This is a genomic window from Janthinobacterium sp. CG_23.4 (assembly GCF_029892305.1).
GTDB lineage: Bacteria > Pseudomonadota > Gammaproteobacteria > Burkholderiales > Burkholderiaceae_D > Janthinobacterium > Janthinobacterium lividum_D.
Window position 1 is genome coordinate 3505766 of the sequence record NZ_JARXUX010000001.1, and the last position, 115343, is coordinate 3621108.

Sequence of the window (115343 nt, forward strand, 5' to 3'; positions counted from 1 at the left end):
TTCAGTGTCGAGGCACCCGCCAGTTCCGGGTACAAAATGGCCGGACGCAGGTTGGCGAACAAGCCCAAGTTCTTGCGCAAGCCCAAAATCGCTTGCTCGGGACGGAACTGGCGCTCCAGATTGTCGTACTGATAATCGCCAACGGCACCGAACAGCACGGCATCGGCCGCTTTTGCCAGGGCCAGTGTGCCTTCCGGCAAGGGGTGGCCATGCGCAGCATAGCCGGCGCCGCCCACGGGCGCTGTTTCGAGCTCGAACGATTCGCCCAGCACATGCAAGACCTTGACGGCTTGCGCGACAATTTCAGGACCGATGCCGTCGCCGGGTAAGATTGCAATTTTCATATTTTTTATCGATCAGATGACGTTGGCGAGCCAGGGTTGCGTGGCGAGGTGGCGTTCTTCGAAGGCGCGGATATCGTCGGCATGGCGCAGAGTCAGGCCGATATCGTCGAGCCCATTCATCAGGCAGTATTTGCGGAAGGCATCGATCTCGAACGGATACGAGACACTACCATTGCCGGTGCGCACGCATTGCTGTTCCAGGTCCACCACCAGCTTGTAACCGGGGAAGGCCTTGACTTCATGGAACAGATGCTCGACCTGGCTTTCCGACAGCACGATGGGCAGCAAGCCGTTCTTGTAGCAATTGTTGAAGAAGATGTCGGCAAACGAGGGCGCGATAATGGCGCGAAAACCATACTGGTCGAGCGCCCACGGCGCGTGTTCGCGCGAGGAGCCGCAGCCGAAGTTCTTGCGCGTCAGCAATATCGAAGCGCCCTGGTAGCGTTGCTCGTTGAGCACGAACTCAGGGTTCAGCGGACGCCGACTATTGTCCTGGCCCGGTTCGCCATGGTCGAGGTAGCGCCATTCATCGAACAGGTTGGGGCCGAAACCACTGCGGTGGATCGATTTCAGGAATTGCTTCGGAATAATCGCGTCGGTGTCGACGTTGGCGCGGTCCAGCGGCGCTACCAGGCCTTCGTAAAGCGTAAATTTATCCATGCTATGTCTACTCGTTAAGACGCGCGGCGCAGGGCGCCGGCACGTCACGGTTTATTTTCCGCCGGCGCCAGTGACGACCTGGCCGACTTTCTGCACATCGCGGCCGATGCCGGAGACGGTGTTGCAGCCAGACAGGATGACGGTGGCGATGAGGAGGGCGAAGAGTTTTTTCATGATGATTTCTTGATAGTAAGTATGGAACGGGCAATGCTAGTGTACGCCAGCGCCAGCGGCACCCGCCCCTGCCATCATCGCAAAGCCCGCACGTCGACAAAGTGGCCGGCGATGCCCGCCGCTGCCGCCATCGCTGGCGACACCAGATGGGTCCGGCCGCCCTGCCCCTGCCGGCCCTCGAAATTGCGGTTCGAAGTCGAGGCGCAACGCTCGCCCGGCTCCAGACGGTCCGCATTCATGGCCAGGCACATCGAGCAACCGGGCTCGCGCCACTCGAAGCCGGCATCCTTGAAGATACGGTCCAGGCCTTCACGCTCGGCCTGGTCCTTGACGAGACCGGAACCGGGCACCACCAGCGCCAGGGTGACGTTCGAGGCGCGGTGCTTGCCGCGCACCACGGCAGCGGCCGCGCGCAAGTCTTCGATGCGCGAATTGGTGCAAGAACCGATGAAGACCTTGTCGATACGGATGTCTTCGATGGCGGTATTCGGTTTCAGGGCCATGTAGACCAGCGCCTTTTCCATCGCGTCGCGCTTGACGCTGTCTTTTTCCTGGTCAGGATCGGGCACGCGGCCATCGATACCGACCACCATCTCGGGCGATGTGCCCCAGGTCACTTGCGGCACGATGTCTTGCGCGTTGAGCGTGACGACCAGGTCGAAGCGGGCGCCGGGGTCCGAATGCAGGGTGCGCCAGTAGGCCACGGCGCGCTCCCAGTGCGGACCGGCCGGCGAAAACGGACGGCCCTTGACGTAATTGATGGTGGTGTCATCGACACCGATGATGCCGGCGCGCGCGCCCGCCTCGATGGCCATATTGCACACCGTCATGCGCCCTTCCATCGACAGCGCACGGATGGCCGCGCCGCCAAATTCGATGCAGTAGCCGGTACCGCCGGCCGTGCCGATCTTGCCGATGATGGCCAGCACGATATCCTTGGCCGTCACGCCGGCCGGCAAGGCGCCGTCAACCTGCACCAGCATGGACTTGGATTTCTTTTGCAGCAAGGTTTGCGTGGCCAGCACGTGCTCCACTTCCGACGTGCCGATGCCGTGCGCCAGAGCGCCAAAGGCGCCGTGCGTGGACGTGTGCGAATCGCCGCAAACAACCGTCATGCCGGGCAAGGTCGCACCCTGTTCAGGGCCGATCACATGCACGATCCCCTGGCGCTTGTCATTCATGTTGAAGTAGGTCAGGCCATAGTGCTTGGCGTTCTTGTCCAGCGTTTCCACCTGCAGACGCGAGACCGGATCGGCAATGCCGTCGATGCGGCTGGTGGTCGGCACGTTATGGTCGGCCACGGCCAGGTTGGCGGAAATGCGCCACGGCTGGCGGCCTGCCACGCTGAGGCCATCGAAGGCTTGCGGGCTGGTGACTTCGTGCAGCAGGTGCCGGTCGATGTACAAAATTGTCGTGCCATCATCTTCGGCCCGAACAACGTGGGATTCCCAGAGTTTGTCGTAAAGCGTCTTCATCATGATTTATGCAGCGTTGCCACAGCCTGTAGTAAGTGATCAAGTGATACCAAGTCATGCTAAGTCATACGGTGCTCCACAAGGATTATGCCATACATTGCGCAACACAGAACCGAAACAGGTAAAAGCGTGGTGTTGGCGATACAAAGTTTGGCTACACCGTTAGATATGAGCTGGAAATTGCCGATATCAGCACATTGGCGGCAGACCGCGCTTATCCGCAGGCGGGCCGCCGAACGTGTCACGGCGCGATCAGAAATTGCCATTTTTTCTTGATATTATGTGTATTGTATTTTGACAATAAACACCGGCGCATGCGCGCCACCACACCGAAGGACCTCAATGAAACTGAATTTGTTGGCGCTGGCCGCCCTGACCCTGGCCGCGCCGCCCTTGGCCAGCGCCGATGCGGCGGCGGCCACGCCGGGAGCAAGCTGCCTGCAGGACTTGCACGACATTGCGCCCTTCCTGCTGGAAAATGACACGGGGGCGCGCCAGCACCTGGCGCAAAAGGGAGCGGCGTATTTCGACCTGGCGCTGAGCCGCGCAAGCGAGGCCGCGGAAAACACTAGCGATGCATCTGCTTGTAATGTCATCCTGGCCGATTATCTGAGTAAGTGGCGCACAGGCCATCTGCAGATCGTGCCCAGCGCAGCATTGAAGCACAGCAAACCAGCGCCGCCCTCCACGCCCACTGCAAATACGGTTGATAAAAGAGCGCCATCGCTGCAACTGCTGTCACCTCGGACCGCCTTACTGACACTGCCCAGTTTTTTTCCTCAGTACGGCAAGGCAATCGCTGATTTACTGGCAAGCAAACGTCACGATCTTGCCACCCACCCCCACTGGATCATTGATGTCAGGCGCAATGATGGCGGCAGTGATAGTACTTATGCGCCACTGCTGCCATGGATCAGCTCAGGCGAGATCGTCAGCGTGGGTGGCGAATGGCTGGCCACGCCAGCCAATATTGCCGGACAGGAAGGTATCTGCGCGCTGTACGCCCCCGGTGATGCCTCGTGCACGACAGACAGTGAGCATGCCGTCGCCCGGATGCGCAGCGTCGAATCAGGCCAGTTTGTAACACAGCGAACCGATGGGCCTGTCAGCTATGGAAGTTTGCCCAAAAAGAAGACGCAGCCGGCCCGCGTCGCGGTACTGGTCGACCGCGATTGCGGGAGCTCCTGCGAACAATTCCTGCTGGCGGTACGGCAGAGTTTTCATGTCAAGTTGATCGGCCGCAGCAGCTACGGTGCGCTCGATTATTCGAACGTGCGCCTGCATGCCTTGCCCTCAGGGCTACGCCAGCTCATGTACGCGACCTCGCGCTCGGCCCGCTTGCCGCAGGTACAGGTCGACCTGAACGGCATCATGCCCGACATCTACCTGCCGCCACCGAAGGACGAAGCGGAACACGCCCAGGAAATCGTGCGCGTGCAACGCTGGCTGGAAGGCGGCACCCTGCGCCCGGGCAGCATGTGATTGCACCATGAAAAAAAAGCCCGCTATGCATAGCGGGCTTTCGAATGAATACAACGATACTAAAGGCAGCTGAGAAAACCGTAGCGAGCGGAATGCAAGCCTGACCAAGAAGCGCCACCGTACTCTGGTACGGTGAGCATCGCAGGCTGCCTATACCGACGCGCAGCAGGTTTTGTCAGGTGCCATCATGCGGCCATGCGCACACTACCCCTGCAACCATCCATCAGGAACGACAGGCCTACTACCAGTACCAGCTCGCCTTCGGCAGAGCGGGCGGTGCCGGTAATGCCTTCCACGGTGATGGCCGTCATCGGCTTGATCACCAGGTCGGCCGTGCCATCGACGGCTGCCACGGCCAGAATATAAGGCTGTGGCGCAGCAACAACAATGCCCACGCGTTCGCTACACGCTTCATAGCCCAGGGAGCCGGCCAGCGAGCGCACGGGCAATGGACGACCCTGGTCTTTCAGTACCGGCGCGCCACCCACTTCCATGAAGGTTTCCGGCAATTCGACGACGCGTTGCACCACCGCCATCGGCAGCGCCAGCGCGGCACCCGACGTCGACACCAGCATGGTCGGCACGATGGACAGCTCGATCGGCAGGCGGATGGCAAACTTGGTGCCCTTGCCCAGCGTCGATTCGATATGGATGGCGCCGCGATTTTTCTCCACGGCTGTCTTGACCACGTCCATGCCGACACCGCGACCGGAAACGCTGGAGGCGACTTCCTTGGTCGAGAAGCCCGGCAGGAACACCAGCTGGAAGCATTCGTCGTTGCTCAATTGCGCGCTTTCGCTGATCAAGCCTTTTTGCTGTGCCTTGCTGCGCAGGAAGAGCGGGTCCATGCCCTTGCCATCATCCTGCAGCACGATCATGACGCTGTTCGCTTCCTGCCAAGCCTTCAGTGAAATATACGATTTGGCGGGCTTGCCGGCGGCCAGACGCGCTTCCGGCGACTCGACGCCATGGTCTAGCGAATTGCGCAACATGTGCACGAGCGGATCGTACAGGCTGTCAACTACCACGCGGTCGACTTCCGTCTCCGCACCCTCAATGGTCAGCTCGACATCCTTGCCCAAGTCTTTTGCCAGTTCGCGCACCAGACGCGGAAATTTCTGGAACAGACGGCCCACCGGTTGCATGCGCGTGGCAAGCGTGGCCCGCTGCAACTCGGTCGAGTAGCGCGAAGCGCGTTCCAGCGTTTCCGCCAGGGTCGCCATCAGGGTAGCAGCTTGCCCTTCGAATTTGAATTGCAACAAGCGTTCGAGCAGCACGGCGGCCTGGTTCGCAGCCTGTACCGATTCGCCGGCCACTTCCAGCAGGGCGTCTAGCTTGACGGCGTCGACGCGGATACTGTCTTCCTTGACGGGCGCGGCATGGCGCACTTCCGGACGTTCTTCGCGACGTTCCGCGCCATCCCAGGCTTTGCCTGCCGGCTTGGCGGCAGCAGTAGCAGTAGCAGTAGCAGCAGGCGCGGCGGCCGCAGCGACAGGCGCAGCGGCGACAGGCGCCGGTGTGCCAGCAAGCTGGCTGCCCGCCGGCACGACGGCGTTATACATACCTTCCCAGTCCAGGCCATCGGCGCTGGCAGTGGCAACAGCGGCAACCGGCGCAGCGACGACGACTGCGGCAACGGACGCGGCCACTTCCACAGCCGTCGCAGCAGCAGGCGCAGCGGCGTCCATGCCCTTGCCTTCGATGGCGTTCGTCAGGATGTGCTCCAGCTCTTCCGGCATGGCCGGCAAGCTTTCCGGCGCGCTACCGTTGGCCAGTTCCGTCAGCTGGTCGGCCACGAAACCGGACGCTTGCAATGCCGCCTCGATGGCGATCGGCGTCACCGGTGCGGCGCCCGTGCGCAAGGCGTCGAACAGGTTTTCCGTCAGATGGCAGGCAGCCACCAGCGCGGGTAGGCCCATGAAGCCGGCACCACCCTTGATGGTGTGGAAGGAGCGAAACACGGCATTCAGTGTTTCCTTGTTGTCGGGATCACGCTCAAGACACAATAAGTGCTCTTCAACATTCACCGCAAGATCCATCGCCTCAACGACGAAATCCTTGAGCATATCGTCCATTAGAATCCCAAATCGGCAAGAAGGTCGTCTACATTATCCTGGTCCAGCGCCACCGAAGGAACGGACGGGCCCTGCATCAGCGGCACCGGCTTTTGCGCCAGTTTTTCGCGCACTTCGGCCGGTGCATTGTCGCGCAGCAGCTGGGCAAGCTCGTGCTCCACCGTCTTGGTGATGTTGACCACTTTCTTGATCAGCTGGCCCGTGATGTCCTGGAAGTCCTGCGCCATCATGATTTCCAGCAAGCGCGCTTTTTCCGCTTCCGTCGCCTCGGCAACGGCTTGCGCGAACTGACGGGAATCGCCGGCCAGGGCCTTGAATTCTTCCAGGCTCAGCTTGCCATCGAACAGCGCCGTCCAGCGGCTGTCCATGTCCTTGGCTTTCTTCGACAACACATCTTGCGCCGGCATGCCCTCGTCTAGCGTATTCAAGACCTTGTTGGCGGCCTGTTCCGTCAGTGTGGCGACATACTCGAGGCGGTCCTGGGCGTCGACGATCTGCGACGACGCTTCCGTCAACGCCTTGTCGTAGCCCAGTTCGCGCAGCGAATCGTGCAGCAGGCGCACGATGCCGCCCAGGCGTTCAAACATCGGCTTGTCGGACTGGTCGACCGCAACGGCCGCTTCGCCGGGCACGCCTGCGGGGGATGCGGCTGGCGCTTCCGGCGCGGCGGCGACTGGCGCTTCCGCTGCGGCTGCCGGCACGCTGGCGCTGGCCGACACCGAGTCGAACAGCGCGTCAAAATCGTCGTCCGCGCTCACGGCTGCGGGCGCTGCAGCGGGTGCGGGCTGGGGAGCTGCCGCACTTTGCGCAGATACTTCATCGAATAATGCATCGAAATCATCAGCGGCGTTGGTCATATCCCTGCTTCTCCATAAATTGTCAAAATTCCGCCTGAACTGTGCGTTTTACAGACTGATACCCACAATTTCTCGATTAAGATGATTTGAGGCAATACCGCTGCGATGGTGCGAGTGTAGCAGGGCGCCACCCTGTTGGTAAATCTCAAAACGCGCTTCCTGGTGCAAAGCCGGCCCACAAGAGCTTTTCTCCCAGGAAATAAGTGTTCCTGCTGTTGTATTTTGAAATACTACCATTGGCGTGCGCACAAGACCACGCGCCAGACAAGAAATCTTACTCAAGGGTGCTTGCACAACAGTACTCCACGACTATAGTTGCAATTAAAACACAATCCCTCTACCAATGTTGTCTATACTAAAGGTGCAACAGTATTGATAATTATCAAGTCCCTATATGAATACCATACTGCCGCCGCGTCTACAATGAGGGGCGTTACGCGCGCTGAGTCACTGCCAAAGGACCTGCCATGTATAAGAAAATTCTGATCGCCACGGACGGCTCCACCGTCTCCAACTTGACCGCTTGCGCCGGCGTTGCCTTTGCCGAACAGATGAACGCCGACATCGTTGCCCTGTACGTGGCGCCCGAATACCAGTATCCGGTGTACATCGAGATCATTCCACCGAGCTATCCCAGCGAAGAAGAATATCGGATCGCCATGCGCAAGGCCGGCACAGAGCACTGGCAGCCCATCCTCGACGCCGCTGCCAAGCGGGGCCTGGAAGCGACGGGCCTGACCGCTTTTTCCGACAGCCCGGCCATGAAAATCGTCGAAGCGGCGCAATCGCAGCACTGCGACCTGATCTTCATGGGTTCGCATGGCCGCAGCGGCTGGGGGCAATTGCTGCTCGGCAGCGTGACCAACAAGGTGCTGTCGCACTCGACATTGCCCGTACTGGTGCATAGGCTGATCAAGGAACCGCCACCGCAATAGCAGTTCGCATCGCCGCAGGGGGGGCGGCGCAGCCGGCCTAGCGGGTAAGAAGACAAACTTGCGGCCATTCGGTTAAAATGACAATGTTTCTCGTTTCTCAACACTCGACCGGCCGCCACAAAACGGCCGAAGCACACTACCTGCCTCCAGATTGCCCGCCTATGATACGTATCGTGATTGCTGATGACCATACCATCATGCGGGAAGGATTGAAGCGCATTCTTGATGGCGCACCCGACATCGACATCGTGGGTGAAGCCATCGACGGCTTTGACGTACTCAATCACGTGCGCCAGGGCGGCTTCGACCTGCTGCTACTCGACCTGTCGATGCCCGGCCGCAGCGGCGTCGACCTGATCCGGCAAATCCGCAGCGAGGCACCCAAGCTGGCCATCCTGATCCTCACCATGCACGAGGAAGAGCAGTATGCGGTGCGCGCCATCCGCGCTGGCGCACAAGGCTATCTGACCAAAGAAAGCGCGGGCACCCAGTTGGTGGGCGCGATACACAAGGTGGCGTCGGGACGTCCCTACATCAGCGCCGAGGTAGCCGAGCAGCTCGTGCTCAACATCATGATGCCGAACGAAAGCTTGCTGCACAAACAGCTCTCAGACCGCGAATTCGAAGTCTTTTCCCTGCTCGTGGCGGGTAAGTCGATCACCGAAATCGCCAATAACCTGCATCTGAGCGTGAAGACGGTGAGCACCCACAAGACGCGCATCATGCAAAAGATGAGCATGAGTTCGCTGTCAGAAATGGTCCAGTATGCGGTGGCGCACCGCCTGCTGTCGCCCTTCAAGAGCTGAGCATGTCCAGGCGCACCATCGCGTAGGAACAATCCTACATCAACTACCATAGCTCCTACTGCCATATTCAGCCTCTGCTGATATGAATTCGGGACGCTTGTTGGCATACTGAAACCAGTCGTCAAGTTGCTGGAAAGTTATTTCATCACCCAGCAAGTCTTCCGCGAATTGAGATTTACCAGCCTGGATGCGCGTCGCCCTTGCCTGCCCGCCACCCTGTGCACCCTGTCATTCAACTCTGAACTACCTGTCACCAGGAGATGAACATGCCGTCCACGCAAACGCCTGAAACCCGCGCTGCCTCTCCATCGCTGTCCCCCTCCTCGCCGATGGAAGCGGGGCGCCAGCGCCAGGGGCGGCTATGGTCGAACCTGAAGGAAGTATGCGACCTGCTGCATATCTCCAGCGCCTGCACCGTCGCCGCCGATGAGCTGCTGTTCCAGCACGTGCAATTCAAGACGGGCCAGCGCGTGCACACCATCGGCCAGGCCTTCGATACCCTCTACATCGTCAATTCGGGCTTCCTGAAAACCGTGCTCATCGACGAATTCGGCAATGAGCAGGTACTCAGCTTTCCCATGAAGGGGGACATGCTCGGCGTCGATGGCATCCACTCGCGCCATTACTCGTCCGAAGCGGTGGCCTTGTCCGACTGCGACCTGATACTGCTGCCGTTCAAGAAACTGACGGCGCTAGGCAGAGTCCACCTGGAACTGGAAAACGTCATGTATGGCGTGATGAGCCGCGAACTGGTGCGCGAGCAAGCCATGATCGGCATGCTGGGCGCCCTCAGCGCGGAGGCCCGCGTGGCGCGCTTCCTCGTCTCGCTGGCCGAGCGTTTTGCGCAAATGGGCTACTCAAGCAAACTATTCAACCTGCGCATGACGCGCCATGAAATCGGCAGCTACCTGGGCCTGACCCTGGAAACGGTCAGCCGCACCCTGTCGGCCTTCAATGAAATCGGCCTGATCTCGGTCGATCAGCGCACCATCGGCTTGAAGGACCCGGAGGCGCTGAAAACCCTGCGCCGCCTGCCGCCCTCACGCTCGCGCGCGAAACAGTTGGCAGCGGCCAAGCTGAAGGCCGACAACACGGCTGCCGCTACCGCCTCGGCGCAATTGCTGGCCACCATCTAAGTAAGTCCCCACTCCTTCAAGCTTGGCACAGGCTTGACTTGGACAAGGCGCGCACCGCCTTGGCCAAGTCTTTTTTGCTGCCGCTCTCCTCGCATGCCGCGCCTGCGGCCGCCTTTGTCCAGCCGCCTTCCTCATCCACGCTGTCATGCGGGCGTAAAAAAGCGCGGATTGCGCACAAATAAGCCTTGCTTTTCGGGCCACATTCGAGAATAATGCAAATACGAATCATTCTCAACTGAGACAAAGAAAGCCCAATATGCAACGCTCAAAACCAGCCTTGATCCAGGATGCCGCTACCGCCCACGCCCGCCCTCCCGTCAGCATGGCGCAACCGGCGCGCCGCATCACCAGCGAAGCGCTGCTGCAACAAGGCCGCGAAGTGGAAATTGAGCACAGCGGCAAAATCTATCGCCTGCGCGTCACCCAATTAAATAAGCTGATCCTGACTGCCTGAAACAGCACGACAGCCAGTCACCATACTCGCCAGCCAGTCGCGTCGCGTGCGCGCAGCCAGCCATACCACCCGCACAGGAGTGTTTCATGGCGAACGAGCGACCTTCCCCGATATTTCCATCCCCGCAGGGCCAACAGCCTGAATTGCTGCTCTCGGCCGTGCTGCACCTGATGTCGCACTACCATGCAGGCAGTCCCTGCGAGCAACTGGCCGCTGTCATCGAACGCCATCTGCAAGTGTTGTCCAGTTCGCCCAGCCTGAGTCCTGTGCTGCAAGCGACCTGCCAGCAGTTGTCGCAACAATGGGCCACCTTGGTGGTGCAACAGCGACCTGCGCCGCCGAAGGACACCATGCTTGAGCGCCTGGCACGCTTGCTGAGCGCCAAAGGCCCGGCCTCGTCCCTGCCGCAATAATCCCCCTCCACCGCCCAATAGGATATCGCCATGTGTGAGCACGACAAGTCCCTGCCCGTCATCAGCAATTGTTCCAACGGCGAGGCCGAAACGGCGGCGCTCGCTTCGCGCCGCCGCCGGCTGTGGGAACTGTCACACACCTGCCATTGCCCGCTGGTCGGCGTGGGCTTGCCGCTAGGCTACTTGCGCAAGCTGGTGGGCAAGATGACGGGCGGGCGCGTACTGGCCGACGACTACGAAGTGCACGTGGGGGCCGTGACGGAATGTGGCGCGCGCAACCGCCTGTCCGAAGCTCTGCAAAAGGAACTCGAACGCCGCTACGCCCCTGTGATCCTGCGCTTTCGCAGCGCCAAGAGCACCGGGCAGGTAGCGCAACTGTGGCGCACGGCCGTCGCCAACGGCGACGTGTCGGGCGCTTTCTGGGCCGGCCTGACGCATCCGCGCTGCGACGCCGAACTGGAAGAGCAAATGTGCCGCGACTTGCACATGATCCAGCACCAGGCCGGTGCCTGCGTGCGCGCCGACATGGGAAAATTTACCGCATTGCAGGAAGAAAATGCACGCCTGGCGCACGAACTGGCCAAGCTGCAACAGCGCGGCCAGGCCATGCTGATGGAAAAAACGGGCGAACTGGAACGCCAGGAAGCCGTGCTGCTGCGCACGCGGGCCGAATCGATCGGCAAGGATAGCGTGCTCGACGCCTTGCGCTGTGAGCTGGCACAATTGCAGGCTGCCGTCCCGGCGCTGGAATCGCGCACACGCCTGGTCGAGCGCCTGGCCCAAATGGATGAGCGTGAAAAAGACTTGCGCCAGCAAATCGCGGAATTGAAGCAAGTCCAAGCACGTCCAGGCACCGCCATGTCGCCGCCGGCACCGGCACCGAAGCTGGAAGTGCCGACCGGCGGCAAGCTGAAAATGCCGATCCGCCTGCTTGATCAAAGCGTCTTGTGCGTGGGCGGTCGCAGCGGCAATGTGGCCACTTACCGCGCCCTGATCGAGCGGGTGGGCGCACAGTTTGCCCACCACGATGGCGGCCTGGAAGACAATGCCAACTTGCTCGATTCAAGCCTGGCGGCGGCCGACCTGGTGATTTGCCAGACCGGCTGCATCAGCCACAGCGCCTACTGGCGCGTGAAAGATTATTGCAAGCGCACGGGCAAGCGCTGTGTCTTCATCGACAACCCAAGCATCTCCAGCCTGGCGCGCGGCTTGCAGGAAGTGAGCGGGGAAATACAACCGGCCGCGCTGGACGCAGAGCACTAAAATACGGCGGGCGGCGCGACGATAGCGCTCGCTTGTGTCAACTCGGCGGGGCAGCAATCAATACACGTCGCGTCGATAGCGCCCAGCGGCCGCCAGCGCGTCGAGCGCGGGCCGGCCCAGCATCTCTTGCAAAGCCTCGTCGACGCCGCCCGCCATGCCGGCCAGGCTGCCACAAATGTAGATGGCCGCGCCCTGTTGCAGCCACAGCCTGACTTCGTCGGCATTGCCACGCAGGCGATCTTGCACGTAGGTGCGCTGCGCCTGGTCGCGCGAAAAAGCCAGGTCCAGGCGCGGCAAGTCGCCACTGGCATGCCAGCCTTCAATTTCTTCGCGGTAATGGAAATCGTGGGCCGCGTTGCGCTCGCCAAAGATCAGCCAATTGCGCCGTTGCCCTGCCAGCACACGGCTTTTCAGGTGGCCGCGCAAGCCGGCGATACCGCTACCGTTACCAATCAAGATTAATGGCCGCTGGGCATTGTCTTCCAGACGGAAACGTCGATGCTGGCGCAAGCGCAGCTGAACCACGTCGCCGACAGCCGCCTGCGCCGTCAGCCAGCCCGAGGCCAGACCCAGGCTGCCATCGGGATGGGCATGCTGACGCACCAGCAAGTGCACGCCGCCGTCGCGCGGGATGGAGGCAATCGAATACTCGCGCGGCTGGCTTGCATCGGCCGGCGCGGCCACCTGCACCAGGTCGCCCGACTGCCAGTGCGGCAGACTGCCCGCCACTGGCACCAGTTCCACGTGATAAATGGCACCGCCCGCGCTACCCGGATTGAGCTGGCGCCGCTGCGTCAAACGCCAGTCGCCAAAGGCCGGGGCGCTCCAGTCGGGTGCATCGCTGGTACCGGCCAGGTGGCTCAGATGCTGGAACCACTGTTCAATGCTAGCGCTGGCGCTGCGGTCAACCTCGATGCGCTCGAACAGGCGCGAAGCGCCCTGCGCCGCCAGCCAGGCATCGAGCGCGCGGCCGAAGCCACAAAACTGGCCATAGCTGCGGTCGCCCAGGGCCAGCAGGCAATAGTGTAATTGCGGTAGCGCAAGCTCACCCGTCATCAGCCTGCCCATGAAGGCGGCCGCATTGTCGGGCGCGTCGCCCTCGCCATAGGTACTGACCACAAACAGGGCCCGCTCCGCTTGTTGCAGATCAGCGGCCGTGAGTTCGGCCAGCGCGCACAGGCGCACGCAAATGCCCGCCAGTTGCAGGCTGCGCGCAGTTTGCGTGGCCAACTCCTCGGCATTGCCCGTCTGGCTGGCATACGCCACCAGCCAGGCAGAGCTGTTCGCCAGCGCCGCCTGGGCGGCAACAACGGCACGCCGCTTGGTGCGCGCGCGCAGCCAGGGCGCCAGGCACACGCCCGCATAACTGAGGGACAGGGCGGCCAGCAAGGTCAGCCGTGCCGTATCGTGTGTAAAAATCATGGCAAGTAATCGTTCATTCGTCGAGCATGGCCAGCATCTGGCTACTCAGCGTTTCGTGGTAGGCAAGACCATCGCGCTGCAAGAAACGCGCGGCCAGGCCCTGCTCTTCGGCCAGCGCCATGCCGGCCTCGGGGCCGAGCACCGTCAAGGCCGTCGACCAGGCATCGGCCGCCATGCATTCGGCGTGCACAACGGTGACGGAAGCGAGTTGATTGGCGATCGGCATGCCGCTGCGCGGATCGATCGTATGGGAAAAACGCGCTGTGCCATCCTGAAAGAAACGCCGGTAGTCGCCCGAAGTGGCGACGGACAAGCCGTGCAGCGCCAGCAACATTTCCGACGGATGCTGTGCATTAACGGCACTATCGGCGGCGCCATCGACCTGTTCCAGCATCACCCACCATGGCTGGCCATCGGGCTTGCAACCGGCGCCGCGCAGCTCTCCCCCCACCTCGACCAGATAATGCTCGATGCCCTGGCTATCGAGGTAGCGCGCCAGGCGGTCCACGCCATAGCCCTTGGCCACGGCAGACAAATCGAGTTGCAAGCCACCGGGCTGGCGCGCACGGCGGGCCGGCAAGTCCAGCTCCAAGCGTTGCCGCTGACGCTGCGACAGCAGCAGCGCCACGGTGTCGTCTTTCGGCAGCATGAAGTCGGGCTGATCGTAGCGCTTGCGGGGACCAAAGCCCCATAGGTTGACGAGGGCGCCGGCGCAAGGGTCGTACGCGCCGCCGGATGCTTGCGACACATGCATGGCAAAGCCCAGCACCTCGCAAAAAGCAGCGGGCAGGCTGTGCCAGCTACCGGGCTCGGCAAGGTTGAAGCGTCCCAGGTCGGACGCCTCGTTCCAATGGCTCATTTGCGCGACGACAAGGTCCAGCTGCTGCTGCAAGCCCAGTTGCAGGTCGACGCTGCCGGCACGCCCCGGCATGGCACACTCGAGCAGGCGGACCGACCAGCTGGTGCCCATGGACAGCCCGCGCAGATCCCGGATCGCGGCGCCGGGCGGCGCGACCTGATCGGAAATATGCTGAGGCAGCAAGACGCGTCGCATCGATGCTCTCGTAAAGCTGCCGCCGCTTACTGCGGCAGCACTTCCAAGGTGGCCGCGTAGGTCGAACGGCGCTCAGGCATGGCTGGCGACTGCCCGGCCACGGCCGGCGCCACCACCGCTGGCCAGGTGCTGCTCAAGTAATACATGCCTGCCGCTGGCAGCGTGAACGTGATCTCGCCCTTGGCATCGGTGCTCTGGCGGATTTCGCCCAGCACGCCACGGTAGCGTACGCCACCGGGTACCAGGCTGAACGCCTGGTTGGCCGCCGGCTTGCCGTCGACCAGGAAGCGCCACGTGGCTTTCTCGCCGGCACGCAAATCGTTCGGATGGGTGACAGGCACGAATTCCAGTCCTATGCCCGTCGGCTTGAATACTTCCATGCTGGTTTCGGCATTGCTGAAGAACGTTTCCAGACGGCTGGCCGTGCGCGTGACTTTCACCTCTTGCGCGTCGGCCGGCATGTCTTTCTTGAACGTTTCCTCGTTGCCGCGGAAACGCTTCTGCTCGCCATTTTGCTTGTAGTTGGCCATCACGTTTTGCGACACGATGGCCGCCCTGTAGGTGCCGGGCTTTTCCATCTTCACATCAAACACGCTGCGCAAGCGGCCCGTGACGGTGTTCGCCGGCGTCACTTTCGCGCCATCGGGGCCGGTCACTTGCAGCGCGTCCAGGCGCAGCGGCTGATGGTCAATCTCGAACAAGCCATCGGAGATGGCCGCGTCCACCGTCACCCAGGCGTCCTTGCTTTCTACCATCGTGCTCGATGGCACCATCCAGCCGCGGTGGGCGTGGGCATTCATGGTCAAGCCGGCCAGGGCCAGCGCGAGCAGCGGTTTATTCAGTTTATTGAACATGATGGATGCGCCTTAAAGTTTGAGTTGGACGACGATATTGCCGAGTTCTTCCTTGCCCTTGACTGGCACGGACTGGGCCGATTTCGGCGGCCACTGGAACGGCACGCGTACCACTTCGCGCCCACCCGCTTCGCGCGCCGCTTCCACCACCACCTGGTATTCGCCGGCCGGCAGCTTGTCGAGCAAAGCCTTGGCACCAGGGAAATTGAAGGTATATTCGCCCGGCGCACGCGTGGCACCGCTGACGCCGTCAATCGGCATGCTCAGGTCGCGACCGCTCTTGCGCCACCATTGGCGCATGTCCTTCAGCCATTTTTCTCCTGCCTTGTCCTTCTTTTTCATGTCATACAGCACCGCCAGGTTGCCGACGACCTTTTGATCGGCCGTTTCCAGCCATGCCGCCACGTAGGGACGGTGATACTCCGCCGCGTTCAGTTGCGGGATTTCAATCTTGAGGGCCAGGTCGGCCGCCATCGCCGAAGTACCGATGAGGGGAAGGCCAAGCGCCAGGGAGTAGCGTAATTTCATGGTGTGCCTGTAAAAAGGAAAAGTAAAAACAATCAATAAATAATTAATTGGAAATTAATGAATAAACAGCAAGGCGATCGCGCAAGGGATCAAAATACCGAGGCCTACCATCGGCCAGGTAAATGGCCGGTTGACCGCGTGGAACTTCAAAATCAATACACCCGTCAGGCAAAACACGATGCACAGGCCGGCAAAAATATCGATGAACCAGTTCCAGGCCACGCCCGTGTTGCGGCCCTTGTGCACATCGTTGAGCCAAGACACCCAGCCCCGGTCCGTCAATTCGTATTCGGCAGCGCCGTCTTCCAGGCCGATGCGCACCCAGGCGTCGCCGCCCGCCTTCGACAATGGCAGGTAGACTTCTTCGACGCTCCATTCGGCGGCACGCCCGCCCGCGTTCAGCGACCATTGCTGTTGCAACCAGGTTTCGGCGACGGCGGGCATGGGCGCATTGGCACCATCATGCTGGGCCGCATACGCGGCCAGTTCGGTGAGCAACGTGGCCGGCAGTTGTGCCTTTTGCCGCGTGATCGAGGGCTTAGCTTCAATCTGGCTGGCGTGGTTCAGGGTGATGCCGGTGATGGCGAACAGGAACATGCCCAACAGGCAAAGTGCCGAACTGATCCAATGCCATTGATGTAAGTGCTTGAGCCAGACGGCGCGACTGGCATTGCTCTTCGCCTTGTCTGCGGCGCCCGCCTTACCCACCGAGCCCCCCCGGCAAGGAGCGCGCCAGGCGGCGCGGCAAGTCAATATGCTTCATTCCCATCCTTCAATCAAAGTTCATATCCATCACATCAAACAAATGATAATGATTATCATTTATTAAGTCAATACATAGGCTCGCCTCCAACCCAGCGTTTTGTAACAGCGCTGCAACAAAGCGAGCCCGCTATGTAAGCTGCCGTACAGAGCCACAAGCGGTATCGGCCTATGCTGTTATTCAAGATCATCATCAAGGGAGCAAGCCATGCAAGCGTATTCCAACGAACAACTGGCCAGCATCGCGGCCAAGATCAAGGACATCAAATTCGGCATGCTGTGCACCAGCGACGACATGCGCAACCTCACCAGCCGACCTTTGACGCAGCAGCAGGTGGATCAAGACGGCAACATCTGGTTCTTTGTTTCGAACGCGGCGGCCTATACACGCGACCTGCTCAACAATCCGCAAGTCAATGTGAGCTTTGCCGACACGGGCGACAGCCTGTATGTGTCCATCTGTGGCCATGCGCAGCTGCTGAAAGACCGCGCCAAGGCGGAGCAATTGTGGAACCCGCTGGTGCAAGCCTGGTTCCCGGGCGGGCTCGACGATCCGAAGCTGTCGCTGATCAAGGTGACCATCGAGTCGGCCGAGTATTGGGACAGCAGTGCCAGCAAGATGATGCAATTTTATGCAATGGCCAAGGCTGCCATCACGGGCGAGCCGCCGAAAGACGTGGGTGAACACGGCCGGGTCGACCTGTAGCAGGGCTGCCACATTTTACCCGGGCTTTATTGACTTTTAATTTAACCCGGGTAAAATCTTCTGCACACTGACTCTTACAGGGCAAGACATGCACGCACCCCCCCACGTTACGGCCTTTGCAGGCCCACACAAAGTTGCCGCTGGCACACTGCATACGGTGGCGCAAACACTGAAGCAATTGGTGACGCGCGATCCCAGCGCACAAATCCTGGTCTTCGATGACGACAGCGGCAGCCAGATGGACTTGAACCTGCACGGCAGCCTGGCCGACGTGCTGCAGCGGCTGCCACGCGAAGCGGCGCCGACCATCGATGAGCCAGCGGCACCACCGCCCGCGCGCACGGCTGGCCGCCCGAAGCTGGGCGTGGTGGCGCGCGAAATTACCCTGCTGCCGCGTCACTGGGAATGGCTGGCGACCCAGCCGGGCGGTGCCTCCGTAGCCTTGCGCAAACTAGTGGAACACGCGCAGCGCGGCAACAAGGCGCACGATGAGCAACGCCAGGCGCGCGAAGCGGCTTATAAATTCATGAGCGCGCTGGCGGGCGATGCGCGCGGCTTCGAGGAAGCCAGCCGCGCCCTGTTCGCCGGCAAGCAGCCGGCATTCCTCGCGTGTGTGCAGGAATGGCCCGCCGACGTGCGCGAGCACGTCTTGCACTTGGCACAGCGCGGATGGTCCGAGAGCGAAGAACGTTAGGCGAGTCGCTCAGACGCCCGTGCTGCCCGTGGTGTCAGGCCCATCATCGGCGCTGTGCCGACTCTGCCCGGCGGCGCCGGGCAGAGTCGGCAAGCGGTCGGCACGCCGAACTTCACCGATGGAAAACACATCGTCGCCGATATCGAGGCCTTGCTCGCTATCGACCAGCACGAAGCTTTCGGCCGACTCGGCCGTGCTTTGCTTGCCGCCCGGCGTAAACGACGTACCGCCCTGGCTATTGCCGCGCTGCGGCATGGTGAAGCTGCTCATTGTCTGCCCTCCGCTCGTGAGTGCGCGTTGATCGACCATTGACTGTGCGTTGGCCGGCGGCAATGCGCGATTGCCGCCGGCCAGGCCTGCCTTGCTAAAGCGTGTGCCTACTTATTACGCGAGCCGGGCGAACCCGTTCCCGAACCGGCTGTACCGCTTTGCTTGCTGCCACTGTCACGGTTGCCCTCCTGCTTCAGGTTGGCATTGTCACGCGCACCGCTGGAGCTGGAGCTGGAGCTGGAGGCACTTTGCCGGCTGGCATCGTTTTTGTGGCTCTGGCTACCCGCGCGGCGTGCTTCTTCCGACGTGAATTCATGCGCCGTGCCCTTTTCATGTGCGGCACGTCCGCCCTCGCTGGCGATTTCGCGCTGCTGGGTAGGGTCCATGGAAGCGAAGCCACGCTTGCTGGTATCGCTTTGCTTGTTGCCAGTGTTGCCGGTGCTGCTGGTACTGCGGGCACTGCTGGTTTTACTACCTTGCTGTTTATTGTCGCTTGATGTGGCCATGATGATCTCCTTGATCGATGGAATCAGAAAACAGTGCAAACCATGCAATTCTTCCCCCTCGCACGGCAAGGGAACACTCATCTTAGTGCGTGCATGGGCCGCAAGTAATAGGACGATGGCAAGAGCGTATGTAGGATGAGTCCCGCCCCCGGTGGCATAATTACTTTCAGTTTTTTACCAAAAGTACCAGACACTCAGCAGTTAGGGGGCAGTGGGCAGCGCCAAAACGAGAGGTGGTGGCGCATGTGCGTCAGCCGCACCGCCATTGGACAGGCGCCACATGACAGGCGTCATGCAGCGTAGGACTTGGCAGAGGATCTGCCATAGGACCTCAGGAAGCGAACAGGATGGCCCAGAACAGCATCAGCAAGCCGACAATCGACACGCACCACACCAGCGTGCGCACGACGGGAACGCCCAAGGCGTATAGCGGCAGGTAGAGCACGCGGGCGGCCAGGTACAGGGCCGCGCCGTACAGGGTCAGTACGCTTTCTTGCGCCGTCACATGGGCGATCAGCACGGCAATAGCGTACAGGGGCAAGGTTTCAAACAGGTTCGCCTTGGCCCGCTGCAAGCGACCCGTGATCTTGCCCACGGGCGGCCCGTCACCATCGCGTGCGCTCATGTTGTACGCAGTGCCTGTTTCGCGCGTACGAAACAGCGCCGGCAGCAGGATTTGCACCAGCGCCAGTACCAAAGTGAAGCCCAGCATGGTCAATTCAGGAGTCATATGTGTCTTTGCAAAGTGAGATAGGCAGGCCGTACCGGCGCGTGTCCGTCAGGGTTGGTCGAGTGCTGCTTGTAATTCCGTCAAATCATACGGCTTGCGCAAAACACTGGCGGAAAACCCCAGTTCGTCCATCGACTCCTTGCCATAGCCGGTGGAAAAGATGATGCGCATACCCGGTTTCTCGCGCAACACCATGCGTGCCAGCGCGATGCCGGACATGCCGGGAAGGCTGACATCGGTAAACAAGATATCAAACTCTTGCTCTTTAAGCAATTCCCACGCCGTCTCGCCATCGGAAACACCACTGACCGTGTGGCCCAGCATACCCACCAGTTCGCACACCATCAACTGCGAATCGAGATTATCTTCCACCACGAGAATTTTCATCGATGTCGGCATCTCACCCTGCGCTAGCAAAGCATGGCCGGTCAAGTCCAGCCCTGGCGTACCGCCCTCCAGAACGCTGGCAGTCATGCTGCCGCGCAGCGCCATGCCGGACCGCTCACATTGGCGCGCGCGCATTTGCTGCTGGCCATAGGCCAGCACATGGCGCAATTTGCGCGCCAGTTCTTCGCGCCGATACGGCTTGCTGAGCAATTCCACTCCCACGTCGAGCCTGCCCTCATGCACGATGATGTCTTGCGCATAGCCCGAGGTAAACAGGACGGCAATGTCAGGCTGCAACTCGCGCGCCTGGCGTGCCATTTCCGTGCTGCTGACAGGGCCAGGCATGATCACGTCGGTAAACAGCAAGTCGATCTGCGCGTCGCCTTGCAGCACGGCCAGCGCGCTTTCGCCATCTTCGGCCTTGAGTACGGTATAGCCTAGCGCACCCAACATGTCGACTACGGTGGTGCGCACACCCACGTCGTCTTCCACCACCAGCACGGTTTCCGTGCCGCCCGCGACGACGCCGCTCAATTCCACTTCCTCGTCCGCTTCGGCCATCAGGGAACGCGGCAAATAGATTTTGACTCCCGTGCCTACGCCAGGTTCACTATAAATGCGGATATGGCCGCGGCTTTGCGTGACGAAGCCATATGCCATCGACAGGCCCAGGCCCGTGCCCGCACCTTCCGGCTTGGTGGTAAAAAACGGCTCGAACGCACGCTGCAGCACGGGGCCACTCATGCCGCGGCCAGTGTCCGTCACCGACAGCATCACATATTGCCCGGGCGGCACGTCGAGCAGTTTGTGCACATACTGCTCGTCGAGCACAACATTGCCCAACTCGATGGTCAGCTTACCCACGCCATCCATGGCATCGCGCGCATTGATGGCCAGATTAAGGATCACGTTCTCGATCTGGCTGCGGTCAACCAGCGTATTCCATAGCCCTCCGCCGCCCACCAGTACGATGTCGATCGCTTCGCCCAGGGCGCGCCGCAGCAGCGCATCCATGTTGCGCACCACACGCGCCAGGTCGGCCACCACGGGTTTCAACGGTTGACGCCGCGCAAACGCCAGCAGATGCGACGACAGTTTGGCGCCCCGCTCGACGGCGGCAAGCGCCGTCTCCAGACGCTGGCGCATCACGCCATCCGTGCCCGTCAAATGATGCAGCAAATGCAAATTGCCGGAGATGATTTGCAGCACGTTGTTGAAGTCGTGCGCGATGCCACCTGTCAGCTGGCCCACGGCTTCCATCTTTTGCGCCTGGCGCAAGGCATCTTCCGCCTTGGCACGCTCATTGACTTCCTGTTCGACACGGTGTTCCAGCGTTTCGTTCAATTCATGTAGCGCTTTTTCCACGCGGCGCCGCTCCGTAATATCAATCTTGACGGCAATCAAGGAGCGCGTCTGTCCCTGCTCGTCGAGCAAACGACTGACATTGCTAGACACCCACACTTGTGAACCATCGGGCTTCAGGTAGCGCTTTTCCAGCGAGAACGAGGCTCCCGTTTCCACCAGACGCTGGAACAGCACGCTGTTGCCAGTCACGTCCGCCGGATGCATGATGTCCTTCATGTTTAGGCTCAGCAGCTCTTCGGCCGAGCGGCCCAACATGCGGCACAGGGCACCGTTGACGCGCTGGAAACGGCCATCGAGGCCCAGCTCGGACAAGCCCACCGAAGCCTGACCGAAAATGGCCGCCATGCGCTCCTGGCTAGCGTTGAGCTCATCCTCGATCCGGCGTCGTTCCGTCACATCGAACGACACGCCCACATAGCGTCGCTGGCCCGGCACGCGGCCGGCCACCACTTCGCCCTGGCGCGCGATCCAGCGCACCGCGCCGTCGGTAGGGCGGCGGATGCGGTACTCCACATACTCAAGGGGATTTTGCACCAGATCAAGCTTGCTCGGCCCCACCTTCTGCAAGTCCCGCTCGTCCACCAGGCTCACCAGCAAGTGCTGCGTGACCTCCACGTCGTCGGCAATGCCCCACAGGCGACGGAACATGGGCGACACCAGCATCGCGCCCGTCTCGGGGAACCATTCAAAGCTGCCGATACCGCCCGCCTGCTGGGCCAGGCGCAGCCGCTCCTCGCCTTCCATGCGCTCGGTGACGTCAAGGCCCTCGACGAGGATGCAAGTGACCACGCCCTCGTCATTCTTGATGGGCTGATACACGAAGTCGATATAGCGCGGTCCCGACTGGCCGTGCGCCATCTGCAAATCCACCTTCACCTGGCGCCCTTCGTAGGACTCGCCCGTACGGTAGACCTGGTCCAGCAGCGCGATGAAGCCCTGCGCCTTGAATTCGGGCAAGGCCGATTCGACGGTTTTGCCCAGCAGTTCCAGTTCGCGGCGTCCCACCAGGCGTAAATAATGTTCATTGGCCAGTTCGAACACATGCTGCGGTCCGCGCAGCAAGGCCATGAAGCTGGGCGCCTGCTGGAACAGGGCGCGCAACAACGCCCGTTCTTCGCCCAAGCGGCGGTTGGCCGCGCGCACTGCCTCGCTCTCCATCTGCAAGGTAGTGTTGAGTTCGCCCAGCTCGGCCGTGGCCAGCTTCAACTGGCGCCCCTCTTCCATGCGCGCCGTCAATTCCAGCGCCGTGCACAGCACGCCGTCGACCTGGCCGCCGACGCCATGCACGGGCGTGTAAAACAGGTCGAAATAGACATCCGCGCGCTGCCCTTCGCGCAACAGCGGCAGGCAGCATTCGCGGTGCACCTGCGTCTCGCCGCGCATTCCCGCCTCGAGGATGCGCGCATTCCAGTCCCAGATTTCGGGCCAGACGGCGGGTACTGTGCCACCCAGCGCCGCCGGATGGCGCGCCCCGGCGATCTGGATGTAGTCGTCGTTGTAAATCATCACGTGCTGCGGCCCCCACATCAGCACCATCGCCATCGGTGAATTGAGCACGATGTCAACGCTGGTACGCAGATGGGCGGGCCAGCCATCGAGCGCGCCCAGGCTGCTGGCGGACCAGCCATCGAGCGCGCCCAGGCTGCTGGCGGACCAGTCATGCTGGCGCACCAGCGCGCCCATGTTGCCGCCACCGCGCGGCCAGGCTGGCGCGCTCATGCAGCCACGCCCGCTTGCACGCGCACCTGACAATGGCGCGGCATGCGCAGCGTCGCCAACGTGCCCTGTGTGGCCGTCGAACTGAGTTCGACCGTGCCGCCGTGGGCCTTGACGAACATATTGACTGTGTACAGGCCCAGTCCCAAGCCCTGCCCCGACCTGCGCTTTTCGCCCGCCTGCTGGAACGGCTCGAACAGGGTCGGCAGCAAAGCGGCGGGGATGACGCCGCGATTGACAATGCGCAACTCAATGCTGTCGGCGGCGCGCCCGTCGAGGAACAGCTGCACTGGCGTACCCGCCTCGCCATGCGTGATGGCATTGCATAAGAGATTCGAGATCACTTGCGATAGCAAGCCCGCATCGCATTGCCCGTGCAACTCGCCAACACTGCTCATTTCGACAAGCGGGGCCTGGCCGGCCGTCTCGAATTCTTCGACGATGGAGCGCGCCAGCGCCGCGTAGTCGTGCGTGCTGCTGCGCAACTCCATCGTACCGGAACGGATGCGCGCCAGGTCCAGCAGTTGGTCGACCATGCGCGCCATGCGCTTGGCGCTGCTTTCAATACGCTGCGCCGTCACGATCACCTTCGGGTGCTCGCTCATCATCGGCAACAGCATGGCGCCATTCATCACCACCGACAAGGGCGTGCGCAAGTCGTGGCCCAGCACGGCCGTAAATAACTGATTGAGGTGCAGCGCATGCTTGAGTTCATCAAGCTGGGCTGACAATTCGCGCTTTTGCTGGTAGAGCTGCACCAGCACCGCCACCTTGCTTTGCAAGGCTTTCACGTCGATAGGCTTGTAGAGAAAATCGACGGCACCGGCCTCGTAGCCGCGGAAACTGTAGCTCGCCTCACGCGACGCGGCCGTGAGAAAAATCAAGGGGATGCTGCGCGTGCGCTCGCTGCCGCGTATCAGTTCGGCCAATTCAAAACCGTCCATCTGCGGCATTTGCACATCGATCAGGGCCAGTGCCACCTCATGCGACAAGAGTAGCTCGAGCGCTTGCGCGCCCGAGCTTGCTTTCAGGATAACAATGCCGGGCCGTGCCAACACGGCTTCGGCGGCGACCAGGTTTTGCGCGATGTCGTCAACGACGAGGATATGGATAGGTGCGGTCACGGAGTCATCTTCAGCATCGCAACGGCAGGCTGCCATCGTATTTCAATAAAGACATAAATAGTGTTTCAGTATTCACCTATATTACACGTACTACCTCACTCCCATTCACTTGTGTTCGGCATCGCCAAGCAAGGCCAGGCTGGCAGCCATTTGCGGCAAATCGAGCACCCGGTCGGCGCCCGCGCGCTTCAGCGCAGCGGCCGGCATGAAGCCACAAACGGCCCGTTGCGGGTCCTGCACCCAGGCGCTGCCGCCCAGTTGGCGCACGCGCGCCAGTCCCGCCGCGCCATCGGCCGAAGCGCCCGTCAAGATGATGGCCAGCATGCTGCGCCGGTAGGCGTAGGCGGCTGTTTCCAGCAAGACATCGATAGACGGGCGCGAAAAATGCACGGGCGCTTCCTGCGACAGGGAAAAACAGCCATCGGGTTCGATTTGCAGGTGGTAATCGGGCGGGGCGAAGTAGACCGTGCCGCCTTGCAGCGCTTCCTTGTCCTGCGCTACGCGCAAAGGCAGCGCGCAGCGCGCCGCATACAGCTGCGGCAAGCGGCTGGACTGGCCAGGCGCCAGGTGCAGCAGCACCACCACGGCTGCGCCGCAGATGGCCGGCATGGCGCTCAGCAAGATACCGAGTGCTTCCACGCCGCCTGCCGAGGCGCCGATGGCGATCAGGCGCAGGCCGGCGGGCGGTGGCGCTACCTCACAGGTCGGCAACATATCAGGCTCGCTGAAAGATGCGCTCTACCGCGCTCAGCTCGTTGAAGCTGCGCCCATGGCGGCTGAAATGCAGGCTTTCCTTCATGCCGAGGCCCAGGAAGCCCCGGTGTACCAGCGCTTCGTGGAACAGGCCCAGACAGCGGTCTTGCAAGTCTTTATTGAAGTAAATCATGACGTTACGACAGGAAACCATGTGTACCTCCGAAAACACGCTGTCCGTCGCCAGGCTATGGTCGGCGAAGACGAACTGGCGCCGCAGGCGCCGGTCAAAGATGGCGCCCTTGTAGGCGGCCGTGTAATAGTCGGACAGCGAACGCTTGCCACCGGCGCGTTGATAATTTTCGCTGAACTGGGCGATGCGCTCGACCGAATAGATGCCCGCTTCGGCCGCAGCCAGCGCCTCGACATTAATGTCGGTAGCATAAATCATGCTGCGCTCGAGCAACCCTTCCTCTTCCAGCAAAATGGCCAGCGACCACACCTCTTCGCCGCTGCTGCAACCGGCCACCCATATCTTGATGGAGGGATACGTGTGCAAGACGGGCACGACTTTTTCGCGCACGGCGCGAAAATAGGCGGGGTCACGGAACATCTCGCTCACTTGGACCGTAAAAAACTGCAATAGTTGCGCGAACATGGCCGGTGTACGCAAGATGCGGTCCTGCAGCTGCGACAGGCTGGTGCAGCCGAAACGCTCCATGGCCTGGAGCATGCGCCGGCGCAAGGACGCCACGGAATAATCGCGGAAATCATGCTGATACCTTAGCAATATTGCCTCAAGCAATAACTTCATTTCGATATCGAAAATATCATCGTCCAGCAATCCGAAATCCTCTCCTCTATACATGCTGCATGCCCCGGCCCCGCTGCGCTGGCCGGGTGCCTGGGACTAGCCAAAATACTGGCAGATCGTCGACGATTATCGCGCAGCTAAAGTGTCGCATATGTACGTTAGCGTACACTCGGCGCACTTTTCCTCAGGCATCCACGCCCTTCATCCCTTCCGCCGTATAGCGCGCGCCCGCTGCCATGCCCAAAGGAAAGGCGGCGCTCATCGCCGCCAGTTCCGCCGCGTCCAGCTGCACGGCCAGCGCACCGAGGTTGTCGTGCAGGTAGGCGATGCGCCTGGTGCCGGGAATCGGGATGATGTCGTCGCCCTGGGCCAGCAGCCAGGCCAGCGCCAGCTGGGCCGGCGTACACCGCTTGCTGCGCGCCAACTGCTGCACTTGCGCAACGATGGCCTGGTTGTGCGCCAGGTTCCCGGCGGCGAAACGCGGATTGAACTGGCGGAAGTCCCCGGCGTCGAGGCTGGCCGGGTCGGCTATGGCGCCCGTCAGGAAACCGCGCCCCAGCGGGCTATAGGCAAAGAAACTGGCGCCCACTTCGCGGCAGGCGGCCAGCACGCCCTGCTCCGGCTCGCGCGTCCACAGCGAGTATTCGCTCTGCACGGCCGCCACCGGGCACAGCGCCGCCGCGCGCCGCAAGGTCGCGGCGCTCACTTCGCACAGGCCCACGGCGCGGATCTTGCCCTCTTGCAGCAGTTGTGCCAGCGCCTGCATCGACGCTTCCAGCGGGGTATCGAGGTTCAAGCGGTGCAGATAAAACAAGTCGATGGCATCGACGCCCAGGCGCGCCAGCGACGCATCGCAGGCCTGGCGGATGTAAGCGGGGCCATTGTCGACGCGACGCGCATAGCTGCCCGCTACGCGCACCAGGCCGCACTTGGTGGCGACCTGGGCTTGTCCGCGGTGCTTGCTCAAGAAACGTCCCAGCAATTGCTCGTTGTGGCCAAAGCCGTAGGCGTCGGCCGTGTCGAACAGGGTCACGCCAGCGGCCAGGGCCGCGTCCAGGGTGGCCAACGATTGCGCCTCGTCCGTGGCGCCATAAAATTCCGACATGCCCATACAGCCCAGGCCCAGTGCCGAACTGTTCAAGCCGCTGTGGCCGATGCGTCGTTGTGGCAGTTGCATGTTGATCTCCTTCAAGTGTCAAGGCGGCAAGTCTGGACCGCGCAGGCCGACAAGGGAATGTGCAATTTCGTGATACCTTTCTGGTATGAGAACTCTGGACACCCATGCGTTGAGCCTGTTTTGCGGCGTCGCCCGCTGCCTGAACTTTCGCCAGGCGGCGGAACAATTGCACATGACGCAGCCGCCCCTGTCGCGCGCCATCAGGCTGCTCGAAGAGCGGCTGGGCGCACGATTGTTCGAGCGCGACACCCAGGGCGTGGCCCTGACGCAGGCGGGCCGCACCCTGCTGCCGCAGGCGCTGCACATCCTCGACTTGCTAGAGGTGGCGCAAGCGTCCCTACGGCAAGACAGCGCTCCCGTGCGCCTGCGCCTGGGCCTGAGCAGTTCGGTGGAAGCGGGCCTGTTCCAGCCCCTGCTGGCAGCATTGAGCAGTCAATTAGGCACGCTGCGCCTGGAACTGACGGCTGCGCCCTCGCCGCGCCTGGTCACAGCCGTGCGCAAGGGCCAGCTCGATGCGGCCCTGCTGGCCCTGCCCAGCGCCACCTTCGAGCTAGCCGTCCAGCCGCTGGCGCGCCAGCCCATGATGCTGGCCCTGCCCGCTAGCCACAGGCTGGCGAAAAAGCGCAAGCTGGGCCTGGCTGACATCGCAACAGAACCGATTTTTTGGTTCGAACGAGCACGCCAGCCAGCCTTTTTCGACCATTGCCAGCGGGTATTTCAGCGCCACGGCTTCGCCCCCACTTTCTTGCGCGAGGCGCTGGACCATCATGTGCTGCTCAGCGAGGTGGCCGCCGGCAAGGGCATGGCCCTGCTGGTCGACTCCTTCCGCGCGCTGCGCCTCGCTGGCGTGGCTTACCGGCAATTGGCGGAGGGAGAAGCATTGGCGGTCGGCATCGGCCTGGCCTGGCGCGATGGGCACGACCATGCGGCCCTGCCCCTGCTGCGCCAGCTGGCGCAAGAACATCTGCATAGGTGAGGGCTGCACACAGAGGCGCCAAACGCGCTACCATCACGCCTTCACCATTTTGCGCACCACCACGACCATGACATTCACCATCAGCGACACCGCCTACGACACCGACACCCCCGCCGCCAAGCAAGCCATGTACGCAGACCTGCGCTCGCAGTTGCAAGGTTTGCTGTCGGGCGAGAGCGACTTCATCGCCAATACGGCCAACTTCAGCGCGCTGGTCTTCAACACCATGCCGGGCTTGAACTGGGCCGGCTTTTATTTCCTCAAGGGCGAGGAGCTGGTGCTGGGGCCATTCCAGGGCAAGCCAGCCTGCATCCGCATCAAGAAGGGCCGCGGCGTATGCGGCACCACCGTCGTCGAGGGCAAGTCCATCGTGGTGCAAGATGTCCATGCATTTCCCGGCCACATCGCCTGCGACGTCAATTCACGCTCGGAACTGGTGGTACCCGTGTTTGCGCAAGGCAATATCATCGGCGTGTTCGACCTCGACAGCCCCCTGACGGGCCGCTTCGATGAAGTCGACGCACAAGGCGTCGAATCGCTGGTGCGCGTGCTGGAAGCGGCTATCGTCGCCGAGTAATGACTCAGTTGCCGGACTTGACGGCGATGAATTCGCCCTTGCCGACAGTGGCCAGGCAGGTCGTGTAGCGGCTGTCGGCGCGGATGGCGTCAAGGAAAGCGGCCATGTCCGCGTAGTGCGAAGCGGCGTTGTCGACCACCAGCACGCCGCCGGGCGCCAGCGCGCGGTCCAATTGCGGCCACCATTGCGCATACTGCTGGCGCGCGGAATCGAGAAAGATGAAATCGTAGGCGCCGTGCGCCGCATCGCGCAGCACGTCGCCCGCGTCCGCCAGCAGCTGGCCTATCACGCCCTGCAATTGCGCGCGCGCAAAGTTGGCATGCGCCATGTCGAACTTGTCCTGGGCTTGTTCCACCGTCACCACGCTGCCACCGAGCGAGCGCGCCGCGCGCGCCAGCCACAGGGTGGAATAGCCGTTCGAGGTGCCGATCTCCAGCACCCGGCGCGCACCGCGCGCGTGCACCAGCACGGCCAGCAATTGGCCCGTGTCGCGCGTAATATTGAGCATGCGGCTGGCGCGCTGCGTGTGCAGTGCATCGTTGCTGCTACCGAATGCTTCGAGCTCGCTCAACAAAGTGTCGATGCTAGGCATGCTGCCTCCTTATTTAAAGCATCAGCATAGCAAAAAAACTAGGTGCTGGCGCGACGACGCAGAGGGCGTTTCAGGGTTTGCACCATCACCACACCGAGCAAGGTCACACCGCCACCGATCACATCATAGACGTGCAAGACTTCCCCCAAGAACAGCATGGCGATGATGACGGTAAACACCGGCAGCAAATTCATCAATGTCGTGGCACGGCTGGGACCGAGCTTGGCCAGGCCATGCATCCACAAAAACGGCGCGATGATAGAGGCGGGAATGCCGGCAAACAGTACCAGCGGCAAACCGGCGCTGGTGACGGGCGGCGCGGACTGGCTCAGGTAATACACAAACAGCACGGGCACGGCGCAGCAGACCTGAATCAGCAGGCAATGCCAGTTATTGAGAGGAATCTTCCAGCGTTTGAGCAGCACGCCGTAAGCCGCATACGATAGGCAAGCGAGCAACATCAGGGCGTCGCCCATGGCCGCGCCGTGGGAGATCAACGCGGCCGGATCGCCATGGCTGAGCAGATAGCCTAGCCCCAGCAGCGACACCATGCCGCCCAGTACGCCGCCCACGGTGGGCGCCTCGCCCAGCAGTAATACAGACAGGCCCACAGCCAGCAAGGGCATCAACGAGGCCAGGATGCCCATATTGGTGGCCGTCGTCGTTTGCGCGGCGATGTAGGCCAGGCACTGGTACATCACCATGCCCAGCATACCGAGCACGAACAGTTTCCCCATATAAGGTTTCACCACGGCCCGCTGCTTCCACACGCCGCGACCAAAGACCAGCGCCAGCAGCACGCCAGCGAGCAGCCAGCGGTAGAACGAGATGGCGGCAGGATCGATCACGCCGACGGCCATCTTGCTGACGATGGTGTTGATGGCCCAGATCAGCACGGCGATCACGGGAAACAGATACTGCTTGGCTTGCATGCGGAGAACTCCATGATTGAATGGCGGCCATTTTCGCATGCTAGGTATCGAGGCAGACAAGGCGCACCGGACAAGCGCTGTAAAGAACAGCAAAAAACAGAAAAAAACAGCAAAAAGCAGGAAGAAACAGCACAGTCGGACCAGCAGTGCGCTGAGCAGTGCCATCCGAGTGGCCAGCGATGACTGCCGCGGTAATAGTTGCGCCGCCGCCCACGCTGGACGCAGAAAAGCATCATCTGGTGGCGTACGGCACGCACTTGCGCTGGCTGACCCTGGACAATATCGTGGAAAAGCTGCTGCGCGGGCGATATCTATCACCTGGGGCTAATGGATTGGGACGGCGCGGGCTTGACGCGCGCGGACCATGCCAGCGCCATGCAGCGCTGGAAGATCGCCTCCGACATGGGCGAGGAGCGCGCGATCAAGGCCGTCGCGCAGGGACAGCCTTAAGCGGCTGACGCCAGCGTATCGGGCAAGCCGGTCAGGGTGAAGATTTCAAAGCCCGTTTCCGTCACGGCCAGCGAATGCTCGAACTGCGCTGACAGCGAACGGTCTTTCGTCACCGTGGTCCATTTATCGGGCAAGACCTTGACCTGGTAGCTGCCCACGTTGAGCATAGGCTCGATGGTAAAGATCATGCCCGGTTCGAGCACGATGCCCGTGCCGGCGCGGCCGTAATGGAGCACTTGCGGCGTGTCGTGGAAGACCTGGCCCACGCCATGGCCGCAAAAGTCGCGCACGGAGGAAAAGCCCTGCGCCTTGGCCACCGCCTCGATGGCGGCGCCCACGTCGCCCAAGGTCGCGCCCGGGCGCACGGTATGAATGCCGGCCATCATGGCTTCATACGCCGTGTTGACCAGGCGGTTGGCCAGGATGGACACGGCACCGACCTTGAAAGTGCGGCTGGTGTCGCCAAACCAGCCCTGGAACTTCGGCGTCACGTCGATGTTGAGGATATCGCCCACTTTCAAGATCTTGGTCTCGGACGGGATGCCATGCGTGACCACGTGATTGACGGAGATGCAGCTGGCATGCTTGTAGCCGTGGTAATCGATGGTGCCGGGGATGGCGCCGGCGGCGCGCATGAATTGCTCGCACAAGGCGTCGAGCTTGGCCGTCGATACGCCAGGCTTGATGAAAGGCGTGATGTAGTCGAGCGTGTCGGCGGCGATGCGGCCGGCCGCGCGCATGCCGATGAAGCCTTCTTCGTCGTGCAGGGGGATTTTCTTGCCGTGTTCAAGCTGGGTGGAATAGCGCATGGATTTCTTCTTTATGAGTGTGATGTGGTGTGTAAGGCCCAGCCGCGCACCGCGTCATGCGAGGCGCGCAGCATGGCGTCGACAGTGGCAGGTATCGGCCGCTCTTGGGTCAGGTAGGGCTTGACGACGGCCACGGGGGCATCGATCAGGACAAATTTGAGCAGCATGTGGTCCAGGTCCGGCTGCGCGGCGGCGGGCATGGCTTCGGCGCAGCGCACAAAGCAGGCATCGAGCGCCGCCTGCTCTTCCTCCACGGCGGCCAGCAATTGCTCGCTGAGACCACTGCTGAAATCGGGGTTGTCGGCGCATTGCAGCAGGAAGCGCGCATACACGGGCTTGCGCCGGCACCAGTCCAGCAAGCCATGCACGCCAGCCCAGGTATCGCCGCCGAGCCAGCGGCTGGCCACTTCCTCGCGGAAGTCGCCTTTCACGCGCAGCCAGGCGCGTGCCAGGATAGCATTGCGCGAATCGAAGCGGTGATACACGGAGCCGATGGGCGCGCCGGCCTTGACGGCGATGGCCGCCATCGACACGGCGGCCACACCGCACTGGGCGGCGATGGCGATGGCGCCATCGATGAAGTTATTTTCGTTAAATTTTGCTAGTCTGACCATTCAAATAGAATACAGATTCTATTTGAATCCGTCAAGCGGCCGTGCACGCACCGACAAGAGTTGCCCCGCTGCCTTACAATGGTATGCACGAACCGCTACAAGGAGAATCCGCTTGCTTACGCCCCCTTTCATCGCCTCCTCCCGCTTCGACGATCCACGCCTGGCGTTAGAACAGGTGCAAGCCATTTACCGCAGCAGCATCGAACACCTGCGCGACGCGCTGCAGCGCTTTGTCGCCGGCGCGGACATGCACGAACGCATACGCGCCTGCTACCCCTTCGTGCGCATCCAGACCGACACCGTGGCGCGCGCCGACTCGCCGCTGGCCTATGGCTTTGTCGCCGGTCCCGGTGTGTTTGAAACCACCCTGACGCGCCCCGACCTGTTCGGCGACTATTACCTCGACCAGTTCACCCTGCTGCTGAAAAACCATAACAGCGGCCAGAAGGTGCAACTGGAAGTGGGCGTCAGCGCCCAACCGATCCCCGTGCATTTCTCGTTCGCCGAGCATGACCACATCGAAGGCAATATGGATGCGGGTCGTCGCATGGCCATGCGCGACCTGTTCGACCTGCCCGACTTGTCGGCCATGGACGACGGCATCGCCAACGGCACGCACGAACCGGCGCACGGCGAAGCGCAGCCGCTGGCCCTGTTCACCGCTCCGCGCGTGGATTATTCGCTGCAGCGCCTGCGCCACTACAGCGGTACTTCGCCGCAGCATTTCCAGAACTTCGTGCTGTTTACCAATTACCAGTTCTATATCGACGAATTCATCCGCCTGGGCCACGCCATGATGGAACGTACGCCCGACGCCACCGCGCCCTCGGACGACGACGGCTACATCGCCTTTATCGAACCGGGCAATGTGGTCACGCGCCGGGTCGGACAAGCGGTCGAAAGCGAAGATGCGCTGGGCGCCGCGCCACCACGCCTGCCGCAGATGCCGGCCTACCACCTGCTGCGCGCCGATGGCAGCGGCATCACCATGGTCAATATCGGCGTCGGACCGGCCAATGCCAAGACCATCACTGACCATATCGCCGTGCTGCGCCCGCACGCCTGGCTGATGCTGGGCCACTGCGCCGGTTTGCGCACCACGCAAAGCCTGGGCGACTACGTGCTGGCGCACGCCTATGTGCGCGAAGACCATGTGCTCGACGAAGACTTGCCGCTATGGGTGCCGATCCCGCCGCTGGCAGAAATCCAGCAGGCGCTGCAAACGGCGGTGGCGGAAATCACCCAGCTGACGGGGCATGACCTGAAACACATCATGCGCACGGGGACCGTGGCCAGCACCGACAACCGCAACTGGGAACTGCTGCCGCAGCGCACGCCGGAGCGCCGCTTCAGCCAGAGCCGCGCCATCGCGCTGGACATGGAAAGCGCAACGATCGCCGCCAACGGCTTCCGCTTCCGCGTCCCGTATGGCACTTTGCTGTGCGTCAGCGACAAGCCGCTGCACGGCGAAATCAAGCTGCCCGGCATGGCCAACCACTTTTACCGCGAACGGGTCGACCAGCACCTGCGCATCGGCATACGCGCCGTGGAATTGCTGCGCCGCCAGGGCGTGGACCGGCTGCACAGCCGCAAGCTGCGCAGCTTTGCGGAGGTGGCGTTCCAATAAAAAAACGGCGCCTGCAGCAAAATGTAGGCGCCGTTTTTCAACTTCAGTGACTGCCGCTTACAGGAAGCGGTCGAGTATCTTGCGCGTCGTCTTGTCGATATTGAACATATCGCGGATCAGGAAATGGATGCCGTGGTTGTCGGCGATCAAGAGCGAGGTGGCGCCGATGCGACGGATGTCTTCCTCGCCTTTCAGCACGAACTGCGTCTCGCCACGGTCCGTATCGACATGCCAGGTGCACGGCGTGGCAAAGCTGGAAACGCTTTTCACGCGCGCGATCTCGGGCATGAATTCGCGCCCTTCCAGCTCTTCCTGCAGCAGGCTGCGCGCCGGTTCCGGCAAGGCATCGAGGCGGTCGATCCACGCCACTTCCTTGCCATTGCCCAGCACCAGCGAAATGCCTTCGTCGGGCGACTGGATGGGGAAGGCGCGCACAGGCACCACGCCTTCAAAGACCTGGCCATCGGCGTCCGTCATCAGCAGCTTGCCGAAGCTGTCACGGCTTAATGTAAAAATTGTACTGGCCATGCTTATTCCTTGTCATCCAGGGCGAGTTCGTTGTTGCGCGCCTGTGCTTCGTAGAGGCGGAAATAGGCGCCCTCTTTCGCCATCAGTTCATCGTGACTGCCCACTTCGACGACCTGGCCACGGTCCAGCACCACCAGGCGGTCGGCCCGGTGCAAGGTTGACAGGCGGTGCGCGATGGCGATCGTCGTGCGGCCCTGCACCAGGTTGTCGAGCGCCTTCTGGATTTCTTTTTCCGTTTCCGAGTCGACCGACGATGTCGCTTCATCCATGATCAGGATGCGCGGGTCGATCAGCAGGGCGCGCGCAATCGAGATGCGCTGGCGTTCGCCGCCGGACAAGCCCTGGCCACGCTCGCCCACCATCGAATCGTAGCCTTGCGGCAGGCGCAGGATGAATTCGTGGGCATGCGCGGCGCGCGCAGCGGCGATGATCTCCTGGCGCGTCGCGTGCGGCTTGCCGTAGGCGATATTTTCCGCGATGGTACCGAAGAACAGGAACGGCTCCTGCAGCACCAGGCCGATATTGCGGCGGTAGTCGGACACGGCGAACGAGCGGATGTCGACGCCGTCGAGCAAAATCGCGCCTTCCGACACATCATAGAAACGGCAGATCAGGTTGACCAGGGTGCTCTTGCCAGAACCGCTGTGACCGACCAGGCCGATCATTTCGCCCGCCTTGATGTTCAAGGTGATGCCACGGTTGACGGCCCGGTTGCCATAGCGGAAACCGACTTCGCGCAAATCGATCCTGCCTTCGATCTTCTCCAGTTTGACCGGTTGCGCCGGTTCCGGCACGCTCGACACATGGTCGAGGATGTCGAAGATGCGCTTGGCGGCGGACGCCGATTTCTGCGTCACGGAGACGATGCGGCTCATCGAGTCGAGGCGGCTGTAGAAGCGCGTGCTGTAGGCGATGAAGGCGGTCAGCACGCCGACGGTGATTTCGCCACGCGACAGTTGCCAGATACCGAAGCACCAGATGACGAGCAAACCCATTTCCGTCAGGAAGGACACGGTGGGCGAAAACAGCGACCAAACTTTGTTCAACTTGTCGTTGACGGCCAGGTTGTGCGCATTGGCGTCGCGGAAGCGGGCCGCTTCGCGTTTTTCCTGCGCAAACGCCTTGACCACGCGGATGCCGGGTATGGTGTCGGCCAACACGTTGGTCACCTCGCTCCAGACGCGGTCGATTTTTTCAAAACCGGTGCGCAAACGGTCGCGCACCAGATGGATCATCCAGGCGATGAAGGGCAATGGCGCCAGCGTCATGATGGCCAGCCACGGGTTCATCGACCACAGGATCACGCCCGTCATGATGATCATCAGTACGTCGGAGGCAAAATCGAGCAAGTGCAGCGAGAGGAAGACGCAGATGCGATCGCTGCCGCTGCCGATGCGCGACATCAGGTCGCCCGTGCGTTTGCCGCCAAAGAATTCCAGCGACAGTTTCATCAAGTGTTCATACGTGGCCGAGCGCAAATCGGCGCCCATGCGTTCGGAGACCAGCGCCAGCACATAGGTCTTGCCCCAGCCCAGCAGCCAGGCCAGCAGGGCCGAGCCCAGCAAGCCACTCATGTAGTACACCACCAGCCACGGGTCGATCTGCTTGCCGTTTTGATATGGAATCAGCACATTATCCATCAACGGCGCCGTCAGGTAAGGCGGAATCATGTGCGCAGCGGTACTCAGCAGCATCAGCATGAAGCCCAGGGCCAGTTGGCCACGGTAGGGATGGGCGAAGCGCCACAGGCGGAACAGGGTCCAGGTAGACGGCGGCGTGTACAGCACCTTGGCGCAGATCGGGCATTCTTCCTGCTCCGGCTCCAAAGGGGCCTTGCAGCTCGGACACACTTCCTGCTCCGCTTGCAGCACGGGTTGACCCGTCAGGTGGCTGTCGAGGCGCTCGACGAACTGCTCCAGCACGCGGATGGCGTGCAAATTCTGGCCCAGCGTGAAGCGCCACGAGGCCAGGCGGCCGTGGTCGTCGAACAATTCCATGTGACCGACACCGGCATGGTCGTGGTGCGTGAGGCGCAGTCCAGCGCGGAAAGACCAGCTTTTCCAGGCAGTATCACCCGGTGAACGGGCCAGCAAACGCTGCTCGGTAACAACAATTATGCCTTTTGTGAAACGTAATCGCGCATCGAGGTCAACCTCAACGCTACTTAAAACGTTCTCCCCTGGAGAAAGCTTGCTTTCCACCTCCGCCAGCCAGGCTTGTGCTACAGGCGCGGGCAGCGAGTTGAGGGGAATAGTTGTTGCAGGAACACTCTGTTCAGTTGTCATCGTAAAGCATACTCCGGCTCGAGGCCAAGCCCTTCAGGGCGGGATTTGGGGGATAGGGCAGACGCCCGATCAATGTTTGTGTATTGCGCGATGGCGAGGTAGATGCACCAGTGGCAATTTCCTGTATTGTATCGAATGGATGCCTGCAAGTAGGCAATGGATGGCAAAATGAGGCAAAAAAATCGGCAACCGTCGCGCGCAGTGCCAGGCAGGCGCGGCGCGTATGCAACGCGGCCCTGAGCATGGGCAAGTATACAACAGCTCGCTGTTGCGCAAATGCCCCGGCTTAGCCCTGAGTCGGTATCTTTATAACAAGTAAGGCAACAAATAGTATCAATTAGAATGACAACACCAGCAGAATACGAGCAGCAAACGCGACAAGAGACCACTAAAAGTGGCACACTGCGCATACCCGGGATAAAGAACCAAGCACGAGCCTGAAAAGACTCTGTAGAGCCTACATAAAGTATCTGGCGCCCAGACGCCTGGCCTGTTATCAAGAAACCACTTACATGATCAAGAAGAAGAACATCGAATTTGTCCGCGTCACTCATTTGCGCGGCCCCAACATCTGGACCTATCGTCCCGTGATTGAGGCCTGGGTCGACATCGGCGAACTGGAAGACTATCCATCCAATACCCTGCCCGGCCTGTACGAGCGTCTGGTGGCGTGGCTGCCGGGCATGATCGAACACCGCTGCGGCGTGGGCGAACGGGGCGGCTTTTTCGAGCGCCTGCGTGAAGGCACGTGGTCGGCCCACATCCTCGAACACGTGGTGCTGGAATTGCAAAACCTGGCAGGCATGCGCACCGGCTTCGGCCAGACGCGCTCGACCAGCCAGCGCGGCGTCTACAAGATGGCTTTCCGCACCCGCGAAGAACAGGTGGGCCGCGCCGCCCTGGCCACCGCGCGCGAACTGCTGATGGCTGCCATCAATGATGAAGCCTACGATCTCGAAGCGGCGCTGGTACCGCTACGCGACATGGTCGACTCGCGCTGCCTCGGTCCGAGCACGGCCAGCATCGTCGATGCCGCCACCGAGCGCAGCATCCCTTCGCTGCGCCTGAACGACGGCAACCTGGTGCAACTGGGCCACGGCGCCGCGCAGCGCCGCATCTGGACGGCCGAAACGGACCGCACCAGCGCGATTGCCGAAGGCATCGCCAGCGACAAGGACCTGACCAAATTCTTGCTCAAATCGTGCGGCGTGCGCGTGCCCGAAGGCAGCCTGGTGCGCAGCGCCGAAGCGGCCTGGGAAGAAGCACAGGATATCGGCGTGCCCGTCGTCGTCAAACCGTATGACGGCAATCACGGCCGCGGCGTGTCGCTCAATCTGATGACCGAGAGCGACGTCAAGGCGGCCTACGAACTGGCCGCGCGCAAGGGCGACAGCTCGGCCGTGCTGGTAGAAAGTTTCATCACCGGCGATGAACACCGTCTGCTGGTGGTCGGCAACAAGCTGATCGCCGCCGCCAAGGGTGAATCCTTGTGGGTCGATGGCGACGGTGTGTCGAGCGTGCTCGAACTGGTGAACACGCAGATCAATATCGACCCGCGCCGCGGCGAAGGCGAGGATTTCCCGCTGGGCACCGTCAAGCCGCATGAATCGGGCGAAATCGTGCTGGAACTGCAGCGCCAGGGCATGACCGCCCTGTCCGTGCCGCAAGCGGGCCAGAAAGTGCTGATCCAGCCGAACGGCAACGTGGCCATCGACGTCACCGACGACGTGCATCCATCGGTCGTCCATGCAGCCCTGCTGGCGGCCAGAGTCGTCGGCCTCGATATTGCCGGCATCGACCTGGTCACGACAGACATCACGCGTCCGCTGGAAGAGCAGCGCGGCGCCATCATCGAAGTCAATGCCAGCCCCGGCCTGCTGGCGCACATCAAGCCGGGCGTAGGCCAGAGCCGCCCTGTCGGCGCGGCCATCGTCGAGCACCTGTTCGCGCCAGCAGAAACGGGCCGCATTCCGCTGATCGGCGTGACAGGCACGCGCGGCGCCAGCCTGATCGTACGCATGCTGTGCAAACTGCTCAACCTGTCGGGCCTGCACACGGGCGCCGTCTGCAGCGAAGGCATGTACCTGGACCAGCGCCGCGTCGTCAGCAGCGATTGCGTGAACTGGGACGCGGGCCAGCGCCTGCTGCTCAACCGCACCGTGCAGACGGCTCTGTTCGAGAGCAATCCGCGCATGATCCTGGCCGAAGGACTGGCCTATGACAAGTGCCAGATCGGCGTCGTCACCGACATGGGCAACCTTGAAAGCGTCAAGGATTTCGACGTGCTGGACGATGCTGGCCTGTACAAGGCAGTGCGCAGCCAGGTCGACGTGGTGATGCCAACGGGCGTGGCCGTGCTGAACGCCGCCAACGCGCGAGTGCTGGAACTGGCCGAGCTGTGCGACGGCAGCGTGACCCTGTATGCGCAGGACGGCAGCCTGGCCGCCATCGCAGCGCAACTGGCCGCCGGCCAGCGCGCCGTGTTCGTGCGCGACAAGCACATTGTACTGGCCGAAGGCGGCAGCGAAACGGTCTTGCTGTGCCTGGACCTGCTGAAACCGGCCACGGTCGGCAATGTCGACTGCGTGCTGGCCGTTGCGGCCGCCGCGTGGGCCCTGAACCTGCCCGTCGACCTGATCTGCGCGGGCCTTCGCACCTTCGACGCGGCACCCGGCTGCATCGGCAACTAAAAACCAGGGACGTCAAACCAAACCTACTGCGCGTCGCGATTTGCGGCCTCCGATGCTCACTGTGCATTCGCACAGCTCCGCTTCTCGGCCACAACTCACATCCGCTCGCTACGGTTTAATTTGACGTAAAAGCGCTGCAAAGAAGCCCGGCAAGGACGGCCGGGCCCACAAGAACACAACAGGATTACGGTTTAATTATGGAAGTATCTCGCGTACGGGCCTTGCGGGGCCCTAACCTCTGGAGCCACGACACCGCCGTGGAAGCCATTGTTTCCTGCACCGCGCAGGAACTCGACATTGCCCAGCTGCCCGGCTTCGAAGCCCGTCTGCGGTCGCTCTTTCCACAACTGAGCCCGCTGCAACCGCTGGGCAATTACAACGCCGCGCCGATGGCGCAGGTGCTGGAACTGGCGGCGCTGGGCTTGCAGGCGCAAGCCGGCTGCCCCGTCACGTTCAGCCGCACCACGCCGACGCTGGAAACGGGCATCTTCCAGGTCGTCGTCGAATATTCGGAAGAAGCCGTCGGCCGCCTGGCCCTGGAACTTGCGCAAAAAATGTGTCAGGCTGCACTCGACGATGCGCCGTTCGACCTGGCCGGCGCCCTGTACCAGTTGCAAGAACTCGATGAAGACGTGCGTCTGGGCCCTTCGACGGGCGCCATCGTCAACGCCGCCGTGGCACGCAATATCCCGTTTCGCCGCCTGACCGAAGGCAGCCTGGTGACGTTCGGCTGGGGCAGCAAGCAGCGCAAGATCCAGGCCGCCGAAATGGATGGCACCAGCGCGATTGCCGAAGCCATCGCGCAAGACAAGGAACTGACCAAGAAGCTGCTGGACTCGGCCGGCGTGCCGGTGCCGCAAGGTCGCGTCGTCATCGATGCGGATGACGCCTGGGCCGCCGCCTGCGAGATCGGCTTGCCCGTCGTCGTCAAGCCCAAGGATGGCAATCAGGGCAAGGGCGTCACCGTCAATGTCACCACGCGCGAACAGCTGACGGCCGGCTTCCTTGCAGCGCAGGAGTTCCGCGACGACATCCTCGTCGAGCGCTATCTGCCGGGCCACGATTTCCGTTTGCTCGTCATCGGCAACAAGATGGTGGCAGCTGCCCGCCGCGACCCGCCGCAAGTGGTGGGCGACGGCCAGCACACGGTGCGCCAACTGGTCGAGCAGGTCAACCTGGACCCGCGCCGCGGCAGCGGCCACGCCACCTCGCTGACGAAAATCCGCTTTGACGACATCGCCCTGGCCAGCCTGGCCAAGCAGGGCTACGTGGCCGAATCGGTGCCGCCCGTGGGCCAGCGCGTGATTTTGCGCAATAACGCCAACCTGTCGACGGGTGGCTCGGCCACCGACGTCACCGTCGACGTGCACCCGGAAGTGGCGGCGCGCGCCGTCGCCGCCGCGCACATGGTGGGCCTCGATATCTGCGGCGTGGACGTGGTTTCCGAGAGCATTTTAAAACCGCTGGAAGAGCAGAACGCCGGCATCGTCGAAGTGAATGCCGCGCCGGGCCTGCGCATGCACCTGGCGCCGTCGTTCGGCAAGCCGCGCCCCGTGGGCGAAGCCATCATCGCCGCCATGTTCGCCGAGGGCGACGATGGTCGCATCCCCATCGTTGCCGTCACCGGCACCAACGGCAAGACCACCACCGTGCGTCTGATCGCCCACCTGCTCACCACCTCCGGCCTGCGCACAGGCATGACCAACACCGATGGCGTGTACATCGAAGGCCGCCAGATCGACAGTGGCGACTGCAGCGGCCCGCGCAGCGCGCGCAACGTGCTGCTGCACCCTGACGTCGACGCGGCAGTGTTCGAGACGGCGCGTGGCGGCATGCTGCGCGAAGGCCTGGCTTTTGACCGCTGCCAGGTTGCCGTGGTGACGAATATCGGCGCAGGCGACCACCTCGGCCTGAACTACATCACCACCGTGGAAGACCTGGCCGTGCTGAAACGCGTGATCGTGCAGAACGTGGCCGACAGCGGCGTCGCCGTGCTGAACGCCACCGACCCCGCCGTCGCGCGCATGGCCAAGAATTGCAACGGCACGGTGACCTTCTTTGCCGCCGACAAGACGCATCCCGTGATGGCCACGCACCGCGCACAGGGCAACCGCGTGGTGTACGTGGAAGACGGCAAGCTGGTCGCAGCGCAAGGCCAGGAACGCCACGAGATCGCCCTGTCGCAGGTGCCGATCACGCGCAATGGCGCCATTGGCTTCCAGGTCGACAACGTCATGGCTTCGCTCGCCGCCGCCTGGGCCGTGGGCCTGGACTGGAAAACCATCGCGCTGGGCCTGAAAACCTTTGCCAATGAAGCCGATAATGCGCCGGGCCGCTTCAATGTGTTTGACTATCGTGGCGCCACCTTGATCGCTGACTACGGCCACAATCCGGACGCCATCCTGGCGCTGGTGCAGGCCGTGGAAAGCATGCCGGCCAAGCGCCGTTTGGTGGTGATCAGCGGTGCCGGCGACCGCCGCGACGAAGATATCCGCCAGCAAACGGAAATCCTCGGCGCCGCCTTCGATGACGTGTTGCTGTACCAGGACCAGTGCCAGCGCGGCCGCGCCGACGGCGAAGTCGTGGCACTGCTGCGCCAGGGCTTGAACGGCGCCAAGCGCACCAGCCATATCGATGAAATCAACGGCGAATTCGTCGCCATCGACAAGGCGCTGGCACGCTTGAACGAAGGCGATCTGTGCCTGATCCTGATCGACCAGGTGGAAGAAGCGCTGGCGCACATCGCCAAGCGCGTCGCCGAAGCATCAGCATAAGTACTGCATCAGCAAGCACGAGGGCGGCCTGCGGGCCGCCCTTTTTTTGCCTGATGGAATCTATCCGTCAGTGCAGTGATGTGGCGCAAGGTGCCGCCGCCGGGACACTTTTATGCTGGCAACTTGACTAGCGAACGCGGCGGGGACAGCATGCGCGATGCACGACAGCTTGATGCACAATTATTCCAGCCCGATATCCCGGTGCGGCTCGACATGCGCACGACGGCGCTGCTCGAGCATGCACTGGCCTTGCAGAAAATGGCCGGCACGGCCGCCGCCGCCCTGTTCCTGCACTGCCACGACGTGCCGCTGCCCATCGCCTTGCGCGTGCTGACCACGGCAGCGCGCCGCCAGCCGGCAGGGCCGCATCAGTTTGCCCGCCTGCGTCCGCGCACGACGACGCTGGCGCAGGGCTTGCCGCTACCGACGTGCTGACCAATCCTGTTCCGTCGCCGCAAGCTATTAATCTGAGGCACGGCCATGCAGACAGCGACACCCCACGCCCGCCACGCCGCACCGATAAACCTGACCAAGGTGCATCTGGCGCAGCAGCTGCGCTTTGCCCGCTGGCAGGAACTCAACACCATTTTTGTCGAACGCCTGCGCGCAGAATAGGCCCACTCTGCGGCCCACTCTGCGGCCCTCTCCCCAGCCGATAAGAAAGCGATGCCATGAGCCATGTCTTCCACCGCAGCCTGACGGCCAATTACCCCATCGCCACGGGTGGCGATGGCCCTTACCTGATCGATGCAGATGGCAAGCGCTACCTCGATGCCTGCGGCGGCGCGGCCGTCTCCTGCCTCGGCCATGCAGATGCAGCCGTGATCGCCGCCGTGCAGCGGCAGATTGCCAGCATGGCGTACGCGCACAGCGCATTCTTTACCAGCGAGCCGATGGAGCAGCTGGCCGATTTCCTCGTCGCCCGGGCACCAGCCCGCATCGACAGCGCGTATTTCGTCTCGGGCGGCTCGGAAGCGGTGGAAAGCGCGCTCAAGCTGGCGCGCCAGTATTTCGTCGAACGGGGTCAGCCGCAGCGCCGCCACATCATCGCGCGTCGCCAGAGCTACCACGGCAACACGCTGGGCGCACTGGCTGCGGGCGGCAACGCCTGGCGCCGCCAGCAGTTCGAGCCGCTGCTAGTCGACGTGACGCATGTATCGCCCTGCTACGCCTGGCGCGAGCAGCTGGCCGATGAAACGGATGCTGACTACGTGGCGCGCCTGGGCCAGGAACTGGAAGACAATATCGCCGCACTGGGCGCGGAGAACGTCATGGCCTTCATCGCCGAACCCGTCGTCGGCGCCACGGCCGGCGCCCTGCCCGCCGTCACCGGCTATTTTGCGCGCATGCGCGACATTTGCCAGCGCCACGGCATTCTCTTGATACTCGACGAAGTCATGTGCGGCATGGGCCGCACGGGCAGCCTGTTCGCCTGCGAACAGGAAGCCATCACGGCCGACCTGATCTGCATCGCCAAGGGCCTCGGTGCCGGCTACCAACCCATCGGCGCCGTGATGGTATCCAAGGACATCCGCGACACCATCCGCGCCGGCACGGGCTTTTTCCAGCATGGCCACACCTATATCGGCCACGCCACGGCCTGCGCCGCTGCCCTGGCCGTGCAGCGGCAGATCGAAGAGCGCGATTTGCTGGCCAATGTGCGCGCCATGGGTGGCTTGCTGCAAGAGCGCTTGCGCCAGCGCTTCGACGACCATGCGCACGTGGGCGACATCCGCGGGCGCGGCCTGTTCCTGGGCCTGGAACTGGTGCAAGAGCGTGCCAGCAAGCAGCCGTTCGACCCAGCCCGCCGTCTGCACGCGCGCATCAAGGCGCACGCCATGCAGGGTGGACTGATGTGCTACCCCATGGGCGGCACCATCGACGGCCAGCACGGCGACCACATCCTGCTGGCGCCGCCCTACATCATAGCCGCCCGCCACGTCGATGAAATCGTCGACAAGCTGGGCAGGGCTATCGATGCTTGCGTGGGCTAGCCGCACAGGCCTGCGGCAGGCACGCCACAGGGATGTGCCAAGCAACTTTTGTTCTATCTTTGCCAATATTAATTGACTTATGCGAAACAATAGTTTTAAATCAGAAGGTTACTCAAAATCAATCATCTTGGGCATTCAAACATCGCATTGACCCTTTCGATGATGGATGCCCGCGGTGATGCACTCCAAAGCCAAGGAATATGGAACTGCTAGACTCCCTGCGTCAAACCCCGTCGCAAGACGACACGATCAGCGGGCACTACGAAGTGCGCCGCTTGCTGGGCGAAGGCGGTTTCGGCCATGTATTCGAAGCCTGGGATGCCAAGCTGTGCCGTAGCGTAGCGCTCAAGCGCCTGAAACCGCAAGCCGACGTGCTGCATCCGGAAAAACTCATCAATGAAGCGCGCCTGGCCGCCTCGCTCAAGCACGCCGCCTTCGTGCGCATTTTCGCCATCGAGGGCCAGGGCACGAGCCAGTCCATCGTCATGGAACTGGTCGAAGGCCAGACGCTGGGCCAGTTCATGCACAGCGGCAAGGCGGACCTGCAGGCCGCACTCGACATCGCCTACCAGATCGCCGACGCCATGGACGAGGCGCACGCCATGGATCTGGTGCACGGCGACTTGAAACCATCGAACCTGATGCTGGAGGCGGATGGCAAGGTACGCATCCTCGACTTCGGCCTGGCCCGCCACATCGACCCGCAAGCCACGCAAACGACCACCCTGTGCGACTTGCAGGGCACCATCGCCTACATGGCGCCCGAGCGCCTGATGGGCCGCCTGCCCGACACGCGTGGCGACGTGTATGCCTTGGGCGCCATGCTGTACGAAATGCTGGCCGGCCAGCGCCACTTCGCCCACCTGAACGGCCTGGCCCTGGCCGCCGCCCACATGCAGGCGACGGAACCGTGGCCCGACCTGCCGGAATCGATGCCGCCCACCATCAACGCCCTCGTGCGCGCGATGACGGCGCACGACCCGGCCGAACGGCCACGCACCATGCGCGACGTGCGCGAGGCGATAGGCGCGCAGCGCGGCGCACCGCTGACCTTGACCATGCCACTTACCGACGAGACGCCCGCGAAGGAAGAACCACCCGCCAGCGTCTCCATCCGCCTGTCCCTGCCCCGCAAGCGCACCCTGCAGTGGGGCGCGGGCCTGGCACTGCTGGCGGTGCTGGCAGGATGGCAGCTGCCCAATATTATTCCTGCCGTCAAATCGTTCGTCACGGGCGAGGAAGCACCTGCGCCATATTCGGAAATGGCCAGTATGGCGGCGGGGATGGAAGCGTTGCGGGTGTTTGATCGCGATACGAGCCAGGCGCAGGCCATCGAGCATTTTAGTACGGTGCTCAAGCATAATCCGACGAGCGCAGTGGCAAATGCAGGACTGTCACTTGCCTACAGTTTACGGTATATCAGCAACGGTCGCGATGAAACGTGGTTGCAACGTGCCGCTGTCACTGCAGAACAAGCATTAACTGCGGACAACCAAGTAGCCCTTTCGCGGGTAGCACAGGCCTGGGTTTTGGAATTCAGAGGTAAGCGTTCGGAAGCAATGGGAGAGGCCAACGCCGCGCTCAACCTGGATCCCCATAATCTGCTGGGTCTCTATGGCAAAGCACGCCTGCTTATGCATGCGCAAAAGTTTGACATGGCCAAAGACTTACTGGAAAAAGCCATTGAGAAATTTCCACAGGAACGTCTTTTCACATCCTTACTGGGAACTATGCATTACAAACTTGGCGATTATGACAGTGCTGAAAAATTATTTCGGAAAAGCATATCAATAGACCCGCAATCAACCAGCGCGTACGCGCAGCTAAACGCTGTGCTGGTACGCCAGAATCGCATTGATGAAGCATTGCAAGTTCTACAACAAGGACTGCAAATGCGCCCGAACTGGGAGCTCTACACTAATTTGGGAAATACTTTGTTTAACAAAGGCGACTACCTGGGTGCAGTACAGGCATTTGAAAATGCCGTATCAGAGAAAAAAGGTAATCCAGGAAACTATATCTTATGGGCCAACTTGGCAGATGCGCAACGATGGGTACCGGCTCAAAATGACTCTTCCGTCGATTCGTACAGAAGGGCAATTAATTTGCTCAAACCCTTACTGCTACGACTGCCAAACGATGCATCCTTCAATTCACGCATGGCTCTGTACTCTGCCTATGTTGGAGCAAAACAGGAGGCACTAACGCACGTGAAGCAAGCCGTGTCACTGGCAGACTTGCCAGACGTTCACTTCAGGGCAGCACTCACATATGAACTGATAAGCTCACGCGACGAGGCACTTGCTGCATTGGCACAAGCTCTCAAGCGCGGCTACCCTCTCAACCTGATCGAATCGTCCCCCGATCTGTTGGCACTAAGGCGAGATGCTCGCTATCAACAGTTACTTATCAATATAGAAAGAGCAAAGAAAAAATGACATACGAAGAACCCTGGATGAAGTTATCTGTCCATTTTGATGCGGATCAAACCACCAGCCAACTTGATTATGCCTTTACTTCGTGCGACGGCAGCGCAGACCCTCGTCACGGCGAATACATGGGAGGCGTGCACTTCCATCAAGGCCAGCATGTCTACCTTGAAGTCAACTGCTGCGGCTCAAAAAAGAGTGGTTTTACCTCGTTCCAGATCGTCGACTGCTGTCTCATCAGCGTGCCTCAGCTGACCCAAATCGGTCCGAATGTGCCAACCCGCTACTCGCAGCCGTCCCCCTTCCTGCAAGCAGTCGGCGCCACTTATCCAGTACAACTGGACTTTGAGTCCCACCTGCTGCCAGAAGATCCCAAACTGCCAGACTTACGCCGCATTCGCCAAGAATGGAAGCACACGCTAGACGTCGGGCATACGAAAGGGCGCTGGGAACTATCGTTCGTGCTGACCGTGCGTATCCTGCGTGGCGAACAGGCACTGCCAGAGCTACGGGTATTCTCGTTCGATCCAGAAGCTTCCGTTGGTGGAGACTCCGATTGGGGCTAAGGCCAATTGTGCAGGATGTGATGCGGGAAACGCAGGAGGCGGCTTAACTCGTGGCATGCAGCAAAAGTTACCTTATGAATAATTCGGCTTTCAATTTCGCAAGCCATCATCGTGAGATGGCAGCTAAGCAATAATTAAGCTGTAACGAAATCGAAGAAGTTTCTGACAGACTGCTGCCTGAAAAGTCCATCGGCAGATCCATAGCCATCTAATCGCCATCGCCTGACGCTGCGACACTCAGGCCGCGCCAACCTCCACCGGCGCGGCTTTTTCACATCCGCACGCAATACCCGCCCCGCCTGCCGAAAGCGGTAAAATGACGGCCTTGGACTCAAGCATCGCCTAGCAGCGCAGCCTTGAGCGCACATAGCACCCCCCATAGCCCGGCAGGCATGCCTTTCCTGCCGCCGGACCAACGACAAAGAACACATGACCACCGTCCCAAAAGAAATCAACGCCGCCGCGGCAAAGAAGAATTCCGCTGAAAAGCTTACCCCCATGATGCAGCAATATCTGGGCATTAAGGAAAATCACCCGACGATGCTGGTGTTCTACCGCATGGGCGATTTCTACGAGCTGTTTTTCGAGGATGCGGAAAAAGCCTCGCGCCTGCTGGGCATTACCCTGACGGCGCGCGGCGTGGCCAGTGGCAATCCGATCAAGATGTGCGGCGTGCCGTTTCATTCGCTCGATGGCTACCTGGCCAAGCTGGTCAAGCTGGGCGAGTCGGTGGCCATTTGCGAACAGATTGGCGACCCGGCCACTAGCAAGGGTCCCGTCGAACGCAAGGTCATGCGCGTGGTCACGCCCGGCACCCTGACGGATGCGGACTTGCTGCCAGAGAAGGCCGAGCGTCCGCTGCTGGCCATGTGCAGCATCACGCAGCGCAAGACGGTCACCACGGGCCTGGCCTGGCTGTCGCTGGCCAGCGGCGCTTTGAAGCTGATGGAGTTTTCCGGCGACAGCGGCACAGTGGCCGCGCGATTGCAGCAAGAACTGGAGCGCATCGTGCCGGCCGAAATCTTGAGCGGCGACAATGGCAGCCTGTTCGACGATTATGCGGGCACGCACATCAACCGCGTGCCGGACTGGCATTTCGATGTAGTCGGTGGCCACAAGGCCTTGCTCGATCAATTGGGCGTGGCGACACTCACCGGCTTTGGCGCCGATGGCCTCGGCGCCGCGTTTGGTGCGGCTGGCGCGCTGCTGCGCTATGCACAGTCGACGCAGGGACGCGGCTTGCAGCACGTGCGCTCCCTGACGACGGAAACGGAAAGCGAATTCATCGGCCTGGACGCGGCCACGCGGCGCAACCTGGAGCTGACGGAAACCATCCGCGGCCAGGAATCGCCTACGCTGTTCTCGCTGCTCGATCATTGCCGCACCGCCATGGGTTCGCGCATGCTGCGCCACTGGCTGCACCATGCGCGGCGCGACCAGAACGTGGCGCGCGCGCGCCATGAAGCGATCGCCGCGCTGGCGCAAAGCGAAGCGGCGGGGCCATTGGCCGCCACCCTGGCGCAAGTGCCCGATATCGAACGCATCACCACGCGCATCGCCCTGCTGTCGGCGCGTCCGCGCGACCTGGCCGCCCTGCGCGACGGTTTATTGCAACTGCCGGCTCTGCGCGAACAAGTCGTGCGCTGTTATAGGGGTGACCAATGCGGCCAGGGCGGCGAAACCGGTTTGCTGGCCGCCATCCACGCGGCGCTGGCGACACCGACCGCCTGCCTGGATTTGCTGGTGCGCGCCGTGGCGCAGGAACCGGCTGCCATGGTGCGCGACGGCGGCGTGTTTGCCACCGGTTTTGACGCCGAACTGGACGAGTTGCGCGCGCTGTCGGAAAACGCGGGCCAGTTCCTGCTCGACCTGGAAACGCGCGAACGCGCCCGCACGGGCATCGCCAATCTGCGCGTCGAATACAACAAGGTGCACGGCTTCTACATCGAAGTCACGCACGGCCAGACGGACAAGGTGCCGGACGACTACCGCCGCCGCCAGACCCTGAAAAACGCCGAACGCTACATCACGCCCGAACTGAAAGTGTTCGAAGACAAGGCCCTGTCGGCGCAAGACAAGGCCCTGGTGCGCGAAAAACTGCTGTACGACCTGCTGCTGGCCGAACTGGCGCCGCATATCGGCACCTTGCAGACCATTTCGCAGGGCCTGGCCCAGCTCGACACCCTGAACGCGCTGACGGAACACGCGCAGCAGCACAACTGGGCCGCGCCGCAACTGGTCGACGAGCCGTGCATCAACATCGTCGAAGGCCGCCACCCGGTGGTGGAAAAGCAGATCGAACGCTTCATCGCCAACGATTGCCGCTTCGTCAACGAACGCCGTTTGCTGCTGATTACCGGCCCGAACATGGGCGGTAAATCGACCTTCATGCGCCAGGTAGCCTTGATTACCCTGCTCGCTTATGTGGGCAGCTACGTGCCGGCCGCGTCCGCCACCATCGGCCCCATCGACCGCATCTTCACGCGCATCGGCGCCACCGACGACCTGGCGGGCGGACGCTCGACCTTCATGGTGGAAATGACGGAATCGGCCGCTATTTTGAACGGCGCCACCGAGCACTCGCTGGTGCTGATGGATGAAGTGGGCCGTGGCACCTCGACCTTCGACGGCCTGGCCCTGGCCTGGGCCATCGCGCGCCATCTGATCGATACCAGCCGCAGCTTCACCTTGTTTGCCACGCACTACTTTGAGCTGACGCAATTGCCGGACAGCCACCCGAGCGCCGCCAACGTGCATTTGTCGGCCGTCGAACACAAGGACAGCATCGTCTTCCTGCACGCCGTGCAAGCAGGCCCCGCCTCGCAAAGCTATGGCTTGCAGGTGGCGCAGCTGGCTGGCGTGCCGCAGCCGGTGATCAAGGCGGCGCGCAAGCACCTGGCGCGCCTGGAAGCGCAGGCGCTCGACGCCACGCCGCAGCGCGACCTGTTCTCGCTGCCCTCCGCCGATCCATATGCGCAAGAGGAAGAAGAGGAAGCGGCACCGCTGGCCGTGCTGAATGCGGCGCAGCAAGCCTTGCTCGACGCGATCACCGACCTCGATCCCGATGCGCTCACGCCGCGCGACGCGCTGGAACAGTTGTACCAGTTGAAACGGCTGGCTGCCGCATGACCATGCGGCGCAGCATGGCCAGCCTACGCCTGTGCCTGCTCGCTGCCGGCCTGCTGGTCGCCAGCCTGCCCTGGCAAGCGGCGCTGGCCGCCCCGGGCGGGCAGGCAGGCTTCGAGTTTGCCGTGCTGGGCCACTCCTTCAACGCGGGGCCGGACGATGGCCCCCTGAAAAAAGCCATCGCCGACACCAGCGCCTTCAATGCCTCCTTCGTGGTGGCCACCGGCATCAAGGCCGCCAGCGAGTCCTGCAGCGACAAGCTGTACAGCCAGCGCAAGGATGTGCTGGACGCCAGCGGCCCGCCGCTGATCGTCTCGCTATCGGCCAGCGACTGGGCCAACTGCCGCAATTCGCGCGGCAGGGTCAACGCCATCGAACGCCTGAACCGCTTGCGCGACGTCTATTTTGCCGACGACCAAAGCCTGGGCCAGCACAAACTGACCCTGTCGCGGCTGTCCTCGACGGCGAAGTTTCGCAGCTATGCGGAAAACGCCCACTGGGAATACGGCGGCGTGCTGTTTGCCACCGTCAACCTGCCCGCGAATAACAACCATTTCTTGCCAGAAGCGGGACGCAACAGCGAATTCGAAGACCGACTGGTCGCCAACCGCTCTTGGCTGCAGCGCCTGTTCGCCATGGCGCAGCGCAAGAAACTCGACGGCATCGTGCTGTTTTCCGATGGCGACGTGGGCGTGCTGGACGAAGACGATAATTCGCTGCTGCCCAGCTTCAGCGCGAAGCAGGATGGCTTTGCCGGACCGCGCAAGCAAGTCCGCACCCTGGCGAAGAAATTTGGCGGCAAGGTTTTGCTGGTCGATACGCAGCGCGCAGGCGAGGCGAACGGCAAGGACGGCAAGGACGGCAAGATTGGAAAGGCTGCCGCCAGGGCCGGCGGGCCGACTATCAACTGGAAAGGCAACCTGGGCCACGTCAGTATCGACAACGACTGGTCCGCCATCGCCGTACGGCCCGGCAAGACGCCATTCTTTGAGGTACGTCAACGGGCCACGCGGCCATCAAGGCAAGCGCGCGTCAAGGCGTCTACTGTACGCAGGTAAACATAAAGGCTGGCGCAAGGCCATAGCGCCGTTCAGTTAAGGATTTTGGCGTGATTGATGAGCGCCAGTAAATTCGCTAACCCCAGAGGCAAAGAGCTGGGGTCGGTCACTCCGTGATCGGAATGTGCTCCATTGAAGCACATTCCCCCGCCGGGTCCGACTCCTGTCCTGGTTCTTGGGCTAAAAATAGCATCACTAACACACTAACTGAACGGCATTAGGCGCAAGGCCAGCCTTTATTTATCGAACAACAGGCGTCACGACCAACAAACGTCACGACGCCTGACAAAACCGTAGCGAGCAGCTGCGCGGCGTGGCCGAGAAGCGCAACCGTACTCTAGTACGGTGAGCATCGCCGGCCGCGTCCCGCTGCGCGCAGTAGGTTTAGTCAGGCGTCTTCATATTAGTGGATGGGGTGAGTGCGGAAGTGATCGCCTTCGTCGCCTTCGCCTTCATCATCTTCATCGCCATGGTCATGGCCGTGTGCGCCATGCACGTGGCCATGGGCGATTTCTTCGTCGGTGGCTGCGCGCACGTCAGCGACGGTCAGCGAGAAGCGCAGCGCGATACCGGCCAGTGGATGGTTACCGTCCAGCACAACCTTGTCGTCGGCGATATCGGTGACCGTGAAGATCATCGCCTCTTCGTCCGGCGAATCGCTTTCCGGCATGCCTTCGAACTGCATGCCAACTTCCAGCGGCTCAGGCAGGCGGTTGCGCGGCTCGACCTTCACCAGGGCTGGGTCGTATTCACCGAAAGCATCATCCGGTTCGATCTGGATCGTGTTGGCGTAGCCAACTTCCTTGCCATCGAGTTCTTCTTCGATCTTCGGCAGGGTGTTTTCATAATCACCATGCAGGTAGACCATAGGCTGACGGCCATCTTCGATCAGATTGTCTTGCGCGTCTGACAGTTTGTAGTTGACAGTCACGACCGTATTTTTGGCAATCTTCATTATGCTTCCTTTCATTGTATAAGCTGACAAATTATACCTTCACGCCGCCCACGGCAGGCGCATTCCTGCATTTCCGGTTGTTATAATGGGCGCATGAAAAAATTAACTCTCCTCGGCGACATCACGCCGGCGCAATTCCTGCGCGACTACTGGCATAAAAAACCCTTATTGATCCGTCAAGCCGTGCCTGGCTTCAAGGCGCTGTTCGATTTCAAGGCCCTGGCCGAACTGGCCACCCTCGATCACGTCGAATCGCGCCTGGTCAGCCATGCGGACGGCCACTGGAATATGCAGCAAGGTCCGTTGACCAGCCTGCCTTCGCTGAAACAGAAGGAATGGACCCTGCTGGTGCAGGGCGCCAACCTGCACAGTGCCAAGGCCGACGCCCTGCTGCGCCAGTTCCGCTTCCTGCCAGATGCGCGCCTGGACGATCTGATGGTCAGCTTCGCCACCGATGGCGGCGGCGTAGGCCCGCATTTCGATTCCTACGACGTGTTCCTGCTGCAAGGCCAAGGCAAGCGCCACTGGCGCATCGGCGCGCAAAAAGACCTGAGCCTGATCGACGGTTTGCCGCTGAAAATCCTCAGCAACTTCACGCCCGACGAAGAATTCACGCTGGAACCGGGTGACATGCTGTATTTGCCACCCCACTACGCGCACGACGGCGTGGCCATCGGCGACTGCCAAACGTATTCGATCGGCTTCCGCTCGCCCACGTTCCAGGAACTGGGCGAAGCGTTCCTGCAATTCATGGCCGACTCGATCGACTTGCCGGGCATTTACAGCGATCCCGACTTGAAAGCATCGGGCAAGCCAGCGGAAATCCCGCGTGAAATGCTCAGCACCATCACGGAAGAAATCAACAAGGTGCGCTTCACGGAAGAAGACGTGACCATTTTCCTCGGTGAACACCTGTCGGAACCGAAGCACAATGTGTTTTTCACGCCGCTGTCCAAGCCGCTGACGGTGGGCCGCTTCGCGGATGCCGCACAGAAAAAGGGTGTCGTGTTGTCGCGCAAGACGCTGATGCTGTATCGTGGCAAGAATGTCTTCATCAATGGCGAATCGTTTGCCATTGGCAAGGCTGATAAAACAGCCCTGGAAACCCTGGCCAACGAACGCGCGCTCGATGGCGCCGCCGTGGCACAGGCTTCCGATGACGTGATGGATGCCTTGTATACCTGGTATCAGGATGGCTGGATCGAACTGACCTGAATGATCGTGACGCAGCAAAGTGGTATGGCGACAGATGAAATGGCAACATCTGCGCTAGCGCAATGAAAAATATTATTTTTATATCGTTTTGTCGTGCTTGCGCAAATCGCTTACACTTGCTTGCAATTTGCTTCGGCAAATATTGCGATATCACAAAATAGTTGCGAATTTGCCTCTTGCTCCTATTGCGACGCACCAAAAATCGCTATAATATTCGGTTAGGAAGTTTCCGTTGTCTGGCAGGCACCACCTGGTACGAAAAGCCTTCGAAGACGACCTAACGAGCGATAATTACCGGTAATTATTCATCGCAACAATATTGATTTAATTTTTGAAATAATTAAGGAAAACAAATGAAAAAATCCCTGCTGATCGCCTCCCTGATGGTTGTTGCTCTGGCTGCTTGCAGCAAAAAAGAAGAAGCTCCTGCACCAGCACCAGTAGTTGAAACCCCAGCACCAGCACCAGTAGTTGAAGCTGCTCCAGCCGCTGCTGCTGACGCTGCTGCTTCGGCCGCTACCGACGCTGCTGCTGCTGCTTCGGCTGCCGCTTCGGCCGCTACCGACGCTGCTTCGGCTGCTTCGGCTGCTGCATCGGCTGCTAAGTAATTTAGCACCCTGCACTAAAGAAAGCCGGCCTTCGGGCCGGCTTTTTTGCGTCCGCAGTTTTATCCACAAGATAAAACTGCGGCAGTCAGCATCAAAAAAGGCTGGCGCGGTTTCCCGGGCCAGCCTTCTTAATACGCGGCAAGTTTTTCAAACCTGCCGCTGTCGCAGCACTTATTTCAACTGCTCGTTCAGCAAGCCCAGGATCTTTTCTGCCACTGGCGAAACGTCAGGCTTACCTTCATTGCTGAAGATGCTGACCAAACTGGTCGAACCGTTACCGGCCTTGACCAGGACGCGGTAGCGCTGCGCTTCCTTATCCTTGTCCGATGACGAACCCCAGCTGAACAGTTTCGAGAAGAAACCATCTTTCTTGACCGCGTCCGGATCGACATAACGCACGAAATACGTGCCTTGCGTGCGGTCGCGGTCTTCCACGGTAAAGCCAACGCGGTCCAGTGCCAGGCCGACACGGCGCCAGGCGCGGTCGAAACCTTCATCGACTTCGATGGCGCGCGCCGGTGTGGCGGCGTCACCCACCAGCTTGGCGTGCTGCGGCTGCACGATGGCGGCATCGACGGCCGTCTTCGCTTGCGCATCGTCGCTGGCCGCGCCCAGGCGCGTCATCAGCTTGGCCAGGAATTGCGCTTCCAGGCCAGGATCGTTGGCACGCGCGGTCCAGGTGGTGCTTTCCTTGTCGCGGCCGGTGACAACCTCTTCGACGCCACGGTGGCTGATGTAGATCTCGGTCGAGCCGTCGGCCAGGCGCTCCACGCGGGTACGGAACTTGTCTTTTTCACCCGTCGAGTACAGCGCATCGAAAGCCTTGCCTATCGTGCTGCGGATAATGTCCTGCGGCACCTTGGCACGGTTTTCATTCCACTCGGTTTCCATGATGCCAGCCGTCGGCTGGTCGATGGCGACGCTGAAGCCGGAATCTTCCCAGAACTGCTTCAGTTGCGGCCACAGCACTTCAGGCGACTGCTTGACGACCAGCCAGCGCTGGTTGCCTGCGCGCTCGACCTTCACGCCACCGGCCGTGACAGGCACGACGCCCACCACGCCGTCGGCGCCCACAACGACAGGCGTACCTGCCGCGGCGTTGCGCTGCGCGTTGTAACCGGAAGCCGTCGCCACGCCGTTTTTCGCGTCCGGCAAGGAGTAGCGGTTGTCCTGCTGCAATTGCGTCAAGTCAGGCGGCACGTCCAGGGTGCTGGCTTTCTTGACCGATTTGTAATCGACCTTGTCGCCGCCGACTACCGAACTGATCATGCCGCAGCCGGCGAGGCTGGCTGCGATGGTGCCGATGACGATGCCACGGATGGCGATGGTGGCAGGCGCCGATTGGTTTTTCTTGCAATTAGTCATGTCGTAACTGGATAAGAAGCTAAGTAGCAGCTGGAATCAGGGAAGGTCCGGACTGGTCGAGTCCGGGCTTGAGGTTCGGCCTTAAGACAGGAGACCGGCGTCGCGCAAGGCATCGCGTACGGTAGCATGGCAATTTTCAGCCAGTGGCACCAGTGGCAAGCGCAAGCCAGCCGGCATCAGGCCCATTTCGGCCAGCGCCCATTTGACGGGCACCGGGTTGGGCTCGACAAACAATTTCTGGTGCAGAGGAAAAACTTTGTTATTGATGGCGATCGCCGTGGCGCGCTCGCCCGCCATGGCTGCAACGCACAGTTCGTGCATGGCGCGCGGCGCCACGTTGGCCGTCACCGAGATGTTGCCGTGGCCGCCGCAGAACATCAGCGCCATGGCCGTCGGATCATCGCCCGAGTACACGGCGAAGTCGGCCGGCACGAGGCGCAGCAAGTCGATACCACGGCCGATGTTGCCGGTTGCATCTTTCACGCCGACGATATTGGCGATGGCGGACAGGCGCACGATGGTGTCATTGCTCATGTCGGCAACCGTGCGGCCAGGCACGTTGTACAGGATGACGGGAATGTCGACGGCTTCGGCGATGGCCTTGAAGTGCTGGTACATGCCTTCCTGGGTAGGACGGTTGTAGTACGGCACCACTTGCAAGACAGCATCGGCGCCCGCTTCTTTCGCGTAGCGCGTCAATTTGATGGCCTCGGCCGTGGAGTTGCCACCGGCGCCGGCGATGATAGGAATGCGTCCCTTGGCATGTTCGACGGTCAAGCGTATCAGTTCGCAGTGCTCTTCCACGCTGACTGTTGCCGATTCGCCCGTCGTGCCAACGATGACGATGCCGTCCGTACCCTCGGCGATATGCCAGTCGATCAGCTTGCGCAGACCTGGAAAGTCCAGACTGCCGTCTGCGTGCATCGGGGTGACGATTGCTACAATGCTGCCCTTGATCATAGTAAGTTTATAGCGCCGATAAATAAAACAACGATTGTAGCGGATAGCCCGCGCCTGTGGTGCATTCTGACATAGTATGGCCGCTCAAAACGTCGGCAGCAGGGCAGCCAGCCGTGGAAAATCCGGCCGAACGGCACAAATTCGTTGCACCAGAGCAGCTTTTGGCTGTTCCACGCGCCCATCCTCGTACGCCACCACGCGCAGGCCGTGCTGCACCGCCCAAGTCAGCATTTCGCCTTCCTGCAACAGGAATTTCGGATTCGACGGCTTGCCGAACTGCTCATTGCCTTCCGCAAACGTTTCATACAGCAGCACGCCATCGACTGCCAGGCTGGCGAGCATGGCTTCGAGCAGGGGCCGATGCAGATAATTGGTGACGACGATGCCGGCAAAGCGGCCGGCAGCGAACGGCCACACGGCGCCCGGTGCCTCCAGGTCCACCAGCGAGGTGGTGATGCCCGTGCCAGCAGCCTTTTCCAGCATTTCCGGATCGTGGTCAAGTGCGATCACAGGATGGCCCAGGCTCACCAGGTGGCGCGCATGGCGGCCGGCGCCGCAGGCCAGGTCCAGCACTTCGCCGCCCGGGATCAGGGGTGCCCAGCGGCGCAGCCAGCCCGAAATCGTCTCAGTTTCCAGTATTGCTTCAGTTACTTGCATCGTTACTTCCATCGATTATGTGCGTCCATCCAGTGGCGTGCATCAAGTCAATAACGCCGTCAGTGGCGTGACCAGGGTGACAAAAATGCCAATGACAAATTCGATCGCCACCAGCAAGGCGCGGTTCAATATGCCCGTGTACATCAGCAGCACCAGGGCGCCAAACACATACAGGCTGTGGCGCTCGATGCTGGCGTAGGGACGCGCCAGCGACATCGGCAGCAAGCCCGTCATGATGCGCCCGCCATCGAGGGGCGGCACGGGAATCAGGTTAAAGACGAACATGGCCGCATTCACGCTGACGCCAGCACCGGCCATCTTGCGCAAAAACATGCCCATCTCCGTCGGCGGCAGGACGCTGAGGACGACAAAGGCGATCATCCAGCCCAAGCCCATGAGGAAATTGGCGCCAGGACCGGCAAACGCCACCCAGGCCATCTGCTTCTTCGGATTGCGCAGGCGGCTGAAATCGACGGGCACCGGCTTGGCATAGCCAAACGGCACCTGGATCGTAAAAAAGAGTATCAAGGGCAGCAATATGGTGCCGAAAGGATCGATATGTCGGATCGGATTGAGGCTCAGCCTGCCCTCGTTCGAGGCCGTCGGGTCGCCGAAATAGCGGGCGGCGTAGCCGTGCGCTGCCTCATGCAGGGAAATGGCAAACAGCACCGGCACCAGGTACACGGCAACGGTCTGGACTATCGTATTGAAATCGCTCATGACCGCGATTCTACCAGAGGCGTGCAGATGGCTTTCTTAGACGGCAATTAAAGGCAGCTGTCAAAACCTGCTGGGCGTCGTCATTTGCGCCCTGCGATGCCCAGCGTACCGAAGTACGGCTGCGCTTGCCGGGCACAACTGACTTGTGCTCGCTGCGGTTTTGTCAGGCCTTGCAACGATAGCTAAATACGGGCAGGCCATGCTGGTCTGCCGCATCGACTTACAAACCCAGCACGGCCTGGTCGCCGCGTCCCACGCGCACCACTTCCGGCTCGGCCCCCGTCAGGTCGATCACCGTGCTGGGGCCGTGCGCGCAAACGCCACCATCGATGATCAGGTCGACCAGTTTTTCCAGGCGCTCGCGGATGGTATCGGCATCGGTCAGACTGTCTTCGTCGCCGGGCAGGGTCAATGTCGCACCGAGCAGCGGCTGGCCCAGCTCTTCCAGCAGGCATTGCACGATACGGTGCTGCGGCACGCGCAGGCCGATGGTCTTGCGCGAAGGATGGCTGAGGCGGCGCGGCACTTCCTTGGTCGCTTCCAGGATGAAGGTGTAAGCGCCCGGCGTGGCCGCCTTGAGCAGGCGGAACTGGCGGTTGTCCACGCGGGCGTACACGCCCAGCTCGCTCAAGTCGCGGCACAACAAGGTCAGGTGATGCTTTTCATCGACGCCACGGATGCGGCGCAGGCGCTCGACGGCGCCCTTGTCGTCGAGCTGGCATACGAGCGCGTAGCAGGAATCGGTGGGCAAGGCCACCACGCCGCCGGACTGGATGATCTGCACTGCCTGCTTGATCAGGCGCAATTGCGGATTCTCAGGGTGGATATGAAAAAATTGACTCATGTGTAAGCGTTCTGGCGAACCAGCTTGTTAAGTTAGCATCATTGTACGCCGCGCAGCGCGGCAATGCGTTGTTCGAGAGGCGGATGCGTGGCAAACAGTGCGCCCCAGCCGCCATTGCCGCCGCTGATGCCCAGTGCCTGCATCGATTGCGGCAGTTCGCCCGGCGCTACGCCACCCAGGCGGGCCAGCGCATGCATCATCGGCGTCGGGCTGCCCAGCAGCTTGGCGGAGCCGGCATCGGCGCGAAATTCGCGCTGGCGCGAAAACCAGGCCACGATGATGGAAGCGAGCAAGCCGAAGATGACTTCGCACACCATGACGGTGACGACATAGCCGATGCCGCGCCCGCCGCCTTCGCGGTTATTATTTTTCAACAGCACATTGTCGACAAAGAAACCCACCACGCGGGCCATGAAAACGACAAAGGTATTGACCACGCCCTGTATCAGGGTCAGCGTCACCATGTCGCCATTGGCGACGTGGGCGATTTCATGGCCCAGCACGGCTTCGACTTCATCGCGATTCATGCTCTGCAGCAAGCCGGTGGAGACGGCCACCAGGGCCGAATTTTTGAAGGCGCCCGTGGCGAACGCATTCGCATCGCCTTCATACACGGCCACTTCCGGCATGCCGATACCGGCGCGCTCGGACAGGGCACGCACGGTATTGACCAGCCACAATTCCGTCGACGACGTCGGGTTGTCGATCACGCGCGCGCCCGTGCTCCACTTGGCCATCGGCTTACTGATCAGCAGCGAAAAGATCGAGCCCGTGAAGCCCACCACCAGCGAAAACACCAGCAGGCTGCCCAGGTTAAGGGTGCTGCCGCGTGCCGGATTGCCCACGCCCAACAAGCTCAGGACGAGCGACAGCACCAGCATCACGGCCAGGTTGGTGACGATAAAAAGGACAATACGTTTCATGGGCGATGGCTCCGGAAAGAGAGTAATGGCTAAAAGATAAGCATGCAGTGGCGAATTTCAAGCCTGCGCACATCCTGCACTTAATGCCTAAGAAAATCGTCGCGAGCGGATGTGAGTTGTGGCCGAGAAGCGGAGCTGTGCTTTAGCACAGTGAGCATCGCAGGCCGCAAGTCGCGCCGCGCAGTAGATTTTCGACGGCATTAAAACCAGTCGTGCCAGATGGGCGTGACGTTGGCCGGCAGCGGCGGCAGCATGGCAAAATCCACGCGCGCCTCGCCTGGTGCATGGAAATCCGTGCCGCGCGAGGCGAGGAAACCGTAAGCGTTGGCCAGCTGTGCGTATTGCGGATACTGGTCCGGGCTGTGACTGCCCGTGACGACTTCGATAGCCACGCCGCCAAGCTGCTTGAATTCATCGAACAGCACGCCTTGCGCCATGTCGCTGAAGCGGTAGCGTCCCGGATGGGCGATGACAGCCACGCCGCCCGCGCCGCGTATCCAGCCCACCGCCTGGGCCAGGGTAGCCCAGCGGTGCTCGACATAGCCGGGCTTGCCTTCCGACAAGTATTTCTTGAACACATCAGCGATATTCGCGCATTTCCCCATTTCCACGATGTAGCGGGCAAAATGCGTGCGCGACATCAAATCGGGATTGCCGACAAATTTCAAGGCCCCTTCATAGGCATCAGGGATACCGGCCAGGTCGAGCTGGCGGGCGATTTCGCGACCACGCGCGTCGCGCCCCGAGCGTGTTTGGTGCAAGCCCTGTACCAGGCCAGGATTGTTTTCATCGACTTGCAAGCCGACGATGTGCACGGTCTGGCCGGCCCAGGTAATGGAGATCTCCACGCCGGCCACGAAACGCATGCCCAGGTCCAGCGCGGCCGTGCGCGCGGCGGCGACGCCGGACACTTCGTCGTGGTCGGTCAGCGCCCACACGTCGACGCCCGCCTTGCGCGCATACGCGGCCACGGCAGCGGGCGCGAGTACGCCATCGGAAATATTCGAATGACAATGCAGGTCGACTTTAAGCATACGAAAACAATACCCCGCAAGAGCTCAACATGAAAGAAGTTTTTATTGTACGCTGCTTGCCAGATAAGGAAGTCGCCTTAAAGACACAGTGGCGCCAGCGCATTACTGCGCCAGAAAAGTTTCCACCAGGCGCGCCAGCTGCGCTGGCTGGTCATGGTGCAGCATGTGGCCCGCGTCCAGCATCATCTCGCAGCGAACATTCTCGATACAGGCCAAACGACGGTCGATTTCGATGCGCGCCTCTTGCTTGGGTCCCATCCATTGCCACATATTCGTATCATCGGCTTCCACCCACAGCACGGGCGCCGTGATGCGGCGCCAGCATGCCATCACTTCTTCCACCTGGTACAAGATGGGATGGACGCGCTTGTGCTGCGGGTCGCCCAGGATGTCCCACTCGCCCGCCTCGTTCTGCGCCGACCAGTGCTCGGCCAGAAAAGCCGCGCGCTCATCGGACAAGCGCGGATTGGTCTTTTGCAGGCGTTCCGCCACCGCTTTTTGGCTAGGATAGCCGCGCATGGCGGGCGGCTCGCGCAATTCGTCCAGCCACTTGGCGTAGTGGCCGGGGGCCTGCTCGGGCCGGGTCGCCATCATGCCGAAGCCTTCCAGGTTGATGAAACGGCTGATGCGCTCGGGCCGCACGCCCGCGTACAGGCCGGCCACGTTGGCGCCCATGCTGTGGCCGAGCAGTTTAACGGGCGCCTCCGGCGAATAATGCAGCAGCATGGCATCCAGGTCGGCCAGGTAGTCGGGGAACCAATAGGTATCGGACTGCGTGTAATCACTGAGGCCAAAACCGCGCCAGTCGGGCGCGATCACGTGCCAGTCGCCAGCTAACTCGTCGACGACGAACTGAAACGAAGCGGCCACGTCCATCCAGCCGTGCAGCATGAACAGGATAGGGGCACCTTCGCGGCCCCAATGGCGCACATGCGTACGGGCGCCGCGGATATGGATGAATTCGGAACGGAAAAGTTTCATGGATTTCATCTGATTGCCTGCCTTGAAAGTGACGCCGATGGCGCCACATGCTGTCTCTGTCAATAGTAAGGATATAAAAGTACGAGCGTTCTATAATTATACCGGATTGGCGCTTGGTACCAGGATTTGTCCTGCAACAGCGTAAAATAGCGTACATAACAGGCAAGCAAGCAAAACTTCCGCGTCCGGCCTAGCCCGGCGCTTCCACCACCGCCACAGGCTAACGATGACACTCTACCAATTGGGCGCCGATGCGCCGCAGATTGACGCTTCCGCTTTTGTTGCCGACACGGCCAACGTGATCGGCAAGGTGACACTGGCAGCGAATACGTCCGTCTGGTTCGGCGCCACGATTCGCGGCGACAATGAACGTATCACCGTGGGCGCCAACAGCAATGTACAGGAAGGCGCCGTGCTGCACACAGACCCTGGCTACCCGCTGATCATCGGCCAGAACGTGACCATCGGCCACCAGGCGATGTTACACGGCTGCACGATAGGCGATGGCGCCCTGATCGGCATCCAGGCGGTGATCCTGAATGGCGCAAAGATAGGCAAAGGCTGCCTGGTCGGCGCAGGCGCCCTGGTCACGGAAGGCAAGCAATTTCCCGACAATATGCTCATCATCGGTTCACCGGCGAAAGCCGTGCGGGCCCTGACGGCAGACGATATCACCAGACTACAAGGCAACGCCGTGAACTATGTGCAACGCGGCCAGCTATTTAATACGCAACTCACGAAGATTGGATAAGAGAATGACGACTGAAACCACGGGCGCCGTCAGCGCTGCCACCACCGAGGATACGCTGCAAAAATTTATTTTCGATAACGCCGCCGTGCGCGGCCAGTTCATCGACGTTTCCCATGCCTGGCAGGAAGTGGTATCGCGCCACGCCTACCCGACGGCCGTGAAAAAAGTGCTGGGCGAAATGGTCGCTGCGGCCGCCCTGCTGTCAGCCAACCTGAAATTCAACGGCTCCATCATCATGCAAATCCATGGTGACGGTCCCGTGCGCCTGATGGTCGTCGAGTGCGATTCCGACCTGCGCCTGCGCGCCACGGCCAAGCTGGACCCGGACGCCACCATTGCCGATGTCGCCACCGTGCCGCAATTGCTCAACGCCACGGGCAAGGGCCGCTTCATCATCACCCTGGATCCGGCCGACAAGGTGCCAGGCCAGCAACCGTACCAGGGCATCGTGCCGCTGGACGGCGACGACATGGCCACCGTGATTGAAAACTACATGTTGCGTTCGGAACAACTCGACACGCGTTTGTGGCTGGCCACAGATGACAGCGTCTCGCGCGGCCTGCTGCTGCAAAAGCTGCCCCACCATGGCGGCAAGGCCGAAGCGACGCCCGTCTCGGAAGAAGATGCACTGGACACCTGGCACCGCGCCGTGATGCTGGCGTCGACCTTGAAAGAGGAAGAAATCCTCGCCACCGATATCGAGACACTGATGCAGCGCTTGTTCTGGGAAGAAACAATCCGCGTCTTCGAGCCGCTGCACCCAAGCTTCCATTGCAGCTGCACGCGCGAAAAAGTCGGCAATATGCTCAAGATGCTGGGCCAGGAAGAAGTCAACAGCACCTTGGACGAAGTGGAAGAAGTGGGCGTGAACTGCGATTTCTGCGGCCAGCATTATGCCTTCGACAAGGTCGATTGCGCGCAGCTATTCATCACGGATGCGCCGGCCGAGGTGTTGATACCCCCCGCAGCAAGTATTAACTAACTAACTAATTAATTAACTAATTAACCAATTAATTAATTGCAATAGTCCCCGCGCCGCCGCTCAGGCGGCGCTTTTTTTCTACTGTCATCTTCCCGTCATCAGTTCGTCATCAGCCCGTAACGCGCGGCCGTTACGCTGCGCAGCTTGTCTTACTTCCAACTTTACACAGGCTGATATGAATTCCCACTTGACGCTGGCACTGCGCCGCCATTCCTTCCATGTTTTGCTGAGCGCCTGCGCCGCAGGCCTGTCCCTGCCGGCGCTGGCTCAAACGGCGGTGGCCGCCGCTGTGGCATCCGCCGCCACCGACATGGCCGCTGCTGGCCCGGCTGCCGCTGACGAGCATGCCCCGATGGCTAGCGTAGAGATTTCTTCGCGCAAGACGCGTTCCTCCGTGGCCTTGAGCAAGAATGAAATCCAGAAAATCCTGCCCGGCACGAATCCCCTGAAAGCCCTGCAAACCTTGCCTGGCGTCAGCTTCCAGACGGCCGATCCGTGGGGTAACAACGAACAAAACCTGTCGCTGTTTGTGCATGGCTTTTCCGGTCAGCAACTCGGCTACACCATGGATGGCGTGCCGCTGGGCGACCAGCAGTACGGCAACTACAACGGCCTGTCGCCGCAGCGCGCCGTCATCAGCGAAAACGTGCGCAGCGTGGTGCTGTCCTCGGGCGCGGGCGACCTGGCCACGGCCTCGACCAGCAACCTGGGCGGCACCATCGAAACCTACTCCAGCGACCCGCTGGCCACGCAAGGCGCCAGCGTGCAGCAAACGGTGGGCAGCCACCGCACCTCGCGCACGTTTGCCCGCTACGACACGGGCGCCTTTGGCGATGGCAGCAGCGCCTATTTTTCCATCCTGCACCACGAAGCCCGCGCCTGGGATTTCGACGCGCGCCAGGGCGGCGACCAGTTCAACGCCAAATACGTCAACCGCAGCGAGGCGGGCAAGCTGACGCTGTTCTTTAATTACTCGGACAAGATAGAACCGAACGAAGACAGCACCGTGCACCTGGCCGGGGAAACGAGCTCGCCCTACACGCGCCCCTTCCTGTACCCGGACTTCAAGGCAGCGCTGAATTATCTGTCGCCTACCGGTGCCACGCCGGCCGCCGACGGCAACAATTACCGTAATTACTACAGCGATGCGCAACGCACCGATTACCTGGCCTATGCCAAGTTCGACGCCAATCTGGGTGAAGGCACGACCTGGGCCAACCAAGTGTATTACCACAAGGATGACGGCGTGGGCGTGGTAGCCGGCCCCATCGGCGTGGCCGGCTTGCCTGGCCTGTTCAGCGTGTACTACCCGAAACAGAACCTGAAACAGGTGTTCGGCAACTCGGGCTACGCCGTGCGCACCACGGAATACGACATCAAGCGGGGCGGCTTCATTTCCACTGTGCGCAAGGAAATCGGCGAGCACCAACTGGAAGCGGGCCTGTGGCTGGAACAGAACCGCTCGTCCGCCTACCGCCGCTGGTATGCGCTGGATGTCAACAACCCCACCTCGCCGTATGACCGCCCCAGCAATCCCTTGATCACGCAGTACGGCAGCGAAATCAACAACAAGGTGGTGCAATTGCACCTGCAGGATGAATGGCGCATCCGTCCAGATATCGCCCTGCAGGCCGGTTTCAAGTCCAGCCTGCAGTTTGCCGATGGCCAATTCCCCGTGCAGCCGGCCAAGGGCGCCATTTCCGGTGGCTCGACGGCCTTGCCGGTCGGTACCATCAACACGAAGAAATGGCTGTTGCCGCAATTAGGCGCGCGCTGGGACTTCACGCCGCAAGACCAGCTGTACTTCAATATCCAGAAAAACATGCGCCAGTTCGTCACCTACGGCGGCGGCGGCGCTTCGCCATGGAGCTTGTCGAGCCAGGCCGCTTTTGATTTGTTCAAGCGCGACGCCAAGCCGGAAACGGCCCTCACCTATGAAGTGGGCGTGCGCGGCAGTCACGCCTTGAATCTGGGCGCCATCACCGCCATCGATGGGCAAGTCAATGTCTACCACGTCGATTTCAGCAACCGTTTGCTGCAGATCAGCCCGACGCCGGTGATTTCCTCCATCATCGGTGGCAACCCCGTGCTGGCCAACGTGGGCAGCGTGCGCACGGATGGCATCGACATCGCCGGTACCGTACACTTTGGCAACAATTTCTCGTTCTACAACGCCCTGTCGTACAACCGCTCGCAGTACGCGGACAATTACAACAATGGCGCCGCGCTGGTATTGACGGCGGGCAAGAACGTGCCGGGCTCGCCGGAATGGTTGAACAAGTTTGTTGCTTCCGCCACGCTGGGCGATATCGAAGTACAACTGACGGGTGACTATGTGGGCAAGCGCTACGCGACGTACACCAACGATTTGTCCGTGCCCAGCTATTTCCTGATGAGCCTGGGCGTGTCGGGCAAACTGCCGGCCATGGCCAGCTGGCTGAAAAATCCCCGTTGGCGCTTGAATGTCAGCAACCTGGCCAACCGCCAAGGTGCGCAGAACGTGGTGGTAGGCGCTGCCGAGAAGACGTACAACACCTTCCCGATCGCCCCGCGCCAGGGCTTCCTGACCCTGACGGCAGACTTTTGATGCGCACGCCTAGCCTCCCACAACGGCACTTTTCGCGGCGCAGCTTCGTCCAGGCGGCCGTGGGAGGCCTGGCCTTAGCGGCGGCACCCGGCTTTGCCGCCGGTCTGCTGGCCACGCCCCCGGCCCGCCCGCTGGTGTTTGCCCACCGGGGCGCCAGCGCTCTGCGCCCCGAGCATACGCTGGCGTCGTACGCCAAGGCTATCGTCGACGGTGCCGACTACATCGAGCCGGACCTGGTGGTGACGCGCGACGGCATCCTCGTGGCGCGCCACGAAAGCAACCTGATCGACACCACGGACGTGGCGCGCCGGCCTGAATTTGCCAGCCGGCGCAGCAAGAAGATGCTCGACGGCGCTTGGCACGATGGCTGGTTTGTCGACGATTTCACGCTGGCAGAACTGAAAACCCTGCGCGCCATCGAACGGCTGCCGAAAGTACGTCCCGGCAACACCTTGTATGATGGACAGTTCCAGATTCCCGCCTGGGAAGAAATCATCGATTTTGTTGCAGCGCAATCGGCCGCCAGCGGACGCATCATTGGCCTCGTGCCGGAGCTGAAAAGCTCGACCTACTTCCGCGATGCGGGCCTGGCGCTGGAAGACCGTTTCCTGTCGACCATGCTGGCGCACGAATACACGCGCCGGGCGCCCATCGACATCCAGTCCTTCGAAGTGGCGAACCTGAAGTACCTGCGCGAGAAGCTGGGACGGCGCGCCAACGTGCGCCTGATGCAGTTGGTAGTGGGTGGCGACGTGCGCCCGATGGATGTCGCCAAGGCCGGTGGCAAGCTGACCTTCGGCCAGATGACGACGCCGGCCGGCTTGCGCGATATCGCCGCCTACGCGGACGTGGTGGCGCCGCCTACGCGCAGCGTCATCGCGCTCGATGCCGATCAGCGCCTGGCCAAGCCCTCCTCCATCGTCGACGATGCGCACCAGGCAGGCTTGCTGCTGCACACCTGGACCTTCCGCCCGGAAAATCGTTTCCTGGCGGCCGACTTCCGCGATGGCAATGGTGAAAACGCGCGCAACGAAGCCGGTTCAGTGGCCGAAATGCGCCGCTATATCGAAACGGGATTGGATGGCTTTTTTAGCGACGATCCGGGCTTGGGACGCATCGCTGCCGGATAGACATTTCGTAACAAAATCGTTTCCAGGGCGTAGCCGACGGCTACGCCCTTATTATTCGTTTTTTGAATTACTGAAATTGGATCTTGAAATTAGACATATATCGCGAACTCTATTATTGTGCAATGCAACAACAGACTATTCATGGAGGGCATATGTCCACTTTTACCACTACCTACAGCAACGACGACAACTATTTCAGCAACCTGGGCCGCGCCACGCGCGCCTTCCTGGGCGCCCTGCTCGCTACCAAGCCGTACAGCGAACTGGCACAGAAGGAAGTCATCGCCAACAGCGGCACCGAGCAAGAGCAACGCTATGTGCGCCCAAGCCAACGCGATATCGCGCTGCTGAACTCGGAAGCGGCGCGTTACGAACACCTGATGCCGAATCTGGCCTCGGAACTGCGTTTCCTCGCTACACGCGGCTAAAAACGTCCAAGGCAGCTTTGCCTGCACCTCGCCGTACGTTCCTACTGTCTTCGACGTGGCGCCTGGCCCTGGACATTTTTTAAGCCAACTCTGTATCAACAGCTTACCTGGAATTTTGATGATATTTCTCGAAACCGCACTGATCACCGTGGCCATCGTGGTCACCGGCATCCATTTCTACCTGATCTCGACCGGCAAAGCCCGTTTCTGATCAGTCAGCAGCAAAGAACCGCAGGAAAAAACACCCCTGGCAGCAGCGCGGCAATACGACGCCAAGCCAAGGTGCAGTGCGTCAGCCTGGCAATTGGCCCAGGCTGACAGGGCAAGCCCTCCTCCCCCAGCCGTGTCGCTTTTTTTGACAGTCATGCCCTCCTCAGGCAACTGGACAAGCTCAAGCCCTTGATTCTCCAACATAAAATTCTCCTGGACTGCTTCTTGCCCTCCTAACGCCATGCCCATCTGGCATCCCGCCAGCAAGCAAACCAGGCAAGTCAAGGGAGAATGCAATGAAACACTCCAGATACTGGCGCGCATGGCTGGCGCCCCTCGTGGTATGCGTAGCGCTGACGGCATGCGGCGGTGGACGCACGGCGCAGGATGTGCCGCCACCGGTCGAAGAACTGCCGTCGGAAGTACAAAATGAAGTATTGCGCAGCGCATTCACCGCCGGCGCCGGTGCTCGGCTCAGCGTGCCCGCCAGCGCCCCAGGCGTACCCGGCACACTCATCGATATCCCGCCTGATGCCGCCATCGACGACCTGCAAGTCCAGGTGGGCTACGATAACGCGCCGCCCGGTCCCTTCCGCGCAGAGGCGATTGCGGCCGGCACGCTGGCCGTCTCGAAAACCCTGCTCTTGAAGGTAGCCGGCGGCGGGCCGGCGCAATTCAAGCTGCCCATTACCGTCACCATGCCCTATGACCTTGCCGCAGCCGGCGACTTGCCGCCCGCAGTACTCTACTGGGACGAAGCCGCGAGCCGCTACCGTACCGTCTCCGTCATTGGCGTCGACAGGAGCAAGGGCACGGTCACCTTCCGTACCTCGCACTTCTCGCGCTTCATGGCGATCGTCGTGCGCGCACTCAACCTGGGCATGCCGGCGGTCGACACGGGATTTCGGCTCGGCACGGATTCCGTCCTGCACCGTAACTTCGGCTCCTATCTATACGGCGGCCACTGCGCCGCTTTCGCCTCGCTCTCCACGCATTATTTCTCCTTGAACAAGTCAAAGCGGCTGCATGACCTGTCCAACGAAGGCATGCCGGGGCAGCCGGTGGACGATGAACTGACCCGCACAGCCATGGCCATGACCTACGCTGTCATCGCCGGCAAGTGGAACAGCGTGGCATCAAGCATCCTCATTCCGCAAGCCATCGACACCGGCCGCCTGATGCTGGAGTCGATGATCGCCACGGGCGATCCACTGCATCTGGTCATGCATAGCGGCACCAAGGATGGCGGCCATTCCGTGACGGTCTTTGCCTATGACGCGGATCAGGCGCGCTTTCGTATCTACGATTCGAACGCCCCCGATGTCGAAGCCAACTACGACTGGAACATGCTGACGGGCTTTGGCACGTATTCACGCGCAGCCTCCTATCCACCCTCGATGTTCGACCATATCGGCTACGCCAGCGACGACACTTTCGGCGCCCCGGCGCAGTTCCAGAAAATCATCGCCGAGTGGGAAAGCGGCAAGCTGCAAGACTATTTTTCGCATCTGCAAGTGACAGACCAGCAAGGCAAGGTACAGGCGCTCGAGTACGCACGGCCCGTGCGCGTGCAGATCGCCCATCAAGACGGGCAAAGCCTGCAAGGACGCTTCAACCGTCCCGTCGGCAGCAAAAAGGATGTCTATCTGCACGTGTTCTACGATGGCGTGCGCCAGGGTGCGACGGGCGTGCTCCTTGATACGGCAGGCAACTATATGCTGAACTTTCCCACCAAACTGGAAAACAAAATCGATGTGATGCTGCTGGTGTCGGAACATCCGCGCAGCACCGAGCACGGCTTCTCGGCCTTTGGAAAATTCAGCGTGCAGTCTGCGGGGGAAAATTTCTTTGTCAATTTCGGCTTTGAATCAGGTGACCTCAGCGGCTGGAACAGCCAGACCTCTCTGCTCAACAGCGGCGCCGTGTTGACGCCGACAAAAGTCGAAGTGGTCGGCGTCGGCTTCGATCCGATCGCAACTGACCTGACGACCAGCATCTTTGGCATGCATGCCGCCAAGATCAACGACCAGACGCCGAACTACCACACGACCTATGTCGCGCAAAAGGCGATCGTGCCGGCGGCGGCCAGCAATCCGCAACTGGTGTTTCAATGGGCGGCGGTGCTGGAGGATCCGCGCCACGAGCCATCAGAGCAACCGTATGTCGATGTCGTCGTGCGCAACCTCAGCAAAGGCCAGGACCTGTACCGCCGACGCTTCTTTACCAGCGATCCCAGCTTCCAAGGCTGGAAAGACTATCAAGGCGGCAACTGGAAAGCTATTCCCTGGCAACCGGTGATACTCAAGGGGCTGGGCGCCAGCGCGGGCGATGAAATCGAATTGCGCATCACCGGTGCCGACTGCACTCTGGGTGGCCATGGCGGCTATGTATATCTTGATGGGGAAGAATAAGGCGGGCCGCGCCGCGCGTGGGGCGCCGGGCAGCCGGCGCCTGCAGCTTGGCAGGCGGAGCAATATTAGTGGGGCGCAGCAGCGTCCACCGGCGTTTCCAGCAGCGGCGGGGTCTGGCCCTTGCGCACGATCTGCACGAAAATCTCATTCTGTTTGACCATGCCCAGCTCATAGCGGGCACGCTCTTCGACGGCACCCGTGCCATCTTTCAGGTCGCGCACTTCGGATTCGAGCTTGGCGTTGCGCGCCTTCAATTCCACGTTTTTCTTGTTGGCCACCGCCACTTGGGCTTCCATGTCGGCAACACGCAGCCAACCGCCTTTACCCAGCCAGAGGGGAAATTGGATCAGCAGCAACAGGGCTGCCAGGGCGAGCGTAATCAGGCGCATGGGGCATTCAGTTAAAAAACCGGCCGGATATCTCCGGCCGGCCAGTGGGTTTTACAACAACTTACTTCAGATTATAGAACGCATCGCGGCCTGGGTAGCTGGCGATATCACCGAGGTCTTCTTCGATACGCAGCAACTGGTTGTACTTGGCCATGCGGTCCGAACGCGACATCGAGCCGGTCTTGATCTGCAGGGCGTTCGTGGCCACGGCGATATCGGCGATGGTCGAGTCTTCCGTTTCGCCCGAGCGGTGCGAAATGACGGCCGTGTAGCCAGCGCGCTTGGCCATTTCGATGGCGGCGAAGGTTTCCGTCAGCGTGCCGATCTGGTTGATCTTGATCAGGATCGAGTTGGCGATGCCTTTCGAGATGCCTTCTTTCAGGATCTTGGTGTTGGTGACATACAGATCGTCGCCGACCAGTTGCACTTTCTTGCCCAGTTCCGCAGTCAGGATCGCCCAGCCATCCCAGTCGCCTTCATGCATCGCGTCTTCGATCGAGATGATCGGGTACTTGTCGCACCAGGTCGCCAGCAGATTGGTGAACTCGGTTGCCGTCAGGCTCAGGCCTTCGCCGGCCATTTCGTACTTGCCGTTCTTGTAGAACTCGGACGCGGCGCAATCGAGACCGATGGCGATCTGCGTGCCTGGCTCGTAACCTGCTTCTTCGATGGCCTGGATGATCAGCTTGATGGCTTCTTCATGGTTGGCCAGCGATGGCGCGAAACCGCCTTCGTCGCCCACGTTGGTGTTCAGACCCTTCTTGTGCAAGATCTTTTTCAGTGTGTGGAACACTTCCGCGCCGTAGCGGACGGCTTCCTTGAACGACGGCGCGCCCACGGGAATGATCATGAATTCCTGGATGTCCAGGTTGTTGTCGGCGTGCGCGCCACCGTTGATGACGTTCATCATCGGCACTGGCATCTGCATGGCGCCCGAACCGCCAAAATAGCGGTACAGCGGCAAGCCCGCTTCTTCAGCGGCAGCCTTGGCAACGGCCATGGAGACGGCCAGGATGGCGTTGGCGCCCAGGCGCGACTTGTTTTCCGTGCCGTCCAGGTCGATCAGGGTACGGTCCAGGAAAGCTTGTTCATTGGCGTCCAGGCCCATGATGGCTTCGGAGATTTCGGTATTGATGTTTTCGCATGCTTGCAGCACGCCCTTGCCGAAGTAGCGCTTGGCGTCGCCATCGCGCAATTCCACCGCTTCGCGCGAACCGGTCGAGGCACCCGACGGCACGGCCGCACGGCCCATCACGCCCGATTCCAGCAACACATCGCATTCGACGGTCGGATTGCCGCGCGAGTCCAGGATCTCGCGACCGATAATATCAACAATAGCACTCATGTCATTCTCCAAAGTTAAGCGTAACAGGGGCTGCACACTGCGTTCTGATGCGCAATTGCACAAAGGGGGCAAAGAAACTCCCGGCGGGAACGATCTGGCCGGGAGCTGTCTTACGGGTAATACTGTCGCAATCGAGCCGCGTTATTGGGCAGCGGTGTTGGCTTCTTTATGCGCCAGCGCTGCCTTGATGAACGAGGTGAACAAGGGATGGCCGGTGCGTGGCGTCGACTTGAACTCGGGATGGTATTGCACGCCTACATACCATGGGTGGGCATTCTCACCCGTGCGTGGCAATTCCATGATTTCGCACAAATCTTCGCTAGGCGTGCGGGCCGAGACAATCATGCCAGCGGCTTCGACACGTGCCAGATAGTGATTATTGGCTTCGTAGCGATGGCGATGGCGCTCGGTCACCACGCTGCCGTAGATCTCGGCAGCGAGGGTACCCGGATTGACGGCGCAGGTTTGCGCGCCCAGGCGCATGGTGCCGCCCAGGTCCGAGTTTTCATCGCGCAACTCGACTTTACCATCGTGGTTTTGCCACTCATTGATCAGTGCAACGACAGGCTGATCCGTATCCAGGTCGAACTCGGTCGAATTCGCGTTCGACATGCCAGCCTTGTTGCGCGCATATTCGATCAGTGCCACTTGCATGCCCAGGCAGATGCCCAGGTAAGGGATCTTGTGCTCACGGGCAAACTGGGCCGCCTTGATCTTGCCTTCCACGCCGCGCTTGCCGAAGCCGCCCGGTACCAGGATGGCATCGTACTTGGCCAGGTTGTCGCAACCGGTCGTTTCGATTTCTTCCGAATCGATGTACTCGATGTTGACGCGGCTTTCCGTATGGATGCCAGCGTGGCGCAACGCTTCGATCAGCGACTTGTACGATTCGGTCAGCTCGACGTACTTGCCGACCATGCCGACGGTGACTTCCGCCTTCGGGTGTTCCATCGTGTAGATCAGCTTGCTCCAGATCGACAGGTCGGCCGGCGCAGGATCGAGGTCCAGCGCGTCGCAGATGATCTTGTCGAGGCCCTGGTCATGCAGCATTTGCGGCACTTTGTAGATGGTGTCGACGTCCCATACGGAAATGACGGCCTGCTCTTCGATATTCGAGAACAGCGAGATTTTCGCCCGTTCGTCTTCCGGGATGGCACGGTCAGCACGGCACAGCAGCGCATTGGGCATGATGCCGATTTCGCGCAGCTTTTGCACCGAGTGCTGGGTCGGCTTGGTCTTCAGCTCACCGGCCGAGGCGATGTAAGGCACCAAGGTCAAGTGGACGAAGGCCGTGTTCTTGCGACCGGCGCGCAGGCTCAGCTGGCGCGCCGCTTCCAGGAATGGCAACGATTCGATATCGCCGACGGTGCCGCCGATTTCGCACAGGGCCACGTCGTAGCCTTCGGCGCCACGGCGGATGTAATCCTGGATTTCATTGGTGATATGTGGAATCACCTGCACGGTCTTGCCCAGATATTCGCCCCGGCGTTCCTTGCGGATCACCGATTCATAGATCTGGCCAGTGGTGAAGTTATTCACCTTTTTCATGCGGGTGGAGATGAAGCGCTCGTAGTGACCGAGGTCGAGGTCGGTTTCGGCCCCGTCGTCGGTAACGAATACTTCACCGTGTTGCATAGGGCTCATCGTGCCAGGATCGACGTTGATATACGGGTCGAGCTTGAGCATGGTGACTTTAAGGCCGCGCGATTCGAGGATCGCGGCGAGAGAGGCGGCGGCAATCCCTTTTCCAAGGGAAGACACAACGCCACCAGTGACGAAGACAAATTTGGTCATTGCAGATGGTGCCGAACGGCACGTGCGGGAAATTGAAATTATACACTAAAGCCTGCCTGCGGCGCTCCCCGCACACGGAAATTTGCGCCAAATGCCGACCATCGTCCCCGCTCCTGCTGTCTACATACAACAAAATTACTCAATGGCAATCATTGAAATATATTCAATTCCCACTGTTGTGTGGGCAAGCGAACAGACCCTGCCAGCTCCTGGCGGCAGACTAAAATTTTTCAACGGAGGTCCATCATGAGCTACGAAGAACGCGACGCCTATGGCATGTATGTCAACCGAGGTCACAAAGGTCCCGGCCCTGAACTGATGGGTGCCGACACCCTGATCGGCGACCATGTCCACAACGCCAAGGAAGAACACCTGGGTGAAATCAAGGAAATCATGATTGACATGCGCAGCGGCAAGATTGCCTACGCCGTCATGTCGCACGGCGGTGTCTTCACCATCGGCGAAAAGCTGTTTGCCGTGCCTTGGGAAGCGCTGCTGCTCGACACCATCAACAAGCGCTTCACCCTCAACGTCGACAAGGAGCGTATCGAAAACGCCCCCGGCTTCGACTCCGATAACTGGCCGGACATGGCCGATACCACGTGGGCCAATGCCGTCCATAGTTACTATGGAACGACACCGCGCGAGTATTAATTAACCCAAAACGAAGGGCTGGGGTCGTACCCTGCAGGGTACGACCCCGGTCTTGCACTGGGGTTTACTTAAAACCGGTATTCCAACCCCGCCACATAGGTACGTCCTTTCGCCGTACTCATCGGCGTATTATCGTTCGACTGCGACGGCATCGAATTCAAGCGGTTCAAGGCTTCCGAATAATTCTTGTCCATGGCGTTTTGCACCGACAGACGCAGGAACAGGTTTTTCGTCACCTGATAGCTGGCGTACAGGTCGATCACGGCCGGGATCTTCGGATTGTCTACCTTCACCACTTCCCCCGTCACTGCATCGGCATCATTGTCCGGCGACAGGCGGCGGTTTGAACCCGTGTGCTTGATGATGGCGCCCAGCTCCACTTTGTTATCGAACAAACGCGTGCCCACGTCGAGGTTGTAATACGTACTAGGCAGCTCGCTGATGTCGGACGCGCCGAACCAGGCACTGGCGATCGAGGTAGGCTGGCTGGTCTTTTCGCGCGTGTACGACAGGCGCGCATACGCCGGGCCCAACTGGTACTGGGCTTCAAGCTCCCATCCGCGCGTATGCACGGGCGTGGCCGAGTTGATGTAGATATACATATTCGTCACGTATTCATCCACATTCTTTCCGTCCGTGGCCAGCACTTCGGCGATATTGCACTTGCGCCCGTTATCGCAGAGGAGGAAGGACTGGCTGGTGATATAGCCGTCGATCTTGCTCTTGAAATACAGGGCCTTGACGTGCAGCGCATCGTTGGCACTCAGCAAGCCGTGCAGGCTGGAATTGAAGCCCAGCTGATAAGTCGTCGCTTTTTCACCCTTCAGGAAAGGATTCATCGACGCCCCGCCATCGTTGGAAAAGAACACTTCCTGCGGATTCGGGCCGCGCATGGTGCGCTCGGCGCTGGCAAAGGGCTGAAACCACGGCGTCACTTGCGCGGAAACGAGCAACGACGGGTTGATGCCGTGCTCCTTCAGCGCGATCTGCGCCCCACCCTGCGGGAAACATTTGACGCGCGCATCGCAGGCCGGCTTGTAGCCCGTCAGCTCGAAGCCGGTGTAGTTCAGGCCCGCATTGATTTGATACATGCCGCGGTTGTATTGCAAGCTAGCATACAGGCTGTCGATCTTTTGCTTGCCGGCGGCGCCAAACGGGTTGTTTTCAATCGATTGCTGCTTCGCCTCTGGATTGTTGGGATCGTCGACCAGGCTTTCCACATGCTTGCTGTACTGATTGCGCATCAGCTTGCCGCCCAGCGTCACCAGCGCATCACCGCCCGCCAGCTTGAAGCTGCTGGTGTTATTGATATCGAGGGCATCGGCACGGTTGGCCGCATTCGTGTTGATGAAATTGGTCAGCGCCTCGGGCATGTATTTCTGATTCCCACGGCTGCTGCTGGCGAGCACATTGAGGTCAATCAACTCTGAAAACGGCGTGTAATGATATTTGACGGAGTAATCATTACTCTGCATGTCGCGCCGCGTAAACGTGTTGCGATAATCGCGCGCCGCCAATTCCAGGGCGTGGAAGTCGCTCAATTTCAAGTCCAGCTTGAGCAGCTGCGACTTGGGTTTCTGTTGGTAAAAGCGGTTGTAGCCGAAACCGAATTGCTCGCTGTCCGTGCCATTGCCATTGTTGTAGTTATTGCCGATCACGCTCGCACTGGTGGCGGCCATGAAGCCCACGCTGCCGCCATCGAAGGCCGGGTTTTTCATGGCCACGGCCAGCATGGCGCTGCGCCCGACACCATTGTTACCGGCAGACATTTTCGCGCGTGCGCCGACTTTTTCACCGGCGAAGAGCACATCATCGACGCCGATGGTGCGCAAATTGGCGCTGCCGCCCAGCGCGTTGACGCCATCGCCGCCCACCGTATTACCGCGCGACACATCGACGCCGATGATGAAGTTCGGGTCGATCAGGGCGCCGAACTGGCTGCTGGGCATGCCGCCATGCGACACTTCCGACGGTGCGCTGCCATAGTAATTCTGCGTCACGCCATCGATCATGGTGTTGACCCGGCCGAAGCCGGACAGGCCGCGGATATTCACGCTGACGGCACCTTGCGCCGGATCGATTTGCGTAAACGTGCCCGGCATGCCGCGCAAGATCTGGTCCACGGGTTGCAAACGCGTGTCCGCTGCGCGCGCGCTGACGGCACCCGGCTTTTCCAGCGCTTGCTGTTCCACCGGCAGCGCTGTACCCGACACATTGAGCGGCGAAAATTCCACCTTGCCGCTTTCCTGTGACTGCGCCCCAGCCTGCTGCGCCAGCAACGCCATGCAAACGCCCACGGCTTGCGCCATTGTCTTGATATGCATACACCCTCAATTTCTTATGTTTAGATTTTTAATGAACAACAATCGGCATCCTCATGCCTGGTCTTGCCCTGCTTCCAGCGTGAACGAGACGGGCAAGGTGACAGTCACCGTGCCTTGGTGCAAGACCTTGTCGGGCGGCGCCGGCAACGGTTGCGCGCGCTGCAGCACTTGCAGCGCTTCGCGGTCGAGCAGCGCAGTGCCCGATGAAGTGATCAATTCGCTGGCCAGCAGCTTGCCGTCGCGGTCGACCTGGAAACGCACCCAGGCGGCGCCAGCGCGCTTGCGCTGGCGTGCGTCGCCAGGATAGCGCTTGAAATGGGCCAGGTGAGTGAGCACCCGGCTTTGCCAGCTGGCTGGCGCCGCGCTGGCGGGCGGCGTGTCGCTGTTGAACGGCGCCGCCTGCGGGCCGCGCACGGCGGCGGGCGCCGGCGTAGCGCTGCTGCTGGCCTGCGCAGGCGCCGATGAGGCGTCCTTGGCGACATCCTTGGCCGGCTCCGACGACGGGCTGGCCGCCGCCTTTTCCTCTTTTTCCGCCGCGACGATGTGCGGCGCTGCGGCGCGCGCCAGCAGCGGCGCCGCCTCTTGCCGGCTGCTACTCTTTGTCGGCCGGGAATCACTGGAAGCGGCCGACTGGCGCGCACCCACTGCCAAGCTCGGCTGCGTTTCAGCCGACATCGCCTGCGCAGCAAAGACCAGCATCACGCTGGCCGGCGGTTGTGCAAGCACGCCGGTGACCGGCTGCCAGGCTGCCCACAACAGCAGCGCCAGCGCCGTGGCCAGCACCAGCGCCGTGGCAATGCCCCAGTTCAAGACGGGACGCAGCGCCAGCGTGGCCACCCCGCTCACCCGCCCTCCCGGCCGACCAGTCCCACTTTCAGATAACCGGCTTGGCGCAGGGCATCCATCACGCCCAGCACGTCTTCATAGGCGGCTTGCTTGTCGGCCTGGAAAAACAGCGTGCGTTGGCGGTCGCCGCCCGTCTCGACATCGAGCAAACGCCCCAGCTGCTCGCGCGCCACGGGCGATTCCCCCAGGTACAAGCTGTGGTCGGCCTTCAGCGACACGAACAGCGGCTGGTCGGGACGCGGCTCGGGCTTGGCCGTGGCGGCAGGCAAGTCGATTTTCAGGTCGACCGTGGCCAGCGGCGAGACCACCATAAAGATGATCAGCAGCACCAGCATCACGTCGATGAAGGGCGTAACATTGATCTCGCAGAGTTCCGGCATGTCGGCCGTATCGTCGTCAGACGAAGGAAACAGGGAAGCCATGGTTCAAGCCTGCTTGCGCGTGTCGAGGTCACGGCTCAGCATCAGCAGCACTTGCGCCGAGGCGGCGCGCAGCTGCGCCTTGTACTGATTGATGCCACGGCTCAAGAGGTTATAGATGACGACGGCGGGAATCGCGGCCACCAAGCCCAGGGCCGTCGCCAGCAAGGCTTCCGCGATCCCGGGCGCGACGGTGGCCAGATTCGTGCTCTGGCTGACGGCGATGCCGATAAAACTGTTCATGATGCCCCACACGGTGCCAAACAGCCCGACGAACGGCGCCACGGCGCCGATGCTGGCGAGCAGACCTATGCCTTGCGTCATGGCGCGCACCTGGTGCGCAATCCACTGCTCCTGGCGAAAACCGGCCCGTTCCTTCAAGGACGTGGCCGGCGCATTCGCGTGCGACAGACTCAGTTCCTGCTGTACCTCAGCGAGCAAATGTTGCGCCAGCAAACACGCCCCATGCTGCGTTTTTACTGCCGCGTCCGGCAAGCAGGTCGCCGTCTTCAGCACAGCCACGGCTCGCGCCGCCTCGCGCCGGGCTTTCAGCAGGCTGGCGCCTTTCACCAGCAAGACCACCCAGGTGGCCAGCGCGGCAATCAACAAGCCGACGAGGACGCTCTTCACGACCTGGTCGGCGGCGAAAAACATGCCCAGCGGCGACATGTCGTGTGGCAGCGCAGACGCTTGTGCGCTGGCATGGAACAGGGCAAGGAACACGCCACCGGTAGCGGCGTTAATAGAGAACAAGGTGGTACGCATGGGAGCTTCAACAGGTAACAGGCATGGCTGCGCCAACGGCGCGCATGCGCATGCAAAAAAATCGGAACAACTACCTGGCTGCTATGGATGAGCTTGCTGGGGAAGAATGCCGGGCTGAACGCCCGGCGGCAGTACAAGCAATTACTTGGCGCTGGCGCCGGCTGTTGCTGCGGCTTCGACTGTTACTGCTGCTGCCTCTGCTACTGCCGGCGTGAACCACACAAAATCGGCCTGCGTCGCCAGCACCGTGGCGCCGCGCGGCGCCAGTACCAGCACCAGCGGCGCGGGGCCGCCCGTCAAGTCCCGCACATGCAGCGGCACGCCCAGGTCCTTGTGCGCATGGTAGGCGCCAGCGATCAGCACGGCAGGCGCGGGCGCGGCCAGCAAGCGCTCGGCCATGCGGCGGTCGCGCTGTTGCTGCACCGACAGCATGGCGGCCAAGCGTGGCGCGTCGATCTGGTTGTCATGCATGACACGGATAATGTCTTGCAATTTTTCATGCACCTTGCCATCGTTGGCCAAGTTGGAATGGATGCCCTGCACGGCCGGCTTGTCGATGAACATTTGCTTGATTTCGCTGCGGTCCAGGTTGGCCGACCAGAGCGGGTATGGCGCGCGCATCAGCGTCATGACCAGGTCGCCATATTGCTCCCATTTCCAGCTTGGCTGCCAGGCCAGCAGCTCGGCCACGTGTGCCGGGCGCACCACGGGGTCCGTCTGCAGCCACGGTTTGACCTTGTCCACCTTGGCTTGCTGGTCCGGATTGAGCATTTCCAGCAGCACACTGCCTTGCGGACGCTGGCCCTGCAATTGCTGCAACAGCCATTGCTCGATCTGGTGATGGCTGAGCTGATCGTGCTGTTCGCCGACGATCACGCGCGGCGCGGCTGCCAGCTGGACCAGCAATTGTTCAGCGCTCAGGCGCTGGCCGCTACGCAAGTCAACGATCTCGCCCAACTGGCGCACGTCTTGCGCAGAAACGGACGCGACACTCGTCGCACTCAACGGTGCGACGCTGCTGCAGGCGCTCAGCGCCAGCACGCAGGCGGGCAGGACGGCGGCGAAGGACAGGGGGAATTTCATGGGCATGGCCTTTCGGGTAAAGCGTGCAGTGCAAACAGGATAGGCGGGCATTTTAATAGAAATGATTCTCATTTACAACCAAGGCGGCGTAAAGCATGCAAATTTTTTATAACTGCCAAAATATCAACGCACTGCTTGCATGGCCCCCCCGCGTGCGCAATAAAACAAAACAGCGCGGGACTCGCGTACATCAGACTGAGCTGTGGGCGGTACTCAAATCCGGACCAGATCGCATGCCGGCAATCAATACCACCCCAAAAAGCAAATGCTGGGGTCGAACCCTGAGGGTACGACCCCATTCCTTGCCGTTGGACTAATTTCTACAGCGGCATGCGCATCGACACAAACGCAATGCCGTCCATTTCCACCTTCGGCCCCGTGGCGACGAAGCCCAGGCTGGCATACAGGGGCAAGGCGTAGAGCGAGGAATTGACGGTAAACGCCGTCACGCCGCCCCTGGCCAGCGATACCTCGCGGGCAGCCTGCCACAAACGGCGCGCCATGCCGCGCCGGTGCAGGGCGCGCGGCACGAACAGGTGGAACAGGTGCGTGTTGTCGCGCATCGCCACCACGCCGGCCAACTCACCATCGAGATACGCCAGCTGGTAGGCGTAATTGGGCAGCGACAGGTAGCCTTCGATGGCCGGCTGGCGGCAGTGTTGAATAAATTTTTCTGCACCTGCACCGTCCGGGTGCAAGGTCAAAAAGGGCATCAAATCGTCGATCAGGGCAACGATGGCGGGCGCGTCGGCGACCAGGGCGGGACGCATGATCGGTTCGGATAATGTTGTCATATTCAAATAATGCCATGCCTTCCTTGCCAGCGCTCACTCTCAACAAAAATCGCGGCTGCTGGTCCTTAAACGCCCCAGCAAATGCGACATATCGACCAGGCGCTTGGCCACCAGGTTGCGCACCAGCCCTTCGCGCTGCCACACGCCGTACACGCCCAGCAGGGGTGCGCTCAACACTTCGCGCCGCTGGCTGTCCACCAGATCGGGCCAGACGATGACGTTGACCGTACCTGTCTCGTCTTCCAGGGTCAGGAAGACCACGCCCTTGGCCGTGCCCGGGCGTTGGCGCACGGTGACGATGCCGCAGGCGCGCGCCAGCTGGCCATGCGTGTAGCTGGCAAGCGTCGCGGCGGGCAGGAAACGCTGCTCCAGCAACGGCTTGCGCAGCAGCGCCAGCGGGTGGCGGCCCAGCGTCAGGCCTTGCGCGCGGTAGTCGCTGACGATGCTCTCGCCTTCCGTCGGCGCGGCCAGCACGGGCAAGTCTTCCTCTGGTGTGATGGCGCGCAGCAAGTCCGTGTCGGGCATGGCGCCGGCCGCCTGCCACAACGCCTCGCGCCGGTGCCCGGCCAGCGCGTGCAAGGCGTTGCCGGCAGCGAGCACCTGCAAGTCATGCCGGTCCAGGCCGCCACGCCGGGCCAGGTCGGCCACGTCAAGAAAGGCGGCGATGGAACGCGCATCCTCGATGCGACTGGCCGCCTCCATGCGCATGCCAAACAGACTGTTCAAGCCCAGGCGCACGGCGGGCGCGCCGCCCTGCGCTGCCGGCCCGGCCTGCCCTTCCTGTTCTTCCAGCGTCGCCTCCCAGCCGCTGACGGCCACATCGACGGGCAGCACTTGCACGCCATGCCGGCGAGCATCCTGCACCAGCTGCGATGGACTGTAAAAGCCCATGGGCTGGCTGTTGAGCAAGGCGCACAGGAAGGCAGCCGGTTCGTGGCATTTCAGCCAGGAACTGGCGTACGTCAACAGGGCAAAACTGGCCGCATGTGATTCGGGGAAACCGTATTCGCCGAAACCCTCGATCTGGCTGAAGATGGCTTCGGAAAACTCTTTCTCATAGCCATTGTCCAGCATGGCATCGACGATGCGGTCATGGTAATTATTCATGCCGCCCTTGCGTTTCCAGGCCGCCATGGCGCGCCGCAACTGGTCCGCTTCACCGGGCGTAAAATCGGCGGCGATGATAGCCACCTGCATCACCTGCTCCTGGAAAATCGGGATGCCCAGGGTGCGCCCCAGGGCCTTTTCCAAGCCTTTCGGAAACACCACGGCTTCCTTCTGCTGGCGCCGCTGCAGATACGGATGCACCATACCGCCCTGGATGGGGCCGGGACGCACCAGCGCCACTTCAATGACGAGATCGTAAAATTGACGCGGGCGCAAGCGCGGCAGCATGCTCATCTGCGCGCGCGACTCGATCTGGAATACGCCGATGGTGTCAGCCTGACATATCATGTCGTAAGTGGCGCGGTCCTCAGCGGGAATATCCTGCATCCGGAACTCCTCGCCACGGCGTGCACTCACCAGTTCCAGCGCGCGGCGCAAGGCCGACAGCATGCCCAGCGCCAGCACGTCGACCTTCATCAAACCCAGCTCTTCAAGGTCGTTCTTGTCCCACTCGATGATGCTGCGCTCGGCCATGCTGGCGTTTTCAATCGGCACCAGGCGCGACAGCTTGCCTTGCGCAATCACAAAGCCACCGGGATGCTGCGACAGGTGCCGCGGAAATCCCAGTAACTGCTGCGCCAGGCTGGCCCACTGCTGCGACAACGGCGCCTCCGGGTCGAGCCCGCATTCGGCCAGGCGTTCCAGCAGATCGCGCTTGCCGTCGAACCAGCGGTGCGACTTGGCGACTTTTTCCACGATGGCCAGATCGATCCCGAGTGCCCGGCCGCTGTCGCGCAAGGCGCTTTTCGGCCGGTAGCTGATCACCACGGCCGCCAGCGCGGCCCGCTCGCGGCCATATTTTGCGTAAATATATTGAATCACCTCTTCGCGCCGCTGGTGCTCGAAGTCGACGTCGATATCGGGCGGCTCGTTGCGCTCGCGCGACATGAAGCGCTCGACTAAGCAATTGCCGCGCGCCGGGTCCACTTCGGTGATGTGCAGGCAATAACAGACGGCCGAATTGGCAGCCGAACCGCGGCCCTGGCAGAGGATGTTTTGCCCGCGTGCAAAGCGCACGATGTCGTAGACGGTCAGGAAATACGGCTCGTAGGAAAGGTCGGCGATCAGGGCCAGTTCGTGCTCGATCTGCTGCTGTACGTGCGCCGGGATACCCAGCGGAAAGCGCACGCGCGCGCCCGCATACGTTTCCTCGCGCAAATAGGTCGCCGGCGTGTGATGCGCGGGCACCAGCTCATCGGGATACTCATAGCGCAAGCTGTCGAGAGAGAAGGTACACAGTGCGGCGATGCGCAGGGTTTCGGCCAGCGCTTGCGGCGGATACACATTGGCCAGGCGCAAGCGGGCGCGCAGATGCTGCTCCGCATTTTGCGCCAGCGCATAGCCGCATTCGCCCACGGGCTTGCCCACGCGGATGGCGCACAAGGTGTCGAGCAAGGGCTTGCGCGAACGCACATGCATGCACACATGGCCGACAGCCACCACGCGCAAGCCCAGCGCCTGCGCGGCGTCTTGCACGCTGCTGCGGTGTGCTTCATCCTGCGCCCGCTGCAGCAGGTTCAGGCCTATCCAGCTGCGCTCGCGGCCAAAGGTGGACGCCATCCACGCGCCCTGCGCGCGCAGCGTCTCGGGCTGGGCCGGATAGCTGGGCAGCAAGATCATCAGACAGCCGGGCAAACCCTGCAAATGGGCAAACCCGGGCGGGGGCGTGGCGAAATCATCGGGCGTCAGCAAGTAACGGCCCTTGGCCGCGCGCGTGCGCGCCATGGTGATCAGCTCCGACAAGTTGCCGTAGCCCTCGCGGTCCTGCACCAGCGCCAGCAAGGACAGCGCCGGGCTGCCATCGGCCTGCGTCAAATGAAAATGCGCGCCGATAATGAGCGGAAAACCGGTCCGCTTGGCCACTGCATGGGCGCGCACCACGCCAGCCAGCGAACACTCGTCCGTAATGGCCAGCGCCCTGTAACCGAGCTCGGCAGAGCGCGCCACCAGCTCCTCCGCATGCGAGGCCCCATGCAAGAAGCTGAAATTGCTCAGGCAATACAACTCAGCATACTCGGCTAAGACTGCGCCCCACATGACACACCTCAATACTGTATATAAACACAGTATATTATACGCATCTTGAATCGTGCTGATCGTTTATGCTGGTGTTTTTCCTTTTGTCTAGACTCCCATGATCGTCCAACTCCTGAAATGTTTCGGCACCGCAGCCGGTGGCGGCAATGCAGCGCTGGTCGTGGAAAACGGCCACGCCAGCGTCACGGCGCGCCAGACCTTCGCGCGCGAACATCGGGTCGGCGCCTGCGTCTTCATCGACCGGCAAGCGGACGACGCCATCGTGCTCGACTATTATTATCCGCACACGCGCAGTGCGCTGTGCCTGCATGCCACCTTGGCAGCGACGCATGTGCTGCTAACGGCGCCTGGCGCCACGGCAACCCTGACGGTGAGCACGGCCATGCACGGGCAAGCCTTGCAACTGGTACGCCGCGCGGCAGGCATATCGCAACGCTTATTCGTTGGCCTCACGCCGCAACCGACGCCAGCGGTCATGCTGGAAAAATATCTTGCCTCGGAACTCATGGGCCAGCACATGCACTTGCTGTCGCCGCCCGTGATCGCCTCGGTCGGCAGTGCAAAGCTGCTGCTGGAAGTGGCCGACAGCAGCATCCTGCGCGCGCTGCGGCCGAACCTGGAACTGATCGCCGACTGGAGCACCTTGCATACAGTAAACGGCTGCTATGTGTATTGCCGCACGGGCGAAGACAGTTACGAGGGACGCAACTTCAACCATCTCGACCCGGCGCTGGAAGACAGCGCCACGGGCGTAGCGGCGGGTGCACTGGCATCGCATAGGCAACAATCGCTGCGCCTGCATCAGGGCCATGTGACACAGCAACCGTGTTTGGTCGAGGTGCACTACCGTCCCGGGGAAATCCTGGTGGGCGGCATGGTGCAAGCGTGCACCTGAAAGGGGCATCATGCACCAGTGTAAGGCAAGCCAGGCGATGGACAAAAAGATAGTCCACCAGGAAACAACAGTTAGGGCAGATTTGTAATAAAAAACAAAGTATCGCTAGTGGAGCACGAAATGATGGCACTAGAATCAATGGCACTAGAATGAAATAAATCTTGCCCATCAGCCACTTGGAGACACCGCGTGCCCACCCTTACCATCTTGCGTAAAGCCATCCTCATCAGCCTGTACGGCAGCGCCGCCATGGCCGCATTCGGTCCCGCCGCCATGGCCCAGACCACGGAAGCGGGCGCCACCGATGGTCCCGTGCAAACAGTCAGCGTGGTCGGCTCGCGCCGGGTCACCAGTTCCGCCACCGACACCATGGCGCCGGTCGATATCATTCCCATTTCCAAGGTAGCAGAGCAAGGTGGCCAGTTTGACCTGGCGCAATCGCTGCAATACATTTCGCCCTCGTTCAACTCCACGCGCCAGACGGGCGCCGACGGCGCCGACCTGGTCGATTCAGCCGCCCTGCGCGGTCTCGGTTCCGACCAGACCCTGGTGCTGGTGAATGGCAAGCGGCGCCACACGACGGCCCTGGTCAACCTGTTTGGCGCGCGCAACCGCGGCAACACGGGCACGGACATGAATGCGATTCCCTTGCTGGCGATCAAGAACGTGCAAGTGCTGCGCGACGGTGCCGCCGCCCAATACGGCTCGGACGCTATTGCCGGTGTGATCGACATCGAACTGAAGAAAAGCCTCGGTTGCGAAGCGGTAGCCGGCTACAGCCAGTACTCAGCCAGCGACGGCAAGAACTATATGACGTCCGCATATTGCGGCATCGCGCTGGGCGACAAGGGCACCCTGGCCATCACGGGCGAATACCTGGACCGGGGCCGCTCGAACCGGGCTGATGCGGACAGCATGCGCATCATCGGCGACACCAAGGCCAAGAACAAGACCCTGTACGTCAATGGCGACTACGCCACCAGCAGCACCAGCAAACTGTACTTCACGGCCGGCGCGCAAACGCGTGACGCGTCGAGCGCCGCGTTTGGCCGTGGCGGCATCGGCAGCGAGGACATTCCGTCGCGCAATTCGGCCGCCATGTATCCGAACGGTTTCGTACCGTTCATTAACGGCAAGATCGACGACCAGTACGCCACCGTCGGCCACCGCAGCCAGATCGGCGAATGGCATGCAGACTTTTCGCAAACCTTTGGCTACAACAAGATGCGCTACGACATCAGTAACACCTTGAATGCATCGATTGCCAACCTCGACTTGATGAACGGCGGCAAAGGCGTCAGCGCCAGCAACTACGACGCGGGCGGCTTCTCGTTCCAGCAGCTGACCAGCAACGCCGATTTCAGCCGCTACTATGACACGGTGATGAAAGGCATGAACCTGGCCTTCGGCGCCGAATATCGCAGCGAGCAATACAAGATCATGGCCGGCGAACGGGGCTCCTACATCGACGCCGACGGCGTGGGCATGGGCGGCAATGCGGGCAGTCAGGGCTTTCCCGGCTTCCAGCCCGGCGACGCCAGCAAGGCCAAACGCCACAGTATCGCCGCGTATGCCGACGTGGAACTGGAATGGACGGAACGCCTGAAAACGCAGGCTGCCCTGCGCTATGAAAAATTCAGCGATTTCGGTTCTACCGTGACGGGCAAACTGGCCGCCAGCTATAAAGTGGTGCCAAATGTGCTGCTGCGTGGCTCGGCCAGCACGGGTTTTCGCGCGCCATCGCTGCAGCAAGTGTATTTCTCGTCCACCTTCACCGACTTCATCGGCGGCGTGCCTACCGACGTGGTGCTGGCCCCGAATGGCGGCAGCGTCGCCAACGCGGCCGGCATTCCCAAGTTGAAAGAGGAAAAATCCACCAGCTTTACGTTAGGCACCACCTGGACGCCGACGCAAGCCATTTCCGTGACGGCCGACTTGTACAATATCAAGATCAAGGACCGCATCGTGCTGTCGGGCCGCTTCAATGCCGACAACTACCCGGACCTGGCAGCGCGCCTGGCCCTGTTGGGCGTTGGCGAGGCGCAATTCTTCGTCAACTCCATCGATACGCGCACGCGCGGCCTGGACCTGACGGCCTCGCACAAGGGCGAGCTGGCCGGCAACCGCCTGAACACCTTCCTGGCGCTGAACTTGAGCAAGACGGAAGTGATGAAAATCAAGACGCCTGACTCGCTGAAAGGCTACGAAGACGTGCTGCTGTCCGAGCGCGAACGCCTGTTCATCGAACAGGGCGGCCCACGCGCGAAATCCACGCTGGGCTTCGACTACATCACGGGCAAACTGGAATCGAACTTGCGCGTCATTTATTTTGGTCCGCAAACTCTGGGCACCTTCAGCGGCACGGCTGCCGGCGTGCCCAACGCCCGTTACGCAGCCAAGACCTCGGCCGACCTGAGCTTTACCTACAGCGTCAACAAGAACACCAAGCTCACTTTCGGTGGCAACAACATTTTCAACGTCAAGCCGAGCACGCAAAACCCGGACGAGACGGACAACGGCTTCAAGTACGACAGCGTGCAGTTCGGCTTGAACGGTGCCTCGTATTTCGGCCGGCTGTGGGTGAAATTCTGATCACCATGTCCGCCTGAAGAAACAGCGGCTGCGCCAGCATGGGCAGCCGCTGTTTCTTTATGCACATCAATACACTGCCGTCCAAGATCGATTGTCGCTGCTCTTGATATGGCAAGAGCTCGATTCAGCAACTGTGCCGCGCAGCACGGCTGCGGCGAACAATCTTTGCCCTGCGACGGAAAGCACGGATAATAGCGGCTAACTCATCAGCACAGTATTGGATTACCTCATGGAAATTAAAGTCAACTTTCTCGATAAGCTGCGGCTTGAAGCCAAGTTCGACGATTTTACGGTCATCGCCGACCAGCCCATCCGCTATAAAGGCGATGGTTCGGCGCCCGGCCCGTTCGATTATTTTTTGGCATCGTCGGCGCTGTGTGCCGCGTACTTCGTGAAGTTGTATTGCGATACGCGCAATATTCCGACCGAAAATATTCGCCTGTCGCAAAACAATATCGTTGATCCGGACAACCGTTACCAGCAGATATTCAAGATTCAAGTCGAGCTGCCAGCCGATATCTCGGCCAAGGACCGCCAGGGTATCTTGCGCTCTATCGACCGTTGCACGGTGAAAAAAGTGGTGCAGACGGGTCCCGAATTCGTGATTGAAGAAGTCGAGAACCTGGACGCCGATGCGCAAGCCTTGCTGGCCCTGAATCCGGCTCCTGGCGCGAGCACGTATATCGTCGGCAAGGACTTGCCGCTGGAGCAAACCATCGCCAATATGTCCAGCCTGCTCGCTGGCCTGGGCATCAAGATTGAAATCGCTTCGTGGCGCAACATCATCCCGAATGTATGGTCGCTGCATATCCGCGACGCGCACTCGCCCATGTGTTTTACCAACGGCAAGGGCGCAAGCAAGGAAAGCGCGCTGGCCTCGGCCCTGGGCGAGTATATCGAGCGCCTCAGCAACAACCATTTCTACGCCGGTTCGTTCTGGGGCGAGGATATTGCCAACGCGCCATTCGTGCATTACCCGAACGAGCGCTGGTTCAAGCCGGGCCGCAAGGATGCGCTGCCGAAAGAGATTCTCGACGCTTACTGCCGCGACATCTACGATACCGATGGCGAGCTGCGCGGCTCGCACCTGATCGATACCAATTCCGGCAATGCCGAGCGCGGCATTTGCTCGCTGCCGTATGTGCGCCAGTCCGACGGCGAGACCGTGTATTTCCCCTCCAACTTGATTGAAAACCTGTACGTCAGCAATGGCATGAGTGCCGGCAATACCCTGGTCGAAGCGCAGGTGCAATGTCTGTCGGAAATTTTCGAACGGGCCGTGAAGCGCGAAATCCTCGAAAGCGAGATCGCCCTGCCCGACGTGCCACAGGCAGTGCTGGCGAAGTATCCCGGCATTCTGGCCGGCATACAGGGATTGGAAGAGCAAGGCTTTCCCGTGCTGGTGAAAGATGCGTCACTGGGCGGCGTGTACCCGGTGATGTGCGTCACCCTGATGAACCCGCGCACGGGCGGCGTGTTTGCCTCGTTCGGCGCGCACCCAAGCCTGGAAGTAGCGCTAGAGCGCAGCCTGACGGAGTTGCTGCAGGGGCGCAGCTTTGAAGGCTTGAACGACTTGCCGCAACCGACCTTTGCCAGCGAAGCTGTCACCGAGCCCAACAACTTCGTCGAACACTTCATCGATTCCAGCGGCATCGTCTCGTGGCGCTTTTTCAGCGCCAAGGCCGATTACGACTTTGTCGAGTGGGATTTTTCCGGCCACGGCGACGACTCGAATGCCGAGGAAGCGGCGACCCTGTTCGGCATCCTCGCCGACATGGGCAAGGAAGTCTACACGGCCGAGTACGACCAACTGGGCGCTATCGCTTGCCGTATCCTCGTGCCCGGTTATTCCGAGGTGTATCCGGTCGAAGATTTAATCTGGGACAACACCAACAAGGCGCTGCTGTTCCGCGCCGACATCCTGAACCTGCATGGCCTCGACGATGCCAGCCTGGAAGACCTGCTCGAGCGCCTGGAAAACAGCGAGCTCGATGAGTACGGCGACATTGCCACCCTGATCGGCATCGAGTTTGACGAAAATACCGTCTGGGGCCAGCTGACAACGCTGGAATTGAAGCTGCTGATTCGTCTCGCCTTGCAGCAATTCGAGGAAGCGAAAGAGCTGGTAGAAACGTTCCTGCAGTACAACGACAACACGCTCGAGCGCAAGCTGTTCTATCAAGCCTTGAACGTGGTACTGGAAGTGGAACTGGACGAAGAGCTGGAACTCGATGATTACGTGCTCAATTTCCGCCGCATGTTTGGCGACGCCCGCATGGACGCGGTGCTGGGCTCGGTGGACGGCAGCGTGCGCTTCTTCGGCCTGACGCCGACCAGCATGCAACTGGAAGGCCTTGAGAGGCACCAGCGCCTGATCGACAGCTACAAAAAGCTGCACGCAGCGCGCGCCAAGGCGGCGCGCTAAAGCGGCAAGCCAGGGATGGACCTGCCGCAGTGTATCCCTGGCAGCGCGCCTGACGACTATCAGCTAGCCGCCAGCGCCGCGATCTCTTTCTGCATGTTTTCAATGGCCCGCGCGTTATACTGATCGGCAAAATACGCATCGCCAAACAGTTGGCCCGCCTGCGCCTTGGCGCACAGGTGCTGCAAGGCCAAGCCCCGCTGCTCGTTGAAGCGCACGCGGTCCACATGCGCGTATTCAAGGCCGATGGCTTGCGTATAGGCGTGATACACCTCTTCATCCTGGCCCAGGATGGCCAAGTCGGCGCTGAGCATGGCATCCTTGAGCGCGTGGCTGATGCCGGGGCCCTGGAAATGGTCGGTAACGCGTATCAATTGTGCTACATCATGGTTATCCCCAGCGTCGAGGCCGCTGGCCAGCCACAGTTGGGCGCTCGCTTCTTCGCTGGAAAACAGCGCGTCTTCGTCGTGGCTGTAGACGGCGTCATGGAACCAGAAAGCTTTTTTCACCAGCGCGCTGTCGCGTGTAGAGGCATAGGTGTTGTCGGCCCACACGCGGATCTCGGACAGGCCGTGCACCAGGTGGTCGAGGTTGTGATAGTGGCGGTCCGTGCCGCCATACGCCTGCGCTCCCGTCAAGTGCGCGAACCAGTGATCGGCCAGCGCGACATCGGCTGGCGCAGCGGTGGCGTAATGCCACAGCGCTTCCCACTCCTTGCGCAGGCAGTCGAGTATCCATGCGTGGTAGGCAGGGCCGGGAACGAATTTCTTCATGGTCCAGTTCCAGCCCACGGGGCCTTCCAGCGCCTTGACGAAGCTGGAACTGACGGAACCGAGGTCGCGCGGCGGCATGACGAAAATCGTCTTGGCGCCCTGCAACACGTCCACATTCGTTTGCTGGATCAGGTTTTCATAGTCGAAATCGGCAGTCGTGCGGATGCCGCGGATCAGGTAGTCGCAGCCATGCTTTTTCGCCGCGCGCGCCGTGTAATCGCCCTTGACGATGACCACCTGCACATTGTCCCAGCCACATTCGCGCGCGCTCTGCTCGATGATGCGCTTGCGGTCTTCGGCAGGAAACTGGGGGCGCTTGGCGGGGTTTTGCGACAGGAACACGATCACCTCGTCGGCAAGCGAACGCGCTTCGCCGATCACCCACATATGGCCGTTGGTGATGGGGTCGAGTGTTCCTGAAAATCCGATTCTCTGCATGTGCGCTCCGTGGTCTGATTCTGCTTGTTTCGCAGACAATATAGGGCCACGGCGCGCACGTCAATGCAGCAGCTTAAAGATCGGCCTCATCGCGCCTCGATCTGGAGAGAAATCTGCCTCATTTTTTTGCCGGCAAGGGCAATTCCACGCGCACGCACAAGCCGCCCAGGCGCTCGGACTTGTCCAGCAACAGGCGCGCGCCATGGTGTTCGGCAATGGCCTTGATGATGGCCAGCCCCAGGCCGCTGCCGTTGGCGTCCGTGCCGGGCACGCGGTAGAAGCGGCTGAAGACGCGCTCGCGCTCCTCGGGCGCAATGCCGGGGCCGCTGTCTTCCACCGACAAGGTCACGCCGACGGGGCTGGCGCGCAGGTCGATATCGACCGTACCGCCCTGCGGCGTGTACTTGATGGCGTTGTCGACCAGGTTGCGCAGCATGATGTTGAGCGCATCGGCCTGCCCCGCCACCTTGGCCGGGTCCATGTGGTGCAGGCCAAGGTCGATCTTGCGCGCTTGCGCGATACCAGACATGTCGCCCAGCGCGCGCTTGACGACGTCATTCAAGTCCACCGCCTGCAACTGGTCGCCGCTGGCGGCGCTCGCTTCCTGGCGCGCCAGCACCAGCAACTGCTCGACCAGGCGCGTGGCCCGCTCGATGCCGGCGCTGACGCGGGAAATGGCCAGGCTGCGCTTTTCTTCCGATTCGGCCCGCTCCAGGCTCAGTACCTGCAATTTCAATGCCGCCAGCGGCGTGCGCAATTCATGCGCGGCGTCGGCGACAAAATGCTGCTGCGCGTCGAACGCCGTCTTTACACGGCCGAACAGCAAGTTCAATTCATGCACCAGGGGCCGCACTTCGTCGGGCAAGCCCGCTTCCGAGACGGGCGAGAGGTCGTCCGCCTGGCGCGCCGCCACCTGTTTGCGCACGCGCGAGACGGGTGCCAGCGAACCGCTGACAACCCACCAGACGACCAGCATCAATATCGGCGCCATCAGGGCAATCGGCCCCACCGTGCGCAGCGCCAGGCTGCCGGCCATGCGCTTGCGCACGGCCATGTCCTGGGCGATCTGCACGGTCTGGGAACTGGTTTGCACGGAAAAGATGCGGTAGGTGGTGCCGTTCGCCTTGACATTCGAAAAGCCCAGCACGGCGCGCTGCGGCAGTTCCGCGCGCGTGATCGAGCGGAACACCTGCACGCCATCGGGCGTCCACACCTGCACCACCATATCATTGTTGACCGGGTCGGCCGGCAACGCTTGCGCATGGTTGGCCAGCGGCGCGCCGGAGCGCAGCGACAGGGCCATCTGCTGCATGTGATAGTCGAAGATCTGGTCGGCGTCGTACAGGGCGCTGCGATAGGCGATCGACGCCTGCGCCAGAGCCGCCATGATGATGGCCGCCAGCAAAAACCACAGCAGACGGCCGCGCAGCGAATGCGTCACCGTGACCTTCATCCTCATGCCTTGGGCACCATATAACCGAGACCGCGCACGTTCTGGATCAGGTCGCTGCCCAGCTTCTTGCGCAAGCCATGGATATACACTTCCACGGCATTGCTGTTGACTTCATCCTTCCAGCTATACAGTTTTTCTTCCAGCTGCGCGCGCGACAGCACGATGCCGGGGCGCGCGATCAACGCTTCCAGCACGGCCCATTCACGCGCCGACAGATTGACGGGATGGCCCTCGGCGATCACTTCGCGCGTCAGCGGATTGATCGACACGCCCTGGTGTTCGAAGATCGGCTCGGGCCGCCCCGAGGCGCGCCGCAGCAGGGCGCGGATGCGCGCCAGCAGTTCATCGAGGTCATACGGCTTCAAGACATAATCGTCGGCGCCCGCGTCCAGGCCAGCGATGCGCTGCTCGACGGCGTCGCGCGCCGTGGCCACCAATACGGGCGTGTCGAGCTTGCGCAAACGCATGGAACGCAGCACATCGAGGCCATCCTTGCGCGGCAAGCCCAGGTCCAGCAGCACCAAATCATAGGTTTGCGTCTGCAAGGCCGTATCGGCCATGTCGCCATCCTTGACCCAGTCCACCGCGTAATGCTCGGCGCGCAGCAAATCGAGCACCACCTCGCCGATCATCGTATCGTCTTCTACCAGCAATAGCCGCATGGCTGCTCCTTGTTCAATTTTTCACCCCAACGGCGAAAGGCCGGGGTCGAACCCGACGGGGGAATGTGTCGCAATGGGACACATTCCGATCGCGAAGTGACTGACCCCGGTACTAAGTAATCAACCCAAACGCACAGGAATAAAAATCTTGTCGGGCCCGCGCTGTATCAGCAAGGCCACCGACTTGGCCGATTTCTCCACCACCTCGCGTACCTGTTCGACTGTGTTGACGGGGTGGCCATTGACCGACAATAGCACGTCTCCCGGCTGCACTCCGGCATTCGCGGCCGCGCCGCCGGCGTCTTCGACCAGCAGGCCGGCGCTGATGCCAGCCATGCGTTTTTCATCCGATTGTAAAGGACGCAGGGCCAGGCCCAGCTTTAACTTGCCGGCGGCGCTGTCGTTTTTTGCCACCTCGGCCACCTTGTCGGCGGCATTGCCCAGCATCGCCGTCAGGCTGACGATCTTGCCGTCACGCCAGACATCCATGCTGATCTTGTCGCCTGGCAAGGACGTGCCCACCAGCGCCGGCAAGTCGGCCGAAGCGATGATGCGCTGGCCATTCACCTTGCGCACCACGTCGCCCGATTTCAGGCCTGCCTTGTCGGCCGGGCTGCCGCGCTCCACGTTGGCCACCAGCGCGCCTTCCGGCGTGGCCAGCTTGAACGAGTCGGCAAAGCCCTGGTTCACTTCCTGCACCGTTACGCCCAGCTTGGCATGGCTGGCCTTGCCCGTGGCAACGATCTGGTCCTTGATGCGGCCGGCCAGGTCGATGGGGATGGCGAACGACAAGCCCTGGAAGCCGCCCGTCTGGCTGTATATCTGTGAATTGATGCCGACCACTTCGCCGCGCGTGTTGAACAGCGGGCCGCCAGAATTGCCGGGGTTCACCGCCACATCAGTCTGGATGAACGGTACGTTGCTGTCATCGGGCAGGGAACGGCCCTTGGCGCTGACCACGCCCGCCGTCACCGTGCTGTCGAAACCATATGGCGAACCGATGGCCAGCACCCATTCGCCCACTTTCAGCTCGCTCGAATGGCCGAGCGGTACGATGGGCAGCTTGTTGGCGTCGATTTTCAGCACCGCGATATCGGTCTTCGGATCCGTGCCCAGCACCTTGGCGCGAAATTCGCGGCGGTCGTTGAGCTTGACGGTCACCTCGCGCGCATCGCGCACCACATGGGCGTTGGTCATGATGATACCGTCCTGGCTGACGATGAAGCCCGAACCAAGGCCGTGCGTGGGCACATCGCGGCCACCGCGCTGCCCGCCTTGCGGCCCCTGGAAGCGGCGAAAGAATTCGAAGAACGGATCGTTGGCGAAGTCATCGTTGCCCGCCTGGGCCGCCGAGTCGTAGGCCACCTTGGTGCTGCCCGTGACACTGATGTTGACCACGGCCGGGCTGTTGCGCGCGGCGATCTGGCTAAAGTCGGGCAAGGCCACCAACGGCGCGCCGGCAGCGGGTGCCACTGCAGCGGCCACCGCAGTGGCAGGCGCGGCGGCTGCGCCATTCGCGCCAGCATTATTCTGGCGCATCACCATGGCACCGCCCGCACCCAGCACACCGATCGCGGCCAGCGCGGCTACGGTGCGTTTGATTTTAAGAGATGCGGTATTGGTTTGCTGTTCCATGCATTGCTCCTCATTCAATGAGATGTTGATGTATGCAATAGTGGGCCACGAGTCTTAGGCGGTGCTTAACATTTTTCCATTTGGAAACAGGCGCTGGCGCCGTTGAGCAGGCTGTCATCTTGCCTGCCGCGCGCACCTCGCATGGAGGGCTATGCAGGGCCCGAACGGGCTCTGGACGTGACACTGGCCGGATCAACCGGCCAGTATTTTACTATACGGAAAAGGGGTACCCCTCTCCGATGATGCCAGCGCGTGGCGCCGACATCAGCTCAACTCAACTGAGTTCAGCTCAGCTCAGGCTGCCTGGCGCTGATCGAGCGCATTCACGTTAGCGGCGCTGGCGTGGGTGCCGCTGCCGATCTCGATCTTGCGCGGCTTCAGCGCTTCCGGTACTTCACGCACCAGCTCGATGGTCAGCATGCCGTTTTCAAACGTGGCGCCCGTGACCTTCACGTGGTTAGCCAGCTGGAAACGCTGTTCGAAATCGCGGGCAGCGATGCCGCGGTGCAAGAGCGTGCGCTCGACGCCATCTTTCTGCTTGCGGCCCGTGACATGCAGCGAATCACGTTCAGCAATGATGTCGATCTCTTCGCGCGAGAAGCCGGCCAATGCCATCACGATCCGGTATTTATCTTCCGACACCAGTTCGATGTTGTAAGGGGGATAGCTCGGTTGTGCATCGGCGCGCTGTTCGTTCAGCAACTGTGCCAGGCGGTCAAAGCCGATGGCAGAACGGTACAGGGGAGCAAGGTCAAAAGTACGCATGATAAATATCCTTTTCAAATGAAGCGATAAGAGGGGCGGACCTCACCGTGAGCATCCGCTTGCTAACAATCTAAGGACGATCAAGCGGCCTTCAAGGCCTTGAAAAAGACGATTTTTGCCCCAGTGCCGAAAGTATTTTTGAAGCTTGCTGCGCGGCGCTCTAGTCGTCGGTGTGCAAGGCGCAGGCCAGCGCCGTCCGATTGCTCACGCCGAGCTTGCGGTAAATCATATGCAACTGGTTGCGCACGGTAGCTGGCGACTTGTCGAGCGCGCGGGCGATCAATTTGTAAGGCGCGCCGCGCATGGCCATGGCCGCCACCAGCCGCTCGGCCGGCGTCAGGCGCTGCATGGCGACGTTGCCTGAGAGCCTGTTTTCATGCATGGGCTGGCTCCCCGCCCCTGCTGGCATCGCGCAAGGTCTCGCCGCGTTTTCTCATGATGGGACTGTCCTTTTCGGCTAGGCGGACCAGCTGCAATGCGGTCCTTCATGCTCTTGTTCGCAGCGTACCGCCATCCGGTTCAATCTTTTTGCAATGACATTGCGCGAGCCCCTGCGCCCATGCCTTGGCAGACCTTGCTCTTACCAATACTGCACTATTTCTCCGATGCTATAATCGCAACGACGTAATTGCCTGCCCTTCATTCAACCTGTCCCGGCCCCGCCACCATGAGTGCATTGCCTGTCTATCCTGCCGAATTGCTCGCTGCCATGGCAGCAGGCGACCAGCGCGCGCTGGACGCCCTGTACCGCGCCTGGTCGCCGCGCGTGCGCGTGTTTGCGCGCCTGCAGCTAAGCGGCTCGGGGCTCGATGTGCACGCGGTCGCCGACGAAGTCACGGTGGATGTGTTCCACGATATCTGGCGCGCGCCCATGCGCTACGACGGTCGGGTGGCCTTCGGCACCTGGCTGCTGACCCTGGTCCGCAACAAGGCCATCGACCAGATCCGCCGCCACGGCAAGCGCCTGGCGCGCGAAACGCCGTTCGACGGCGATGACGACGCGCAAGCGCCAGCAGAGTACGATCCGGGGCCGCAGGCGCAAACGGAAACCGTGCAGCGGCGCCATGCCGTGCTGAAATGCCTGCAGCGCCTGCGCAACCCGATGCAGCGTGAAAGCCTGACCCTGTGGGCGCTCGACGACCTGTCGGTCGCTGACATCGCGCATATCCAGCAAGCACCGGCCGGCACCATCAAGACGCGCCTGTTTCATGGCCGCATTAACTTACGCCAGTGCATGGAGCGCTGGTTTGTCCAGGAAGGCGGACGCCATGACTGACCCCCTCGATCCCCACGATCGCCACGAGCAGGCGCTGCGCGCCATGCTGCCCGATTACCTGAATGGCCATGCGCCGGCGGCCGACGCCAGCCGCATCGCCGCCCGGCTGCACGCTGACGCGGCATTGGCCGCCGACGCCGCCTGGCTGCGCGAGATCCGCGCCGCCATCGGCGATGAAGCTGCCAGCCTCGATCCGGACGCGGGCCTGGCGCAACTGCACAGCCGCCTGGAACGCCCCAGCCCATGGCGCCGCCTGCTGCTGCGCCTGTCGCTGCCGGCCCTGGCACCAATGGCGATCACGGCACTGGCCAGCATCTGCATGGTCCAGGCCTGGCTGCTGTGGCAGGCGCCGGCCGCGCCGGTGGAGCTGCTGAGCTGGCGCGGCGCGCCCGGGGCAGCGGCGCCGCCGGCCAGCTTGCGCGTGCAATTCTTGCCCCATGCCAGCATGCAACAAGTGGCGACGGCGCTGGAACAGGCGCAGGCCGGCATCGTCGCCGGTCCCCTGCCCGACCGCAGCTACCTGCTCGATGCGGCCGACCCGCAGGCGGCCCTGCGCAGCCTGCAAGCGAGCGGCGTGACGGGCGAGACATCGCGCATCGACGCCCACACCGCACCATGAGACGGATGCGGCGTCGGCAAGCATGGCTGCTGCGGTCTTGCCTGCGGTCTTGCCTGCTGTCTTGCCTGCTGGGCGGCACGGCGCTGGCGGGCGAACGCCATGCCTTGCTGATCGGCGTGGCGGACCTGCCCGCCATGCCGCGCAGCAGTTGGCTGGCCGGTCCCACGGCCGACGTGAATGCCATGCACGCGGCGTTGCTGCAACAGGGTTTTGCCGACGCACGCATCCAGCGCCTGGCCGACGACGCGGGCGCCAGCGAGGCGCCCACGCGCGCGGCCGTCCTGGCGCGCCTGGCGCAGCTGGAAAAGACGCTGGGCAAGGACGACTTGCTGCTGCTGTACTGGTCCGGCCACAGCGTGCTGCTGCCCGCCTATCCGGGCCAGGCAGCGGCGCCCCAGGGACGACGCACGCGCTTGTTGACGCGCGACAGCCAGGTCAGTCACCAGGGCCGGCAACTCGATGGCGGCATCGCTAGCAGCGAACTGGGGCGCGCGATCGATGCGTTTGCCGCGCGCCAGACACAGGTCGTGGCCATCTTCGATACCTGCCATGCGGCGGCCGGCACGCGCAGCGGCGACGGCCTGACATGGCGGGGGCTGGCGGCGCCCGATATCGGCTGGCGCCCCATGCCCGGCGCGCCAGCGGCAAGCCATGACGCAGCAGCAGCCGACGCGCCGCGCGCGCGGCCGCGCTTTGTCGCCTTCTACGCATCCGAAGCCCAGCAACGCACGCCGGAAGCGACCGCGGCTGCCGCGCCGGGCCAGGCGGCTGGCCTGTTTACGCAGGCCGTGATCGCCGCCCTGCAAAGTGAGCCGCAAACCTATGCCATGTGGGCCGGCGCCGCCACGCAGCAATACCAGTCCGCCTTGCGCGCCTACCAGTTGCCGCGCTCCGCCTGGCCCTCACCCGTGTATGCGGGCGCGCTCGACGCAGCGCTGTGGCAGGGCGGCGCCACCGGCGCGGCGCCGCTGTGGCCCGTGCAGCGCGATGCGCGTGGCTGGCAAGTGCCATATGGCCTGCTCGACGGCATACGCGAGGGCGACCTGTTCCGGCACGCCGGCACGCGTTGGCGCGCCGCCGCGGTCGGCTGGGGAGAAACGCGGCTGGCGCTGCTGCCCGGCGATGGCGGCGACAGCGCCGCGCCAGGCTGGGCCAGCCGCACGCCCGCGCCGCTGCCGGCCAGTGCCGCGAGGCACGGCGGACAGCGCCTCGCCACCCTGCTGGCGCTGCCCGCCACGCCAGGCCAGCCCCTGCTCGACGCGCGCATCGAACTGACCCTGCCGGGCAAGGCGCCGCGCCAGCTGGCATTCACCGATGGCGACCTGGGCGTGCTGCCGGCCGGCACACGCATCGGCCTCAGCGTGGAAAACCGGGGCGCCGCTTCCATCGACCTGGGCCTGGCGCACTTGCCGCTGGACGGCCCCGCCGCGCGCATCTATCCGGCCCTCGACGGCGACAGCAACCGCATGCCGCCCGCCATCGGCGCCGGCATCAGCCGATTCGAGCGCAGCTTCGTCGTCAGCGGCCCGCGCTTCGGCGTGGAATGGCTGGCGCTGGTGGCCGCACCGGCGGCAAATGGCGCGCCGCAGCGCCGCTTCGCCATCCTCGATACGCTGCCCGGACTGGCCAGCACGCGCGGCGGCGCCGCGCCCTCGCCTGCGGCAGCACTGCCGCAGGCCGGGGCAAGCCATGCCGACCAAGCCCAGGTGGCGCGGCTATCCTGGCGCTCGGTGCAATGAAACGCCTCATCCTGGGCTTGCTGCTGGCCGCGTCGGCGTGGCTGCAAACGGCATCGGCCGACACCTGCCAGGCCGTCATCGCGCCATGGCTGGCGCAGGCGAACGACGCCAACGACAAGGAACAGCCAGCCGTCTCGCTGCCCCTGTTCCAGCGCAGCGTGGCCGCCTGCCGCGCGGCGCACGACCGGGCCGGCATCGCCACCGGCCTGCTGGGCGTGGGCCAAAGCCTGCACATGCTCAACCGCTATGCCGAGAGCGAACTAGCCTTGCTGGAAGGCTGGGCCATCCGCCAGGCGCTCGACGACGGCGATCCGCGGCGCGAAAGCATGTACTACCCGAGCGAACTGATGTACCTGTACCGCCAGTGGAGCCGCTTCGACCTGGCCTGGCAATGGGGCGACGTCGCACTGGCGGCGAAAGCGCGCCTGATCGGCAAGGACACGGTAGCGTATGGCACCAGCCTGTCCAACCTGTCCGGCGTGGCGCTGCAGACCAAGGAGTATGCGCGCGGCCTGCCGTACGCGCAGCTAGCCATGCAGACATGGGCCCGCACCTCGGGCGAGAACAGCACCGACCATGCGTGGGGCATGCGCGACGTGGGCGTACTGCTGCTGCGCATGGGCCGCATGGAAGAAGCCTACGGCTACCTGGAGCGCGCCTACCGGATACGCCTGGCGGCTTTCGGCGAAAACCGCACCGAGACGCAAACGAGCGTGACCGACATGGCCAACTGGCACACCCTGAGCGGCAACGACCGCCAGGCGCTGGCGTTCGCCCAGCGCGCACTGGCCATGGCGGTGCAGCGCTCGGGGGCCGACTCGATGCAAGCGAGCGTGGCCCTGAACCGCCTGAGCGGCATCCATTTGCGCCTGGGCGAAAGTGGCAAGGCATGGCAGGAAGCGGAGGACGGCCTGCGCATCCGCCGCGCCCTGTTCGGCGACCGCCATGCCAACACCGTCAGCGCCTGGCAGGACGTGGCGCTGACGGCGCTGGCGGACAATCAGCTGGGGCGCGCGGAAGTGGCCGCCGCCGCCGCACTCGCGCATTGCCGCGCCGTGTATGGCGAGGCCGCCGCCACCTGCGCCGCACACCAGCTCGCCCATGGCAGTGCGCGCATGGCATTGGGGCAGTACCAGCAGGCGCTGGAAGCGGCGCAGGCGGCGGCGCGGCTGGCCATGTCCGGCGTCCAGGCGCTGCCGGCCGACGAAGCCGATGCGCTACTGCTGGCGGCGCAGGCACAGGCCGCGCTGGGACGCCAGGACGAGGCGGCAATAGGACTGGCCGACCTGGAGGCGCGGCTGCTGCAAACGCCGCCAGCTGCGGCCGGCATGCTCGACACGGTGCGCCAGGCGCGCCTGCGCGCGCGCGCGCAGCACGCCGGCATCGGCGCGGCCGAGCTGCAGGCGCTCGCGCGCGAGGCGGGCGCCATGGCGCAGCAGCTGGCCGCCACGCGCGGCGCGGCCCATCCCGCCTATGCACAGGCCTTGCTGGACGCGGCCGGACTCAATGCGCGCGCGGGCGATGCCGCCACGGCGCGCTCCCAGTCGGCACGCGCACTGGCGATCGGCATGGCCAATGAACAGACTATGCTCGAAGCGCGGGCGGCGGCGCAACTGGGCGCGCTGGAGCCCGACGCGGCCGGTATTTTCCTGGGCAAGCAAGCGGTCAATGCGCTGCAAGCCACGCGCGCCGGCACGGCCAGCCTGCCCGTGCCGCTGCGCCAGGGCTTTGTGCGGCAAAAACGCGCCGCCTACGGCCAACTGGCGGACCGCCTGCTCGACCAGCGCCGCATCCATGAAGCGGAAACCGTGCTGGCCATGGTACGCGAGGACGAATTTCACAGCCTGGTGCGCAGCGCCCCCGATCCGCGCGCCACGCGTCTCGGCTACACGGGTGCGGAAGGCGAATGGCAGCGCCAGTTCGAAGCGCGCGCCGCCGCCCTGCGCGCGGGCGCCCAGGCGCTGGCTGCGGCGCGCGAACGCCAGGCGCAGGGCGTGGCGCAAGCCGACGACGCATGGCGGCAGGCGAACGAAGCCATGGCGCTGCTGCTCGATGGCGCCACCGAGGCGCTGGCCACACTGCCAATGGCCAGCCTGGCCAGCGTGGCCAAGCCCGCGCCAGCAGGCAAGGCTGGCATGGCGCGGGCCGAGCCACTCAAGCGGGGCGTGTTACACCTGACTTATCTGCTTACCGAGACGCGCCTGCGCATCGTCGCGCAGCGCGGCGGACGGACCGGCAGCAGCATCCACGACGTGGTCATCGACGAACGCGTGCTGGCGCAGCGCATCGCCCGCCTGCGCCGCAGCGCGCAAGACCCGGGACAGGATGCGCGCGCCGATGCGCAGGCGCTGTATGCGCTGCTGCTGGCACCGGCCAGCCGGGAACTCGATGGCGCCACCTCGCTATCGCTGTCGCTGGACGGCGTCTTGCGCTACCTGCCGTTTGCCATGCTGCATGACGGGCGCCGCTGGCTGGTCGAACGGCTGCCCGTCTCGCTGCATGCCAGCGGCGGCGACCACGCTGGCGCACAAGCAGCGCCGCGCCGCGCGCCATCGCTTGCCCTGTTCGGCCAGACGCGCGCCAGCGGCGAGCTGCCGGCCCTGCCCTTCGTGCAAAACGAACTGCGCGCCGTGCAGGCCATCGGACACGCGGCGCGCATCCCCAGCCAAGTCTACCTCGATGGCGACTACACGGGCGCGGCGCTGCAACGCGCGCTGCCTGCCAACAGCAGCGTGCACATCGCCAGCCATTTCGTGCTGCGCTCGGGCGCGGGCGAGGACTCCTATTTGTTGCTGGGCGATGGCGGCAAACTCAGCCTGGCAGAACTGGCACAGGACGGCTACCGCTTCGCCGGCCTGGATCTGCTCACCCTGTCAGCCTGCGAAACGGCCGTGCCGGCAGGCACCGATGCCACGGGACGCGAACTGGAAGGCTTGGCCTGGCTGGCCCGCCAGCGCGGCGCGCGCAATGTACTGGCCAGCCTGTGGCGCGTGTCGGACCAGTCGACGGCCACCCTGATGGGCGATTTTTATACGGCGCTGGCGCAAGGCAAGGGCAAGCCGCAAGCCTTGCGCCAGGCGCAGTTGCGGCAGATCCGCGCCGCCCGGCATGGCGTCACGGCGACGCGGGGCTTGACACCGCTCGACGCCGCCGGCGGCAGCGACGACGCGCGCAGCCATCCCTTCTACTGGGCCGGTTTCATCCTGCTCGGCTCCTGAGCCCCCTACTACGGAAGGCTGTTTTTGGTGTATGCTGGCGGCATGAATAATGACACCGACATCCAGCTCAGCGGCCCCTTCAAGGCCACCGACGGCTCCGGCCGTGCCCACGACATCAAGGCCATCCGCATCTTCGACGAAGGCTACGGCATCATCGACGTGTATGTCGATTTCGCCGCCCCGCTCGACGCGGGCGCCTACAAGGACAAGACCCTGGTCGGCCACATCCTGGCCCGCCTGCGCAGTCTCGGCTACGTCGGCCCCGACTTCGGCCATGGCGACCTGGGCCTGCAAGACAAGAAACTGATCGTTCTGGAAGCGCCCGAGGAATTTTCCGCTTTTGCCATCAGCAAGGGCTGGAAAGACTTATCAGCAGAGTTTGACGAGGACTGATCCTTCCAGCTATCAACACCATCTGCGCCGCGCCAGCTTCTGCTGGCGCGGCGTTTTTCATGGGCAAGCGCTTAGTTCAGCTTAGTTGCTTAGTTGCTTAGTTGAGCTTATTTAATATAACGCGCGCTCCACGCGGCAATGACGTTGGCGACATAGGCCGCATCATAGCGCCCCGTCAACAAATGGTCGGCATCGTCGAGCGAAACGAAGCTTTTCGGGTGCTTCGCTGCCGTAAAGATATCCATCGCGTTCGACAGGCTCACCGTCGTATCATTCGGCGCGTGCATCACCAGCAGGGCGCGGCGCAGGCCGGCGATGTGGGCCTTCAGGCTATGGCTGCCCGCGTCGTCGACGAATTGCTGGCGGATACGGAAGGGCCGCCCTTCCAACTGCACCAGCGCTTCGCCGTCGGCGGCGATTTGCTCGAGGTGGTCGCTGAACATGCGCGTGACATACGCGGGCGTGCTGGGGGCGGCCAAGGTCACCACGGCGGTCGATTCCGGCACTTGCGCGGCAGCGGCCAGCACGGCGGCGCCACCCAGGCTATGGCCGATCAGCAATTGCGGCGCAGCATGTCTGGCCCGCAAAAAGTCGGCAGCGGCGACCAGGTCGTCCACGTTCGATGAGAAATTGGTGGCGGCAAACTCGCCCTCGCTGGCGCCCAGCCCCGTGAAGTCGAAGCGCAGCACGGCGATGCCGTGCTCGGTCAAGCCTTGCGCGATGCGCCGCGCGGCCAGCACGTCCTTGCCGCAGGTAAAGCAATGGGCGAACAGCGCATAGGCACGAATGGCACCGTCGGGCGCGTCAAGGCGCGCCGCCAGCACATGGCCGTGGGCGCCGGGAAAATCTTGCCGGGTCGATTTCATTGTCTCAGATCAAAGCTGCCGCGCAGCGCGGCCGATGGCGCATTGTAGCGCCGCCGGGCGTGGCCGCAGTTAGCCAAGCTTAATCGCGCTTGGGTATGTCCAGTCCCTTGATGACGGCAGGGCGGGTCAGAAACGCGTCCAGCGCGCGCTGCACGTTCGGGAAATGCTCGAAGCCGACCAGCTCGCCAGCACCATAGAACTCCACCAGGCAGCGCACCCAAGGGAAGATGGCGATATCGGCTATCGTGTATTGCTCGCCCATGATCCAGTCGCGGCCGTGCAATCGCTGCTCGAGCACGCCCAGCAAGCGCTTGGCCTCGCCCAGATAGCGCTCCAGCGGACGCTTGTCTTCGTAGTCCTTGCCAGCGAACTTGTGGAAGAAGCCGACCTGGCCGAACATGGGGCCGATGCCGCCCATCTGTAACATCAGCCACTGTATTGTTTCGTAGCGCAAGCCCGCGTCCTGCGGCAGGAATTTGCCCGTTTTCTCCGCCAGGTACAGCAAGATGGCGCCCGATTCGAACAGCGCCAGCGGCTTGCCATCGGGACCGTTCGGATCGAGGATGGCAGGAATTTTATTGTTCGGATTGAGCGACAGGAAGGCGGGCGACAATTGGTCGTTGCGCTCGAAGCTGACCAGGTGCGTTTCGTACGCCAGGCCCAGTTCTTCCAGCAAAATGGAAACCTTGATGCCGTTCGGCGTAGGCAGCGAATACAGCTGCAAGCGCTCGGGATACAGTGCAGGCCATTTCTCGGTGATGGGAAAGTCGGATAGTTGGGACATGAAAATCCTTATTGAAGTGGTTAAGGCGGCGCAGGCAAGCAAGTATAGCCAAGCATGGCGATGTGCGTTGCGCGCCGCTTGAAACGCTCTGACCGCCACTCAGCCAAACAAGCCATGCAAAAACCAGCGCGGCGTGGCGTCTACACCGCTGCCGGCGGTGCGTTCGCGGTAGACCCAATAGTGGGCATGGTCGAGGCCTTCGGCGATGAAATAATCGCGCGCCTGCGACTGGCCCCACCAGCCCGCCTCGATACGCTCGGCGACGGATACCATTTTCAGGGGAGAACCGTAGAAGGGACGATGTTCGCGCATCAAGAGGGCGATGGGCTGGGCCAGCAGCCAGCCGGGACGGGGCATGCCGGGCAGACCGGGCGGCAAGTCCGGCGCCGCGTTTTTAGCGCCGGGCTTGGCCGGCAGCGGCAGCCACTGGTTGGCCGCCTCGGGACGGTAATCGGCGCGCGGCGCGGCTTGCAAGACATTCTCGGCGCCCAGGCGCGCGACCAGCAATTCCATCAGGCGCTGGCGCTCCTGCGGCGTGCCGCCCGGTTCGGGAAACAGGCTTTCGCTGGGCGGCGCCATGGGCTGCACCTGCAGCGCTTCCAGGGTCAAACCGATCACGGGCGCGTCGAGCACCAGCTGCGCCAGGCGTTCCTTGAGCAGGCGCACCAGATGCTCATCGCGCCAGACGGCGACACCCAAGGCCAGGTCGATGACGGTGGGCGCACGCGCCACCCTGCCGCGCTCGTGCGCCAGCAGCAGTTGTATGCGCTCGACGGCAAATTGGCGCGCGCACAGCCAGCCCGTCATCTGCTGCAGCAGGCGGCGCGCGCCGAACAACAGCGCGTCGGCGTGCTCCACGCGGTCGAACAATTCCAGGCTGGCGCGGAACGTGGGCGGCGCAGCTATCCACAGGTACAGTTCGGTGCTGTGGCCATGTGCGTCATCAAGCATGTCCAGCAAGGCCGCGCCGCAGCGGCGCTGCAAGCCGGGACGCGGCAAGTGGCGCAGCTGCCCCAGGGTACGGCAGCCGATGCCTTCGAGCCAGTCCAGGTAGGGGCGCGCGGGCGGCAGCAAGGCGCACGGCAGGCGGTCGAGGCGGCGCACGAGACTGGCCATGCTGAGGGTCCGGCCCCGGCGCGTACCGGCGCGCGCCAGCAGCCAGGCACCGCGCGCCGTGGGGGCGCACGACAACTGTGCCGTGTAGCCGAGCGTGCGCAAGCTGGCCGCGATTTGCCGGCACAGGGCGCGCACGCCACCGAACAGGCGCAGGCTGGCGCCCGCGTCGACCAGCAAGGTGGCTTCTTCGCCCTGCGCCACCAGCGGCGAGTATTGCAGCAGCGCCAGCGCCACCGCTTGCAAGGCTTGCGCCTCCAGCTCGGGCGAGCGTTCATGCAGGCGCGCCTGCGGCGCCAGCATCAGCGCGCCCGCGCGGCGCATGCCCGGCCCGATACCGGCCGCCCGCGCCAGCGGTGACAGGGCCATCACTTGCTCGTGCTCCAGCACCACGCCCAGATGGTCAGCCGACCAGCGCGGGCAAAACACTTCGAGCGGGAGCCGGGGCAGGCACAGGCCGATCCAGAGTCGCATGACGCAGCAGTAAAGAAGGAGGTTGCAGGGGCAGGAACAAGAGCGTATCGCGCTGCGGTCCCCGGCGCTTGATGAAGCCGATTTCGATGCCACCGGCGGCCGGGCGCACGGACAGGCGCAGCGGCGCGGGCGACGCATCTTGCGCGCCGTGCAAGGGACGCAGCATGCAAAACAGGGTATTGCCGCCTTGCGCGGCCAGGTGCAAGCGGCGCAAGCTGTCGGCGCGCACATGCGACTGCCAGAACAGCAAGGCGCCGCAACTGCCGCTGCGCAAGATATTTTCCGCCGCCCACAAGGCATCCTTGCTGCTGGCGCTCTTTAGCCACAGCAGTTGCGACGACGCCAATCCCTGCGCGGCCAGGGCCAGCGCCTGTGGCGGATGGGGCGGCTGCAGCAGCACGATGGGCAAGCCCGGCAGTTGCGCCAGCGCTGGCGCCAGCAGGCGCAATTCGCCGCTGCCCGGCTGCTGCACCAGCAAATCGATGAGGCTGCCGCTGGGCCAGCCGCCGCCGGGCAGTTGCGCGGACAAGGCGGCAAAACCCGTCTCCAGGCAGCGCGTGGCGCCCTGCCCCAGCTGCGATGCGCGCCACAAGGACGGGTGCAAAGCTTCCGGCGAGGCCATCAATTGGGAATGTTGCATAGTTGAATTTAAAGATGAAAATGAACATAAGTACTGTATGCATATACAGTACTATTCAGGCCCGTTTTTGGCAAGGCTTATCTGCTTATTGTCTGATTATCATCTGCTCATTATCTGCGTATTATCTGCGTATTATCTGCGTACGGCCGTCGCCAGGGCCGCTCCGCCAGGGCCAAAAAAACCCGTTTCTGGCATCGATTGCTGTACCATAAGCACTCTCCTTTCCGCCTGGCAAAGTACCAGTCGGCTTCCTCCGTTCATAAGGAAACGCATTTGACCACCATCCAAATCATCAGCGCCATCGTCTTCGGCCTTGCGCTCATCCACACCTTCGCCGCCAAGTCGTTTGAAACCCTGGCGCAACGCCACCCACGCCATGCAGGCATGCTGCACTTGCTGGGTGAAGTGGAAGTCGTGTTCGGCTTCTGGGCCTTCATTTTGATCATCCTCATGGCCTTTATCTCGGGCGGTGAGGCGGCCATCGCGTACGCCGAATCGCGCCAGTACACGGAACCGCTGTTCGTCTTTGTCGTCATGGTAGTAGCCGCCTCGCGCCCCGTGCTCGACGCCGTGCAGCGCCTGCTCAAAGCGGTGGCGCGCGGCATGCCGCTGCGCACGGAACTGGCCCTCGCCTGGCTGGGACTGGCACTCGTGCCCCTGACCGGTTCGGTGATCACGGAACCGGCCGCCATGACTCTGGCCGCGCTGATGCTGGCGCCGCAAATCTTTCGCCCGGGCATCCCCGAATGGCTGAAATACGGCGCGCTGGGCGTGCTGTTCGTCAACGTCTCCATCGGCGGCACCCTGACCTCGTACGCGGCGCCGCCGGTGCTGATGGTAGCGACTACGTGGAACTGGGACAGCGCCTTCATGGCCAGCCATTTCGGCTGGAAAGCGGCCATCGCCGTGCTGGTCAATGCCACCGGCGTGAGCATCTTGCTGCGCAAGTATTTGCACAGCAACACGTCCGATATCAAGCCGAAAGCCGGTGAGGCGGAAGCGCCAAAAGTGCCGCTGACGGTCAGCCTGGTGCACCTGGCCGTACTGGCTGGCGTGGTGGCCCTGGCGCACCATCCGGTGCTGTTCTTCGGCCTGTTCCTGTTCTTTCTCGGCTTCGTGCAAGCGTATGAGCGTTATCAAAGTCCGCTGATCCTGAAGGAAGGCTTGCTGGTCGGCTTTTTCCTCGGCGGCCTGGTGGTGCTGGGCGGCATGCAGCAATGGTGGCTGCAGCCCATCGTCTCAAGCCTGAAGCCGCTGGCCCTGTTCTTCGGCGCCCTGGGCTTGACTGCCATTACCGACAATGCAGCGCTGACTTATCTCGGTTCGCTGATCGTCGGCATGACGGACGAAGCGAAATACATGTTGGTGGCCGGCGCCGTGGCCGGTGGCGGCTTGACCGTCATCGCCAACGCGCCGAATCCGGCCGGCGTGGCGCTGCTGCGCCGCGGCTTCAAGGATGAGTCGATCGGCGCCCTCGGCCTGCTGGCCGGCGCCCTGCTGCCGACGGCTGTGGCGGCGCTGGCCTTCCTGGTCCTGTAAGCATGCACTGGGGCGGCTGCCGGCCGTCCCCTTAGTTTTCCTCCTCAGTTATCTGCCTCAGCTACCGTCGTAGACGAGGAAGTGCAGACGGTCATAAAACAGGCTGTAGGCATAGTCGAACGTGCCCACGCTGCGAAAACCCTTGTGCAGATACACTTGCAAGGCATCGCTCTTTTCCCACACCGTCAAGGTGATGCGCGCACAGCCCTTGCGGCTGGCCAGGTCGCGGATTTCATGAAACATTTGCCGGAACAAGCCCTGCCCCCGGTATTTCTCGTCGATGGCCAAACTGCTGACGAAACAGTCATCGGTGCGCGCATGCGCAAGCACGAAGGCATCATACGCATCGTCGAGCGCCTTCATATCATCGCGGTAATACGAGATGGCGCCACACGCCTGGAACTCGGCCATCGTGGCGGCCGTGAAGAAACCGATGAAACGCCCGTCCTCGTCGTGCAAGCCGTGGATGTGCGCCAGGTAAGGATCGATATTTTGCCGCCGCTGAAATGGCACGAACTGCAAATTGAGTTTATTGCCAAACGAGCAGTATTCGAGGTAACTGGTGGCAAACAGCAGTTTCGCCATGCGGTTCTTGGTCTCGTCGCCCAGCAGTTCGCCCGCCACCAGCCTCAGCGGCGCATGCGACAGCAAGCCGGCCTGCACCTCGTCGCCCGACGCGGTGGCATCGCCGAGGGCTGGCATGCGCCTGCCGTGACGGCCCACGGTAGGACGCCAGAAATTGCCGGCGGCAATATGCTGCGAGCGGTGGGCCAGCAGGTAGCGGCAAAAGACGGCATTCACACGGTCCAGTTGCGGGTCGTCCGAGAGCACCGAGTAATAATGAAAGTGATCGATGTCTGCCCGCAGCTGGGCCGCATACGCCATGCGCGGCGCTTCCTTGATGTCGAACACGTCGACGATATCGGGCAGGCGCAAAGGATCGTCGAGTTGCCAGTCGATCTCGGCTAGCCTGGCCACGCAACGCGCATACGCGCGCCGCTCTGCCTCGCTCAAGGGGATGTGCATGCCGGTAATGATGTCGTCGAGCAAACGCATGCCGCGAATGCCGCCCGCCACCGCTTCCAGCGCGCCGTCATACAGCACGCAATAGCGCTGATAGAACTCGGTATGGCTGAGCAGGGTCAGGCCCAGGTTTTTCTTCCATTCAGCATAAAACTGGCCGAATAACTGCGCCTCGAATTGCGCGCAGGAACGGGGGATCTCTGCATCGATGCCCGCATAGGCGAGGTTCACATTGCGCAGCATCACACGCAGTGCGGCGTCGTTCTTCTTGGCGATCAGCATGCCCGTCTCATCGAGAAACAGATTCATCGAGCTAACATGCTGGCGCTCTTCGCCCTCGCCCTGCTTGCCCTGCTTGCACTGGAAATAATCGGGTACTTCCGGCTTCATCAGGAAAATCGTCGCCGGATTGTGCGGGATCGTATCGACATCCATATACATACCGCCGTATTCGCACAAGATGAGGATGCGGAAATAATCGGACAAGGTGGCGAAATAGCCCTGCGCATGCAGGGTATCGAGAAAGTCGAAGCGGGCCGGCGCAAAGTCCAGCGCCAGCGCGCGCAGCGAGTTGATATGCAAAGTGGTGCCGCCGATGGCGTAGCGCCCTATCGTGTAGCGCCCGGCGCCGCCCGTGGGACTGAAACGCGCGTCATTGCACAACTGCTGTGCATCCCAGACCCACAGGATGGAGACATAGGGCGCGCCGCCGTTGTGCCGCACCTCTTCCAGCGCCGCTCCCCACTGCACAATCGCTTCACAGGCGATGGCCGGCAAGGGTCCGCCCATCCAGATGCGGTGCAGGTAGCGCTCGTCGTCGCCCAGCGCGCGCGTAGGGATGCAGCTAAGCGAGGAACAGCTTGCCGCATTGAAATACGCAAAATTGTCGGCGACGAAGCTGCGCAGGGCGGCGATACCCGCCTGGTGCTCCACGGCCAGTTGTTGCAGATCGCTGCCGGCCGGCCGGGTATCGACCAGGGTGATGTAATCGAGTTTCAGCCGGTGGATGCGAAACTCGTATTCCAGGTTGAAAATCTTTGCTTGATCGTGTTTTGAGGCCAGGTCATCTATTTTCATGGGCGCACCATTTTCCGCAAGAGAGTGTCAATAAACGTCGCACGAGGTAAAACAAGTTTGAGGACATGCGCATCGTCGCGTCATCAGTGCCGGGCCAGCTGCACTGTGCCACTGCGGCGCGCCGCCATGGCGCGCGCAAACAGCAGCAGGCAGGCGCTAATGGCCACGATGACGGGGATATTGAGTAGCGCATACGTTTCCAGCGTATAGCCGAAGCGCTGGCACAGCAGGTTGTATAGCTGCAGCCAGGCAGACAAATAAATGCAATACAGCAAGCTCATGGCGGCCGTCGTCAGTGTCATCGCTTCCTTGCTGGCCGTGATCGCGCTGCGGATCAGGGCGCCATTGAACAGGCCGAAGCCGATGGAATAGACAAACATGCAAGCTGCAAACACCGCGACGTGATGGCGGCCCGCGCCGGCGCCCAGCATGCCGGCGGCCGCGATCAGCCCGCCCAGGCGCAGCAGATGCACGAGCGGGAAATCCTGTCGCAGGCGCTGGATGGCGATGCTGCTGAGGACAAAACCGGACAAAATCACGCATTGCAGGGCAATATAAGTGGCGTAGGAGGCGCCCATTTCCTGCAGCACGAAGATGGGCGAAAAGCCGATCCAGGCCGTCAGGGGCACGGTGGCCAACCCGGCTGTAAACATGCCGAACATGAAGCGCGCGTTGCTGAAAATGGCGACATAGCTGCGCACGACAGCGCGAACATCGAGCTGCGGACGTGTCGGCGCGGTGCGCGGCATGCTCTTGAACAGGCCCAGCAAGGATAGCAGCGCCAGCAGGGCGGAAAGGAAAAACACATAGCGCCAGTCCAACTGGCTGATGATGGCGCTGCCAAGGATGGGGCCGGCCAGCGGTGCGAGGATGGTGGTGCTCGACAGAATGCTGCTCAGCTTGACGGCCGCCATATCGTCGAACAGTTCATGGATCATGGCATAGCCGATGAAGATGAAACAGCAGCCCATGCCCTGGATAAAACGCAGGGCGAGAAATTGCTCGATCGAGGTGGCAAACGGCACGGCCAGCGTGGCCAGCAAGAACAAGGTATTGCCGGTCAGCACCAGCTTGCGCTTGCCGATGATGTCGGCCCATGGTCCCAGGAAAATCTGCAGCGAACTACCGCCCAGCAGGTATAGGCTCAGCGACAACGGGATGCAATTTTTCTGCGCCTGGAACTCATCGACGATGCCCAGCATGGCCGGCATGATCATGTCGTTGGACAGATAGATATTGAGTTCAAAGACGAGGAAAAACGCAAAAAACCACAGCAACTGCTTGGACTTGATGAACATGGCGCGTTCCGTAACGTGGGTGGCTGCCGTCAGTGCATGCCGGCCGTCGGGGCATGGGACGGTCGACACGGTTCGGCACTGAAACGTGGACCAATTGTATACCAATTATTATTTTTAGCGGTTTTTTTGTGTTTTTTTAAATACCGCAACAATACCAATAATAAAAGTACCTGGTATTACGGTATTCATTGCAAGAGTTAAAAAGGTGCGCGCAGGGTGGCTGTGCAGCCATGCGGCGGCGCCGCCGGCGACGCAGCGGCAGTGAGAAGCGTAGCGCAGCAGTGACTGCCGCGTCCTTGCTGCGCGCGGCAGTCTGAGCTATCGGCGGCGGTGGCTGGCGAAGAAATCGAGCAGCATCTTGCTGGCATCGGGCTTGGCCTTGTCATTGAACGGCAGGCTGGCGTCGCCACCGCTCCAGGCGTGCTCGAGGTGCTCGACCAGCGCCACGCGCAGCAGCACATCCTGGCCCACACGATAGTCGTGCAGCGCATATGCATGGGCACGATTGCGCCCGCCCGCCGCGCCGCCCGGCAGCCGCTGTGCCGTCACCAGCGTCTCGGCTGGCAGGCGATTGACGCGCACGCTCTGGCGCACCAGTTGCGTCTGGTTGATGGGCCGCACCACCTTGTCGGCCTGTCCTTGCAGCAGCATGGTGGGCAGGCGGGGAAACGCGGGCTGGCGCGCCAGCACTTCATCGATGGCCGCATCGGCACGGGCAGCAGCGCCATGCTGCATCACCTGCAGCGCGCCGATCAGATTATGCCCGGCGCCAAACACGGGGCCGGAATGCAGGCCCAGCGCGGCAAACAACTGCGGATGATTCAGGGCCACGATATGTGCCATGCCCGCGCCGGCGGAAATGCCGCAGATGTAGATACGCGCACGGTCGATCGCGTAGCGGGCCGCCACCTGCTCGATGGCACCAACGATCAGGCGCACATCGCCGCCGCCCTCCTGCGTCAGCCTGTCATACCACTTCCAGCAGCGGCGCGCGTGCGAACGCAACGATTGCTGCGGATACAGCACGGCATAGCCCTTGCGTTCGGCCAGGCGGTTCATGCGCGTGCCTTCGGCAAACTGCGTGGCACTTTGCTCGCAGCCATGCAGCATCAGCAGCAGCGGCCGCCCCCGGCTGCGCATGGCGATGCTCGGCGCCCTCTCGGGCAGGTACAGGAAATACGCCAGGCGCCGCCCCGGCAACTGCCCCAGTTCCGGCAACGGCGCATAGTGGGCGGCGAGCCACTTGCCCGGCGGCGGTGCTGTTCGCTTGCGCGCGCGCGCGGGCGAGAGGGGCGTGGCAAACGGCGCCAGCACGGGCAGCGCGTCGCCGACAGGCCTGGCACCGGCCTTGGCGCGCGCCTTGGCGGCGGCTGTGACCAACGACTTGGCACCGGCCTGGCTCACGGCCTTGCGTGGCTTCGGCTTGGGGGTGGACTTGGCTGCGGGCTTGGGCTTGGGCTTGACAGTCACGGGCCCGAACAGCACCTTGGCCAGCTTGGTCGCCGTGCGCTGCTGCGCCTTACCAGCGCGCAATAGCCCGCGCAGCCATCGGGCGGCAGGCTTCACCATGGCAAACTGCGCGCGTGTCGTTGCGGCGCATACCACATAGTCATCTCTCTGCAGCGTTGCATCGTCAGCATGTGCGGCCTCCTCCGTAGAACACATAGAGTACCGCACATGCTGACGACAGCGCACATTTGCACAGCGATAAAAGTGCCGCAGGCACCATTGAGGCAGATCAAGCGTGCCACTGCACCGACGCGTAATCTGGGTGTTCGATGCCTACGTCACAAGAGGAGAGAACAGCATGAGTTATCTAGACCGCGACATCCTGGGCATGTACCGCGACCACGACGGCCCGGGGCCGTCCCTGATGGGGGCCGACACCCTGATCGGCGACGATGTCTACAATCACAGCGACGAGGAACTGGGCGACATCAAGGAAATCATGCTCGACATGCGCACTGGCCAGATCGCCTATGCCGTGCTGTCCTTCGGCGGCATCCTGGGCATGGGCGACAAGCTGTTTGCCGTCCCCTGGGACAGCCTGAGCCTGGACCACGTCAACAAGCGCTTCCTGCTCAACGTAGAAAAAGAGCAGCTGAAAAACGCACCCGGCTTCGACAAGAACAACTGGCCCGACATGGGCAGCGAGACGTGGAAGCGGCAGATGGAAGCGTTCTATGACAGCGGCACGCGCCATGGCAGCGGCGCCATGACGGCAGGCCGCATGCCATCCGCCAGCGCACCGGCACCGCGCGCCGGCGCCAGCTTGCAATCGGATAGCCAAAGCAGCATATCCGGCAGCGCCATGAGCGACAGCCGCGCCGGCACGGGCAGCAGCCAGGGCGAGGTAGACAAGCTCGGCTCGCGCTCCCCGCTCAGCGATGATGAGAGGTAAAACCTGGGTCGGGTAGGTCGGGTGGGTCGGGTAGGTCGGATTAGCGGCGCAGCCGCGTAATCCGACACCACCAACGACATCATTGACACCGTTGAAACCGTTAACACCGTTAACACCGTTGACACCGCACCACCGCCGCGCCAACGATGGCGTCGGATTACGCGTGGCTTCGCCCCGCTAATCCGACCTACCGCTGCATCGATTCCCATACCTTTTGCAACCGTTTCGCCGACACCGGCATCGGCGTACGCAATTCTTGCGCAAACAGCGACACGCGCAGCTCTTCGAGCATCCAGCGGAACTCGACCAGTTTCGGGTCCGTGTTCTTGCCTGCCTGGCGGTCCTTGGCTTGACGCAAATACGGCGTGGCCGCCGATTGCCATTCGGCCGTCAACTTGGTGTCGCGCGCGGGGTCGGCGCGCAGCTTTTCCAGGCGCACATTGATCGCCTTCAAATAGCGGGGAAAGTGCGCCAATTGCGTGTACTCGTTTTCCGTCAGGAAGCGCTTATGCACGAGTCCCTGCAGCTGTGACGCGATATCGGTCGCCGCCGCGGCAGGAATGTTCTGCAAGCGCTTGGGCAAGCCGTGGAATTCCGTCAGTACTTGCGACAGCAGGCGGGCAATTTCATTGACCAGCAGCACCAGGCGCGACTTGCCCTCGGCCTGGCGCTTGGCAAATGCGGCGGCGTCCAGCGGTAGCGGATCTTGCAAACAAGCAATATCAAGCGCCTTGTTGATGATTTGCTCGCGCAACTCTTCCTGCGAACCGAGGGCCATGAACTGCATGCCCATCTGCTGCAAGCCGGGAATGCTTTTCTCGACGTACTTGATCTGCTCCTTCATTTGCAGCGCAAACAAGCGGCGCAAACCGATCTTGTGCGTGCGCGCGGCCACGCTCGGGTCGTCAAACACTTCCAAATCGCAATGCGTGCCCTTGTCGACCAACGCGGGGAAACCGATCAATGTCAGCTTGCCCTGCACGATTTCCAGCAATTCCGGCAATTGTCCAAACGTCCAGGCAGTCAAACCCATATGCTGCGAGATGCTGGCATTGTTTGACGCCGGCGCGGCAGGGGCGGATGCGCCCTTGCCTGCTGCAACTGTGGCGCCCTGCGCCTGCAGCCGCGACGCCACTTGCGCACCCGCCACGCGGGCAGCAGGCGTGCCCGTGCCGGACACGCCCGACACTTCGGCCAGTTTCTGGAAACTCTGGCGCGCCTGGCCGCCGAATTCTGCCTGCAGGGTGGCCAGGTTGCGACCCATATCCAACTGGCGGCCATGCTCGTCGATCACCTTGAAATTCATGAAGTGATGGGCAGGCAGAGTTTCCGGCTTGAAGTCCGTCGTCAGCACGTTGATCGTGATCTGCGTGCGAATATCGAGGATGATGGCGTCGATCAGGTCACCGCGGCCAAACACGCCCGCTGCATGCACGCGCTCGCAGAACTTGGCCGCGTAATCGGGCAGCGGCACGCAGTGGCGGCGCAACTTTTGCGGCAAGGACTTGAGCAGCAGATGCACTTTTTCCTTCAGCATGCCCGGCACCAGCCATTCGCAGCGCTCGCGCGGCAACTGGTTCAAGGCATACAGCGGCACGCTCAACGTCACGCCATCGCGCACGCTGCCCGGCTCGAAGTGGTAGGTGAGGCCCATTTCCAGGCCCGTCACGGACATGGTTTTCGGGAACAAGTCGGTGGTCACGCCAGCCGCCTCGTGGCGCATCAGCTCTTCGCGGTTCAAATACAGCAGCTTCGGATGCTCGCGCGTGGCTTCCTTGTGCCATTTCTCGAAACCGGCGCCATTACATACATCGGCCGGCAGCAGCTTGTCATAGAAGGCGGCGATCAGTTCATCGTCTACCAGCACGTCCAGGCGGCGCGATTTGTGCTCAAGGTTCTCGATGTCCTTGATCAGCTTATGGTTGTGCGCAAAGAATGGCGCGCGCGTGTCGAAGTCACCGCCGACG

General features: G+C 62.0%; 99 protein-coding genes (2 of these 99 running past the window's edge). 41 read left to right on the forward strand and 58 right to left on the reverse strand.

Features of this window, described 5'->3' with window-relative positions:
• From leuB to leuC, 4 genes are all read right to left on the reverse strand, one after another.
• Positions 1-344, reverse strand: partial view of a 3-isopropylmalate dehydrogenase gene (gene leuB / locus H4V96_RS15705; RefSeq protein ID WP_010400403.1) — the beginning only. The gene continues 727 nt to the left of window position 1, outside the view; the window shows 344 of its 1071 coding nt (coding positions 1-344); the start codon lies at positions 342-344; its stop codon lies beyond the left edge, outside the window.
• Between the two features lie 12 nt (positions 345-356).
• On the reverse strand, positions 357-1004 hold the full coding sequence (gene leuD / locus H4V96_RS15710) for a 3-isopropylmalate dehydratase small subunit (RefSeq protein WP_010400405.1): 648 nt from the start codon (positions 1002-1004) through the stop codon (positions 357-359).
• 51 nt (positions 1005-1055) lie between these two features.
• Positions 1056-1178 (reverse strand): entericidin A/B family lipoprotein, encoded by a 123-nt coding sequence (locus H4V96_RS15715; protein WP_010400408.1) that lies wholly within the window; start codon positions 1176-1178, stop codon positions 1056-1058.
• A 74-nt stretch (positions 1179-1252) separates the two neighbouring features.
• The gene (gene leuC / locus H4V96_RS15720) at positions 1253-2656 is read right to left on the reverse strand and encodes a 3-isopropylmalate dehydratase large subunit (protein ID WP_196854830.1); all 1404 of its coding nucleotides are present in this window, start codon (positions 2654-2656) and stop codon (positions 1253-1255) included.
• Between the two features lie 339 nt (positions 2657-2995).
• On the opposite strand from leuC, the gene H4V96_RS15725 reads away from it, so the two are divergent.
• On the forward strand, positions 2996-4135 hold the full coding sequence (locus tag H4V96_RS15725) for a S41 family peptidase (RefSeq protein ID WP_280721042.1): 1140 nt from the start codon (positions 2996-2998) through the stop codon (positions 4133-4135).
• 185 nt (positions 4136-4320) lie between these two features.
• Here H4V96_RS15725 and H4V96_RS15730 read toward each other — a convergent pair whose 3' ends face one another.
• Both H4V96_RS15730 and H4V96_RS15735 read right to left on the reverse strand, forming a co-directional pair.
• On the reverse strand, positions 4321-6210 hold the full coding sequence (locus tag H4V96_RS15730; protein ID WP_280721043.1) for a chemotaxis protein CheA: 1890 nt from the start codon (positions 6208-6210) through the stop codon (positions 4321-4323).
• Positions 6210-7067, reverse strand: coding sequence for a protein phosphatase CheZ (locus tag H4V96_RS15735; RefSeq protein ID WP_070346462.1), 858 nt, complete (start codon positions 7065-7067; stop codon positions 6210-6212). The genes H4V96_RS15730 and H4V96_RS15735 overlap by 1 nt, the downstream gene beginning before the upstream one ends.
• A gap of 467 nt (positions 7068-7534) precedes the next feature.
• Between H4V96_RS15735 and H4V96_RS15740 the strand changes: the two genes are divergently transcribed.
• The 6 genes from H4V96_RS15740 (at position 7535) to H4V96_RS15765 (ending at position 12074) form a co-directional block, all read left to right on the forward strand.
• Positions 7535-8002 (forward strand): universal stress protein, encoded by a 468-nt coding sequence (locus H4V96_RS15740; protein ID WP_010400416.1) that lies wholly within the window; start codon positions 7535-7537, stop codon positions 8000-8002.
• A 161-nt stretch (positions 8003-8163) separates the two neighbouring features.
• Positions 8164-8808, forward strand: a complete 645-nt coding sequence (locus H4V96_RS15745) for a response regulator transcription factor (protein WP_010400418.1) — start codon at positions 8164-8166, stop codon at positions 8806-8808.
• A gap of 329 nt (positions 8809-9137) precedes the next feature.
• Positions 9138-9944 carry a helix-turn-helix domain-containing protein gene (locus tag H4V96_RS15750; RefSeq protein ID WP_196854882.1) on the forward strand — a complete coding sequence of 269 codons (807 nt, stop codon included), beginning with the start codon at positions 9138-9140 and terminating at the stop codon, positions 9942-9944.
• A gap of 256 nt (positions 9945-10200) precedes the next feature.
• Positions 10201-10398, forward strand: a complete 198-nt coding sequence (locus tag H4V96_RS15755; RefSeq protein WP_010400423.1) for a hemin uptake protein HemP — start codon at positions 10201-10203, stop codon at positions 10396-10398.
• Positions 10399-10484: 86 nt separating this feature from the next.
• Positions 10485-10811 (forward strand): hypothetical protein, encoded by a 327-nt coding sequence (locus tag H4V96_RS15760; RefSeq protein WP_050855943.1) that lies wholly within the window; start codon positions 10485-10487, stop codon positions 10809-10811.
• Between the two features lie 30 nt (positions 10812-10841).
• Positions 10842-12074, forward strand: a complete 1233-nt coding sequence (locus H4V96_RS15765; RefSeq protein ID WP_196854827.1) for a DUF2325 domain-containing protein — start codon at positions 10842-10844, stop codon at positions 12072-12074.
• 57 nt (positions 12075-12131) lie between these two features.
• Here the strand turns inward: H4V96_RS15765 and H4V96_RS15770 are convergent, their stop codons facing one another.
• From H4V96_RS15770 to H4V96_RS15790, 5 genes are read right to left on the reverse strand one after another with little or no spacing between them, the layout of a single operon-like run.
• Positions 12132-13496, reverse strand: a complete 1365-nt coding sequence (locus tag H4V96_RS15770) for a sulfite reductase subunit alpha (protein WP_196854826.1) — start codon at positions 13494-13496, stop codon at positions 12132-12134.
• Between the two features lie 13 nt (positions 13497-13509).
• On the reverse strand, positions 13510-14550 hold the full coding sequence (locus H4V96_RS15775; protein WP_196854825.1) for an FAD:protein FMN transferase: 1041 nt from the start codon (positions 14548-14550) through the stop codon (positions 13510-13512).
• A 26-nt stretch (positions 14551-14576) separates the two neighbouring features.
• A complete protein-coding gene (locus tag H4V96_RS15780; RefSeq protein ID WP_196854824.1) occupies positions 14577-15404 on the reverse strand; it encodes a DUF4198 domain-containing protein in 828 nt (275 codons plus the stop codon).
• Between the two features lie 12 nt (positions 15405-15416).
• The gene (locus H4V96_RS15785) at positions 15417-15932 is read right to left on the reverse strand and encodes a DUF2271 domain-containing protein (protein WP_196854823.1); all 516 of its coding nucleotides are present in this window, start codon (positions 15930-15932) and stop codon (positions 15417-15419) included.
• Between the two features lie 54 nt (positions 15933-15986).
• Entirely contained in the window at positions 15987-16640 is a 654-nt protein-coding gene (locus H4V96_RS15790) for a PepSY-associated TM helix domain-containing protein (protein WP_010400434.1), read from the reverse strand.
• 262 nt (positions 16641-16902) lie between these two features.
• On the opposite strand from H4V96_RS15790, the gene H4V96_RS15795 reads away from it, so the two are divergent.
• Entirely contained in the window at positions 16903-17400 is a 498-nt protein-coding gene (locus H4V96_RS15795) for a pyridoxamine 5'-phosphate oxidase family protein (RefSeq protein WP_196854822.1), read from the forward strand.
• An 88-nt stretch (positions 17401-17488) separates the two neighbouring features.
• The gene (locus H4V96_RS15800; RefSeq protein ID WP_196854821.1) at positions 17489-18094 is read left to right on the forward strand and encodes a DUF2239 family protein; all 606 of its coding nucleotides are present in this window, start codon (positions 17489-17491) and stop codon (positions 18092-18094) included.
• A gap of 9 nt (positions 18095-18103) precedes the next feature.
• Here H4V96_RS15800 and H4V96_RS15805 read toward each other — a convergent pair whose 3' ends face one another.
• The 8 genes from H4V96_RS15805 to H4V96_RS15840 all read right to left on the reverse strand — a co-directional run bounded on the left by H4V96_RS15805 (position 18104) and on the right by H4V96_RS15840 (position 26876).
• Positions 18104-18364 carry a hypothetical protein gene (locus H4V96_RS15805; protein WP_010400440.1) on the reverse strand — a complete coding sequence of 87 codons (261 nt, stop codon included), beginning with the start codon at positions 18362-18364 and terminating at the stop codon, positions 18104-18106.
• 107 nt (positions 18365-18471) lie between these two features.
• Positions 18472-18870: a KGG domain-containing protein gene (locus H4V96_RS15810; RefSeq protein ID WP_196854820.1), complete on the reverse strand. Its 399-nt coding sequence runs from the start codon at positions 18868-18870 to the stop codon at positions 18472-18474.
• Between the two features lie 331 nt (positions 18871-19201).
• On the reverse strand, positions 19202-19600 hold the full coding sequence (locus H4V96_RS15815; RefSeq protein WP_010400445.1) for an MAPEG family protein: 399 nt from the start codon (positions 19598-19600) through the stop codon (positions 19202-19204).
• Positions 19601-19648: 48 nt separating this feature from the next.
• Positions 19649-23071 carry a PAS domain S-box protein gene (locus H4V96_RS15820; RefSeq protein WP_280721044.1) on the reverse strand — a complete coding sequence of 1141 codons (3423 nt, stop codon included), beginning with the start codon at positions 23069-23071 and terminating at the stop codon, positions 19649-19651.
• On the reverse strand, positions 23068-24192 hold the full coding sequence (locus H4V96_RS15825) for a hybrid sensor histidine kinase/response regulator (protein ID WP_043462512.1): 1125 nt from the start codon (positions 24190-24192) through the stop codon (positions 23068-23070). The genes H4V96_RS15820 and H4V96_RS15825 overlap by 4 nt, the downstream gene beginning before the upstream one ends.
• A gap of 105 nt (positions 24193-24297) precedes the next feature.
• Positions 24298-24906: a chemotaxis protein CheB gene (locus H4V96_RS15830; protein WP_010400453.1), complete on the reverse strand. Its 609-nt coding sequence runs from the start codon at positions 24904-24906 to the stop codon at positions 24298-24300.
• Position 24907: 1 nt separating this feature from the next.
• Positions 24908-25699 carry a CheR family methyltransferase gene (locus H4V96_RS15835; protein WP_261980976.1) on the reverse strand — a complete coding sequence of 264 codons (792 nt, stop codon included), beginning with the start codon at positions 25697-25699 and terminating at the stop codon, positions 24908-24910.
• Positions 25700-25883: 184 nt separating this feature from the next.
• Positions 25884-26876: an aldo/keto reductase gene (locus tag H4V96_RS15840; protein ID WP_196854818.1), complete on the reverse strand. Its 993-nt coding sequence runs from the start codon at positions 26874-26876 to the stop codon at positions 25884-25886.
• An 85-nt stretch (positions 26877-26961) separates the two neighbouring features.
• Between H4V96_RS15840 and H4V96_RS15845 the strand changes: the two genes are divergently transcribed.
• Together H4V96_RS15845 and H4V96_RS15850 are read left to right on the forward strand one after the other, a co-directional pair.
• Positions 26962-27852: a LysR family transcriptional regulator gene (locus tag H4V96_RS15845; RefSeq protein ID WP_280721045.1), complete on the forward strand. Its 891-nt coding sequence runs from the start codon at positions 26962-26964 to the stop codon at positions 27850-27852.
• Positions 27853-27919: 67 nt separating this feature from the next.
• Positions 27920-28429, forward strand: coding sequence for a GAF domain-containing protein (locus H4V96_RS15850; RefSeq protein ID WP_010400460.1), 510 nt, complete (start codon positions 27920-27922; stop codon positions 28427-28429).
• Between the two features lie 4 nt (positions 28430-28433).
• Here the strand turns inward: H4V96_RS15850 and H4V96_RS15855 are convergent, their stop codons facing one another.
• Both H4V96_RS15855 and H4V96_RS15860 read right to left on the reverse strand, forming a co-directional pair.
• Positions 28434-29021 (reverse strand): O-methyltransferase, encoded by a 588-nt coding sequence (locus H4V96_RS15855; protein WP_196854817.1) that lies wholly within the window; start codon positions 29019-29021, stop codon positions 28434-28436.
• A 38-nt stretch (positions 29022-29059) separates the two neighbouring features.
• Positions 29060-29953 (reverse strand): DMT family transporter, encoded by an 894-nt coding sequence (locus tag H4V96_RS15860; protein ID WP_196854816.1) that lies wholly within the window; start codon positions 29951-29953, stop codon positions 29060-29062.
• A 327-nt stretch (positions 29954-30280) separates the two neighbouring features.
• Here H4V96_RS15860 and H4V96_RS15865 point away from each other — a divergent pair, with 327 nt between their 5' ends.
• Positions 30281-30403 carry a hypothetical protein gene (locus H4V96_RS15865; protein ID WP_261980910.1) on the forward strand — a complete coding sequence of 41 codons (123 nt, stop codon included), beginning with the start codon at positions 30281-30283 and terminating at the stop codon, positions 30401-30403.
• Here H4V96_RS15865 and map read toward each other — a convergent pair.
• Positions 30400-31212 carry a type I methionyl aminopeptidase gene (map, locus tag H4V96_RS15870; protein WP_196854815.1) on the reverse strand — a complete coding sequence of 271 codons (813 nt, stop codon included), beginning with the start codon at positions 31210-31212 and terminating at the stop codon, positions 30400-30402. The genes H4V96_RS15865 and map overlap by 4 nt on opposite strands.
• A gap of 11 nt (positions 31213-31223) precedes the next feature.
• On the reverse strand, positions 31224-31826 hold the full coding sequence (locus tag H4V96_RS15875; RefSeq protein ID WP_010400464.1) for a TetR/AcrR family transcriptional regulator: 603 nt from the start codon (positions 31824-31826) through the stop codon (positions 31224-31226).
• Positions 31827-31938: 112 nt separating this feature from the next.
• Here H4V96_RS15875 and H4V96_RS15880 point away from each other — a divergent pair, with 112 nt between their 5' ends.
• Positions 31939-33453, forward strand: coding sequence for an AMP nucleosidase (locus H4V96_RS15880; RefSeq protein WP_010400465.1), 1515 nt, complete (start codon positions 31939-31941; stop codon positions 33451-33453).
• 57 nt (positions 33454-33510) lie between these two features.
• Here H4V96_RS15880 and H4V96_RS15885 read toward each other — a convergent pair whose 3' ends face one another.
• Both H4V96_RS15885 and H4V96_RS15890 read right to left on the reverse strand, forming a co-directional pair.
• Complete coding sequence (locus tag H4V96_RS15885; RefSeq protein ID WP_010400467.1) at positions 33511-33981, reverse strand: DUF1854 domain-containing protein; 471 nt, start codon at positions 33979-33981, stop codon at positions 33511-33513.
• 2 nt (positions 33982-33983) lie between these two features.
• Entirely contained in the window at positions 33984-36266 is a 2283-nt protein-coding gene (locus tag H4V96_RS15890; protein WP_080570671.1) for an ABC transporter ATP-binding protein, read from the reverse strand.
• Positions 36267-36778: 512 nt separating this feature from the next.
• Here H4V96_RS15890 and cphA (H4V96_RS15895) point away from each other — a divergent pair.
• The 9 genes from cphA (H4V96_RS15895) (at position 36779) to H4V96_RS15935 (ending at position 50903) form a co-directional block, all read left to right on the forward strand.
• Positions 36779-38956, forward strand: coding sequence for a cyanophycin synthetase (gene cphA, locus H4V96_RS15895; RefSeq protein ID WP_280721046.1), 2178 nt, complete (start codon positions 36779-36781; stop codon positions 38954-38956).
• A 197-nt stretch (positions 38957-39153) separates the two neighbouring features.
• Positions 39154-41730, forward strand: a complete 2577-nt coding sequence (cphA, locus tag H4V96_RS15900; protein ID WP_196854813.1) for a cyanophycin synthetase — start codon at positions 39154-39156, stop codon at positions 41728-41730.
• A 123-nt stretch (positions 41731-41853) separates the two neighbouring features.
• On the forward strand, positions 41854-42165 hold the full coding sequence (locus H4V96_RS15905) for a hypothetical protein (RefSeq protein WP_280721047.1): 312 nt from the start codon (positions 41854-41856) through the stop codon (positions 42163-42165).
• Positions 42166-42210: 45 nt separating this feature from the next.
• On the forward strand, positions 42211-42345 hold the full coding sequence (locus tag H4V96_RS15910; RefSeq protein ID WP_280721048.1) for a hypothetical protein: 135 nt from the start codon (positions 42211-42213) through the stop codon (positions 42343-42345).
• Between the two features lie 56 nt (positions 42346-42401).
• Positions 42402-43724, forward strand: a complete 1323-nt coding sequence (locus H4V96_RS15915) for an aspartate aminotransferase family protein (RefSeq protein WP_196854811.1) — start codon at positions 42402-42404, stop codon at positions 43722-43724.
• Positions 43725-43924: 200 nt separating this feature from the next.
• Positions 43925-46162: a serine/threonine-protein kinase gene (locus H4V96_RS15920; RefSeq protein WP_196854810.1), complete on the forward strand. Its 2238-nt coding sequence runs from the start codon at positions 43925-43927 to the stop codon at positions 46160-46162.
• A 17-nt stretch (positions 46163-46179) separates the two neighbouring features.
• A complete protein-coding gene (locus H4V96_RS15925; RefSeq protein WP_280721049.1) occupies positions 46180-46719 on the forward strand; it encodes a hypothetical protein in 540 nt (179 codons plus the stop codon).
• 429 nt (positions 46720-47148) lie between these two features.
• A complete protein-coding gene (gene mutS, locus H4V96_RS15930; RefSeq protein ID WP_196854808.1) occupies positions 47149-49848 on the forward strand; it encodes a DNA mismatch repair protein MutS in 2700 nt (899 codons plus the stop codon).
• Positions 49845-50903, forward strand: coding sequence for a hypothetical protein (locus tag H4V96_RS15935; protein ID WP_196854807.1), 1059 nt, complete (start codon positions 49845-49847; stop codon positions 50901-50903). Before mutS ends, H4V96_RS15935 begins: the two co-directional genes overlap by 4 nt.
• A gap of 403 nt (positions 50904-51306) precedes the next feature.
• Here the strand turns inward: H4V96_RS15935 and H4V96_RS15940 are convergent, their stop codons facing one another.
• On the reverse strand, positions 51307-51858 hold the full coding sequence (locus H4V96_RS15940) for a peptidylprolyl isomerase (protein ID WP_196854806.1): 552 nt from the start codon (positions 51856-51858) through the stop codon (positions 51307-51309).
• 93 nt (positions 51859-51951) lie between these two features.
• Between H4V96_RS15940 and H4V96_RS15945 the strand changes: the two genes are divergently transcribed.
• Together H4V96_RS15945 and H4V96_RS15950 are read left to right on the forward strand one after the other, a co-directional pair.
• Positions 51952-53073 carry a cupin domain-containing protein gene (locus H4V96_RS15945; RefSeq protein ID WP_280721050.1) on the forward strand — a complete coding sequence of 374 codons (1122 nt, stop codon included), beginning with the start codon at positions 51952-51954 and terminating at the stop codon, positions 53071-53073.
• 353 nt (positions 53074-53426) lie between these two features.
• Entirely contained in the window at positions 53427-53681 is a 255-nt protein-coding gene (locus H4V96_RS15950; RefSeq protein ID WP_043462404.1) for a hypothetical protein, read from the forward strand.
• A 171-nt stretch (positions 53682-53852) separates the two neighbouring features.
• Here H4V96_RS15950 and bamC read toward each other — a convergent pair whose 3' ends face one another.
• The 8 genes from bamC to H4V96_RS15990 form a co-directional block, all read right to left on the reverse strand.
• Complete coding sequence (gene bamC, locus H4V96_RS15955; protein ID WP_010400510.1) at positions 53853-55046, reverse strand: outer membrane protein assembly factor BamC; 1194 nt, start codon at positions 55044-55046, stop codon at positions 53853-53855.
• Positions 55047-55127: 81 nt separating this feature from the next.
• The gene (gene dapA, locus H4V96_RS15960; protein WP_010400512.1) at positions 55128-56006 is read right to left on the reverse strand and encodes a 4-hydroxy-tetrahydrodipicolinate synthase; all 879 of its coding nucleotides are present in this window, start codon (positions 56004-56006) and stop codon (positions 55128-55130) included.
• Positions 56007-56090: 84 nt separating this feature from the next.
• Positions 56091-56663 (reverse strand): class I SAM-dependent methyltransferase, encoded by a 573-nt coding sequence (locus H4V96_RS15965; RefSeq protein ID WP_010400513.1) that lies wholly within the window; start codon positions 56661-56663, stop codon positions 56091-56093.
• A 42-nt stretch (positions 56664-56705) separates the two neighbouring features.
• Entirely contained in the window at positions 56706-57383 is a 678-nt protein-coding gene (locus H4V96_RS15970) for a site-2 protease family protein (protein WP_196854804.1), read from the reverse strand.
• Positions 57384-57603: 220 nt separating this feature from the next.
• Positions 57604-58227, reverse strand: coding sequence for an L-threonylcarbamoyladenylate synthase (locus H4V96_RS15975; RefSeq protein ID WP_196854803.1), 624 nt, complete (start codon positions 58225-58227; stop codon positions 57604-57606).
• Positions 58228-58265: 38 nt separating this feature from the next.
• Complete coding sequence (gene htpX, locus H4V96_RS15980) at positions 58266-59150, reverse strand: protease HtpX (RefSeq protein ID WP_196854802.1); 885 nt, start codon at positions 59148-59150, stop codon at positions 58266-58268.
• 200 nt (positions 59151-59350) lie between these two features.
• Positions 59351-60184: a 3',5'-nucleoside bisphosphate phosphatase gene (locus tag H4V96_RS15985; RefSeq protein ID WP_010400517.1), complete on the reverse strand. Its 834-nt coding sequence runs from the start codon at positions 60182-60184 to the stop codon at positions 59351-59353.
• Positions 60185-60286: 102 nt separating this feature from the next.
• Entirely contained in the window at positions 60287-61165 is an 879-nt protein-coding gene (locus H4V96_RS15990) for an alpha/beta hydrolase (RefSeq protein WP_196854801.1), read from the reverse strand.
• A 226-nt stretch (positions 61166-61391) separates the two neighbouring features.
• Here H4V96_RS15990 and H4V96_RS15995 point away from each other — a divergent pair, with 226 nt between their 5' ends.
• From H4V96_RS15995 to H4V96_RS16020, 6 genes are all read left to right on the forward strand, one after another.
• On the forward strand, positions 61392-61916 hold the full coding sequence (locus tag H4V96_RS15995; RefSeq protein ID WP_196854800.1) for a gamma carbonic anhydrase family protein: 525 nt from the start codon (positions 61392-61394) through the stop codon (positions 61914-61916).
• Between the two features lie 4 nt (positions 61917-61920).
• Positions 61921-62898: an Hsp33 family molecular chaperone HslO gene (hslO, locus tag H4V96_RS16000; protein WP_196854799.1), complete on the forward strand. Its 978-nt coding sequence runs from the start codon at positions 61921-61923 to the stop codon at positions 62896-62898.
• Positions 62899-63073: 175 nt separating this feature from the next.
• Positions 63074-65485 carry a TonB-dependent receptor gene (locus tag H4V96_RS16005; RefSeq protein WP_196854798.1) on the forward strand — a complete coding sequence of 804 codons (2412 nt, stop codon included), beginning with the start codon at positions 63074-63076 and terminating at the stop codon, positions 65483-65485.
• Positions 65485-66615, forward strand: coding sequence for a glycerophosphodiester phosphodiesterase (locus H4V96_RS16010; protein ID WP_280721051.1), 1131 nt, complete (start codon positions 65485-65487; stop codon positions 66613-66615). The genes H4V96_RS16005 and H4V96_RS16010 overlap by 1 nt, the downstream gene beginning before the upstream one ends.
• Before the next feature lie 152 nt (positions 66616-66767).
• Entirely contained in the window at positions 66768-67043 is a 276-nt protein-coding gene (locus tag H4V96_RS16015) for a hypothetical protein (RefSeq protein ID WP_196854796.1), read from the forward strand.
• Between the two features lie 506 nt (positions 67044-67549).
• Positions 67550-69664, forward strand: a complete 2115-nt coding sequence (locus H4V96_RS16020; protein ID WP_196854795.1) for a hypothetical protein — start codon at positions 67550-67552, stop codon at positions 69662-69664.
• 65 nt (positions 69665-69729) lie between these two features.
• Here H4V96_RS16020 and ftsB read toward each other — a convergent pair whose 3' ends face one another.
• The 3 genes from ftsB to H4V96_RS16035 form a co-directional block, all read right to left on the reverse strand.
• On the reverse strand, positions 69730-70053 hold the full coding sequence (ftsB, locus tag H4V96_RS16025; protein WP_010400534.1) for a cell division protein FtsB: 324 nt from the start codon (positions 70051-70053) through the stop codon (positions 69730-69732).
• Between the two features lie 61 nt (positions 70054-70114).
• Entirely contained in the window at positions 70115-71398 is a 1284-nt protein-coding gene (gene eno, locus H4V96_RS16030) for a phosphopyruvate hydratase (RefSeq protein ID WP_010400536.1), read from the reverse strand.
• Positions 71399-71539: 141 nt separating this feature from the next.
• Positions 71540-73192: a CTP synthase gene (locus H4V96_RS16035; protein ID WP_196854794.1), complete on the reverse strand. Its 1653-nt coding sequence runs from the start codon at positions 73190-73192 to the stop codon at positions 71540-71542.
• Positions 73193-73438: 246 nt separating this feature from the next.
• Between H4V96_RS16035 and H4V96_RS16040 the strand changes: the two genes are divergently transcribed.
• The gene (locus tag H4V96_RS16040) at positions 73439-73846 is read left to right on the forward strand and encodes a PRC-barrel domain-containing protein (protein WP_010400538.1); all 408 of its coding nucleotides are present in this window, start codon (positions 73439-73441) and stop codon (positions 73844-73846) included.
• Between the two features lie 68 nt (positions 73847-73914).
• On the opposite strand, the gene H4V96_RS16045 is transcribed toward H4V96_RS16040, so the two are convergent.
• From H4V96_RS16045 to H4V96_RS16075, 7 genes are all read right to left on the reverse strand, one after another.
• Positions 73915-76170, reverse strand: coding sequence for a TonB-dependent receptor (locus tag H4V96_RS16045; RefSeq protein WP_196854793.1), 2256 nt, complete (start codon positions 76168-76170; stop codon positions 73915-73917).
• Between the two features lie 51 nt (positions 76171-76221).
• Complete coding sequence (locus H4V96_RS16050; protein WP_196854792.1) at positions 76222-77016, reverse strand: energy transducer TonB; 795 nt, start codon at positions 77014-77016, stop codon at positions 76222-76224.
• A complete protein-coding gene (gene exbD / locus H4V96_RS16055) occupies positions 77013-77438 on the reverse strand; it encodes a TonB system transport protein ExbD (RefSeq protein WP_010400541.1) in 426 nt (141 codons plus the stop codon). Before exbD ends, H4V96_RS16050 begins: the two co-directional genes overlap by 4 nt.
• A 3-nt stretch (positions 77439-77441) precedes the next feature.
• A complete protein-coding gene (gene exbB, locus H4V96_RS16060) occupies positions 77442-78200 on the reverse strand; it encodes a tonB-system energizer ExbB (protein ID WP_196854791.1) in 759 nt (252 codons plus the stop codon).
• Between the two features lie 141 nt (positions 78201-78341).
• Entirely contained in the window at positions 78342-79283 is a 942-nt protein-coding gene (locus H4V96_RS16065; protein ID WP_196854790.1) for a ChaN family lipoprotein, read from the reverse strand.
• 320 nt (positions 79284-79603) lie between these two features.
• A complete protein-coding gene (locus H4V96_RS16070; RefSeq protein ID WP_280721052.1) occupies positions 79604-80077 on the reverse strand; it encodes a GNAT family N-acetyltransferase in 474 nt (157 codons plus the stop codon).
• A gap of 39 nt (positions 80078-80116) precedes the next feature.
• Positions 80117-83281, reverse strand: coding sequence for an error-prone DNA polymerase (locus tag H4V96_RS16075; RefSeq protein WP_196854789.1), 3165 nt, complete (start codon positions 83279-83281; stop codon positions 80117-80119).
• Between the two features lie 97 nt (positions 83282-83378).
• Between H4V96_RS16075 and H4V96_RS16080 the strand changes: the two genes are divergently transcribed.
• From H4V96_RS16080 to H4V96_RS16090, 3 genes are all read left to right on the forward strand, one after another.
• Entirely contained in the window at positions 83379-84176 is a 798-nt protein-coding gene (locus tag H4V96_RS16080; RefSeq protein WP_196854788.1) for a PhzF family phenazine biosynthesis protein, read from the forward strand.
• 189 nt (positions 84177-84365) lie between these two features.
• Positions 84366-86768 carry a TonB-dependent receptor gene (locus tag H4V96_RS16085; protein ID WP_196854787.1) on the forward strand — a complete coding sequence of 801 codons (2403 nt, stop codon included), beginning with the start codon at positions 84366-84368 and terminating at the stop codon, positions 86766-86768.
• A 229-nt stretch (positions 86769-86997) separates the two neighbouring features.
• The gene (locus H4V96_RS16090; protein WP_196854786.1) at positions 86998-89193 is read left to right on the forward strand and encodes an OsmC domain/YcaO domain-containing protein; all 2196 of its coding nucleotides are present in this window, start codon (positions 86998-87000) and stop codon (positions 89191-89193) included.
• 59 nt (positions 89194-89252) lie between these two features.
• Here the strand turns inward: H4V96_RS16090 and coaD are convergent, their stop codons facing one another.
• The 6 genes from coaD to H4V96_RS16120 all read right to left on the reverse strand — a co-directional run bounded on the left by coaD (position 89253) and on the right by H4V96_RS16120 (position 95298).
• Entirely contained in the window at positions 89253-90401 is a 1149-nt protein-coding gene (coaD, locus tag H4V96_RS16095; RefSeq protein WP_196854785.1) for a pantetheine-phosphate adenylyltransferase, read from the reverse strand.
• Between the two features lie 118 nt (positions 90402-90519).
• On the reverse strand, positions 90520-91854 hold the full coding sequence (locus H4V96_RS16100) for an ATP-binding protein (RefSeq protein ID WP_196854879.1): 1335 nt from the start codon (positions 91852-91854) through the stop codon (positions 90520-90522).
• 2 nt (positions 91855-91856) lie between these two features.
• Positions 91857-92516 (reverse strand): response regulator transcription factor, encoded by a 660-nt coding sequence (locus H4V96_RS16105; RefSeq protein ID WP_010400558.1) that lies wholly within the window; start codon positions 92514-92516, stop codon positions 91857-91859.
• A 120-nt stretch (positions 92517-92636) separates the two neighbouring features.
• Positions 92637-94151, reverse strand: a complete 1515-nt coding sequence (locus H4V96_RS16110) for a Do family serine endopeptidase (protein WP_196854784.1) — start codon at positions 94149-94151, stop codon at positions 92637-92639.
• Positions 94152-94445: 294 nt separating this feature from the next.
• Positions 94446-94916, reverse strand: a complete 471-nt coding sequence (locus tag H4V96_RS16115; protein WP_196854783.1) for an Hsp20 family protein — start codon at positions 94914-94916, stop codon at positions 94446-94448.
• 160 nt (positions 94917-95076) lie between these two features.
• Positions 95077-95298, reverse strand: coding sequence for a helix-turn-helix transcriptional regulator (locus H4V96_RS16120; RefSeq protein WP_010400640.1), 222 nt, complete (start codon positions 95296-95298; stop codon positions 95077-95079).
• Positions 95299-95583: 285 nt separating this feature from the next.
• Between H4V96_RS16120 and H4V96_RS16125 the strand changes: the two genes are divergently transcribed.
• The 5 genes from H4V96_RS16125 to H4V96_RS16145 are packed head-to-tail and all read left to right on the forward strand — an operon-like array spanning position 95584 to position 102161.
• Positions 95584-96192, forward strand: coding sequence for a sigma-70 family RNA polymerase sigma factor (locus H4V96_RS16125; protein ID WP_070346433.1), 609 nt, complete (start codon positions 95584-95586; stop codon positions 96190-96192).
• Positions 96185-96811, forward strand: a complete 627-nt coding sequence (locus H4V96_RS16130; protein ID WP_070346432.1) for a hypothetical protein — start codon at positions 96185-96187, stop codon at positions 96809-96811. Before H4V96_RS16125 ends, H4V96_RS16130 begins: the two co-directional genes overlap by 8 nt.
• Positions 96808-98550: a caspase family protein gene (locus H4V96_RS16135; protein ID WP_280721053.1), complete on the forward strand. Its 1743-nt coding sequence runs from the start codon at positions 96808-96810 to the stop codon at positions 98548-98550. The genes H4V96_RS16130 and H4V96_RS16135 overlap by 4 nt, the downstream gene beginning before the upstream one ends.
• The gene (locus H4V96_RS16140; RefSeq protein ID WP_196854781.1) at positions 98547-101768 is read left to right on the forward strand and encodes a CHAT domain-containing tetratricopeptide repeat protein; all 3222 of its coding nucleotides are present in this window, start codon (positions 98547-98549) and stop codon (positions 101766-101768) included. Before H4V96_RS16135 ends, H4V96_RS16140 begins: the two co-directional genes overlap by 4 nt.
• A 42-nt stretch (positions 101769-101810) precedes the next feature.
• Positions 101811-102161 carry a hypothetical protein gene (locus H4V96_RS16145; RefSeq protein ID WP_029496590.1) on the forward strand — a complete coding sequence of 117 codons (351 nt, stop codon included), beginning with the start codon at positions 101811-101813 and terminating at the stop codon, positions 102159-102161.
• A 107-nt stretch (positions 102162-102268) separates the two neighbouring features.
• Here H4V96_RS16145 and H4V96_RS16150 read toward each other — a convergent pair whose 3' ends face one another.
• The 4 genes from H4V96_RS16150 to imuA all read right to left on the reverse strand — a co-directional run bounded on the left by H4V96_RS16150 (position 102269) and on the right by imuA (position 106038).
• The gene (locus H4V96_RS16150; protein ID WP_196854780.1) at positions 102269-103027 is read right to left on the reverse strand and encodes an alpha/beta fold hydrolase; all 759 of its coding nucleotides are present in this window, start codon (positions 103025-103027) and stop codon (positions 102269-102271) included.
• 79 nt (positions 103028-103106) lie between these two features.
• Positions 103107-103811: a glutathione binding-like protein gene (locus tag H4V96_RS16155; RefSeq protein ID WP_196854779.1), complete on the reverse strand. Its 705-nt coding sequence runs from the start codon at positions 103809-103811 to the stop codon at positions 103107-103109.
• Positions 103812-103910: 99 nt separating this feature from the next.
• Entirely contained in the window at positions 103911-105398 is a 1488-nt protein-coding gene (locus tag H4V96_RS16160; RefSeq protein WP_029496591.1) for a DNA polymerase Y family protein, read from the reverse strand.
• Positions 105328-106038 carry a translesion DNA synthesis-associated protein ImuA gene (gene imuA, locus H4V96_RS16165; RefSeq protein WP_070346428.1) on the reverse strand — a complete coding sequence of 237 codons (711 nt, stop codon included), beginning with the start codon at positions 106036-106038 and terminating at the stop codon, positions 105328-105330. The genes H4V96_RS16160 and imuA overlap by 71 nt, the downstream gene beginning before the upstream one ends.
• Before the next feature lie 273 nt (positions 106039-106311).
• Between imuA and H4V96_RS16170 the strand changes: the two genes are divergently transcribed.
• Positions 106312-107577 carry a putative Na+/H+ antiporter gene (locus H4V96_RS16170; protein WP_070346427.1) on the forward strand — a complete coding sequence of 422 codons (1266 nt, stop codon included), beginning with the start codon at positions 106312-106314 and terminating at the stop codon, positions 107575-107577.
• A gap of 57 nt (positions 107578-107634) precedes the next feature.
• Here H4V96_RS16170 and H4V96_RS16175 read toward each other — a convergent pair whose 3' ends face one another.
• From H4V96_RS16175 to H4V96_RS16185, 3 genes are all read right to left on the reverse strand, one after another.
• On the reverse strand, positions 107635-109677 hold the full coding sequence (locus H4V96_RS16175) for a GNAT family N-acetyltransferase (RefSeq protein ID WP_196854778.1): 2043 nt from the start codon (positions 109675-109677) through the stop codon (positions 107635-107637).
• A gap of 83 nt (positions 109678-109760) precedes the next feature.
• Positions 109761-111044, reverse strand: a complete 1284-nt coding sequence (locus tag H4V96_RS16180) for an MFS transporter (RefSeq protein WP_280721054.1) — start codon at positions 111042-111044, stop codon at positions 109761-109763.
• Between the two features lie 249 nt (positions 111045-111293).
• Entirely contained in the window at positions 111294-112544 is a 1251-nt protein-coding gene (locus H4V96_RS16185) for a PHB depolymerase family esterase (RefSeq protein ID WP_196854776.1), read from the reverse strand.
• A 238-nt stretch (positions 112545-112782) separates the two neighbouring features.
• Here H4V96_RS16185 and H4V96_RS16190 point away from each other — a divergent pair, with 238 nt between their 5' ends.
• The gene (locus H4V96_RS16190) at positions 112783-113376 is read left to right on the forward strand and encodes a PRC-barrel domain-containing protein (RefSeq protein WP_196854775.1); all 594 of its coding nucleotides are present in this window, start codon (positions 112783-112785) and stop codon (positions 113374-113376) included.
• A gap of 187 nt (positions 113377-113563) precedes the next feature.
• Here H4V96_RS16190 and hrpA read toward each other — a convergent pair whose 3' ends face one another.
• On the reverse strand, positions 113564-115343 hold the end of the coding sequence (gene hrpA, locus H4V96_RS16195) for an ATP-dependent RNA helicase HrpA (RefSeq protein ID WP_196854774.1). 2423 nt of this gene lie beyond the right edge of the window; only the last 1780 of its 4203 coding nucleotides appear in the window; its start codon lies off the right edge, out of view; its stop codon occupies positions 113564-113566.

Bases quoted from the DNA above. Each gene is read 5' to 3' on its own strand.
- H4V96_RS16010 (WP_280721051.1), top strand. From the start codon at position 65,485: ATGCGCACGCCTAGCCTCCCACAACGGCACTTTTCGCGGCGCAGCTTC.
- H4V96_RS15995 (WP_196854800.1), top strand. From the start codon at position 61,392: ATGACACTCTACCAATTGGGCGCCGATGCGCCGCAGATTGACGCTTCC.
- H4V96_RS15795 (WP_196854822.1), top strand. From the start codon at position 16,903: ATGCAAGCGTATTCCAACGAACAACTGGCCAGCATCGCGGCCAAGATC.
- H4V96_RS16140 (WP_196854781.1), top strand. From the start codon at position 98,547: ATGAAACGCCTCATCCTGGGCTTGCTGCTGGCCGCGTCGGCGTGGCTG.
- H4V96_RS15770 (WP_196854826.1), bottom strand. From the start codon at position 13,496: ATGATTTTTACACACGATACGGCACGGCTGACCTTGCTGGCCGCCCTG.
- H4V96_RS16100 (WP_196854879.1), bottom strand. From the start codon at position 91,854: ATGAAGGTCACGGTGACGCATTCGCTGCGCGGCCGTCTGCTGTGGTTT.
- H4V96_RS15985 (WP_010400517.1), bottom strand. From the start codon at position 60,184: ATGCTTAAAGTCGACCTGCATTGTCATTCGAATATTTCCGATGGCGTA.
- H4V96_RS15725 (WP_280721042.1), top strand. From the start codon at position 2,996: ATGAAACTGAATTTGTTGGCGCTGGCCGCCCTGACCCTGGCCGCGCCG.
- H4V96_RS16190 (WP_196854775.1), top strand. From the start codon at position 112,783: ATGAGTTATCTAGACCGCGACATCCTGGGCATGTACCGCGACCACGAC.
- H4V96_RS16075 (WP_196854789.1), bottom strand. From the start codon at position 83,281: ATGTGGGGCGCAGTCTTAGCCGAGTATGCTGAGTTGTATTGCCTGAGC.
- H4V96_RS15915 (WP_196854811.1), top strand. From the start codon at position 42,402: ATGAGCCATGTCTTCCACCGCAGCCTGACGGCCAATTACCCCATCGCC.
- leuD (WP_010400405.1), bottom strand. From the start codon at position 1,004: ATGGATAAATTTACGCTTTACGAAGGCCTGGTAGCGCCGCTGGACCGC.
- H4V96_RS15945 (WP_280721050.1), top strand. From the start codon at position 51,952: ATGAAAAAATTAACTCTCCTCGGCGACATCACGCCGGCGCAATTCCTG.
- cphA (WP_280721046.1), top strand. From the start codon at position 36,779: ATGATCAAGAAGAAGAACATCGAATTTGTCCGCGTCACTCATTTGCGC.
- H4V96_RS15835 (WP_261980976.1), bottom strand. From the start codon at position 25,699: ATGAAGTTATTGCTTGAGGCAATATTGCTAAGGTATCAGCATGATTTC.
- H4V96_RS15990 (WP_196854801.1), bottom strand. From the start codon at position 61,165: ATGAAACTTTTCCGTTCCGAATTCATCCATATCCGCGGCGCCCGTACG.
- H4V96_RS15925 (WP_280721049.1), top strand. From the start codon at position 46,180: ATGAAGTTATCTGTCCATTTTGATGCGGATCAAACCACCAGCCAACTT.
- H4V96_RS16155 (WP_196854779.1), bottom strand. From the start codon at position 103,811: ATGTCCCAACTATCCGACTTTCCCATCACCGAGAAATGGCCTGCACTG.
- H4V96_RS15910 (WP_280721048.1), top strand. From the start codon at position 42,211: ATGCAGACAGCGACACCCCACGCCCGCCACGCCGCACCGATAAACCTG.
- mutS (WP_196854808.1), top strand. From the start codon at position 47,149: ATGACCACCGTCCCAAAAGAAATCAACGCCGCCGCGGCAAAGAAGAAT.
- H4V96_RS15815 (WP_010400445.1), bottom strand. From the start codon at position 19,600: ATGACTCCTGAATTGACCATGCTGGGCTTCACTTTGGTACTGGCGCTG.
- H4V96_RS15965 (WP_010400513.1), bottom strand. From the start codon at position 56,663: ATGCAAGTAACTGAAGCAATACTGGAAACTGAGACGATTTCGGGCTGG.
- H4V96_RS15875 (WP_010400464.1), bottom strand. From the start codon at position 31,826: ATGGTCAGACTAGCAAAATTTAACGAAAATAACTTCATCGATGGCGCC.
- coaD (WP_196854785.1), bottom strand. From the start codon at position 90,401: ATGCAGAGAATCGGATTTTCAGGAACACTCGACCCCATCACCAACGGC.
- htpX (WP_196854802.1), bottom strand. From the start codon at position 59,150: ATGAAACGTATTGTCCTTTTTATCGTCACCAACCTGGCCGTGATGCTG.
- H4V96_RS16150 (WP_196854780.1), bottom strand. From the start codon at position 103,027: ATGAAATCGACCCGGCAAGATTTTCCCGGCGCCCACGGCCATGTGCTG.
- H4V96_RS16120 (WP_010400640.1), bottom strand. From the start codon at position 95,298: ATGCATGAAAACAGGCTCTCAGGCAACGTCGCCATGCAGCGCCTGACG.
- exbB (WP_196854791.1), bottom strand. From the start codon at position 78,200: ATGCGTACCACCTTGTTCTCTATTAACGCCGCTACCGGTGGCGTGTTC.
- ftsB (WP_010400534.1), bottom strand. From the start codon at position 70,053: ATGCGCCTGATTACGCTCGCCCTGGCAGCCCTGTTGCTGCTGATCCAA.
- dapA (WP_010400512.1), bottom strand. From the start codon at position 56,006: ATGATCAAGGGCAGCATTGTAGCAATCGTCACCCCGATGCACGCAGAC.
- H4V96_RS16125 (WP_070346433.1), top strand. From the start codon at position 95,584: ATGAGTGCATTGCCTGTCTATCCTGCCGAATTGCTCGCTGCCATGGCA.
- H4V96_RS15850 (WP_010400460.1), top strand. From the start codon at position 27,920: ATGACATTCACCATCAGCGACACCGCCTACGACACCGACACCCCCGCC.
- H4V96_RS16035 (WP_196854794.1), bottom strand. From the start codon at position 73,192: ATGACCAAATTTGTCTTCGTCACTGGTGGCGTTGTGTCTTCCCTTGGA.
- H4V96_RS15740 (WP_010400416.1), top strand. From the start codon at position 7,535: ATGTATAAGAAAATTCTGATCGCCACGGACGGCTCCACCGTCTCCAAC.
- H4V96_RS16015 (WP_196854796.1), top strand. From the start codon at position 66,768: ATGTCCACTTTTACCACTACCTACAGCAACGACGACAACTATTTCAGC.
- H4V96_RS15830 (WP_010400453.1), bottom strand. From the start codon at position 24,906: ATGTTGCCGACCTGTGAGGTAGCGCCACCGCCCGCCGGCCTGCGCCTG.
- H4V96_RS16070 (WP_280721052.1), bottom strand. From the start codon at position 80,077: ATGACAACATTATCCGAACCGATCATGCGTCCCGCCCTGGTCGCCGAC.
- H4V96_RS15860 (WP_196854816.1), bottom strand. From the start codon at position 29,953: ATGCAAGCCAAGCAGTATCTGTTTCCCGTGATCGCCGTGCTGATCTGG.
- leuC (WP_196854830.1), bottom strand. From the start codon at position 2,656: ATGATGAAGACGCTTTACGACAAACTCTGGGAATCCCACGTTGTTCGG.
- H4V96_RS16020 (WP_196854795.1), top strand. From the start codon at position 67,550: ATGAAACACTCCAGATACTGGCGCGCATGGCTGGCGCCCCTCGTGGTA.
- H4V96_RS15805 (WP_010400440.1), bottom strand. From the start codon at position 18,364: ATGAGCAGCTTCACCATGCCGCAGCGCGGCAATAGCCAGGGCGGTACG.
- H4V96_RS16135 (WP_280721053.1), top strand. From the start codon at position 96,808: ATGAGACGGATGCGGCGTCGGCAAGCATGGCTGCTGCGGTCTTGCCTG.
- H4V96_RS15735 (WP_070346462.1), bottom strand. From the start codon at position 7,067: ATGACCAACGCCGCTGATGATTTCGATGCATTATTCGATGAAGTATCT.
- map (WP_196854815.1), bottom strand. From the start codon at position 31,212: ATGCGCTATTCCACCCAGCTTGAACACGGCAAGAAAATCCCCCTGCAC.
- H4V96_RS15970 (WP_196854804.1), bottom strand. From the start codon at position 57,383: ATGAGCGATTTCAATACGATAGTCCAGACCGTTGCCGTGTACCTGGTG.
- H4V96_RS15785 (WP_196854823.1), bottom strand. From the start codon at position 15,932: ATGAAATTACGCTACTCCCTGGCGCTTGGCCTTCCCCTCATCGGTACT.
- H4V96_RS16080 (WP_196854788.1), top strand. From the start codon at position 83,379: ATGATCGTCCAACTCCTGAAATGTTTCGGCACCGCAGCCGGTGGCGGC.
- H4V96_RS15855 (WP_196854817.1), bottom strand. From the start codon at position 29,021: ATGCCTAGCATCGACACTTTGTTGAGCGAGCTCGAAGCATTCGGTAGC.
- H4V96_RS15715 (WP_010400408.1), bottom strand. From the start codon at position 1,178: ATGAAAAAACTCTTCGCCCTCCTCATCGCCACCGTCATCCTGTCTGGC.
- H4V96_RS16105 (WP_010400558.1), bottom strand. From the start codon at position 92,516: ATGCGGCTATTGCTGGTAGAAGACGATACGATGATCGGCGAGGTGGTG.
- H4V96_RS16160 (WP_029496591.1), bottom strand. From the start codon at position 105,398: ATGCGACTCTGGATCGGCCTGTGCCTGCCCCGGCTCCCGCTCGAAGTG.
- H4V96_RS15775 (WP_196854825.1), bottom strand. From the start codon at position 14,550: ATGCGACGCGTCTTGCTGCCTCAGCATATTTCCGATCAGGTCGCGCCG.
- H4V96_RS15730 (WP_280721043.1), bottom strand. From the start codon at position 6,210: ATGGACGATATGCTCAAGGATTTCGTCGTTGAGGCGATGGATCTTGCG.
- H4V96_RS16185 (WP_196854776.1), bottom strand. From the start codon at position 112,544: ATGGTGAAGCCTGCCGCCCGATGGCTGCGCGGGCTATTGCGCGCTGGT.
- H4V96_RS16145 (WP_029496590.1), top strand. From the start codon at position 101,811: ATGAATAATGACACCGACATCCAGCTCAGCGGCCCCTTCAAGGCCACC.
- H4V96_RS15940 (WP_196854806.1), bottom strand. From the start codon at position 51,858: ATGAAGATTGCCAAAAATACGGTCGTGACTGTCAACTACAAACTGTCA.
- H4V96_RS15800 (WP_196854821.1), top strand. From the start codon at position 17,489: ATGCACGCACCCCCCCACGTTACGGCCTTTGCAGGCCCACACAAAGTT.
- cphA (WP_196854813.1), top strand. From the start codon at position 39,154: ATGGAAGTATCTCGCGTACGGGCCTTGCGGGGCCCTAACCTCTGGAGC.
- H4V96_RS16045 (WP_196854793.1), bottom strand. From the start codon at position 76,170: ATGCATATCAAGACAATGGCGCAAGCCGTGGGCGTTTGCATGGCGTTG.
- imuA (WP_070346428.1), bottom strand. From the start codon at position 106,038: ATGCAACATTCCCAATTGATGGCCTCGCCGGAAGCTTTGCACCCGTCC.
- H4V96_RS15780 (WP_196854824.1), bottom strand. From the start codon at position 15,404: ATGTTCAATAAACTGAATAAACCGCTGCTCGCGCTGGCCCTGGCCGGC.
- bamC (WP_010400510.1), bottom strand. From the start codon at position 55,046: ATGACTAATTGCAAGAAAAACCAATCGGCGCCTGCCACCATCGCCATC.
- H4V96_RS15885 (WP_010400467.1), bottom strand. From the start codon at position 33,981: ATGGCCAGTACAATTTTTACATTAAGCCGTGACAGCTTCGGCAAGCTG.
- H4V96_RS15760 (WP_050855943.1), top strand. From the start codon at position 10,485: ATGGCGAACGAGCGACCTTCCCCGATATTTCCATCCCCGCAGGGCCAA.
- H4V96_RS16065 (WP_196854790.1), bottom strand. From the start codon at position 79,283: ATGAAATTCCCCCTGTCCTTCGCCGCCGTCCTGCCCGCCTGCGTGCTG.
- H4V96_RS15975 (WP_196854803.1), bottom strand. From the start codon at position 58,227: ATGAGTCAATTTTTTCATATCCACCCTGAGAATCCGCAATTGCGCCTG.
- H4V96_RS15950 (WP_043462404.1), top strand. From the start codon at position 53,427: ATGAAAAAATCCCTGCTGATCGCCTCCCTGATGGTTGTTGCTCTGGCT.
- H4V96_RS15845 (WP_280721045.1), top strand. From the start codon at position 26,962: ATGAGAACTCTGGACACCCATGCGTTGAGCCTGTTTTGCGGCGTCGCC.
- H4V96_RS15890 (WP_080570671.1), bottom strand. From the start codon at position 36,266: ATGACAACTGAACAGAGTGTTCCTGCAACAACTATTCCCCTCAACTCG.
- H4V96_RS16110 (WP_196854784.1), bottom strand. From the start codon at position 94,151: ATGGAACAGCAAACCAATACCGCATCTCTTAAAATCAAACGCACCGTA.
- H4V96_RS16090 (WP_196854786.1), top strand. From the start codon at position 86,998: ATGGAAATTAAAGTCAACTTTCTCGATAAGCTGCGGCTTGAAGCCAAG.
- H4V96_RS15755 (WP_010400423.1), top strand. From the start codon at position 10,201: ATGCAACGCTCAAAACCAGCCTTGATCCAGGATGCCGCTACCGCCCAC.
- hslO (WP_196854799.1), top strand. From the start codon at position 61,921: ATGACGACTGAAACCACGGGCGCCGTCAGCGCTGCCACCACCGAGGAT.
- H4V96_RS16040 (WP_010400538.1), top strand. From the start codon at position 73,439: ATGAGCTACGAAGAACGCGACGCCTATGGCATGTATGTCAACCGAGGT.
- H4V96_RS16175 (WP_196854778.1), bottom strand. From the start codon at position 109,677: ATGAAAATAGATGACCTGGCCTCAAAACACGATCAAGCAAAGATTTTC.
- H4V96_RS15810 (WP_196854820.1), bottom strand. From the start codon at position 18,870: ATGGCCACATCAAGCGACAATAAACAGCAAGGTAGTAAAACCAGCAGT.
- H4V96_RS16005 (WP_196854798.1), top strand. From the start codon at position 63,074: ATGAATTCCCACTTGACGCTGGCACTGCGCCGCCATTCCTTCCATGTT.
- H4V96_RS15935 (WP_196854807.1), top strand. From the start codon at position 49,845: ATGACCATGCGGCGCAGCATGGCCAGCCTACGCCTGTGCCTGCTCGCT.
- H4V96_RS15745 (WP_010400418.1), top strand. From the start codon at position 8,164: ATGATACGTATCGTGATTGCTGATGACCATACCATCATGCGGGAAGGA.
- H4V96_RS16130 (WP_070346432.1), top strand. From the start codon at position 96,185: ATGACTGACCCCCTCGATCCCCACGATCGCCACGAGCAGGCGCTGCGC.
- H4V96_RS15750 (WP_196854882.1), top strand. From the start codon at position 9,138: ATGGAAGCGGGGCGCCAGCGCCAGGGGCGGCTATGGTCGAACCTGAAG.
- H4V96_RS15765 (WP_196854827.1), top strand. From the start codon at position 10,842: ATGTGTGAGCACGACAAGTCCCTGCCCGTCATCAGCAATTGTTCCAAC.
- H4V96_RS15865 (WP_261980910.1), top strand. From the start codon at position 30,281: ATGGATTGGGACGGCGCGGGCTTGACGCGCGCGGACCATGCCAGCGCC.
- H4V96_RS15920 (WP_196854810.1), top strand. From the start codon at position 43,925: ATGGAACTGCTAGACTCCCTGCGTCAAACCCCGTCGCAAGACGACACG.
- eno (WP_010400536.1), bottom strand. From the start codon at position 71,398: ATGAGTGCTATTGTTGATATTATCGGTCGCGAGATCCTGGACTCGCGC.
- H4V96_RS15840 (WP_196854818.1), bottom strand. From the start codon at position 26,876: ATGCAACTGCCACAACGACGCATCGGCCACAGCGGCTTGAACAGTTCG.
- H4V96_RS15820 (WP_280721044.1), bottom strand. From the start codon at position 23,071: ATGAGCGCGCCAGCCTGGCCGCGCGGTGGCGGCAACATGGGCGCGCTG.
- exbD (WP_010400541.1), bottom strand. From the start codon at position 77,438: ATGGCTTCCCTGTTTCCTTCGTCTGACGACGATACGGCCGACATGCCG.
- H4V96_RS16115 (WP_196854783.1), bottom strand. From the start codon at position 94,916: ATGCGTACTTTTGACCTTGCTCCCCTGTACCGTTCTGCCATCGGCTTT.